Origin of the sequence: Oryzomicrobium sp., assembly GCF_021287045.1 — a bacterium.
GTDB lineage: Bacteria > Pseudomonadota > Gammaproteobacteria > Burkholderiales > Rhodocyclaceae > Oryzomicrobium.
Window position 1 is genome coordinate 55,629 of record NZ_JAJTBG010000001.1, and the last position, 114,374, is coordinate 170,002.

The 114,374-nt window shown below is 66.4% G+C and carries 99 protein-coding genes and 3 riboswitches (1 of these 102 only partly in view); of the genes, 59 read left to right on the plus strand and 40 right to left on the minus strand.

The genetic code is table 11. The features are described from left to right. From hrpA to LWW89_RS00280, 3 genes are all read left to right on the plus strand, one after another. A protein-coding gene (gene hrpA, locus LWW89_RS00270; RefSeq protein ID WP_293259345.1) for an ATP-dependent RNA helicase HrpA crosses the window boundary here: on the plus strand, positions 1 to 3,104 show its 3' portion. The gene continues 943 nt to the left of window position 1, outside the view; the window shows 3,104 of its 4,047 coding nt (coding positions 944–4,047); its start codon lies off the left edge, out of view; its stop codon occupies positions 3,102 to 3,104. 197 nt (positions 3,105 to 3,301) lie between these two features. Continuing rightward, positions 3,302 to 4,114 carry an EI24 domain-containing protein gene (locus LWW89_RS00275; RefSeq protein ID WP_293259348.1) on the plus strand — a complete coding sequence of 271 codons (813 nt, stop codon included), beginning with the start codon at positions 3,302 to 3,304 and terminating at the stop codon, positions 4,112 to 4,114. Continuing rightward, a complete protein-coding gene (locus LWW89_RS00280; protein ID WP_293259351.1) occupies positions 4,111 to 4,908 on the plus strand; it encodes a molybdopterin-binding protein in 798 nt (265 codons plus the stop codon). The genes LWW89_RS00275 and LWW89_RS00280 overlap by 4 nt, the downstream gene beginning before the upstream one ends. Before the next feature lie 110 nt (positions 4,909 to 5,018). Here LWW89_RS00280 and LWW89_RS00285 read toward each other — a convergent pair whose 3' ends face one another. The 6 genes from LWW89_RS00285 to LWW89_RS00310 all read right to left on the minus strand — a co-directional run bounded on the left by LWW89_RS00285 (position 5,019) and on the right by LWW89_RS00310 (position 9,430). Next, on the minus strand, positions 5,019 to 5,582 hold the full coding sequence (locus LWW89_RS00285) for a phasin family protein (protein WP_293259354.1): 564 nt from the start codon (positions 5,580 to 5,582) through the stop codon (positions 5,019 to 5,021). 229 nt (positions 5,583 to 5,811) lie between these two features. After that, the gene (locus LWW89_RS00290) at positions 5,812 to 6,369 is read right to left on the minus strand and encodes a phasin family protein (RefSeq protein ID WP_293259357.1); all 558 of its coding nucleotides are present in this window, start codon (positions 6,367 to 6,369) and stop codon (positions 5,812 to 5,814) included. Positions 6,370 to 6,664: 295 nt separating this feature from the next. Beyond that, a complete protein-coding gene (gene lptA, locus LWW89_RS00295; protein WP_293259360.1) occupies positions 6,665 to 7,312 on the minus strand; it encodes a lipopolysaccharide transport periplasmic protein LptA in 648 nt (215 codons plus the stop codon). Beyond that, a complete protein-coding gene (gene lptC, locus LWW89_RS00300; protein ID WP_293259364.1) occupies positions 7,309 to 7,890 on the minus strand; it encodes an LPS export ABC transporter periplasmic protein LptC in 582 nt (193 codons plus the stop codon). The genes lptA and lptC overlap by 4 nt, the downstream gene beginning before the upstream one ends. Then, a complete protein-coding gene (locus LWW89_RS00305) occupies positions 7,887 to 8,420 on the minus strand; it encodes a phenylphosphate carboxylase subunit delta (protein WP_293259367.1) in 534 nt (177 codons plus the stop codon). The genes lptC and LWW89_RS00305 overlap by 4 nt, the downstream gene beginning before the upstream one ends. A gap of 14 nt (positions 8,421 to 8,434) precedes the next feature. Next, on the minus strand, positions 8,435 to 9,430 hold the full coding sequence (locus LWW89_RS00310; protein WP_293259370.1) for a KpsF/GutQ family sugar-phosphate isomerase: 996 nt from the start codon (positions 9,428 to 9,430) through the stop codon (positions 8,435 to 8,437). 128 nt (positions 9,431 to 9,558) lie between these two features. Here LWW89_RS00310 and LWW89_RS00315 point away from each other — a divergent pair, with 128 nt between their 5' ends. After that, the gene (locus LWW89_RS00315) at positions 9,559 to 11,526 is read left to right on the plus strand and encodes a monovalent cation:proton antiporter family protein (RefSeq protein ID WP_293259373.1); all 1,968 of its coding nucleotides are present in this window, start codon (positions 9,559 to 9,561) and stop codon (positions 11,524 to 11,526) included. Positions 11,527 to 11,558: 32 nt separating this feature from the next. On the opposite strand, the gene LWW89_RS00320 is transcribed toward LWW89_RS00315, so the two are convergent. Together LWW89_RS00320 and LWW89_RS00325 are read right to left on the minus strand one after the other, a co-directional pair. Next, the gene (locus tag LWW89_RS00320) at positions 11,559 to 12,239 is read right to left on the minus strand and encodes a prepilin-type N-terminal cleavage/methylation domain-containing protein (RefSeq protein WP_293259376.1); all 681 of its coding nucleotides are present in this window, start codon (positions 12,237 to 12,239) and stop codon (positions 11,559 to 11,561) included. Between the two features lie 145 nt (positions 12,240 to 12,384). Then, a complete protein-coding gene (locus LWW89_RS00325; protein WP_293259379.1) occupies positions 12,385 to 13,710 on the minus strand; it encodes an adenylate/guanylate cyclase domain-containing protein in 1,326 nt (441 codons plus the stop codon). Between the two features lie 401 nt (positions 13,711 to 14,111). Here LWW89_RS00325 and LWW89_RS00330 point away from each other — a divergent pair, with 401 nt between their 5' ends. From LWW89_RS00330 to LWW89_RS00385, 12 genes are all read left to right on the plus strand, one after another. Beyond that, complete coding sequence (locus LWW89_RS00330; RefSeq protein ID WP_293259382.1) at positions 14,112 to 14,894, plus strand: prepilin-type N-terminal cleavage/methylation domain-containing protein; 783 nt, start codon at positions 14,112 to 14,114, stop codon at positions 14,892 to 14,894. 121 nt (positions 14,895 to 15,015) lie between these two features. Further along, on the plus strand, positions 15,016 to 16,464 hold the full coding sequence (locus tag LWW89_RS00335; protein ID WP_293259385.1) for a hypothetical protein: 1,449 nt from the start codon (positions 15,016 to 15,018) through the stop codon (positions 16,462 to 16,464). Continuing rightward, positions 16,461 to 18,092, plus strand: coding sequence for a GspE/PulE family protein (locus LWW89_RS00340; protein ID WP_293259388.1), 1,632 nt, complete (start codon positions 16,461 to 16,463; stop codon positions 18,090 to 18,092). The genes LWW89_RS00335 and LWW89_RS00340 overlap by 4 nt, the downstream gene beginning before the upstream one ends. Positions 18,093 to 18,099: 7 nt before the next feature. Beyond that, entirely contained in the window at positions 18,100 to 19,326 is a 1,227-nt protein-coding gene (locus tag LWW89_RS00345) for a type II secretion system F family protein (RefSeq protein WP_293259391.1), read from the plus strand. Then, entirely contained in the window at positions 19,326 to 20,126 is an 801-nt protein-coding gene (locus tag LWW89_RS00350) for a type II secretion system protein (RefSeq protein WP_293259394.1), read from the plus strand. The genes LWW89_RS00345 and LWW89_RS00350 overlap by 1 nt, the downstream gene beginning before the upstream one ends. Before the next feature lie 28 nt (positions 20,127 to 20,154). Continuing rightward, complete coding sequence (locus LWW89_RS00355; RefSeq protein WP_293259397.1) at positions 20,155 to 20,613, plus strand: hypothetical protein; 459 nt, start codon at positions 20,155 to 20,157, stop codon at positions 20,611 to 20,613. A 43-nt stretch (positions 20,614 to 20,656) separates the two neighbouring features. After that, positions 20,657 to 21,220 (plus strand): hypothetical protein, encoded by a 564-nt coding sequence (locus LWW89_RS00360; protein ID WP_293259400.1) that lies wholly within the window; start codon positions 20,657 to 20,659, stop codon positions 21,218 to 21,220. Between the two features lie 28 nt (positions 21,221 to 21,248). Further along, positions 21,249 to 22,835: a hypothetical protein gene (locus LWW89_RS00365; protein WP_293259403.1), complete on the plus strand. Its 1,587-nt coding sequence runs from the start codon at positions 21,249 to 21,251 to the stop codon at positions 22,833 to 22,835. A gap of 10 nt (positions 22,836 to 22,845) precedes the next feature. Then, positions 22,846 to 23,697, plus strand: coding sequence for an AAA family ATPase (locus tag LWW89_RS00370; RefSeq protein ID WP_293259406.1), 852 nt, complete (start codon positions 22,846 to 22,848; stop codon positions 23,695 to 23,697). Positions 23,698 to 23,738: 41 nt separating this feature from the next. Further along, positions 23,739 to 25,112, plus strand: a complete 1,374-nt coding sequence (locus LWW89_RS00375; RefSeq protein WP_293259409.1) for a tetratricopeptide repeat protein — start codon at positions 23,739 to 23,741, stop codon at positions 25,110 to 25,112. A 103-nt stretch (positions 25,113 to 25,215) separates the two neighbouring features. After that, complete coding sequence (locus tag LWW89_RS00380) at positions 25,216 to 25,632, plus strand: lytic transglycosylase domain-containing protein (protein WP_293259412.1); 417 nt, start codon at positions 25,216 to 25,218, stop codon at positions 25,630 to 25,632. 125 nt (positions 25,633 to 25,757) lie between these two features. Then, entirely contained in the window at positions 25,758 to 28,388 is a 2,631-nt protein-coding gene (locus LWW89_RS00385; protein WP_293259415.1) for an AAA family ATPase, read from the plus strand. A 15-nt stretch (positions 28,389 to 28,403) separates the two neighbouring features. On the opposite strand, the gene uvrA is transcribed toward LWW89_RS00385, so the two are convergent. Next, entirely contained in the window at positions 28,404 to 31,238 is a 2,835-nt protein-coding gene (gene uvrA, locus LWW89_RS00390) for an excinuclease ABC subunit UvrA (RefSeq protein WP_293259417.1), read from the minus strand. A 247-nt stretch (positions 31,239 to 31,485) separates the two neighbouring features. Between uvrA and LWW89_RS00395 the strand changes: the two genes are divergently transcribed. Then, a complete protein-coding gene (locus LWW89_RS00395) occupies positions 31,486 to 31,866 on the plus strand; it encodes a DUF1801 domain-containing protein (RefSeq protein WP_293259420.1) in 381 nt (126 codons plus the stop codon). Positions 31,867 to 31,875: 9 nt separating this feature from the next. After that, positions 31,876 to 32,508, plus strand: a complete 633-nt coding sequence (yfcF, locus tag LWW89_RS00400) for a glutathione transferase (protein WP_293259423.1) — start codon at positions 31,876 to 31,878, stop codon at positions 32,506 to 32,508. A gap of 9 nt (positions 32,509 to 32,517) precedes the next feature. Here the strand turns inward: yfcF and LWW89_RS00405 are convergent, their stop codons facing one another. The 5 genes from LWW89_RS00405 to aspA form a co-directional block, all read right to left on the minus strand. Next, positions 32,518 to 34,809 carry a S8 family serine peptidase gene (locus LWW89_RS00405; RefSeq protein ID WP_293259426.1) on the minus strand — a complete coding sequence of 764 codons (2,292 nt, stop codon included), beginning with the start codon at positions 34,807 to 34,809 and terminating at the stop codon, positions 32,518 to 32,520. Between the two features lie 85 nt (positions 34,810 to 34,894). Then, positions 34,895 to 34,979: riboswitch (cyclic di-GMP riboswitch) on the minus strand. Positions 34,980 to 35,097: 118 nt separating this feature from the next. Continuing rightward, positions 35,098 to 36,459: a sigma-54 dependent transcriptional regulator gene (locus LWW89_RS00410; protein ID WP_293259429.1), complete on the minus strand. Its 1,362-nt coding sequence runs from the start codon at positions 36,457 to 36,459 to the stop codon at positions 35,098 to 35,100. Next, complete coding sequence (locus LWW89_RS00415; RefSeq protein WP_293259432.1) at positions 36,452 to 38,407, minus strand: ATP-binding protein; 1,956 nt, start codon at positions 38,405 to 38,407, stop codon at positions 36,452 to 36,454. Before LWW89_RS00415 ends, LWW89_RS00410 begins: the two co-directional genes overlap by 8 nt. Before the next feature lie 144 nt (positions 38,408 to 38,551). Beyond that, a complete protein-coding gene (locus LWW89_RS00420; RefSeq protein WP_293259435.1) occupies positions 38,552 to 39,853 on the minus strand; it encodes a dicarboxylate/amino acid:cation symporter in 1,302 nt (433 codons plus the stop codon). Positions 39,854 to 39,922: 69 nt separating this feature from the next. After that, entirely contained in the window at positions 39,923 to 41,362 is a 1,440-nt protein-coding gene (gene aspA, locus LWW89_RS00425) for an aspartate ammonia-lyase (protein WP_293259438.1), read from the minus strand. A 336-nt stretch (positions 41,363 to 41,698) separates the two neighbouring features. Here aspA and LWW89_RS00430 point away from each other — a divergent pair, with 336 nt between their 5' ends. Continuing rightward, complete coding sequence (locus tag LWW89_RS00430; RefSeq protein ID WP_293260297.1) at positions 41,699 to 42,883, plus strand: MFS transporter; 1,185 nt, start codon at positions 41,699 to 41,701, stop codon at positions 42,881 to 42,883. Positions 42,884 to 42,938: 55 nt separating this feature from the next. Then, positions 42,939 to 43,460 (plus strand): TlpA disulfide reductase family protein, encoded by a 522-nt coding sequence (locus LWW89_RS00435; RefSeq protein WP_293259441.1) that lies wholly within the window; start codon positions 42,939 to 42,941, stop codon positions 43,458 to 43,460. 6 nt (positions 43,461 to 43,466) lie between these two features. Here the strand turns inward: LWW89_RS00435 and LWW89_RS00440 are convergent, their stop codons facing one another. After that, complete coding sequence (locus LWW89_RS00440; RefSeq protein WP_293259444.1) at positions 43,467 to 44,465, minus strand: hypothetical protein; 999 nt, start codon at positions 44,463 to 44,465, stop codon at positions 43,467 to 43,469. Between the two features lie 281 nt (positions 44,466 to 44,746). Between LWW89_RS00440 and cydP the strand changes: the two genes are divergently transcribed. The 7 genes from cydP to LWW89_RS00470 all read left to right on the plus strand — a co-directional run bounded on the left by cydP (position 44,747) and on the right by LWW89_RS00470 (position 51,403). Next, positions 44,747 to 45,004, plus strand: coding sequence for a cytochrome oxidase putative small subunit CydP (gene cydP / locus LWW89_RS17525; RefSeq protein ID WP_365780761.1), 258 nt, complete (start codon positions 44,747 to 44,749; stop codon positions 45,002 to 45,004). Beyond that, positions 44,982 to 46,550 carry a cytochrome ubiquinol oxidase subunit I gene (locus LWW89_RS00445; RefSeq protein WP_293259447.1) on the plus strand — a complete coding sequence of 523 codons (1,569 nt, stop codon included), beginning with the start codon at positions 44,982 to 44,984 and terminating at the stop codon, positions 46,548 to 46,550. The genes cydP and LWW89_RS00445 overlap by 23 nt, the downstream gene beginning before the upstream one ends. Positions 46,551 to 46,563: 13 nt before the next feature. Continuing rightward, positions 46,564 to 47,703: a cytochrome d ubiquinol oxidase subunit II gene (cydB, locus tag LWW89_RS00450; RefSeq protein ID WP_293259450.1), complete on the plus strand. Its 1,140-nt coding sequence runs from the start codon at positions 46,564 to 46,566 to the stop codon at positions 47,701 to 47,703. A 21-nt stretch (positions 47,704 to 47,724) separates the two neighbouring features. Further along, complete coding sequence (cydX, locus tag LWW89_RS00455) at positions 47,725 to 47,826, plus strand: cytochrome bd-I oxidase subunit CydX (protein ID WP_293259453.1); 102 nt, start codon at positions 47,725 to 47,727, stop codon at positions 47,824 to 47,826. A 238-nt stretch (positions 47,827 to 48,064) separates the two neighbouring features. Further along, the gene (locus tag LWW89_RS00460; RefSeq protein ID WP_293259455.1) at positions 48,065 to 50,029 is read left to right on the plus strand and encodes a TonB-dependent copper receptor; all 1,965 of its coding nucleotides are present in this window, start codon (positions 48,065 to 48,067) and stop codon (positions 50,027 to 50,029) included. Positions 50,030 to 50,208: 179 nt separating this feature from the next. Continuing rightward, complete coding sequence (gene ssb / locus LWW89_RS00465) at positions 50,209 to 50,703, plus strand: single-stranded DNA-binding protein (RefSeq protein WP_293259458.1); 495 nt, start codon at positions 50,209 to 50,211, stop codon at positions 50,701 to 50,703. A gap of 115 nt (positions 50,704 to 50,818) precedes the next feature. Next, a complete protein-coding gene (locus tag LWW89_RS00470; RefSeq protein ID WP_293259461.1) occupies positions 50,819 to 51,403 on the plus strand; it encodes a flavin reductase family protein in 585 nt (194 codons plus the stop codon). Between the two features lie 22 nt (positions 51,404 to 51,425). Here the strand turns inward: LWW89_RS00470 and LWW89_RS00475 are convergent, their stop codons facing one another. Further along, positions 51,426 to 52,346, minus strand: a complete 921-nt coding sequence (locus LWW89_RS00475; protein WP_293259464.1) for a LysR substrate-binding domain-containing protein — start codon at positions 52,344 to 52,346, stop codon at positions 51,426 to 51,428. 56 nt (positions 52,347 to 52,402) lie between these two features. On the opposite strand from LWW89_RS00475, the gene LWW89_RS00480 reads away from it, so the two are divergent. The 7 genes from LWW89_RS00480 (at position 52,403) to LWW89_RS00510 (ending at position 62,151) form a co-directional block, all read left to right on the plus strand. Next, positions 52,403 to 52,948 (plus strand): CidA/LrgA family protein, encoded by a 546-nt coding sequence (locus tag LWW89_RS00480; RefSeq protein ID WP_293259467.1) that lies wholly within the window; start codon positions 52,403 to 52,405, stop codon positions 52,946 to 52,948. Beyond that, positions 52,945 to 53,637 (plus strand): LrgB family protein, encoded by a 693-nt coding sequence (locus LWW89_RS00485; protein ID WP_293259470.1) that lies wholly within the window; start codon positions 52,945 to 52,947, stop codon positions 53,635 to 53,637. The genes LWW89_RS00480 and LWW89_RS00485 overlap by 4 nt, the downstream gene beginning before the upstream one ends. A 76-nt stretch (positions 53,638 to 53,713) precedes the next feature. After that, positions 53,714 to 54,559: an NADPH-dependent 7-cyano-7-deazaguanine reductase QueF gene (gene queF, locus LWW89_RS00490; protein ID WP_293259473.1), complete on the plus strand. Its 846-nt coding sequence runs from the start codon at positions 53,714 to 53,716 to the stop codon at positions 54,557 to 54,559. A gap of 162 nt (positions 54,560 to 54,721) precedes the next feature. Beyond that, positions 54,722 to 55,657 carry a cysteine synthase A gene (cysK, locus tag LWW89_RS00495; protein WP_293259476.1) on the plus strand — a complete coding sequence of 312 codons (936 nt, stop codon included), beginning with the start codon at positions 54,722 to 54,724 and terminating at the stop codon, positions 55,655 to 55,657. A gap of 11 nt (positions 55,658 to 55,668) precedes the next feature. Continuing rightward, positions 55,669 to 56,934: a PatB family C-S lyase gene (locus LWW89_RS00500; protein ID WP_293259478.1), complete on the plus strand. Its 1,266-nt coding sequence runs from the start codon at positions 55,669 to 55,671 to the stop codon at positions 56,932 to 56,934. Positions 56,935 to 57,118: 184 nt separating this feature from the next. Further along, positions 57,119 to 59,041 carry a potassium transporter Kup gene (locus tag LWW89_RS00505; RefSeq protein ID WP_293259481.1) on the plus strand — a complete coding sequence of 641 codons (1,923 nt, stop codon included), beginning with the start codon at positions 57,119 to 57,121 and terminating at the stop codon, positions 59,039 to 59,041. Positions 59,042 to 59,139: 98 nt separating this feature from the next. Next, positions 59,140 to 62,151 carry an HD domain-containing phosphohydrolase gene (locus tag LWW89_RS00510; RefSeq protein WP_293259484.1) on the plus strand — a complete coding sequence of 1,004 codons (3,012 nt, stop codon included), beginning with the start codon at positions 59,140 to 59,142 and terminating at the stop codon, positions 62,149 to 62,151. Between the two features lie 191 nt (positions 62,152 to 62,342). Here LWW89_RS00510 and LWW89_RS00515 read toward each other — a convergent pair whose 3' ends face one another. The 3 genes from LWW89_RS00515 to LWW89_RS00525 form a co-directional block, all read right to left on the minus strand. Beyond that, positions 62,343 to 63,527, minus strand: coding sequence for an acetylornithine transaminase (locus LWW89_RS00515; protein WP_293259487.1), 1,185 nt, complete (start codon positions 63,525 to 63,527; stop codon positions 62,343 to 62,345). A 248-nt stretch (positions 63,528 to 63,775) separates the two neighbouring features. Further along, positions 63,776 to 64,447: a 3,4-dihydroxy-2-butanone-4-phosphate synthase gene (ribB, locus tag LWW89_RS00520; protein ID WP_293259490.1), complete on the minus strand. Its 672-nt coding sequence runs from the start codon at positions 64,445 to 64,447 to the stop codon at positions 63,776 to 63,778. A 138-nt stretch (positions 64,448 to 64,585) separates the two neighbouring features. Then, a riboswitch (FMN riboswitch) is annotated at positions 64,586 to 64,736 on the minus strand. A gap of 87 nt (positions 64,737 to 64,823) precedes the next feature. Further along, positions 64,824 to 65,762, minus strand: a complete 939-nt coding sequence (locus LWW89_RS00525; RefSeq protein WP_293259493.1) for a nucleoside recognition domain-containing protein — start codon at positions 65,760 to 65,762, stop codon at positions 64,824 to 64,826. A 421-nt stretch (positions 65,763 to 66,183) separates the two neighbouring features. On the opposite strand from LWW89_RS00525, the gene LWW89_RS00530 reads away from it, so the two are divergent. The 4 genes from LWW89_RS00530 (at position 66,184) to LWW89_RS00545 (ending at position 71,809) form a co-directional block, all read left to right on the plus strand. Next, positions 66,184 to 67,635: a cytochrome ubiquinol oxidase subunit I gene (locus tag LWW89_RS00530; RefSeq protein ID WP_293259496.1), complete on the plus strand. Its 1,452-nt coding sequence runs from the start codon at positions 66,184 to 66,186 to the stop codon at positions 67,633 to 67,635. A gap of 2 nt (positions 67,636 to 67,637) precedes the next feature. Further along, positions 67,638 to 68,642, plus strand: coding sequence for a cytochrome d ubiquinol oxidase subunit II (gene cydB / locus LWW89_RS00535; protein WP_293259499.1), 1,005 nt, complete (start codon positions 67,638 to 67,640; stop codon positions 68,640 to 68,642). Positions 68,643 to 68,661: 19 nt separating this feature from the next. After that, positions 68,662 to 68,814: a DUF2474 domain-containing protein gene (locus LWW89_RS00540; protein ID WP_293259502.1), complete on the plus strand. Its 153-nt coding sequence runs from the start codon at positions 68,662 to 68,664 to the stop codon at positions 68,812 to 68,814. 127 nt (positions 68,815 to 68,941) lie between these two features. Next, complete coding sequence (locus LWW89_RS00545) at positions 68,942 to 71,809, plus strand: cache domain-containing protein (RefSeq protein WP_293259505.1); 2,868 nt, start codon at positions 68,942 to 68,944, stop codon at positions 71,807 to 71,809. A 74-nt stretch (positions 71,810 to 71,883) separates the two neighbouring features. On the opposite strand, the gene LWW89_RS00550 is transcribed toward LWW89_RS00545, so the two are convergent. Beyond that, complete coding sequence (locus LWW89_RS00550; RefSeq protein ID WP_293259508.1) at positions 71,884 to 72,216, minus strand: hypothetical protein; 333 nt, start codon at positions 72,214 to 72,216, stop codon at positions 71,884 to 71,886. Between LWW89_RS00550 and LWW89_RS00555 the strand changes: the two genes are divergently transcribed. The 6 genes from LWW89_RS00555 (at position 72,155) to LWW89_RS00580 (ending at position 76,924) form a co-directional block, all read left to right on the plus strand. After that, positions 72,155 to 73,468, plus strand: a complete 1,314-nt coding sequence (locus LWW89_RS00555) for a peptidase domain-containing ABC transporter (protein WP_293260300.1) — start codon at positions 72,155 to 72,157, stop codon at positions 73,466 to 73,468. The two genes, LWW89_RS00550 and LWW89_RS00555, sit on opposite strands and share 62 nt — an antisense overlap. 255 nt (positions 73,469 to 73,723) lie before the next feature. Continuing rightward, on the plus strand, positions 73,724 to 74,257 hold the full coding sequence (locus LWW89_RS00560; protein WP_293259511.1) for a hypothetical protein: 534 nt from the start codon (positions 73,724 to 73,726) through the stop codon (positions 74,255 to 74,257). A 315-nt stretch (positions 74,258 to 74,572) separates the two neighbouring features. Then, positions 74,573 to 74,956 carry a transposase gene (locus tag LWW89_RS00565; RefSeq protein WP_293259514.1) on the plus strand — a complete coding sequence of 128 codons (384 nt, stop codon included), beginning with the start codon at positions 74,573 to 74,575 and terminating at the stop codon, positions 74,954 to 74,956. Positions 74,957 to 75,310: 354 nt separating this feature from the next. Continuing rightward, complete coding sequence (locus LWW89_RS00570; protein ID WP_293259517.1) at positions 75,311 to 75,835, plus strand: hypothetical protein; 525 nt, start codon at positions 75,311 to 75,313, stop codon at positions 75,833 to 75,835. Between the two features lie 323 nt (positions 75,836 to 76,158). Next, positions 76,159 to 76,590: a hypothetical protein gene (locus LWW89_RS00575; protein WP_293259520.1), complete on the plus strand. Its 432-nt coding sequence runs from the start codon at positions 76,159 to 76,161 to the stop codon at positions 76,588 to 76,590. A gap of 13 nt (positions 76,591 to 76,603) precedes the next feature. After that, positions 76,604 to 76,924 (plus strand): hypothetical protein, encoded by a 321-nt coding sequence (locus tag LWW89_RS00580; RefSeq protein WP_293259523.1) that lies wholly within the window; start codon positions 76,604 to 76,606, stop codon positions 76,922 to 76,924. A gap of 191 nt (positions 76,925 to 77,115) precedes the next feature. Here LWW89_RS00580 and aceB read toward each other — a convergent pair whose 3' ends face one another. From aceB to LWW89_RS00595, 3 genes are all read right to left on the minus strand, one after another. Then, positions 77,116 to 78,714 carry a malate synthase A gene (aceB, locus tag LWW89_RS00585; protein ID WP_293259526.1) on the minus strand — a complete coding sequence of 533 codons (1,599 nt, stop codon included), beginning with the start codon at positions 78,712 to 78,714 and terminating at the stop codon, positions 77,116 to 77,118. 84 nt (positions 78,715 to 78,798) lie between these two features. Next, positions 78,799 to 79,569 carry a sulfite exporter TauE/SafE family protein gene (locus tag LWW89_RS00590; protein WP_293259529.1) on the minus strand — a complete coding sequence of 257 codons (771 nt, stop codon included), beginning with the start codon at positions 79,567 to 79,569 and terminating at the stop codon, positions 78,799 to 78,801. A 7-nt stretch (positions 79,570 to 79,576) separates the two neighbouring features. Next, positions 79,577 to 80,269: a haloacid dehalogenase type II gene (locus tag LWW89_RS00595; protein WP_293259532.1), complete on the minus strand. Its 693-nt coding sequence runs from the start codon at positions 80,267 to 80,269 to the stop codon at positions 79,577 to 79,579. Between the two features lie 362 nt (positions 80,270 to 80,631). On the opposite strand from LWW89_RS00595, the gene LWW89_RS00600 reads away from it, so the two are divergent. Continuing rightward, positions 80,632 to 81,552: a LysR family transcriptional regulator gene (locus LWW89_RS00600; protein WP_293259535.1), complete on the plus strand. Its 921-nt coding sequence runs from the start codon at positions 80,632 to 80,634 to the stop codon at positions 81,550 to 81,552. Between the two features lie 72 nt (positions 81,553 to 81,624). On the opposite strand, the gene LWW89_RS00605 is transcribed toward LWW89_RS00600, so the two are convergent. From LWW89_RS00605 to LWW89_RS00615, 3 genes are all read right to left on the minus strand, one after another. Next, a complete protein-coding gene (locus LWW89_RS00605) occupies positions 81,625 to 82,056 on the minus strand; it encodes a CBS domain-containing protein (RefSeq protein ID WP_293259538.1) in 432 nt (143 codons plus the stop codon). 109 nt (positions 82,057 to 82,165) lie between these two features. After that, on the minus strand, positions 82,166 to 82,780 hold the full coding sequence (locus tag LWW89_RS00610) for a trimeric intracellular cation channel family protein (RefSeq protein ID WP_293259541.1): 615 nt from the start codon (positions 82,778 to 82,780) through the stop codon (positions 82,166 to 82,168). Between the two features lie 284 nt (positions 82,781 to 83,064). Beyond that, positions 83,065 to 83,161, minus strand: a riboswitch (glycine riboswitch). Positions 83,162 to 83,251: 90 nt separating this feature from the next. Beyond that, positions 83,252 to 84,667 carry a PLP-dependent aminotransferase family protein gene (locus tag LWW89_RS00615; protein WP_293259544.1) on the minus strand — a complete coding sequence of 472 codons (1,416 nt, stop codon included), beginning with the start codon at positions 84,665 to 84,667 and terminating at the stop codon, positions 83,252 to 83,254. Between the two features lie 190 nt (positions 84,668 to 84,857). On the opposite strand from LWW89_RS00615, the gene ccoG reads away from it, so the two are divergent. Both ccoG and LWW89_RS00625 read left to right on the plus strand, forming a co-directional pair. Further along, a complete protein-coding gene (ccoG, locus tag LWW89_RS00620; RefSeq protein WP_293259547.1) occupies positions 84,858 to 86,300 on the plus strand; it encodes a cytochrome c oxidase accessory protein CcoG in 1,443 nt (480 codons plus the stop codon). Between the two features lie 10 nt (positions 86,301 to 86,310). Beyond that, positions 86,311 to 86,745, plus strand: coding sequence for a thioredoxin family protein (locus tag LWW89_RS00625; RefSeq protein ID WP_293259550.1), 435 nt, complete (start codon positions 86,311 to 86,313; stop codon positions 86,743 to 86,745). Between the two features lie 327 nt (positions 86,746 to 87,072). On the opposite strand, the gene aceA is transcribed toward LWW89_RS00625, so the two are convergent. Beyond that, a complete protein-coding gene (aceA, locus tag LWW89_RS00630; protein ID WP_293259553.1) occupies positions 87,073 to 88,383 on the minus strand; it encodes an isocitrate lyase in 1,311 nt (436 codons plus the stop codon). Positions 88,384 to 88,865: 482 nt separating this feature from the next. On the opposite strand from aceA, the gene LWW89_RS00635 reads away from it, so the two are divergent. Continuing rightward, positions 88,866 to 90,659, plus strand: coding sequence for a methyl-accepting chemotaxis protein (locus LWW89_RS00635; RefSeq protein WP_293259556.1), 1,794 nt, complete (start codon positions 88,866 to 88,868; stop codon positions 90,657 to 90,659). A 77-nt stretch (positions 90,660 to 90,736) separates the two neighbouring features. Here the strand turns inward: LWW89_RS00635 and rraA are convergent, their stop codons facing one another. The 3 genes from rraA to clpS form a co-directional block, all read right to left on the minus strand. Next, positions 90,737 to 91,228, minus strand: a complete 492-nt coding sequence (gene rraA / locus LWW89_RS00640) for a ribonuclease E activity regulator RraA (protein WP_293259559.1) — start codon at positions 91,226 to 91,228, stop codon at positions 90,737 to 90,739. A gap of 129 nt (positions 91,229 to 91,357) precedes the next feature. Continuing rightward, a complete protein-coding gene (clpA, locus tag LWW89_RS00645) occupies positions 91,358 to 93,631 on the minus strand; it encodes an ATP-dependent Clp protease ATP-binding subunit ClpA (protein WP_293259562.1) in 2,274 nt (757 codons plus the stop codon). Next, on the minus strand, positions 93,632 to 93,946 hold the full coding sequence (gene clpS / locus LWW89_RS00650; RefSeq protein WP_293259565.1) for an ATP-dependent Clp protease adapter ClpS: 315 nt from the start codon (positions 93,944 to 93,946) through the stop codon (positions 93,632 to 93,634). A 266-nt stretch (positions 93,947 to 94,212) separates the two neighbouring features. Here clpS and LWW89_RS00655 point away from each other — a divergent pair, with 266 nt between their 5' ends. Continuing rightward, on the plus strand, positions 94,213 to 94,416 hold the full coding sequence (locus tag LWW89_RS00655) for a cold-shock protein (protein WP_054621563.1): 204 nt from the start codon (positions 94,213 to 94,215) through the stop codon (positions 94,414 to 94,416). A gap of 95 nt (positions 94,417 to 94,511) precedes the next feature. Here LWW89_RS00655 and moaC read toward each other — a convergent pair whose 3' ends face one another. After that, positions 94,512 to 95,009, minus strand: a complete 498-nt coding sequence (gene moaC, locus LWW89_RS00660) for a cyclic pyranopterin monophosphate synthase MoaC (protein WP_293259577.1) — start codon at positions 95,007 to 95,009, stop codon at positions 94,512 to 94,514. A gap of 109 nt (positions 95,010 to 95,118) precedes the next feature. On the opposite strand from moaC, the gene LWW89_RS00665 reads away from it, so the two are divergent. From LWW89_RS00665 to pabB, 3 genes are all read left to right on the plus strand, one after another. Next, on the plus strand, positions 95,119 to 96,573 hold the full coding sequence (locus LWW89_RS00665) for a M48 family metalloprotease (protein WP_293259580.1): 1,455 nt from the start codon (positions 95,119 to 95,121) through the stop codon (positions 96,571 to 96,573). Between the two features lie 118 nt (positions 96,574 to 96,691). Further along, positions 96,692 to 96,970 (plus strand): sulfurtransferase TusA family protein, encoded by a 279-nt coding sequence (locus LWW89_RS00670; RefSeq protein ID WP_293259583.1) that lies wholly within the window; start codon positions 96,692 to 96,694, stop codon positions 96,968 to 96,970. A gap of 55 nt (positions 96,971 to 97,025) precedes the next feature. Next, positions 97,026 to 98,897, plus strand: coding sequence for an aminodeoxychorismate synthase component I (gene pabB, locus LWW89_RS00675; RefSeq protein ID WP_293259586.1), 1,872 nt, complete (start codon positions 97,026 to 97,028; stop codon positions 98,895 to 98,897). Positions 98,898 to 99,012: 115 nt separating this feature from the next. On the opposite strand, the gene LWW89_RS00680 is transcribed toward pabB, so the two are convergent. The 4 genes from LWW89_RS00680 to LWW89_RS00695 form a co-directional block, all read right to left on the minus strand. After that, positions 99,013 to 101,856: a valine--tRNA ligase gene (locus LWW89_RS00680; RefSeq protein ID WP_293259588.1), complete on the minus strand. Its 2,844-nt coding sequence runs from the start codon at positions 101,854 to 101,856 to the stop codon at positions 99,013 to 99,015. Positions 101,857 to 102,092: 236 nt separating this feature from the next. Next, positions 102,093 to 102,674 (minus strand): hypothetical protein, encoded by a 582-nt coding sequence (locus tag LWW89_RS00685; RefSeq protein ID WP_293259590.1) that lies wholly within the window; start codon positions 102,672 to 102,674, stop codon positions 102,093 to 102,095. Between the two features lie 38 nt (positions 102,675 to 102,712). Further along, positions 102,713 to 103,156: a DNA polymerase III subunit chi gene (locus tag LWW89_RS00690; protein ID WP_293259593.1), complete on the minus strand. Its 444-nt coding sequence runs from the start codon at positions 103,154 to 103,156 to the stop codon at positions 102,713 to 102,715. A 7-nt stretch (positions 103,157 to 103,163) separates the two neighbouring features. Next, a complete protein-coding gene (locus LWW89_RS00695) occupies positions 103,164 to 104,660 on the minus strand; it encodes a leucyl aminopeptidase (protein ID WP_293259596.1) in 1,497 nt (498 codons plus the stop codon). Between the two features lie 80 nt (positions 104,661 to 104,740). On the opposite strand from LWW89_RS00695, the gene lptF reads away from it, so the two are divergent. Together lptF and lptG are read left to right on the plus strand one after the other, a co-directional pair. Further along, entirely contained in the window at positions 104,741 to 105,820 is a 1,080-nt protein-coding gene (lptF, locus tag LWW89_RS00700) for an LPS export ABC transporter permease LptF (RefSeq protein WP_293259599.1), read from the plus strand. Continuing rightward, positions 105,817 to 106,899 (plus strand): LPS export ABC transporter permease LptG, encoded by a 1,083-nt coding sequence (gene lptG / locus LWW89_RS00705; protein ID WP_293259602.1) that lies wholly within the window; start codon positions 105,817 to 105,819, stop codon positions 106,897 to 106,899. The genes lptF and lptG overlap by 4 nt, the downstream gene beginning before the upstream one ends. An 84-nt stretch (positions 106,900 to 106,983) precedes the next feature. Here the strand turns inward: lptG and LWW89_RS00710 are convergent, their stop codons facing one another. The 5 genes from LWW89_RS00710 to LWW89_RS00730 form a co-directional block, all read right to left on the minus strand. After that, positions 106,984 to 107,436 carry an RDD family protein gene (locus LWW89_RS00710; protein WP_293259605.1) on the minus strand — a complete coding sequence of 151 codons (453 nt, stop codon included), beginning with the start codon at positions 107,434 to 107,436 and terminating at the stop codon, positions 106,984 to 106,986. Further along, positions 107,433 to 108,191: a DUF3106 domain-containing protein gene (locus tag LWW89_RS00715; protein WP_293259608.1), complete on the minus strand. Its 759-nt coding sequence runs from the start codon at positions 108,189 to 108,191 to the stop codon at positions 107,433 to 107,435. Before LWW89_RS00715 ends, LWW89_RS00710 begins: the two co-directional genes overlap by 4 nt. Further along, entirely contained in the window at positions 108,158 to 108,538 is a 381-nt protein-coding gene (locus LWW89_RS00720; RefSeq protein WP_293259610.1) for a DUF3619 family protein, read from the minus strand. Before LWW89_RS00720 ends, LWW89_RS00715 begins: the two co-directional genes overlap by 34 nt. Then, positions 108,535 to 109,113, minus strand: coding sequence for an RNA polymerase sigma factor (locus LWW89_RS00725; RefSeq protein ID WP_293260303.1), 579 nt, complete (start codon positions 109,111 to 109,113; stop codon positions 108,535 to 108,537). The genes LWW89_RS00720 and LWW89_RS00725 overlap by 4 nt, the downstream gene beginning before the upstream one ends. Positions 109,114 to 109,411: 298 nt before the next feature. Further along, complete coding sequence (locus LWW89_RS00730) at positions 109,412 to 109,564, minus strand: hypothetical protein (RefSeq protein ID WP_293260332.1); 153 nt, start codon at positions 109,562 to 109,564, stop codon at positions 109,412 to 109,414. Between LWW89_RS00730 and ilvB the strand changes: the two genes are divergently transcribed. The 5 genes from ilvB (at position 109,505) to pssA (ending at position 114,339) form a co-directional block, all read left to right on the plus strand. Then, a complete protein-coding gene (ilvB, locus tag LWW89_RS00735) occupies positions 109,505 to 111,223 on the plus strand; it encodes a biosynthetic-type acetolactate synthase large subunit (protein WP_293259613.1) in 1,719 nt (572 codons plus the stop codon). The genes LWW89_RS00730 and ilvB overlap by 60 nt on opposite strands. A gap of 10 nt (positions 111,224 to 111,233) precedes the next feature. After that, complete coding sequence (gene ilvN / locus LWW89_RS00740; RefSeq protein WP_054621967.1) at positions 111,234 to 111,725, plus strand: acetolactate synthase small subunit; 492 nt, start codon at positions 111,234 to 111,236, stop codon at positions 111,723 to 111,725. Between the two features lie 75 nt (positions 111,726 to 111,800). Then, positions 111,801 to 112,817 (plus strand): ketol-acid reductoisomerase, encoded by a 1,017-nt coding sequence (gene ilvC, locus LWW89_RS00745; RefSeq protein WP_293259622.1) that lies wholly within the window; start codon positions 111,801 to 111,803, stop codon positions 112,815 to 112,817. A 97-nt stretch (positions 112,818 to 112,914) separates the two neighbouring features. After that, entirely contained in the window at positions 112,915 to 113,565 is a 651-nt protein-coding gene (locus LWW89_RS00750) for a phosphatidylserine decarboxylase (RefSeq protein WP_293259625.1), read from the plus strand. Between the two features lie 30 nt (positions 113,566 to 113,595). Then, positions 113,596 to 114,339: a CDP-diacylglycerol--serine O-phosphatidyltransferase gene (gene pssA / locus LWW89_RS00755; protein WP_293259628.1), complete on the plus strand. Its 744-nt coding sequence runs from the start codon at positions 113,596 to 113,598 to the stop codon at positions 114,337 to 114,339. Positions 114,340 to 114,374: the final 35 nt, after the last annotated feature.

Here is a 114,374-nt window from a genome sequence, read left to right on the forward strand (position 1 = left end):
GGGTCGGCCCCGGCGACGTGCTGGTCTTTTTGCCCGGCGAGCGGGAAATCCGCGACGCCGCCGAGGCCCTGCGCAAGCACCACTTCGCCGGGCCGCAACCGGAAATCCTGCCCCTGTTCTCGCGCCTCTCGGCCCAGGAGCAGGACCGGGTGTTCAAGACCGGCGGGCCGCGCCGCGTCGTGCTCGCCACCAACGTGGCGGAAACGTCGCTCACCGTGCCCGGCATCCGCTACGTGGTGGATACGGGCCTGGCCCGGGTTAAGCGCTACTCCTACCGCAACAAGATCGAGCAGTTGCAGGTGGAAAAGATCGCCCAGGCCTCGGCAAACCAGCGCTCCGGCCGCTGCGGCCGTGTGGCGGCGGGGGTGTGCATCCGCCTCTACGACGAGGCCGACTTCAAGGCCCGCCCGGCCTTCCCCGATCCGGAAATCCTGCGCTCGTCCCTGGCCGGGGTGATCCTGCGCATGAAGGGCCTCAAGCTTTCCGACGTGGAGGAGTTCCCCTTCCTCTCGCCGCCGCCGGCCAAGGCCATCAACGACGGCTACGCCCTGTTGCAGGAACTGGGCGCCCTGGACGACGACAAGCGCCTCACCGGCATCGGCCACGGACTGGCCAAGCTGCCCCTGGACCCGCGCATCGCCCGCATGATCGTCGCCGGCCGGGACAACGGTTGCCTGCGCGAGCTGCTGGTGATCGCCGCCGCCCTGTCGGTGCAGGACCCCCGGGACCGGCCCCAGGACAAGCTCCAGGCCGCCGACGAGCGCCACCGCCGCATCATGTTCAAGGTGGGTGACGACAAACAGGAATCCTCCGAATTCCTCGCCTGGCTGTCCCTGTGGCAGTGGTATCAGGAGCAGGCCAAGCACCTCTCCCACCGCAAGCTGGCCCAGGCCTGCCAGGACCATTTCCTCTCGCCCCTGCGCATGCGCGAGTGGCGCGAGGTGCATAGCCAGCTGCACGCCCTGGTGGGGGAGGCGGGCTGGAAGGAAAACGACATTCCCGGCGCCTACGCCGCCATCCACAAGGCCCTGCTCTCCGGCCTGCTCGGCAACATCGGCTGCAAGGCCGAGGACGCCGAAAAAGGCGGCCACTACCTGGGCGCCCGGGGCATCAAGTTCCTCATCCATCCTGGCTCGGCCCTGCAGAAGAAGGCCGGACGCTGGATCATGGCCGCCGAGCTGACCGAAACCACCAAGCTCTATGCACGCTGCGTGGCCAAGATCGAGCCGGAGTGGCTGGAAGAGGTGGGCGCCCACCTGATCCGGCGCAGCCAGTTCGAGCCCCATTGGGAAAAGAAGCCGATGCAGGTGGTGGCCTTCGAGCGGGCCACCCTGTATGGGGTGGTGGTCAATCCGCGCAAGCGCATCCACTACGGCCCCCTGGACCCCAAGGCGGCCCGGGAGATCTTCATCCGCGACGGCCTGGTGGCCGGCGAGATCGACGAGGCCTACGTCCGCCGCTGGCCCTTCTACCAGCACAACCGCAAGCTGATCGCCGAGATCGAGACCCTGGAGCACAAGCAGCGCCGCCAGGACGTGCTGGTGGACGACGATCTGATCTTCGCCTTCTACGACCACCTGATTCCGGAGGGCATCTACAACGGCGCCGGCTTCGACGCCTGGCGCAAGGAAGCCGAGGCCACCGACCCCAAGGTCCTGTTCCTGAAAAAGGACGACCTGATGCGCCACGAGGCGGCCGGAGTGACTACCGACGCCTTCCCGCCGTCGGTGAAGATCGGCGGCATCGAGTACAAGCTGGCCTACCACTTCGAGCCGGGCAACCCCCGGGACGGGGTGACCCTGACCCTGCCCCTGGCCCAACTCAATGCCATTTCTGCCACCCGGGGCGAGTGGCTGGTGCCCGGCCTGCTCAAGGACAAGGTGGTGCAGCTGGTGAAAACCCTGCCCCAGAAGATCCGCGCCAAGCTGGTACCGGTGCCGGACTTCGCCGACGAGTTCGTCGCCGCCTGCGGCGCGGACGAGAAGAAGCTCAACTTCGGCCTGCTGCCGGCCCTGATCGACTTCATCCACGCCACCCGGGGTCTCAACGCCCGGGGCTGGGTGGTGACCCCGGACGCCTTCCGTCCCGACACCTTGCCGCCCCACCTGGCCATGAACTACAAGCTGGTGGACGAGCACGGCCGCCAACTGGCCATGAGCCGCAGCCTTACCGAGTTGCGCGCCGAGTGGGGCCGGGAGGCCAAGCAGGAGTTCTCCAACCTGCACGAGGCGCCTTCCGAATACACCGGCCTTACCGACTGGACCTTCGGCGAGCTGCCGGAACTGCTCGAAGTGCGCGCCGGCGGCCAGACCGTGGTTGGCTACCCGGGCTTGAAGGACGAGGGCGAAACGGTGTCGCTCGCCGTGTTCGACTCGCCGGAAGAGGCCGCCGCGGTGCACCGCCAGGGTCTGCGCCGGCTGTTCCAGCTGCAATTCAAGGAGCAGGTGAAGTACTTCGAGAAGAACATCCCGGGCCTGACTCAGATGGCCATGCAGTACATGGCCCTGGGCAGCCTGGAAGAGCTGCGCGACCAGATCGTCGCCGTCACCTTCGAGCGCGCCTGCCTGCCCGCCGGCGACCCGCTGCCCGCTTCCGAGGCCGAGTTCCGCGCCCGCTGCGCCGAGGCCAAGAGCCGCCTCGGCCTGCTGCTCCAGGAAGTCGCCCGGCTGGCCGGCCAGGTGCTCACCGAGTGGCAGACGCTCACCAAGAAACTGCCCGGCTTCAAGGCCTTCCCGGCGGTGGTGGCGGACATCGAGGCCCAGGTGAAGCGGCTGATGGGCAAACGTTTCGTGGCGGATACGCCCTTCGAGCGCCTGCAACACTTTCCCCGCTACCTGAAAGCCGCCCAACTGCGTCTGGACAAGCTCAAGGCCGACCCGGCCCGGGACGCCCGCAATCTGGCCGACTACGCGCCGCTGTGGACCAATTACGAGCGCCGCGCCCTGCAACTGGCCAAGCAGGGCGTTGCCGATCCGCAACTGGTGCAGTTCCGCTGGCTGCTCGAAGAACTGCGGGTGAACCTGTTCGCCCAGGAACTGCGCACCCCGGTGCCGGTGTCGGTGAAACGGTTACAGAAGCAGTGGGAGGGAATCCAGTATGGTTGAGGTTATGGAACCGATCTTTGTTTCGCTGCGCATGACCGCGCTGCCTTCTGCCCGGATCGCCGCGCCAGTGCTTGTTCTCCGCGATGCCTGCCTGAAACGCCGCGCCAGTCGCGGACTTTCACGGTGCCTGCCTGAAGATGCCCGGCTGGCGCGGGGTTTGGCCAGGGGCGTTTTTGACGCTGCCACGGAGGCCCGCCATGGCTGAGGTCCTCTTCGCCCTGGCGCGCAGCTTTGCCTCCCTGTCCCGGAGCGGCGTGTGGGCCGCTATCCTGGGGCCGGCGATCCTCTCCCTGGTGGTGTGGATCGTCCTGGCCTTCGCCTTTCTCGGCCGGGTGATCGACTGGCTGGCGATCCAGCCGCCACTCTCCTGGATTTCGAACTGGGGCGTGGCCTGGCTGGCCCACCTGCTGGCCGCCATCGGCGGCTGGGTGGTGATTCTGGCGGCGGCCTACCTGACCGCCGTGGTCATCGCCGCCGTGGTCATCCTGCCCCTGCTGCTGCGCCACCTGGCCCGCACCGATTACCGGGACGTGGCGCCCCTGGGCCGCGACAGCATCGTCGCCTCCACGGTCAACAGCCTGGTGGCGGTGGCCGGCTACCTGGCCGGCTGGCTGGTGACCCTGCCCCTGTGGTTGATTCCCGGCGCTGCCCTGGTGCTGCCGATCATGCTGCTGGCCTGGCTCAACCGCCGCACCTTCGCCTTCGACGCCCTGGCGGCCCACGCCACCCCGGCCGAATGGCAGGAGATCAAGCAGCGCCATGCCGGCAGCTTCTACCTGCTCGGCCTGATCCTGGCCCTGGCCGCCCACGTGCCGTTCCTCGGCCTGTTCGTGCCGTCCTTCACCGCCCTGGCCTACGTGCACCTGGGACTGTCCCTGTTGCGCGGCATGCGCGGCGGGGCGGTGATGAGCGGTGAGGCCGAGGTGATCGAGGTCAGCGGTGTAAGCGTTGAATCCGACGGCGGCCACGGCGAGGGCCGGGGCCGCGTCATCAAGGGAGAACTGTTGTGAGCGACGTTTCCATTCCGGCTGGCTCGGCGGCCCCGTCCCGGACCATCGGCGCCTTCATCATCGGCGACGAGATACTGTCCGGCAAACGCCAGGACAAGCATTTTGCCAAGCTGACCGAGCTCCTTGCCGCCCGGGGGCTGCGTCTGTCCTGGGTGCAGTACCTGGGGGACGACCGGGCGCGCCTCACCGAGGCCTTCCGGCGCAGCCTGGCCTCCGGCGACCTGGTCTTTTCCTGCGGCGGCATCGGCAACACTCCGGACGACCACACCCGCCAGGCGGTAGCCGCCGCCCTGGGCGTGCCCCTGGAACTGCACCCGGAGGCCGAGGCCCTGATCCGTGGCCGCTTCGGCGCCGAGGCGACGGAAAAGCGCCTGCTGCTCGGTACCTTCCCCGCCGGTACGGGCATCATTCCCAACCCGGTGAACCAGATCCCTGGTTTCTTCGTGCGCGACCACTACTTCATGCCCGGCTTCCCCCAGATGGCCTGGCCGATGATCGAGTGGGCCCTGGATACCCGCCACCGCGACCTGCACCGTCCCGTGGAACTGGTGGACCGGGCCCTGCTGCTGACCGGTCCCGGCGCCTACGAGAGCAACCTGCTGGAGCTGATGGAGCGCATCGTCGCTGCCTATCCGGACCTGCGCCTGTTCTCCCTGCCGTCCATGGCCGACAACGGCGAGCGGCGCCACCTGGAGCTGGGCGTCGAAGGCCTGGGGCCCCGGGTGGCGGCGGCCATGGATGAGATATTGGCCGAGGTGAAGGCCCGCAACATCGCCTGGACCTGGCGGCCCTGAGGCTGCACTAAGGCACGGCATTGCGGTGCCGCCCAGCGACGCGGCTGCGACGCAGTTAACGCAAAAAGCCCCGGGAAACTCCCGGGGCTTTTTGTTTTGCGTTGATGCTTTTATTTCTTCGCGGCGCTGGCGGCCTTGGTGGCGCTGCCCACTGCCTTGCTGGTAGCGGTGGTGGCAGCCTTGACGTTGGCGTCGGCGATGTCGGCGAACTGCTTGGCTGCCTTGGTCATGTTGTCGAACACCTGAGTGGAGGCGGACAGGACCGACTTCAGGGCGGCTTCCATCACGTCGCCGCCGGGAGCCTGGGAAGCAGTCTTCTCGATGGCGGCGGTGGCGTTCTTGGACAGGTGGTTGTAGTGGGATTCCACCACCTGGGTGGCTTCCTTCTGCAACTCGGTCACCAGCTCGTAGAGCTTGCGGTAGTAGTTGGTCAGCAGTTCCAGATTGGGCTGGGCCAGGCCGGTCTGCAGGCGGGCGGCCTCCTGGATGTCCTTGGCGCCGAGCAGGGTCTGGCTTTGGGCGACCGAGGTGTTGAGGAGTTCGCGGGCGGTTTCCAGGTTGAGCGAGGACAAGCGCTCGATGCTGTCGAAGGTGGAACGGGTCAGTTCGAGGAGAACCTCGGCGTTGACCTTTTGCGCGGCCTTCAGTTGGTCCAGATTTTGTTGCGTCGACATAGTGCTACCCTCCAGGTTAGATGAGATCAAAGGTGATCGTCCAAGAGCGGTTGGCGTGGGGAGCGCCTAGTGTTGTTGTCGCCGTTTGTCGTGGTGTTGCCGTTGTGGTGGCGTTTGCTGCGAGTGTTACGTACTGCTGGGTACCGCTACTGCATTCTAGCAAGCGGCCTCGTCGGTCGCTCACATGGAAAAATCCCCCGGCGAACCGGGGGATTTTAAAGCAGAGCCGTTAGGCTACTTTTTTCTTGCCGGCGGTGCCGACGGCCTTGACGGTGGCGTTGGTCGCGGCAGCCACGTTGGCTTCGGCGATTTCGGCCACTTGCTTGGCAGCCTTGTTCACGCTGTCGAAGGCGGAGTTGGCGGCGGCGATGGCGGACTTGACGGCGGCCACGGCCACGTCGGAACCGGCGGGGGCGTTCTTGGACACTTTGTCCAGCACGCCGGCGACGGTCTTGTTGAACTCGGTCAGCTGGGCTTCAAAGACCTTGGACACTTCTTCCTGGGTCTGGGCGCTGATCTCGTAGACGCTACGGGAGTAGGCCACGGCCTTTTCCACGTTCGGCTGGGCCAGGGAAGCTTGCAGGGAAACCAGTTCCTGCACGTCCTTGGCGCCCAGCAGGGTCTTGGTGTTGGACACGCTGTCTTCCAGCAGGGCGCGGGCGGTGTGCAGGTTCAGGGCGGCAACGCGCTCGGCGGAGGCCAGGGCGGTGTTGGCGATGGTCAGCAGGGCGTCCACGGTGACCTTGTTGGCAGCGGCGAATTGCTCGGGGGTGGCAAACATGTGCATCTCCTTCGGAAGTTAAGCTCGTTCAACATCCTTCGGGGAAGACCGATGCCAGCATGCGCTTTAGGCCCCGGTCCGGAGTCCCGAGGGACTCTCGACGTTGTGCGGCGGCATCCGGAACGATCCCGGCGTGCTGTTGCACCGCAACATGAGTGCCATTATAGGGATGCCCGTTCCGATGTCAACACTTTTTTGTTGCAGTGCACAAAATCGGGAATTGGCTTAAAAACAGGGTGTTGGCGCGGTGTAATTATCGTGCTTGCGCGTCGCCGCAGGACAGTCGGGTGATGCAGGGCGTTCAGCGGTCGGTGTTGACCGTGGGTGCGATCCGGAGCGGCGCACCATCGCTCTTAGCCGTGGCTGGGGCGGTGCCGGCGGCCTCACCTTTGCCCTTGGGCTGGATGATGGCGCGTACCCGGCCGCCCGGAGCGGCGGCGGTGGTGCCGGTGCTGGTGGGTTTGGCGCCGGGAGCGGAGGCCACCAGATATTGCTCGGTCAGGGCGTCGTAGCGGATGTAGGGGCCGCGTACCTCGTCCTGGCCGGACTTGACCCAGGCGCGGATGAACAGCTCGGTGGTGTCGGTCTTGGCATCGTGCTCGATGCGCTCGGCCTCGCCGTCGATCCATTCGTCCTTGCCCTCGCGCTTCTGGCGGAACTTGGCCAGCTTGCCGTTGAGGCCGTAGGCGACGCCCTTCTGGAAGCCGCTCTCGTCCTGGGTCACCACCACCCGGTCGGCGAGCAGGCTCATGGTGCCCTGCACCAAGCGCACATTGCCTTCGAAGGTGTAGACCTTGCGCGCGTCGTCGGCGCTGACCCGGTCGGCTTCCAGGTTGACGGGCTTCTCCTTGTCGGCCTTTTCGGCGCGGGCCGGGCCGGCGCCGAGAACGAAGGCCAAGGCCAGGGAGAGGAGGAGGGCGGGGCGGGCGAAGTGGCGGGAGGGGGTCATTTTTTATGGCGGCTTTCGAACTGGCCGGAAACCCGGGAATGAAGAGTGGACTGCATGGCGGCGCTGTCGATGTCGAAGCCGGTGCCGCTCAGGCGGGATGCGCCTTGGACGAAGCGCACGGGGCTGTCGGTGTGGGCCTTCTCGTCGTCGGGCAGGACCAGCAGGTCGGGAGCAAAGGCTTCCAGGGGCGGATTGCCCTTCTCGCCGTCGCGGATCAGGTGCACGTTGCCGGTGAGCTGGACTTCGCTGCCGTCGCTGTTGACCTGGCCGGTGTCGGAGCTCACCTGGGTGCGGGGCTTGCCCGGCACCAGGGTGGTGAGATGGGGGCGGGTCACGTCGGTGGTGTCGTCGTCCGGGTAGTGCTGCATCTTGTCGGCGACGAGGACGTGGTGGGGCAGGCCCTGGGGCGACAGCTTGGTGAGGGTGAAGTGCTCGATGCGGTAGTCCGGATCGTGGCGGAACTTGCCGGTGCGGTCCGGTTCCGGCAGCTGGGTGGTCTGGGACAGCCACAGAGTGAGGCCGGCAAGCGCCGCCATCACACCGATGGGGAACAGCCCGGGGCCGAAGGAGGCTTTCATTGCGCCGCGCCGTCGGGGAAGGTCACCAGGTACGGGGCCAGGGCGGCCTCCAGCCGGTCCTGGGCGGCGAGCAGGTGGTCGCACACTTCGCGCACGGCCCCTTCGCCGCCCTTCAGCTGGGTGGTCAGGGTGGCGTACTGCTTGACCACGGCGTGGCCGTTGGCCGGGGTGGCGGAAAAGCCGCAGGCGCGCATCACCGGCAGGTCCACCACGTCGTCGCCCATGTAGCCGGCCTCGGCGAAGGTCAGGCCGCGGCGCTTGAGCAGGTCGGCCATCACCGCGTGCTTGTCGTGCACCCCCTGGAAGAGCAGGTCGATGCCCAGGTTGTGGGCCCGGTGGGCGACGCAGTTGGAGCGGCGGCCGGTGATGATGGCCAGCTGTACGCCGGCGCCGGCCAGCATCTTCAAGCCCTGGCCGTCCAGGGTGTGGAAGGCCTTGACCTCGCTGCCGTCGTCGGTGAAGTAGAGGCGGCCGTCGGTCATGACGCCGTCGACGTCGAAGGCCATCAGTTTGAGGGTGGTGGCGGACATGGGGAGGCGGGAACTCAAATGACCTTGGCGCGGAACAGGTCGTGCATGTTCAGGGCGCCGAGGAGCTGGCCGTCCGGGGCGGTGACGATCAGCTGGTTGATGTGGTGCCGCTCCATCATCTCGACGGCTTCCACCGCCAGCTTTTCCGGACCGATGGTGCGGGGCGAGCGGGTCATCACGTCGGCGATGGCGACGCCGTTGAAATCGAGGCGTTTTTCGAAGGTGCGGCGCAGGTCGCCGTCGGTGAAGATGCCGAGCACACGCCGCTGCTCGTCCACCACCGCGGTCATGCCCAGGCCGCCTCGGGAGGCGGCGAGCACGGCTTCGGCCAGGGTGGCGGCGGGGCCGATGGCGGGAACGGCCTCGGCCGGGCGCATCACGTCGCGCACGTGGGTGAGCAGGCGGCGACCCAGGGTGCCGCCGGGGTGGGAGCGGGCGAAATCCTCGGGACCGAAGCCCCGGGCGTCGAGCACGGCCACGGCCAGGGCGTCGCCCAGGGCCAGGGCGGCGGTGGTGCTGGCGGTGGGGGCCAGCCCCAGGGGGCAGGCTTCCTGGGCCACGGCGGCATCCAGGTGCACGTCGGCCTGGCGGGCCAGGGACGAGGCTGGGTTGCCGGTCATGGCGATCAGCTTGGCGCCCTGGCGCTTGAGGATGGGGACGATGCGCACCAGTTCCTCGGACTCGCCGGAGTTAGACAGGGCGATCACCACGTCGTCGCCGGTGATCATGCCCAGGTCGCCGTGGCTGGCCTCGGCGGGGTGCACGAAATAGGCGGGGGTGCCGGTGCTGGCGAAAGTGGCGGCGATCTTGCGGCCGATGTGGCCGGATTTGCCCATGCCCGAGACGATCAGGCGCCCCCGGCAGGCCAGCACTAGATTCACCGCGGCGAGGAAGGTGCCGTCGATGCGGCCGATCAAGGCCGTGACCGCCTCGGCCTCGATGCGCAGCACCTCGCGGGCCAGTTCGAGGGCCTGGGGCGTCGCGGTGGCGGCGGGCGATGCGGAGGTCATTGGGGCAATCGGGAAGCTGCGGTTATGATTGACGCAAATTATACCACTCCACCCCGTCCGGCCTTGCGTGGGCCGGGGTTCGCGACCGCGCGGGGCAGCCGGAGCCCTTTTCCCCAACTCCCCTGGCCATGAACCTCCTGCCCGTCACCATCCTCCTGCTTGCCGCCAGCGTGGTGGCCGTGGCCCTGTTCCGCCGCTTCCAGCTGCCGCCGGTGCTGGGCTACCTGGTGGTGGGCACCCTGGTCGGCCCCCACGCCTTCGGCCTGTTGCGCGACGTGGCCAGCGTGCAGCACCTGGCCGAATTCGGCGTGGTGTTCCTGATGTTCTCGATCGGGCTGGAATTCTCCCTGCCCAAGCTGCATGCCATGCGCCAGGTGGTGTTCGGCCTGGGCTCGGCCCAGGTCCTGGGCGTGATGGCGGCGGTGCTGCTGATCTGCCTGGCGGCCGGGTTGACCTGGCAGGCCGGCATCGCCCTGGGCGGTATCGTCGCCATGTCGTCCACCGCCGTGTTGTCCAAGCTGCTGGCCGAGCGCCTCGAGCTGGATTCGCCCCACGGCCGCCAGGTGATTGGGGTGCTGTTGTTCCAGGATCTGGCGGTGGTGCCCCTGCTGATCCTGATCCCCGCCTTCGCCGAGCCGGCCGGCGAGATGCTGCGCACCCTGGGGCTGGCGGCGCTAAAAGCGGTGTTCGTGCTGACCCTGGTGCTTTATCTGGGGCAGAAGCTGATGCGCCGCCTGTTCTACGTGGTGGCCCGGCGCCAGTCCGCCGAACTGTTCGTGCTCAACGTGCTGCTGGTGACCCTGGGCCTGTCCTACGTCACCGAGCTGGCCGGCCTATCCCTGGCCCTGGGGGCCTTCGTCGCCGGCATGCTGATCTCCGAGACCGAGTTCCGCCACCAGGTGGACGAGGACATCAAGCCCTTCCGCGACGTGCTGATGGGCCTCTTCTTCGTCACCGTGGGGATGCTGCTCGATCCGCACACCGTGCTCGACTACTTCCCCTGGGTGCTGCTCGCCCTGGTGCTCCTGCTCCTGGGCAAGTTCGCCCTGGTGGCGGGGTTGTCGCGGCTGATGGGCGCCTCCCCGGGCACGGCCCTGCGCAGCGGGCTGTGGCTGGCGGCAGGGGGCGAGTTCGGCTTCGTACTGATCTCCCTCACCGGCAACCAGCCCCTGATGCCCATGGAAGTGCTCCAGGTGGTGCTGGCCGCCCTGGTGCTGTCGATGCTGGCGGCGCCCCTGATCGTCCATTACAGCGAGCGCATCGTGATGCGCCTGGCCACCAGCGAATGGATGCTGCGCTCGATGCAGTTGACCCGCATCGCCGCCCAGACCATGGCCACCGACCGCCACGTGCTGATCTGCGGCTTCGGCCGTTCCGGCCAGCACCTGGCCCGCTTCCTCGCCCGGGAAGGGTTTTCCTACGTGGCCCTGGACCTGGACCCGGAGCACGTACGCGAGGCGGTGACGGCCGGCGAGTCGGCGGTCTACGGTGACGCGACGCGCAAGGAAACCCTGGTGGCGGCCGGTCTCTCCCGGGCCCAGGTGCTGGTGGTGACCTTCAACGACACCCCGTCGGCCGAGCGCATCTTGCACCATGTCCAGCAACTCCGGCCGGACCTGCCGGTGGTGGTGCGTACCGCCGACGAGCGGGACCTGGAGCGTCTCGCCAAGGCTGGCGCCGCCGAGGTGGTGCCGGACGTGATGGAAGCCACCTTGATGCTGGCATCCCACGCCCTGGTGCTGCTCGGGGTGCCCCTCAACCGGGTACTGCGCCGCCTGCGCGAGACCCGCAGTGAACGCTACCGGTTGCTGCGCGGCTTCTTCCACGGCCTGACCGAGCGGGCCGACGACAGTCCGGACATCCAGGCGCCCCGATTGCACTCGGTGCTGCTCACCGAGCAGGCCCACGGGGTGGGGCGCAGCATCGAGGAGCTGGGCCTGGACCAGATGCGCATCGAGGTCAGCGCCGTGCGCCGGCGCGGCATCACCGGGGTCGAGCCGGCTCCGGACATGCGTTTTCAGGCCGGCGATGTGGTGGTGCTGCTGGGCGGCCAGTACGAGGTGAGTGCCGCCGAGACTCGCCTGCTCAAGGGCTGATAGGGCGGGGCCGAGGGACGATCGGGGCAGGGTCAGAACGCCGCGCAGACGGTGTAGGTCTGGTCGTCCTGTAGCGCCGCCGCCGAGACGGCGGCCTGGGTCAGGCTGGCGGCCGAGATGGTGCCGGCGGTGGCCCGCACCGAACCGGTATGGGTGGCCCCGTCGTCCATGGTGACGTCGATCTGCCGGGCGAACTTGCCCTGGATGCCGGAAGAACAGACGAAGAACGAGCCGCTCATGCCCGTGATCGGCGGTGTGCTCTGCACGCCCAGGCGGCCGCCGTCGGCGTTGGTGGGCAGCACGTCCCGGGGTGCGGCGAAGTTGGTGCTGCCGGCGGCCAGGTTGGCGAGCCGGATGTGCTGCCACAGGGCCACGCTTTCGTCGCTGGCCGATTCCGAATTGAAGGCACCTTCGATCCGGCCGTTGCCGGAGGTACCGCCGCCCTGGGCGGCGGGGTCGAGCAGGGCCACGCCGGCCGAGACGGCGCTGCCGCCCAGGTGGGCCGTGGCCTGGCGGTCGTCCCCGGGCAGGGCGCGGAACTTGTCCTGGTAGCTGTAGATGAAGACCGGCACGGTGCGGAAATCGTTGACGAAGTTCTTCACCTTGGCGCTGTTGATCAGCTCCTGGCCCTTCAGGACACCGCCCAGCAAGAGGCCGATGATGACCAGCACGATGGCGATTTCCACCAGGGTGAAACCACGCTGCTGCTGCATGGGGCGACCTCCCGACGGTTGGGCGGCCCGTCGGGCGGACCAGGCCCTAGGTTTGCAGGCGAGGAAATGGGTCGGGGGATTATCTATCGGGCGCTGAAAAATGTGAATGTCATTTTTTGGCGCCCGGCGGGCCGTGCCTGGAGTGTCAGGCCCGCTGCGGGGCGGGTTCGGCGCTGCCGTTGTCTTCCGGGCGGGCCGCCTGGCGGCCGAGCAGGCGGTAGATCACCGTGTCGCCCTTGCCCTTGAGGGGCAGGGTCAGGGGCGGGGTGAAGTCGAAGCGGTCGCGCAGGCGTTGGTAGGTTGCCTCGTCCACCTGAATCATGCCGGGCTGGCCTTCGCCGGTGATGCGGCTGGCCGTGTTCACCGTGTCGCCCCACAGGTCGTAGATGAACTTGTTCTTGCCCACCACCCCGGCCACCACCGGACCGGTGCCGATGCCGATGCGCACGTCCAGGTGGCGCCGGTTCACGTCGAAATCCCGGTGCAGCAGGTCGCGCATGGCCAGGGCCAGGTCGGCGATGGCCGCCGTGTAGTCGGGGCGCAGGCCCTCGGCGAGACTGTTGCCCTCGTCCAGCCCGCCGGCGGCCATGTAAGCGTCGCCGATGGTCTTGATCTTCTCCAGCCCGTACTGCTGGGCCAGTTCGTCGAAGGTGGAGAAGATGCGGTTGAGCATCGAGAACACCTGCTGGGGCGACAGCCCCTCGGCCACGTGGGTGAAGTTCACGATGTCGGCGAACATCACCGAGACGTCGGCGAAGCCGTCGGCGATGGTTTGGTTGCCCCGCTTCAGCCGCTCGGCGATGGGGCCGGGCAGGACGTTGAGCAGCAGCCGCTCGGAACGGTCCTGTTCGGCCTGGAGCAGGCGGTGGGCATCTTCCAGGCGCTGCTGGGTCCGCTCCCGCTCGACGGAGGCGAAGCGCAGCAGCAGGAAGACCAGGGCGGAAACCGCGATCAGGTTGAGGGTGAAGAACAGCCCGCTGACCTCGGCCGGCACCGCGTGGGCATGGCCGGCCAGGGCGTAGTCCACCACGCCGGAGATCAGGATGAGCGCCAGGTAGGCCGCGAACCAGGCGACGGACTGGCCCACGCCCACCAGCATGATGGCGCCTACCGGCGCCAGCACGCCCCATAGGCAGAGGCCGGAGGCGGCGACGAACGACCCCATGCCCCATTGGGCCGCGAATGGCATCACCAGGAAAAAGCCCAGCTGGACATTGCGGAATAGGACGAGGTTGCCACCCTTCAGGTAGCCCAGCAGGTTGACCGCCAGCAGCAGGTTGAAGACCACTGGCAACAGGGCGGAAAAGCGGACCCCGAGCAGCCAGTAGAGGCCGTACCAGACCACGGAGACACCTCCGGCCAATCCAGTAGCCAGGAGCAATAGCCCTTTTGTGCGCGGCATTTCCTGGGACTTCAGGGGGGAGGCTTCGGTCTGGGGTAATAAATCGAGTAAGCCGGGCAATGAGGACATGGGCGGGCGATCAGGAGAGACGGCAATTATTCGGTACCGAGGCCCCTGCGGTAAAGGCATGGGGCGATATTGAGTGTCGAACCCCTGGCAGGAGTGGAAGCGAGCGGAAGTTTGGCTGAAGGTGATATGCGCTGCCTACTCTGAACAGGTTATGAATAAAAGCAACGAGTTGGTCGATGTGAAAAAAGACACGGGATGACATCGGATTTGACGATGCGTTGACGCAAAAAAATCGTTGCAGCGGGCGAAAGGGACTGTCGTTTTGACGAAACGTTGACGCTCGCTTCCTATTCTTTCGGCCATCCGGGGCGGGGGCGTGCCTCGGCAGCGTCATGACGAATGCAATAGGTCAGGCGACTTCGACCGGCCCACTCTTCAGAACCTTATTCGGGAGCAATTCCATGCATCAACGCATCCAGCGGGCGCTCGCCGCCCAACGGCGCGGCCAGGGCGGTTTCACCATGGTGGAACTGGCCATCGTCCTGGTCATCGCCGGCATCATCCTCGTCGCCGCCCTCAAGGGCACCGACATGATCAACAAGGCCAAGATCGAGCGGGTGGTCAACGACATCAAGGGCCTGCAAGGCATGGCCTTCGAGCACGAGAAGCGTACCGGCCGTCTGCCGGGCGACTGCAACGGCGACGGCATCATCGGTGTGGTGCTCTCTAATTCTCCGGCTAACGTGGTACGCCTGACTGGGACGACCTATACCGACGACCCGAACCCGGTGGCAACAACCGGTGGTGCTTGCTCCGGCGGTAGTACTGGCCCTGGCGTCGGCATCGTCGAAACCGAAATCAATACGCCTTGGTCCGACCTGCGCAAGGCCAACCTGGTGGATCCGAACCGGGTGAACCGCCAACTGGCGAAGAATCAGACCAACAACTGGTATGCCTTCGGCTCGCTGACCAGCGCGCTCGGCAGCAAGTCGACCAACAACTTCATCGTTGTCTATGACATCCCCCTGTGGATGGCCAAGGGCATCGATGTCGCCATCGACGGCCCCGACCCGCTGACCCTGGGCACCGGGACTCAGGATGGTGGTCAGGTCGGTCGCGTGCGCCTGTTCCATGACGGTAATGCCATTCACATCGATGGTGCTGCTTGGCCGAATACCAATAACAACGATGACCAACTGGTGGCCGTTTCCTTCCAGTTCGACCGGGCGATTCCGTCCAACTAAGTCGCTATCGCCGCATTTTAGGGAGCCGCCTGCGGGCGGCCCCTTTCGCAAGGCCTGTGCCTTGCGAAAGGGATTTGTCTTGTCCGGGTGGCCAGTCCACCTCCATCTTCGGAGTGACCGAATGTTCAAGCGCATGACCGCGACCGTGCTGGTTTCGGTGGGTGAGTCGGGGGGCGAGAGCCTCGAGGCGCGGCGCGTCCGCTACGCCGTGCTCAAGGGGCGGCGCGTGGTACGCGAGGCCGAGTGCGAGATGCACGAACTGGCCCGTCTGGGGGGCTGGCAGATGCGCGCCAGCTTTTTCTCCCGGGGCGCTTATTTCGAGCGCACCCCCTCTCAGACCGATAACCCTCGCCTGGCGGCAGTGGTGGCCCGGCGTTTCATCGACGCCGAAATGCTCTTTTCCGAGGCCTACCGCCTGCGTCTGCAGATTGCATCGGCCGGCGAAACCGACTTCAGCCTGCGTCTGGCGGCCTGTGCCGAGATCGACTGCCTGCGCATCGAAGAAGGGTTGCCCTTGGAGACCCAGCCGGTGCGCCTGGCCGCCCTGGAGGAGTCGGCGATTGCCGCCGTGGTCGCCACGGCGACCAGCGAGCCGGTGGAAGTGTATTTCGCCCGGGGAGAGCGCTTCGTCTATTTCATCGCCGAAGCCGGGGAAGTGCGGCAGCGGCGGCTGGATTTCCTGCCACCGGACGAGGATGGCATCAAGGATGCCTTGCAGCGGGCCGAACTGGCGCTGTCCGGGGGGGGCGGCTGGGGGATTGGGGATGCCGCCGCCCGTATGCCGCTGCGCATTTACCTGGGCGATCTGAAAAGTCGTTCGGCCCAGGCCGACGCCCAGCGTGACAGTGCGTCGCGGGGGCTCGAGCGGCAACTGGCGGCCCTGGTCAGCGGCGGAGACGTGCTGGCCCGTCCCGAGCTCTTCGGCCTGCTCTGGGTGAAGAACCGCTGGAACATGTTGGAAAACGCCCAGGTCCAGCGCGCCCTGGCCTGGCAGGTGGCACTGCCTGCGTCCTTGGTCCTGGGGGGGGCGAGTTTGGTGCTGGCAGGACTGGCGCTGACCCATGCCGTTGAGAATGCCGGGCTGTCGCGTCAACTCGAAGGGGAGCGCGCCCAGGTCCTGCGCGAGCGGGATGTCCTCATGGGCAGGGTGCCCGACCAGGCGGTTCAGGCCCGGTTCAGCGAGTTCTTTGGACTGTTGCAGCAGCGCAATCAGCAGGTGCGCGTCGACCGCCTGCTCGCCTGGGTTACCCAAGAGTTGCCGCCGGGGGTGGTCATCCGCTCCATCAGCATTCGCCCTGCGGGCGGCGGGGCGGTATCGGCCGAATCCAAGCCGTTGCCGCCGAACGAGCCGCCGGGGCGAGTGGCCGCCAGCGGGGCATCGGAGCATCGGGTACAACTGGCGCTGACCGTTCCCGGCACTTACGAAAGCGTCGAAGCCCAGGCGGGTGAAGTGCTCAAGCGCCTTTCCGCCAAACTGCGCTTTGGCCAGAGCAATCTCAAATATGAATCGGGCCAGGAACGGGCACTGCTGACCTCGGAACTTTTTGCCCGGGCGGAGGATTTCCAGTGAGCGAAAACACCAAGCGCCCCCTCGGGCAACTGCTCAAGGATGCGGGGTTCGTTAATGAGGAAACCCTGGCCTATGCTCTCAAAGTGCAGGCGACTGCTGGGGTCCGGCTCGGAGAAACGCTGCAGCAGCTCAAGTTTGTTACCGACCAGGAAGTGGCCCTGGTGCTGGCCCACCAGTTCGGAGTACCGTTCACCGAGCTTGATGAGCCCCTGCTTCCTGATGTCCTGCGTCTGATTCCCTTCAATTTTGCCCAGCGCCATCTGGTGCTGCCCCTGGCCATCGAAGGCGGGCAGGCTATCCTGGCGGTGGAGGATCCGGGCAATCCGCAGTTGGCAGGATTGCTGGCCCGCTTCGTCAGCCAGCCCCACCGGCTCAAGGTGGCGCCCAAAGGCCGCCTTGTTCGCGAAATCCAGCGTCGCTATTACCGGGCCGAGCATCCCCTCGATGCGGAAATCGAGCGCATGTCCCAGACCATTGCCGCCGGCCGGGACTTCCCCGCCGAGCGGCTGGCCGAACTCCTGCTTTCGGCTGCCATCGACGCCCGGGCTTCGGACCTGCATATCTCGCCGACGCCCCTGGCGACCCTGGTATCGCTGCGCCTCGACGGGGTGCTGCAACTGACCTACACCTTGCCGGCTTCGGCCCACGGGCGCCTGGTGTCCACCGTCAAGGTGATGAGCGGCCTCGATATCGCCGACATGAACCGGGCCCAGGACGGGCGGATGAGCTTTCCCTACCTGGAAGAGAAGTTCGATCTGCGCATCTCGACCATGCCGGGGGTCAACGGCGAGAACCTGGTGATCCGGGTGCTGGCCGGCAACAACGAACTTTATTCCCTGGCCAGCATCGGCTTTACCGAGGCCCAGGTCGCCAGCCTCGATCGCATGATCCGCCGTTCTCATGGTGCCATCCTGGTTACGGGCCCGACCGGCTCGGGGAAAACCACCTCCCTGTACGGCATGCTGCGGCGAATCAATATGCTGCAGCGCAATGTGCTGACTATCGAGGATCCGGTGGAATTCCGCATTCCCCTGGCCCGGCAAATGGAAGTGAATGAAAAGGCCGGAATCACCTTTGCTTCGGCGATTCGCGCCTTCCTGCGCCAGGATCCGGATGTGATCCTGGTTGGCGAGGTGCGAGACGAGGATACCGCCCAACTGGCCATGCGAGCTTCCCAGACTGGCCACCTGGTTCTCTCGACCTTGCACACCAACGATGCCGTCGGCGCCATCGTCCGGCTGCGCGACCTGGCCGTGGACGACATGGTCCTGTCCGCCTCCCTGGTCGGCGTGGTAGCCCAGCGCCTGGTGCGCCGGTTGTGTCCCCACTGCAAGACCGAGGTGGCGGCTGCGGACGACGATCTAGTCCGCTATGGCGCCTTGCCGCCGCAAGTCCCGCGGCACCAGGGGTGCGCTCGCTGCCATTTCACTGGTTACACCGGGCGGGCGGCGGTAGCCGAGGTGATCGAGTTCGACGAAGAGCTGCGCAGTTTGGTGGAGCGGGGGGCGATGCCCACCGAGATCGAGCGCCGGGCGCGGGAAAAGGGCATGAAGTCCCTGCGCGAGGCAGCGTTGGCCCTGGTGCGCGCCGGCGTGACCGATCTGGCTGAACTTGAGCGGGTTCTCTGACGCGGCCATGCCATACATCATTTATTCCTGCGTGACCGCCGAGGGGGCCGTGGCCTGGCGCTCCGGGACGTACGACCATCTGGGCCTCCTCTACGACGAGTTGGCCAAGCGTGGCGAGCACCTGGACAAGTTCTACGAGCTGCCCGGAGTGGCCGAGCAGTTGCTGCACGCACTGCGCGGACGTCTGCGCATTCCTCAGGTGGTGGAGTTGTGCAGCTACCTGGCGCTCTACATTCAGGGGGGGCTGGACTTGCAGACGGCTCTCGCCGACCTGTCGCGGGGTTCGCGCAACGGGCTGATGCGTCATACGGCCGATACGCTGCGCAAAAGCCTGGTGGGCGGCCTGTCCTTGTCGGAGGCCATGCGTCGTACCGAACAGTTCCCCGATGTGGTGGTCAGCATGGCCCAGTTGGGGGAGGTCAGCGGCAGCCTGGACCGGATGCTCAAGGATGCGGCCGATTACCTGAGCCGGATCGAGGAAATCAAGTCGGCGACCAAGCGCGCCATGTTGTACCCGGCGTTCAGCCTGTTCGTGCTGATCGGTACCGGCATTTTCTGGATGACAGTGGTGGTGCCGAAGCTCGCCGCTGTCTACAAGACCATGGGTATCGAGTTGCCCGCGGCAACCCGCGCCATGATCGCGCTCAGCGATTTCTTCTCCTCCGAATGGTTGTGGGTGGTGCTGGGACTATTCACGGTTCCCGTCGTCTTCTCCATGGCGCGCAAGCAGCGCGATTTCCGGGTAGCGGTGGATCGGGTGTTGTGGGAGTTCCCCGTGATCGGACCGGTGGTGCGCAACGCCCAGGAAGCCTTCTACTTCCAGTATTTGGCCCTGGTTTACGGCGCCGGGGTGCCGATTACCGAGGCGGTTGGACGTCTCGTCGAGACGGTGCATAACCGCTATTTCCGCGCCCGCATCAAGCGCATTCCCGAATTCCTGCGCCTCGGCCTGTCCCTTCGCGAGGCTTTTCAGCGTACCGCCATCTTCCAGCCCCTGGACATACGCATGATCGCCATTGGCGAGCAAACCGGCGCCCTGGAAGAGCAACTGCGCAAGCTGGCCACCATGTACATGCAGCGGGTTCAGGCCAGTGTTGAACTCCTCACCAAGGCGATCGAACCCTTGCTGGTGCTGCTGATGGGCGCCTTCTTCATCTTCTTCGTGGTGGCCATGATGGGCCCCATCTACTCGATCCTGTCCAACATGCTCGCCAACCTCGGGGGGGCTCAGTAATGTCGCGCGGTCACTTCAACCGGGGTCAGCGCCTCCTGGGAGCTGGCACCCGCCAGTCTGGCTTCACTCTGCTGGAGCTGGCATTCGTCTTCATCGTGTTCGGCATCATGGTGGCATTTGCCGCGCCATCTGCGAGCTTTCTCCACCAGAAAACCATGGCTGAAGAGGATCGTCGCATGCTGCAGAGCCTCAAGCGGGCTCTGATCGGCCAGGTGCTGGCGACCGGGCAACTGCCGCGTTGCCGAAGCGCCGCCGGGACCCCATCGCCCAGCGGCAGCAATTGTGACCCGCAGCAGACCCTGGGCAGCCTGGGGGTTCGCTGGATGGATGGCCGTGGCAGCGGCTTCGTGTATGACGTGCTCAATGACGCGGGAAACAGTATCGACCTTACCGCGGCGGGAAGCCCGGGCAGAACAGTGGCACCTGCCCCCCCCGGTTTATGCAATCGCCTTGATGCCGCAATCACGCTGGCCTCCACAACGCCTGGACAGATTACCGGACCGCGGATTTGTAGTCTCGCCCCTAGCCCGGACGATGTGACGACCTACGCCAACTATTGCGCGGTCCAGAATCCGGTGGCCTTCGTTCTGATTGGTACTGGAGCGAATCGTCCCGGCACTAACGGGGAAATGGAAATCTTCAATGCGGCCTTTCCGACCCTGGTGAATCGGAATCTCAACAGCGGAACTCCGCCGGCCCGCATTTACGAAAATCCGTCCCGTCGTTCCCTGAATACCTACGACGATCTGGTCGAGGTCGTCACCCTGCAGGAACTGCGGGCCGTCGCCAGCTGTAATTGATACGCCGATTATCCGATACGGAGTCTTCATGCCCCTACAACGAAAACTCACGCTGTTGCTGCTGTGCGTCGGCCTGGCGCTGGGCGCCGCCCTGTTTGCTTACCGCTTGGGCGAAGCGCGCAGCATTGCCCTGGGCCAGGAGCGGGATGCCCTGTCCCGGTCCAGTCTGGATTTGCAGGATTTGCGCCGCAGCGTCGAACATTACGAAAGGGCCCGTTCTCACCTGGGGCAGGAAGATGGCATCGCCCGCCATGAGCGTGTGGCGCTGGCGACTTCGTTTGCGCCCAATGAATTGCCCCGTCTGCAGGCCTTGCTGACCCGGGCCTACGAAGGCGATGGTTTTCTCCTGTTGCGCAGCTTCGAATTGGCCTGGCAGGAAAAAGGCATCGCTGGTCAGGCTGAGGAAAAGGAACTCGCCTCAGGGCGTGACCCTGCCGGCGGGATCCTCACCCTGAGTTTCCAGGGTGAAAAGATTTTCACCCACTGACCTGTCCGATCCCATCGATTCGACCTCGCCTGAGAATTCATCCATGCAAGCGTTCATTCCTTTTGCCATCGTGCCAGTCCTGGTCGGGGGCGGATATTGGCTGGCCCCCTGGGTCAGCGGACTCATGACCAAGCCTGCGGAAAGTATCGTTACCGCGCGTATTTCGATTCCCCCCGGTATTCGGGATTTGCGTGCAACAGAGCGGCACCAGGAAGTGACGCCGATACGCCTGGCGGCACTGATGCCCAGCGACGCGGTGGACCGTTTTATGCCACACCCGGAGGCGGAAAACACTCGGCAGGCGAATGAGCGCCTGCGTCTGCGCTCTGTGTTGGTGACTCCGGATAAACGTGCGGCGGTGATCGACAACGACTTGGTTTTCGAAGGCAATTTTGTCAAGGGGTACCGGGTCCAGCGCATTGCCGACGATCGGGTGATCCTGCTCGGAGCCCAGGGGCGCGAAGTGCTGCGCCTGGACGGAGAAGGGCAGGGGCGCTTGACGCTGCTGCCGCCCAAACGGCGTGCCGATACCGGCGTTCCCGCCCAGCCGCCACTTTCCTCGGACGAGCTGGAGCGGCAGTACCGCCGCCTGCTGGACCGCCTCTGACATTTAGCAAGCAAGGGATTTAATCAGCATGAGAACGTACGTCACGCTTCCCCTCCTCGCCCTGGTGGTTGCGGGGTGCACGACCCCCCGACTTCCCGAACGGCCCTCGGTTTTCAGTCAGGAAGAACTGCAGCGGGCCAAGACCCCGCCCGTGGTGGATACCAAACCCACCGGCGAGTTGAACATGGATGCGCGCATGCCGGAACCTGCCGTCGCCACGCCGGTTGCCGCCCGCAAGTTGTACACCTTCCGGGCCCGCGGTTTGCCGGTGGAACTGGCCATGGCCCAGTTTGCCCAGGTCTATGGTCTCAACGTCAGCATTGACCGGGATGTGCGCGGCACGGTGACTGCGGATTTCCGCAACCTGTCCCTGGAAAAAGCCCTGGAAGCCCTCCTCGAAGTGAACGGCCTGTCCTGGGAGTGGGATGACGGCCTGTTGCGGGTCACCCGCCTGCAGACCAAGACCTTCAACGTGGATTACCTGCGTCTGACCCGGACCGGCAACTCCACCACCACGACTTCATCCACTTCTTCCGGCGGCGGTGGTGGTGGGGGGGATACCACCCGGGCCGGCCTGTCCAAGAGCGACACCATCAACTTCTGGAGCGAGCTGGAGAGCCAGCTCGAAGACATCCTGACCAAGGGGCGTTCGGACGGTAGCGACGAGCAGCCGGCGCCGATGGAAACGGTGACCACGCTTGACCGGGTGGCCAACACCACAACCACCAGCGTCAAACCCCTCAAGGAAAAGGAAGGACGGTTGATCATCAACCGCTTGTCCGGCACGGTGCAGGTGACCAGTACCCGGACCCGGATGCGGGCCGTGGAGGAGTACCTCAAGCAACTGCACGACAACATCAGCCGCCAGGTGTTCATCGATGTGCGCATCGTCGAGGTCAGCCTGAGTTCGGACCGCTCCTTGGGGATCGACTGGAGCAAGATCAATTTCGGTTCCCTGCAGCTTGGCTCCGACACCAGCTTCACGACCTCTGCGGCGGGCAGCAACGTTCCGCCCAGCACCCTTTCTGCCCTGTACAGCAAGGTGTTTCCCAAGTCCTTCCTGGTCAATGACATGAATGTGGTGATTCAGGCGTTGCAGCAGCAGGGCGACGTCAAGGTGGTGTCGCAGCCGCGCATCCGCACCCTCAATAACCAGGCGGCCATTGTCCGTTCGGGTACCGAGCGGACCTTCTTCACCACCCAGACGGTGCTGACCCCGGTCGCCGGTGGGACGCCGGTGGTTTCCACCACCACCACCCCGACGACGATCACCGAAGGCCTGGTGTTGTCCCTGACGCCACAGATTTCGATGAATGGCCGGATCGCTCTCGACGTGTCGCCGATCATGACCCGGATTTCCGGGGTGGATATCTCGCCGGATGGCAAATCCAACGCCCCGCGCCTGGACGTCAAGCAGACCTCGACCATGGTGCGGGTGGGGGATGGCGAGACGGTCATCATCGGTGGCCTGATCCAGGAAGTGGAAGAGGAAACCAACCGGGCCGTACCCGGTGTGGGGGATGTTCCCGGTCTCCGCAATCTGTTTGGCACGACCTACAAGGCGGCCACGCGTCGGGAAATGGTCGTGATCCTTACCCCCTACATCGTCAATTGATGCCACAGCCATGACCACGCTGTCTGCCTCCCTACCCGAACTGGATGCGGTGTACCAGGCCCTGGGGTTCCATCGGGCGCCATTCCGCATCACGCCGGATACGGACTTGTTTTTCCCCCACAGCCAGTACCTGACGGCCCTCAGTCATCTGCGCTACGGCCTGATGACGGGGGGCTTCACACTACTTACCGGCGAGGTGGGACTGGGCAAAACCCTGGTGTGCCGCTATTTCATGCGCCAGTTGGCTGGGGAACAGGTGCGCACTGCCTACGTATTCAATCCAGCACAGAGCTATGCAGACCTGCTCGCGGGGATTTATCGGGATCTGACCGGGGAGCGGCCGCCGGTGACCTCTGAAGGCGAACTGCACGACCTGATGTACGCCACCCTGGTGCGCTTGGCGGAACAGCAGATTCGGGTGGCGCTGATTGTCGACGAGGCCCACGGCATGAGCCCGCGGCTGCTGGAAGGGCTGCGCCTGCTTTCCAATCTGGAGACAGAGCAGCGCAAGCTGATTTCCCTGATGTTGTTTGGCCAGACGGAGTTGGAGGAAATCTTGGCCACCTCCGAAATGCGGGCTTTGCGCCAGCGCATCAGCATCTGGCATCGCCTCAAGCCTTTTGGCTGGCTCGAAACCGGCGAGTACGTGCGTCATCGCATGAACACGGCCCGCTCCACCGGAGTATTCCAGTTTTCCCGCCCGGCGCTGCTGGCGGTGCATTGGCACGCACGGGGCGTTCCCCGCCGCATCAACCAGATCTGCGACCGGGCGGTTCTGCTCGCTTTTGCGCGGGGCTCCCAGGAAGTAACCCGGCGCATGGTGAACGTAGCCGCGCGGGAAGTCGCAGGCTTTGGCCGTTGATCGTCCGACTGCGTGTAACGCGGTCCTTTCGGAAGACGTACATGAGCATCATTGAAGAAACCCTGCACCGCCTGGAACAAGTCCAGAATCCTGGCCTGTCGGCAACGTTGCCGGCGGCTACCGCGCTTGGCCGTCCCCCCCAGCGGCGCAACTGGCTCTTGCCGGCAGCTGCGCTGACCCTGTCGGGGGCCATGTTGGCCGCAGGTGGCTTCCTCTTTCTGGCCAGCCCCGGCGATCCGCCAAAGGATGACCCGTTGGGGAGAGGGGCTGCTGCGGGACAACCCTCCGCCAATTTGCAGCCGGTGGCGCTGGCAGGCCGTGACGAGGGGGAGAAAGCATCCGCGAACCGTGGCGCCGCACCTGAGAGTCCTGCAACCGGGCAGGCGCAGATGACGTCGGAGGCGCCTGCCCCAGCAGCCGTCGTGGTAACTGCAGTGAAGGACGGTGCCGCCCTGCCCGAATGGCTGTCTGCCGGGAAAGAGCTTTGGGCATCCGGCAAGCCTGACCAGGCCTTGGCCGCCTGGGACAAGGGGGTGGCCGGCTTGCCGTCCCAGCAGCGCCTGATTGCGGTGGCGGCGTTTTATGACCGCCCCAGCGCCGACAAGGCTTTGTCCAGGCTGGACGAAATTCCCGGGGCCTTCCTGACTCGCGGCCTGTACCGGGGGCACGACGCTTTCTATGCCGCCGTCCATGCCGAGCCGGAGAGTCGACAGGCCGTGCTGAGCCGGGTGCGGGAGCTGACCGGCATCCGGAGTGCTGCGGTGACGACAGCGGGACGCCTGAATCAATCCCTCAACGGTGAAGCACCGGTGGTGCAGGCCGCTGCCATCAAGCAGAGCGGGGGGCGGGAGAGCTTTGTCAAAGCGGCGGCCGCGCCGGCAACGGCTACCGGTAACGGCAGCGGTGCCACCAGCGCGGGGCACCCGCCAGCCGCGGCCGGAACCGAGGATTATCGCTTCGACGGCCGAGCGGAGCCGATTCGGGCCGCATTCCGCGCCGGGCAGTGGCGCGAGGTCGAAGAGCGCAGCCGCCCCCTGTTGCTGGAAGCGGGGGGGCGTTGGGAAGTGTGGTGGTGGATGGGACGGGCGGTCCTTGGCCAGGGACGAGCGGCGGAGGCGGACAACTATCTCTCCCGTGCGGCTGAACTGAATCCCGGGGTGGCTGACGTCTGGTTGTCCCGCGCCATCGCCTCCCAAGAGCGCGGCGATCACGGTAGGGCGGTGGTGTACCTCGAACAGGCCCGTAGCCTGGCCCCTTCATCCCCGGAAGTCTGGTTCAACCTGGGCTATTCGCGTCAGGCGCTAGGCAACAAATCCCTGGCGGAGGAAGAGTGGGGAAGGTTCCTCCAGTTGGCGGGCGATTCTTCCCGTTATGCGTCGCTGCGCCGCTACGTGGAGCAGCGCCTGGGGCGCTGAGATGGTGTTAGGGGTGATCCGGGGCGATACCGGAAGGCGACGTCGCGGGCCATCCTCCTGCTGGGTGGTGGGCCTTGGCTCCGTACTGGCTGTGGCATCGGCAATGGCTACGTGGGCTCCGTCGCATCGTTGGGAGGGGTGTATTCAGGAAGCATCGATGCGTCACCGGATACCTTCTTCCCTGATCCGCGCGATCCTGGCGGTGGAGGGGGGGGCGGTCGGGCAAACGGTGCATAACCGCAATGGTAGTGTCGATATCGGGCCGATGCAGATCAACTCGATATGGCTGCCAGAAATCGAGCGTCGCGGAGGCAGCCTGAGCCTGATCCGGGATCATTTCTGCGCCAATATCCAGTTTGGAACCTGGCTGCTTGCCCGGGAGTTGGGTCGACTCGACATCACCCAGGTCGATCGGCAGGCTTTCTGGCGGGCAGTCGGCAACTACCATTCGCGCACCCCGGAACTTAACAGCCGCTACGCCGAGCGGGTCTGGAATGCCTGGCGCCGTCAGGGGGGGTAATAGGTTTTTTGTATGATGAAAGTCTTATTTATTCAAGGCATTAGCCATCATAGAATGACTTAATAATATTTTCGGCCCCTTGCCAGCGTGGGGGCGCGTTATCAGGGGATTCGGGGACGTCGCAGATGGTCAGCGCCATGCGGGAAAAAACAGGCATTTTTAATCGTCCCGGCCCCGACGCCGCGGGTGAGTCGTGTCTTGCCGCAGGTCAGGTCGTTCATTTTCAGTCCGCAGTGAACGACGGCCTGCGCATCCGCCTGTTCGGCATGGTGTCGGTCGCGGCTGGAGAGGCTGAGGCGCCCCCCTTCCGCTACGAAAAGCTCAAGGGGCTGCTCGCCTACCTGGCGATGCAGCCCCAGATGCCGCTGTCTCGGACGTTTCTCGCGGCCCTGTTCTGGCCTGATCTGACCGCCGATGCCGGTCGGCAGAATCTCCGCCAGGCGCTATTCCTGCTGCGGAGCGTCTTGGGCGACGGCGTCATTGAATCCTCCCGCCAGACGGTGCGTTTTATGCCTGGGCGCCGGGTCATGGTCGATGCCTTGTTCTTCGAGCAGGCCGCCCGGAGCTTCTCCGATTGTGCCGGATGCGCTGGCGTCGCCTCGTGCATTTGCCGTCCGGACGTTGCCTTGCAGGAGTACCGCGGTGGTTTTGCTGAGGGGCTCAGCTTGCCCGATTGTCCCGAATTCGAGCGCTGGCTGGTGGCGCGTCGGGAGGGATTGCACCGCTGCGCGGTTGATTTCATGGGCCGCTACATTGAGTGGCGAGCCGCCCAGGGGGCAATTCAGGAGGCCCTGCAGTGGGCTATCCGCCAGGTAGACCTGGAGCCCTGGGACGAAGAAGGGATGCACCGCCTGATGCGCCTTTACGCGGAAAGCGGAAATCCCGCTGCAGGTCTGGCGCATTACCAACGCTTCGAAAAGGAACTGTACGCCGAGTTGGGCATCCGCCCGGGTAACGAAATCCGTATCCTGGCGGACATGCTGCGCAACGGCCAGGTCAGCACGCCAGAGATACAGAGCGGCGATGCCGAGCCGGGTGGATTGGTCGTTAGCGAACGGCGCCAGGTGACGGTGGTGTTTTGCGAACTGACCCCCAGTTGCGAGCCGGAGCACGAGGACATGGGCGAGCTGTTTTCCGCGCGCCGCGACGAGTTGGTCCGCCAGTTGATCCAGGCCGGTGGGCGGGTGGTGCACAACCATGGCCTGTCGGTGCTCGCTTACTTCGGTTATCCCCGGGCATGGGAGGGGGCGGCCCTGGCCGCGGCACGGGCCGCCTGCAACGGCGTGCGTACCGTTTCCGCTCCGGATTTGCGCTGTACGGTGGCGATCCACACGGGGATGGCCACGGTCGGCGAGGGGCCGGAGGAAACGCTGTGCGGCCATGTCTCCGCGGCAGCCATGGCGCTGGCCTATGCGGTGAGTCCAGGGCAGGTGGTGGTGTCCGATGTGACCCTGTCCCAGTTGCGGGGAGCTTTTCTCTACGAGTCCCTTGACTTGGTGGCCGCGCCTGGCCGGCCCGGGGTTCAGGCTTACCGCTTGAATCGGTTGCGCACGGGGCGGCATGGCGAGCCCCACTTCGGGATGCCGGGCCGTACGGTGCGGCTGGTGGGGCGGAAGGGAGAATTGGGCCGGCTTCTGGACTTGTGGCGGGAGGCGCGCCGGGGAGTGCCTCGATTGGGGTGCGTGCTGGGCGAGGCCGGTGTCGGCAAGACGTTTCTGGTGGCCAATTTCAGACGTCGCCTGCTCGGTAGCGAGGCCGCAGTCATTCCGCTCGAATGCCGTCGGGAACATCGCAACACGCCGCTATGGCCGCTGCATCACTGGCTGGTCAGGCGTCTGCCGGTGCGACCGGTGGATTCCCGAGAGAGTGTCGTGCAACGGCTGCAGCAACTGCTGGGCCCGGTTACGTTGCCGCCGGGCGATCTCGCCGAGGCGGCTTCTTGGCTCTGCTGCCCAGCCGAAGAGAGCGGCGGGGAAATGCCGCGTCTTTTTGTCCTGGTCGCAAGCGTGCTGGTTCAAGTTTGTTCCCGGTACCCACTGTCGCTCACAGTGGAGGACATGGAGTTTGCCGATGGGGAAACCCTGCGCTTGATCGATTTTCTCCTGGGGCAACCCAAAACAGCGCTTCTGGTGGTGGTTACCGGCCGTCGGCCCTATGCCGGCCACGCGGCGGCCGAGACCGTGGTACTGACGCCCCTAACTCAGCCGCATGCCAGAGCGCTGGCGGCTGCCTGCCTACAAGAGCAGGGCGGCTGCCTGCCTACCTGGGTAGAAAATGCTCTGGTGTTCTGCGAGGGAAATCCCCTCTTCATTGAGGAGTATCTGGTAATGGGCATGCGTAACGGCGGCCGCCTTTTTTCTGGGGGACGCCAGTTGATTCCGGCAACCCTGCGCGACCTGATGATGGCCCGGCTGGATGGTCTCGGAGTGGCGAAGGGGGTTGTGCAATATGCGGCGGTGATCGGCCGCGAGTTTTCCCTGACCCAACTCGCTGGATTGTGTGGATTGCGGGTCGGGGAAATGGCTTCTTACTTGGAGCCACTGGTCGAAGACGGTGTTTTTGCCGTGCTCAGTGACGATGAAGATGACAGCGATCCTCGGCTGGTATTTCGTCAGAATCTGCTGCGCGAAGCCGCCTACCAGTCCTTGTCCAAGCCGGTGCGAGAGAGGCTCATAGCACGTGCGGGGCACATGCTTGGGTTCGAGGGGGATACTGACGTACAGGAGGTAGTGGCAGGAGTCCCGGCCACTACCTAATCTGTACCCCTTAGGTCAGCCCCGCTTCAACAGCGGTGCCAAGAAGCGGCCGGTATGGCTCTGCTTGACCTTGGCCACGGCCTCCGGCGTGCCGGTGGCGATGATCTGGCCGCCGCCGCCGCCGCCCTCGGGGCCCAGGTCCACCAACCAGTCGGCGGTCTTGATCACGTCCAGGTTGTGCTCGATCACCACCACCGTGTTGCCGTGGTCGGCCAGGCGGTGCAACACCGTTAGCAGCAGTTCGATGTCGGCGAAGTGCAGGCCGGTGGTGGGTTCGTCCAGGATGTACAGGGTGCGGCCGGTATCGCGCTTGGACAGTTCCAGGGCCAGCTTGACCCGTTGGGCCTCGCCGCCGGACAGGGTGGTGGCGCTCTGGCCCAGGGTGATGTAGGAAAGACCCACGTCCACCAGGGTTTGCAGCTTGCGGGCCACCACCGGCACGGCGTCGAAGAATTCCCGGGCCTGTTCCACGGTCATTTGCAGCACGTCGTAGATCGACTTGCCCTTGTAGTGCACCTCCAGGGTTTCCCGGTTGTAGCGCTTGCCGTGGCAGACGTCGCAAGGCACGTAGATGTCCGGCAGGAAGTGCATCTCCACCTTGATCACGCCGTCGCCCTGGCAGGCCTCGCAGCGGCCGCCCTTGACGTTGAAGCTGAAGCGGCCCGGGCCGTAGCCCCGGGAGCGGGATTCCGGCACCCCGGCGAACAGCTCGCGGATGGGGGTGAGCAGACCGGTGTAGGTGGCCGGGTTGGAACGGGGAGTGCGGCCGATGGGGCTCTGGTCCACGTTGATCACCTTGTCGAAGTGATCCAGGCCGACGATCTCGTCGTGCTCGGCGGGCTCGGTGTTGGAGCCGTACAGGGTCTTGGCCGCCACCGCGTACAGGGTGTCGTTGATCAGGGTGGACTTGCCCGAGCCGGAAACGCCGGTGACGCAGGTGAACAGCCCCACCGGCAGGGTCAGGTCGGTGCCCTTGAGGTTGTTGCCCCGGGCCCCCTTCACCACCAGCTCACGCTCCGGGTCCGGGACACGGCGCTGGGCGGGTACGGCGATGCGCTTCTTGCCCGACAGGTAGGCGCCGGTCAGTGATTCGGGATTCTTGGCCACCTGGCCCGGCGTGCCCTCGGCGACGATGGCGCCGCCGTGCACCCCGGCCCCGGGGCCGATGTCCACCACGTAGTCGGCGGTGAGGATGGCGTCCTCGTCGTGCTCCACCACGATCACCGTGTTGCCGATGTCGCGCAGTTGGGCCAGGGTCTTCAGCAGGCGGTCGTTGTCGCGCTGGTGCAGGCCGATGGATGGCTCGTCGAGCACGTACATGACGCCGGTGAGGCCGGAGCCGATCTGGCTGGCCAGGCGGATGCGCTGGGCCTCGCCGCCGGATAGGGTCTCGGCGGAGCGGTCCAGGGACAGGTAGTCCAGGCCCACGTTGATGAGGAACTGCAGGCGGGAGGTGATCTCCTTGAGAATCTTCTCCGCTACCTGGGCCTTGTGGCCGGTCATCTCCAGGTTGAAGAAGAAGTCCCGGGCCGCCGCCAGGGGCATGCGGCTGATCTCGTGCAGGGTCTTGCCCTGGTCGCCCTGGCCGATGCGTACGTGGCGCGCCTCCTTGCGCAGGCGGGTGCCTTCGCAGGTGGGGCAGGGGCGGGTGCTGATGTACTTGGCCAGCTCTTCCTTGACCGTCAGGGAGTCGGTTTCCTTGTAGCGCCGTTCCAGGTTGGGAATGATGCCTTCGAAGGCGTGCTCCTTGAGCACGTACTTGCCCCGCTCGTTGAGGTACTGGAAGGCGATGGCCTCCTTGCCCGAACCGAACAGCAGAATCTCCCGGGTCGCCTCGGGCAGCTCGTTCCACGGCGTATCCACGTCGAAGCCGTAGTGCTGGGCCAGGGACAGCAGCATCTGGAAGTAGAACTGGTTGCGCCGGTCCCAGCCGCGGATGGCGCCGGCGGACAGGGACAGCTCCGGGTGGGCCACCACCCGCTTCGGGTCGAAGAACTGCATCACCCCCAGGCCGTCGCACTTGGGGCAGGCGCCCATCGGGTTGTTGAACGAGAAGATGCGCGGCTCCAGCTCCTGCAAGGCGTAGGAGCACACCGGGCAGGCGAACTTGGCCGAGAACAGGTGTTCCGTGTCCGAATCCATCTCCAGGGCGATGGCCCGGCCGTCGGCGTGGCGCAGGGCGGTCTCGAAGGACTCGGCCAGGCGCTGGCGCATATCGTCGCGCACCTTGAGCCGGTCCACCACCACGTCGATGGTGTGCTTCTTGTTCTTGTCCAGCTTGGGCAGGGCGTCAATCTCGTGGATCTCGCCATCGATGCGCAGGCGCACGAAGCCCTGGGCGCGCAGTTCGGCGAACAGGTCGAGCTGCTCGCCCTTGCGGTTGGCCACCACCGGCGCCAGGATCATCAGCTTGGTGTCCTCGGGCAGGGCCAGCACGTGGTCCACCATCTGGGAGACGGTCTGGGCTTCCAGGGGCAGGTGATGGTCCGGGCAGTAAGGCGTGCCGGCCCGGGCGAACAGCAGGCGCAGGTAGTCGTGGATCTCGGTGACCGTGCCCACGGTGGAGCGCGGGTTGTGGCTGGTGGCCTTCTGCTCGATGGAAATGGCCGGCGACAGGCCCTCGATCAGGTCCACGTCGGGCTTTTCCATCAGTTGCAGGAACTGCCGGGCGTAGGCCGAGAGGCTTTCCACGTAGCGGCGCTGGCCCTCGGCGTAGAGGGTGTCGAAGGCCAGGGACGACTTGCCCGAGCCGGACAGGCCGGTGATCACGATCAGCTTGTCCCGGGGCAGGTCCAGGCTGATGTTCTTCAGGTTATGGGTCCGCGCGCCGCGGATCTTGATCTCGTCCATGGGGTGTCCGGCTCGATTGGGGGCAACCGGAAACTATACCCTGGCGGCGGAGTGAAAGGGAGTTCGGCCTGTGTGGAATCCACGGCCGTTTCCCCCGCCAGGCCTGCTGGCTTCCTCTTCAGTGCCGGTGCGTGGGGAAACTCCTCCAGCAAACCGCCCCACCGCAAGCGGCCTATAGTGACGCTTTCTGCGATGACATACCCGCCAGTAGCATGGCGTTGTCGTCACTTCGCTTGGGATCATCTCGATGGCAACAAAATCGGTCGAAGCACTCGTCGCCGACATCCAGCTGCTTGGAACGGAGCAATATGAAGTGGTCCAGTCCGTGCGCAAGCTGATTCATCGGATGTTTGCTCCCTGTGTGGAAGAGGTCAAATACGGTGGCGTACTCTTTTCGTCCGGGGGCCGCTTCTGTGGCCTGTTCGCATACAAGGCCCATGTATCGCTCGAGTTCGGCGATGGCGCAAAGATTCAAGACCCGCATGGTTATCTCGAAGGTTCCGGTAAGGGCCGGCGGCACATCAAGCTCAAGACCGTGGCAGAAATCGAATCCAAGAGGGTTGCCGATTACTTGCCGCTTGCTCATGCGGCGGCCAAAAGTATGGCCGGTCCCATCGATTGTTCCTGAAAGGCTCCCATGTCGCGCCCCAATCTTCGTCTTTATGTCGACGCTCAATTCGTCAGCCCTTATGGCATGTCCGCCTTTGTGGCGCTGCATGAAAAGGGCTTGCCGTTCGAATTGGTGCCGCTGAACCTCGCCGCCAAGGAAACCGAGGCGCCGCACTTTGCCGCCCAGTCCATCACCAGGCGCGTTCCAACGCTCATTCACGGGGACTTCGCCCTGTCCGAGTCGTCGGCGATTGCGGAGTACGTCGATGAGGTTTTCCCGGGAACGCCCCTTTACCCGGCCAACGTCCGCGACCGTGCCCGGGCCCGCCAGATTCAAGCCTGGCTGCGCAGCGATCTGGTTGCGTTACGCAACGAACGCTCGACCGAGGTCGTATTCCTTCGGCCGGTCGACACACCGCTATCCCGGGAGGCCCAGGTCGCCGCCGATAAGCTCATTGCCGCTGCGGAGCTTCTGCTTCCCTCGGGGGAGACGAATCTCTTCGGGGACTGGAGCATCGCGGATACGGACCTGTCCTTGATGCTGAATCGTCTCGTTCTGAATGGCGACCCGGTTCCGGCGGCCCTGGCCGCCTACGCCCGGCGCCAATGGCAGCGCCCGTCCGTGCAGCTATGGGTAGGCCGGGAGCGGCCTACCCCGTAATTCATCCCCTCAAAACCGCGCCGACCAGATCATGCCCAACTGGCCGTCCCGGGCGCCGGCGATGTTGTTCACGTCCTTGCGGCCGATGACTTGCAGGATCACGGACTGGTTGCGGGCGATCGGGGTGTCGTAGGCCAGCTTCACGTCCACTTGGCGGCCGGTGGGTACCAGGCTGGTCATTTCGGTGCCGTAGTGGGCGACGCCGAACTGGTCGATGCTGGTGGTGGCGACGCCGGCCTGGCCGGCCGTCACGCGCAACGGCTGCTTCACGGAGATCGTCAGCCGGTCCTCATCGCCGAAGATGCGCTTGGCGAGGTAGGTGGCGCCGTAGGAGCGGGACTGGATGTTGGTCGTCTCGGTCAGTAGGCCGCTGCCGCTGCCGCCCCGGGTGAAGGCGAATCCCGCTTCCATCAGCAGGCTGCGGTCGGCGTCGAAGGCGTAGGCCAGGGAGAGGCCATAGCTGGTGGTGCGGTTGGTGCCCAGATCCAGGGCGCTATTGGGCGCGTAGCTGCTGCCGAGCAGCCCGGAGGTTTCGCTCAGCTGTCCCAGGGTGATGCCGCCGGTCCAGCGGTCGGCGAACTTGTAGGTCACCCCCAGGTTGAGGTTCATTGCGCTGGTGGGGCCGGTCACCTGGCCCCAGGCCGGGTTGCCGGCGTAGAACTCGGTGGGGGTGCGGGTCAGGGAGAGGGCCGCCCGGACGCCCGAGTCGAGCCGGGTGCCGTAGGCCATGTGGTAGCCGCCCTGGGCCAGGTCGGAAAGGTTGGAAACCCCCAGCTCGCTGCCCAGGTACGAAAGGTTGGCGTCCTCGTACAGGGCGCGGGAGAAGGCGTACTTGGAGGCGATGCCGTAACCCATGGCCAGGGTGCTGCCGGCGGCGTTGGTGAAGGCGACGAAGCCGACGTTGGGTACCGGGCTGCCGTCGTTGTTGGCGAACACGCCCAGCCGGTCCGCCGGGCTGAGGGCCGGCGCCTGCCAGGTGGCGATCTGGCCGCCGTCGTTCAGCTTCATCACCGCCACGCCCGTGTTCGGGTTGCTGGGCAGCGGGTTCACGCTGGCTGCGGTGGGGCGGGATTGGATCAGGCCCGACAGGTTGACCGTGAAGTTGCGCTGGTAGCCGTCCAGGGCGGTGTAGTTGGCCAGCTTGGCCTGCACCGAGGCAAGGCTGCCCAGGGCGCCGCCGGTGATCAGGGAGCCGGTCAGGCTGGTCAGGGCGACGGTCTTGCCGTTGGCCTGGGTGACGGTCAGGGCCCCGTAGGGCTGGAAGGCAGTGCCCAGGTTGACCAGGCCGGTGCCGTAGCTCGTATCCACGCCCTTGGCACCCAGGTCGGTGGCGGTGGCGAGCAGCAGGTTGGCGGCGGTGCCGTTGGTCTTGAGGATCGGCCAGGCGGATTCGAGCAGGGCCAGGGAACCGCTGACCACGGGGGCGGCCATCGAGGTGCCGGACCACAGGGCCATGGCGCCCGAGCCGTACATGATGCCCGGGGCCAGGATGTTGGTGCCCGGCGCGGTGATCCAGCGGGAGGCGTAGGTGGCCTGGGTGCCGCTGGTGCTGACGAAGCTGCCGGTGCCCGGGGTGTTGGTGTATGAGGCGTTCTTGGCCGCCGTGGTGTCCAGGGCGCCGGCCAGGATCAGATGGCTGATGGCCGCCTGGGTGAAGCCCAGGCTGTTGGCGTTGTTGAGCAGGGCCTGGCTGCTGTTGCCGCCGGCCCAGACGATGAACACGCCCTTGGCGGCGGCGGCGTTGACCGCGGCCACGATGTCCGCGGTGGGCATGAAGGTCAGCGACAGGTTGATGATGGCGCTGCCCGCCGCCACGGCCCGGTTGATGCCGTTGGCCACGTCGGTGCTGGTGCCGGAGCCGGCGCTGCTCAGGGCCTTTTCGGCGACGATGTTGGCGTTGGGGGCCACGCCGATGTAGCTGCCGGCGGCGACCGTGTAGCCCGAGTAGCTGTAGGTGCCGGTGGTGGTCTTGTTGGCGGCGGCGATCGAGGCCACGGCAGTGCCGTGGCCGTTGTCGTCCAGGGCGCCGCTGGTGCAGCGGAAGCTCACCGCGGCGCAGCCGCTCAGCTGGTTGGAGACCTGGCCGCTGGCGAACACCGGGTTGCTGGCGACGATGCCCGTGTCCACCGTGCCGATGATCACGCCCTTGCCCCAGTTGGCGGCGGAAAGGATGGCGTTGGTTTCCCCGATCTGGACCAGCCAGGGGGCGAGCCCCGGCGTGGTGGCGGCCTGGGCGCCGGCCGCAAAGGCGGAAAGGAGCGCCAGGGCTACGGGAGTGCGCTTGACGAGGGAGTTGAGCATCTCGATTTCCTTCCGGAGTGCGCGAAATCGGGATGCAAAGCGGGATGCGGGCGAGACCCGGCATGACGAAACGCCCTTGCGGCATTCCGGCAGCCCGGCTGGCCTGGAGTTTCCTCGTTAGCCCCGCAGCTTTGCGTCCCCGGCTTTCGACGGGTTTGCCAATGTCGTCAATCTAGGACGACGGCCTGACAAACCTCTGACCCGTCCAACGATTGGGGTGCGAAAGCGGCGGGGAGCGCCACCGGCCGGGAAGGGGGACTGCCCGGAGAACGAGTACTGGCGCGGACCTTAGCCCTGCTCGCCGAGACGGTACTTGCGGATCTTGTCGTGCAGGGTGGTCTTGGCCACGCCCAGGGCTTCGGCGGTGCGGGACAGGCTGCCGCCGTGGCGGCCCAGGGCGTCGGCAATCAGGGCGCGCTCGAACGATTCGACGGATTCCGCCAGCGCCAGGGGCGCGGCCGGGGCGGCGGCGGCAAAGGGGGCCACGCCGGCCTCGATGCCCAGCACGCAGCGGTCGGCCACGTTGCGCAGCTCGCGCACGTTGCCCGGCCAGTCGTAGGCCAGCAACTGCTGCAAGCGGGCCGGATCGGCCGGGGGCGCCGGGCGCTGGTGGCGGGCGGCGGCCTGGAGCAGGAAGTGCTCGAACAGCAGGGGGATGTCCTCCCGACGCTCGCGCAGGGGCGGCAGGGGCAGGGTGGCGACGCTCAGGCGGTAGTAGAGGTCGTTGCGGAAACGCCCCTGGCCGGACAGGGTCAGCAGGTCCTCCTTGGTGGCGGCCACCACCCGGCAATCGATGGGGACCGGCGTGTTGGAGCCCAGGCGCTCCAGGCAGCGCTCCTGCAACACCCGCAGCAGCTTGATCTGCATCGCCACGGGCATGGACTCGATCTCGTCGAGGAACAAGGTGCCGCCGCTGGCGTGCTCGATTTTGCCGATGCGGCGCTTGCCGGCGCCGGTGTAGGCCCCGGCCTCATGGCCGAAGATCTCGCTTTCGAACAGGGTGTCGGGCAGACCGCCGCAGTTGATGGCGACGAAGTTGCCGTGGCGGCGCGGGCCGGCCTCGTGCAGGCAGCGGGCCACCAGTTCCTTGCCGGTGCCGGTCTCGCCGAAGATCAGCACGTCGGCGGCGCTGTTGGCCAGGTCGCCGATCAGCTGGCGCACCCGCACCATGGCCGGCGAACGGCCGATCAGCCGGGCCTCCAGCTGGTCCTGGCTCTCCAGCCGGGCGCGCAGGGCGCGCACTTCCAGGGTCAGGCGGCGCTTGTCCAGGGCGCGTCGGGTCACGTCCACCAGGTGCTCCGGGGCGAAGGGCTTCTCGATGAAATCGTAGGCCCCGTCCTTCATCGCCTGCACCGCCAGGGACACGTCGCCGTGGCCGGTGATCAGCACCACCGGCAGCTCCGGGTCCAGGGCGTGCAGTTCGCGCAGCAGGGCCATGCCGTCGGCGCCGGGCAGACGGATGTCGCTTACCACCACCCCGGCGAAGTTGGCCCCCAGCCGCTTGCGCGCCTGCTCCACCGAGCCGGCGGACTGGGTGGCGATGCCTTCGAGTTGCAGGGCCTGCTCGCAGCCCAGGCGCACGTCCGGGTCGTCCTCGACGATCAGCACGGACAGGGTGGGGGCGGGCGAAGCAAGGGGGGCGTCAGTCATGGCGGTTCTCGTCGGCGGCGGGGATTTCCAGGGTGAACACGGCGCCGCCTTCCGGGTGGTTGTCGCCGTCCAGGGTGCCGCCGAAGTCGCGCACGATGCCGGCGGAGATGGGCAGCCCCAGGCCCAGGCCGACCCCGGCTTCCTTGGTGGTGAAGAAGGGCTCGAACAGGTGGGCGCGCACGTCGTCGCTCAGGCCCGGGCCGTGGTCGCGCACCCGCAGGCGCAGCAGGGTGCCCGCCGCTTCGCCGGACAGTTCCAGGCAGGGCTCGGGCTGGCCGGCCATGGCGTCGAGGGCGTTGCCGATCAGGTTGACCAGCACCTGCTCCAGCCGGTTCGGGTCGCAGTGGGCCACCAGGTCGGCGGCGGGCAGGCGGCTCACGACCCGGGTGCCGCTCTGGCGCAGGCGCTGGTCGAGCAGCGCCAGGGCGTTGTCCAGGGCCTGTTGCAGCACCACCGGCCGGGGCTGGCCCGAGGACTTGCGGGCGAAGGACTTGAGCTGGCCGGTGAGGCTGCCCATGCGGTCCACCAACTGGGCGATGCGCGTCAGGTTGCCACGCACCGTGGGCAGGTCGCCCCGGTCGAGGAACTTGCCAGCGTTGCCGGACAGGGTGCGCAGGGCGGCCAGGGGCTGGTTCAGCTCGTGGGCGATGCCGGCGGACAGCTGGCCGATCACCGCCAGCTTGCCGGCCTGGACCAGCTCGTCCTGGGCGGCGCGCAGGGTGCGCTCGGCGCGGATGCGTTCGGCCACTTCCTCCTGTAAGCGGGCGTTGGCGGCGGACAGGTCGGCGGTGCGCACGGCCACCTTGCGCTCCAGTTCGTCGTGGGCCCGTTGCAGGGCTTCCCGGGCGGCCAGACGGTCGCGCAGGTGGCGGCGCCGCTCGTTGAACATGATCAGCACGATGAACACCAGCACGGCGGCGATGCCGGCCAGGGCGGCCCGGCTGGCGGCCATCTCGCGCACCGGCTCGACGTGGGAGAACACGGTGAGGCTCCAGGGCGTGCCGGGCAGGGGCTGGGACTGGGCCAGGAACTGGCCGGTCACCGGGAACACCGACACCATCTCCGGCCCGACCCGGGGCAGCTTCACCATGCGGGCGCCGTGGTCGAGGGCGGCGATTTCCTTGACGCCCAGGGGGTTGAGGGCGCGCCGGTTGTATTGCTGGGTGCGGTCGAAGGTGTGGCGGGTGGCTTCGTCCAGGGGGGCGAGGGCGGTGAACTTCCAGTCCGGCACCGAGGCCAGGATCACCACCCCGTTCTCGTCCGAGACCAGCACCGGGGCTTCCACCGTGGCCCAGGATTTTTCCAGCTGCTCCAGACTGACCTTGACCACCGCCACGCCCACGGTGCCCTGGGCGTTGGTCAGGGCCGAGGCCAGGTAGTAGCCCGGTTCGCCCCGGGTGGTGCCGATGCCGAAGAAGCGGCTGCTGCCGTTTTCCATGGCGTCGCGGAAGTAGGGGCGGAACGACAGGTCCTCGCCGAGAAAGCTGTCCGGGCGGCGCCAGTTGCTGGTGGCGAGCACCGTGCCCCGGGTGTCGAGCACGTAGACCGACAGGGTGCCGGCCCGGTCGTTGAGCTGTTCCAGGTAGACGTTCATCCGCCGTGCCAGGGGCGTGTCCCGCTCGCCCTTGGCGAGCAGGTCGAGCACGTCCCGCTCCAGCCCCAGGGTGGTGGGGAAGTAGGCGTACTTGTCGATTTCCCGTTCCAGGCTGGCGCTGTAGAGGTCGAGCCGGTGTCGGCCGGTGAGTTGCAGTTCGGCTAGGCCCATGGCCTGACTGACCCGGAAGGTGGCGTAGCTGGCGCCGCCGATCAGCGCGGCCAGGCCCAGCAGCAGGGCCAGGAGGCGGAGCAGGCGTTGCGGGGCGGGCATGATGGGCAGGGCCGGGTCCGGGGCGGAAAACGGCCCCATGCTATCAGGCGCGGCGGCCGCCGGGCGGGGTTCGTCACGCATGGCGGTGGCGGAGGGCGGCTGGCGCGGGGCGGTTGCCGTCGGGCGTCATGGCGGGAGAAAAAGAAGCCCGGCAAAAAGGTGCCGGGCGAACTGGAGGAAGGTTGGGGCGGCGGCGTTGTCGGGCCGCCGCCCGGCGAGGCGGCGTCAGGCCGCTTCGGGGTAGGTTTCGTCCACCACCGGCAGGGATTCCTCGGCGTCGGCCTGGTCGGCCGGCACCGGGTCGATGGCGCCTTCCCACTTGGCCACCACGGCGGTGGCGATGGAGTTGCCCAGCACGTTGGTGACGGTGCGGCCCATGTCGAGGAAGTGGTCGATACCCAGCACCAGCAGCAGGCCGGCTTCCGGCAGGTTGAACATGGGCAGCACGGCGGCCACCACCACCAGGGAGGCCCGGGGCACCCCGGCGATGCCCTTGGAGGACACCATCAGCACCAGCAGCATGGTGATCTGGGCGGTGATGCTCATCGGGATGTCGTAGGCCTGGGCGATGAACAGGGCCAGGAAGGTGGTGTACATCATCGAGCCGTCCAGGTTGAACGAGTAACCCAGGGGCAGGACGAAGCCGGTGACCCGGTTCTTGATGCCGAACTTCTCCAGCTGCTCCATCAGCTTGGGATAGACGGATTCGCTGGAAGCGGTGGAGAAGCCCACCAGCAGCGGGCCGCGCACCAGCTTGAGGAGGCGGAACACGTCCTTGCCCAGCACCGCGAAGCCGGCCAGGATCAGCACGCCCCACAGGGCGGCCAGGGCGACGTAGAAGCTGAGCATGAACTTGCCGAACACCAGCAACATGCCCAGGCCGTTGATGGTGATGGCGGCGGCCACGGCGCCGAACACGCCGAAGGGGGCGAAGCGCATCACGTAGTCGGTGACCTTGAGCATCACGTGCACCACCTCGTCCATGGTGTTCACCAGGGAGCGGGCGGTCTGGTTGTGCAGGTGGCCCAGGGCGACGCCGAAGAACACGGCGAAGATGAGGATTTGCAGCACCTCGTTGCCGGCCATGGCTTCGATCACGCTCTTGGGAAAGACGTGGGTGATGAAGTCCTTCAGGTTGAGGGCGGCGGTCTTCAGGTTGAGGCCGGCGGCGGAATCGGGCAGGGGCACGTTCAGCCCGTGGCCCGGGTGCAGCACGTTGGCGAACAGCAGGCCGATGAAGAGCGAACAGAACGAAGCGCAGATGAACCAGCCCAGGGCGCGGCCGCCGATGCGGCCCACCGCCTTGGCGTCGCCCATGTTGGCCAGGCCCGCCACCAGGGTGGCGAAGATCAGGGGCGCGATGATCATCTTGATCAGGCGCAGGAAGATATCGGTGAGGATGCCGAAATAGCCGGCCAGCTCCTTGGCCGCCGCCGCTTCCGGGACCAGCTCGTGGCAGGCGTAGCCGACGACGATGCCGAGGACGAGGGCAACCCCGATCCAGGTGGTCAGCTTGTTCATTTTCATTGCAGGACTCCTCCCCCGGTCAGGCCGGGATGAAATGGGAATGACGTTGATCGTCTCTTCGGTGGGGGATCAGGGCTTGGCGGCGGGGGCGGCGGGAGCAGCAGGGATGGCCCGCGGCCGGGTCAGCACCTCGGGGCGCAGCACCTCGGCCAGGGCTTCCGGGGTCATCAGCTGCCGGGCCAGCACCACCTCGGTGACGCTTTTGCCGCTGCGGAAGGCCTCCGCCGCCACTTCGGTGGCGTTGGCGTAGCCGATGTAGGGGTTCAGCGCGGTGACGATGCCGATGGAGTTCTCGACGCTGGCGCGCAGGGTGTCCCGGTTGGCGGTGATGCCGTCCACGCAGCGGTCTGCCAGGGTCAGGCAGCCGGCACGCAGGTGGTGAACGCTCTTGAACAGGCTGTGGGCGATGATCGGCTCGAAGGCGTTGAGCTGGAGCTGGCCGGCCTCGGCGGCGAAGGTGACGGTCTGGTCGTTGCCGATCACCTCGTAGGCGATCTGGTTCACCACTTCGGGGATCACCGGGTTCACCTTGCCCGGCATGATCGACGAGCCGGCCTGGCGTGCCGGCAGGTTGATCTCGCCCAGGCCGGCGCGGGGGCCGGAAGAGAGCAGGCGCAGGTCGTTGCAGGTCTTGGACAGCTTCACCGCCACCCGCTTCAGCACGCCGGACAGCTGCACGAAGGAACCGCAGTCCTGGGTGGCTTCCACCAGATTGGGGGCGGTGATGACCGGCACGCCGCTCACTTCGGCGAGCAGGCGGCAGACCAGGGGGGCGTAGTCCGGGTGGGCGTTGATACCGGTGCCGATGGCGGTGGCGCCCAGGTTGATCTCGCGGATCAGCAGGGCCGCTTCCTTGAGCCGTTCCTCGTCCTCGCCGAGCATCACGGCGTAGGTGGAGAACTCCTGGCCCAGGGTCATGGGCACCGCGTCCTGCAACTGGGTGCGGCCCATCTTGAGCACGTCGGCGAATTCGTCGGCCTTGCGCTCGAAGCTGCGGCGCAGGTGGGCCATGGCCTCCACCAGGCGGAAGATGCCCACGTAGGTGGCCAGCTTGAGGGCCGAGGGATACACGTCGTTGGTGGACTGCCCCATGTTGACGTGCTCGTTGGGGTGCAGGTGGGCGTACTCGCCCTTGCCGTGACCGAGGATTTCCAGGGCCCGGTTGGCGATCACCTCGTTGGCGTTCATGTTGGTCGAGGTGCCGGCGCCGCCCTGGATCACGTCCACCACGAACTGGTCGTGCAGCTTGCCGGCGATCAGCTCGCGGCAGGCGGCGACTATGGCGTCGGCCCGGGGGGCGTCGAGCAGGCCGAGCTGCTGGTTGGCGCGGGCGGCGGCCAGCTTGATCTGGGCCAGGGCCCGGATCAGGTCCGGGTAAACGGCGATGGAAATGCCGGTGATGGGAAAGTTTTCCAGGGCGCGCAGGGTATGCACGCCGTAATAGACGTCCGCAGGGACGTTCTTGTCGCCGAGCAGGTCGTGCTCGGAACGGTAGGGGGTGCCGCTCATGGTGTCTCCGGTCTCCTGGTGTGGTGGCCTCTCGTGTGGAGGCCCTCAGGAATTGCACGGAGCGTGCCAGGTAGCGATCCGGCGCAATGCCTTGATCGGAGGTTGTTTTTTTATGACGGTCCGGGCGGGGCGGTCGGATTTACGGATGGCGGGGGGGTGGATCGTTCGGAAATCCGAACGGCAAGGGAGGGGGCGGGACGCCTTTGGCGTGGATGCGCGCGCAGGGATGGGGCCGGCGAAGAACCTCGCCGTCAGGCGAACCTGTTACGATAGCCGCCTTTTTCGTCCTACCGAGTGCCCATGGCCGCCGTCGACCCCGTTTCCTCCGGGAACGCCATGAATGCAGAAGAACGCCGCGCCGGCGTCAGCCTCGCCGCCATCTTCGCCCTGCGCATGCTGGGGCTGTTCCTCATCCTGCCGGTTTTCGCCGTCTATGCCCGGGACCTGCCTTCCGGCCACAACGCCGGGCTGATCGGCCTGGCCATCGGCGCCTACGGCATCACCCAGGCCTTCTTGCAGATTCCCTTCGGCATGGCCTCCGACCGCTTCGGGCGCAAGCCGGTGATCGTGGTCGGGCTGCTGCTGTTCATCGCCGGCAGCATCGTCGCCGCCCTTGCCAACGACCTGCCCCAGATACTGGTGGGCCGCGTCCTTCAGGGCGCCGGGGCGATCTCCGCCGCCGTCACTGCCCTGGCCGCCGACCTGACCCGTGAATCCCAGCGCACCAAGGTCATGGCCATGATCGGATCGAGCATCGGCCTCACCTTCGCCGGCTCCCTGGTGCTGGCGCCGCTGCTGTTCCGCACCGTGGGCATGGGCGGCATCTTCTGGCTCACCGCCCTGCTCGCCGCCGGCGCCATCGCCGCCCTGCTGCTGATCGTGCCCGACCCGGTGCGGGACGTTTCCGCTGCCGAGCGCGGCATCGGCCGGGCCCGCTTCGCCGATGTGCTGCGCGACGGGCGCCTGCTGCGCCTCAACTTCGGCGTGTTTGCCCTGCACCTGATGCAGACCGCCATGTGGGTGGTGGTGCCCGCCGCCCTGGTGCGGGTCGGCGACCTGCCCCTGGGCGAGCACTGGAAGGTGTACCTGCCGGCGGTGCTGGTGTCCTTCGCCGTGATGGTGCCGGCGGTGATCGCCGCCGAGAAGCACGGGCGCATGAAGCTGGTGTTCAACGGCGCCGTGGCCCTGCTGGTGCTGGTGCAGCTGGGGTTCGAAGCCTTCGGCGATTCCCTGGCCGGCCTGTCGTTGTGCCTGACCCTGTTCTTCGTCTCGTTCAACGTGCTGGAAGCCACCCAGCCGTCCCTCATCTCGCGCATCGCCCCGCCCCAGGCCAAGGGCGCGGCTCTGGGGGTGTACAACACCACCCAGTCCCTGGGGCTGTTCCTGGGCGGCGCCGTGGGCGGCGCCATCGTCCAGCGCGCTGGCCCCCACACCGTGTACTGGGCCTGTGCCGGCATCGCCCTGCTGTGGCTGACGGTGGCCGCCACCTTCCAGTTTCCCCCGCCCCGCGGCAAGGATTGAGCTTTTCGCCTGTCGGGCGTTTCGATCGACCGAGGTTCTTGCCAGGAGCGCCGCCGTGGCCCAACCGTTCCGTTCCCTCAGGAAGGGCCTGCTGGTTCTGGCCCTGCTGCTCACCGCCGTTCCCGGCCTGGCACTGGACGTGGGCAAGCCGGCGCCGGATTTGGAGATCGTCCTGGCCGACGGCAAGTCCTTCAAGCTTTCCGAGGCCCGGGGCGAGGTGGTGGTGATCAACCTCTGGGCCACCTGGTGCGAGTTCTGCCGTGAGGAAATGCCGGCCCTGGAGAGCTACTACCGGCGCCACAAGGCCGAGGGCCTGCGCCTGGTGGCGGTGAGCATGGACGACGCGGGGGCGGACGCCCTGGCCCGGGAGGTGATGCGGGCCTACAGCTACCCCATGGGCGTCGGGCGGCAGAGCAACCTGCGCGGGCTGGGCCGCATCTGGCGGCTGCCGATGACCTTCGTGGTGGACCGCCGCGGCATCCTGCGCCGCGACGGCAGCGAGGGCGAGCCTCGGGTCGATCTGCAATCCCTGGAGCGGGAAGTCACTCCCCTGTTGTCAGAGAGCGCCTCCCGCTGATCCGGGTCAGAAGGCGAAGCGCGCGCCCACCGACAGGGTGTAGCGCGGCGTCAGCTGCACGCCCCGCACGTACTGGTACACCGGCAGCTGGACGAAGCCGTAGACCGAAGCCTGCTTGGTAACGGGCACCACCACCCCGGGGCTCAGATACACCAGGGTGCCGCCGGTGCTGGTCTGGTCGGCGCTGGCGCCCCGGTCGTGCTCAACGTAGCGCGTGTTGAGCTGAAGCTGCGGCATGGCCGCGGCGTACCCCATGTAGCGCACTCCCACGTTCAGGTTGTAGCCGGTGCCCGGCCGGTAGTCGTCCTTGCTGTTGAGGGCGGTCTGCACCATGGCCTGGGCGAAGTAATCCCAGTTGCGGCTCAGGCTGTCGAAGAAGTAGGCCCCCAGGATGGCGTCGGTGGTGCCGGTGCCGGGCTGCAGGCCCCGGTCGATGGGGGCGCCGTCCCCGGGATTGGTCGGGTCCGTGGAAATGCCGGTCTTGGTGTAGTTGCCGGTGGGCAGCTTGAGGCCGAACAGGATTCCCACGTTGTGCTGGGGCGTGAAGCCCTGGTAGCGGCCGATCACCTTCACGTCGCCCAGGCTGGACGTCTTCGAGTCGTAGGCCCCGCTCGCCGGGGCGCTGCCGTTCGAGTTGGTGCCGAGGGTCTGGTGGCTGCGGTCGATGTAGGGCAGCTGGACGTTGATCCCCCAGTCGGCGTTGAAGGCATAGTCCAGGCCCAGGGTCAGGTAGTTGTTGCGGGTGTATTTCTCCACTTCCTGGGGCTGACCCTGGGACGTGGTCCGCTGGCTGGCGTCGGCGGCGGAAATCCGGCCGCTGCCGTGGCGCAGCTCGTTCTGGTTCAGGTAGTCGTAGCGCAGGTCCACCTTGAGGCCCGGCTGGTTGGTGAAGCCCTGGCTTTCCCAGTCCGAACTCAGGGTGCAGCCGCAACTGGCGCAGGCCTGGACTGCGCCGGCAGCGGTGGCAAGGGCGAGGGTGGCCAGGGTCTGGCTGAGCGAAGTCATGCGTGGCTTGAACATGGCGGTGGTACCGAGGTGAAAGAACACCCGGCAGTCTAGCCGGGGGGCGCTTTGCCATTCCTGCGGCAATCCGCCGCACTCCGGCATGGCCGCCGGACCGGAGGGTGCGGCGCCAGGACGCGCGGCATCAGGCCGCGCGGCATTAGGTCTCTTTTCGCCTTCCGGTGGGCGCAACAGAATGCGCTCGCCTGCCCGGCCGCCCGGGCCGGGGGGGTAACCGGTCCTCCGGCCGGCGGCGGGGCGTCCGTCCAGGAGCCGCCAACGCCATGAACCCGCCAAGTCCGCTGCCGTCCCCTTCCTCCCCGTCCTCGCCTGTGCCCGCATCCGGCTTCCGCCGCGGGCTGGGGGGGCACCTGGCGGCGCTTCTGGTGCTCAAGGCGGTCCTGTTGTTCCTGCTCTGGACTTGTTGCATCGCGCCGTACCGCGTCCATGTCGACGCGCCGCACATGGCCGAGCGCATTGCCGGGGCCCCTGCAAACCAATCCATGAGAGATACCCGCCATGATCGATCCGATGGTCGTTGATTTGTCGCGGCTGCAATTCGCCGCGACAGCGATGTACCACTTCCTGTTCGTCCCGCTGACCCTGGGGCTGTCCTGGCTGCTGGTGGTGATGGAAGCGGCCTATGTGATGACCGGGAAGGATGTCTACCGGGACATGACCAAGTTCTGGGGCAAGCTTTACGGCATCAACTTCGCCCTGGGCGTCACCACCGGCATCACCATGGAGTTCCAGTTCGGCACCAACTGGGCCTACTACTCCCATTACGTGGGCGACATCTTCGGCGCCCCCCTGGCCATCGAGGGGCTGATGGCGTTCTTCCTCGAATCGACCATGGTCGGCCTGTTCTTCTTCGGCTGGAACCGGCTGTCGAAGGTCGGGCACTTCTCCGTCACGCTGTTGATGGCCCTGGGCACCAACCTTTCCGCCGTGCTCATCCTGATCGCCAACGGCTGGATGCAGGACCCGGTGGGGGCCGCCTTCAACCCGGTGACGATGCGCATGGAGCTGGTGGATTTCGCCGCCCTGGTGTTCAACCCGGTGGCCCAGTCCAAGTTCGTGCATACCGTGGCGGCGGGCTATGTCACCGGTTCGCTGTTCGTTCTGGGCATTTCATCCTGGTACCTGCTCAAGGGGCTGCACGTGGACTTTGCCCGGCGCTCGTTCCGCATCGCTGCGGCGTTCGGCCTGGCCGGCTGCCTGTCGGTGATCGTGCTCGGCGACGAATCGGGCTATGCCGTGTCCGAGTCGCAGAAGTCCAAGCTGGCGGCGATCGAGGCCATGTGGGAAACGGAGCCCGCCCCGGCCGGCTTCAACCTGCTGGCCTGGCCCAACGACGCGCGCCAAGCCAACGACTGGGAGGTGCGCATTCCCTATGCCCTGGGGTTGATCGCCACCCGCTCGGTAAGCAAGACCCTGCCAGGGATCAAGGAGATCCGGGCGGCCAACCGGGAGCGCATCGAGTCCGGCCGCCTGGCCGTCCTGGCCCTGGAAGCCTGGCGCAAGAATCCGGGCGATCTGGAGGCCAAGGCGCGCTTCCAGGCCCATGAGAAGGACATGGGCTACGGACTGTTGCTCAAGAAGTACACGGAGGACCTGACCCAGGTCACCCCGACCATGCTGGATCAGGCCGCCCACGATTCTGTTCCCCGGGTGGCGCCCCTGTTCTGGACCTTCCGCCTGATGGTGGCCCTGGGCTTTGCCATGCTCGCCCTGGTGGCTCTGGCGTTCTGGCACGGCATGAAGGGCACTTTCCAGGACAAGCCCTGGCTGTTGCGCTGGGCCCTCTGGTTCATTCCGGCGCCGTGGATCGCCATCCAGTCCGGCTGGTTCGTCGCCGAGTACGGCCGCCAGCCGTGGACGGTGTTCGGCATGCTGCCCACCCATCTGTCTGCCTCCAGCCTGTCCGCCGCCAGCCTGTACGGCTCGATCTCCGGCTTCGTCGGCTTCTACACCGTGCTGCTGGTCGCCGAGATGTTCCTGATGTTCAAGTACGCCCGTCTTGGCCCCGACGCCCTGAAGGCGGCTCCCGCTCCCGCCGACGCCCAGGCCGTGCCGGCCCATTCCTGAGGAGGACGATGCAATGCTGTTCGATTACCTGACCCTGAAGCTCATCTGGTGGCTGCTGGTCGGCGTGCTGCTCATCGGCTTTGCCATCATGGACGGCCACGACATGGGCGTGGGCATCCTGCTGCCCATCCTCGGCAAGGACGACACCGACCGCCGGGTGATGATCAACACCGTGGCCCCCCACTGGGACGGCAACCAGGTGTGGTTCATCACCGCCGGCGGCGCCATCTTCGCCGCCTGGCCCTTCGTTTATGCCACCGCTTTTTCCGGCATGTACTGGGCCCTGCTGCTGGTGTTGTTCGCCCTGTTCTTCCGCCCCGTCGGCTTCGAGTACCGTTCCAAACTGCCTAACCCGGCTTGGCGCCGCTCATGGGACTGGGGCCTGTTCGCCGGCAGCGCGGTGCCGGCCCTAGTGTTCGGCGTGGCCTTCGGCAACCTCTTCCAGGGGGTGCCCTTCCACCTGGACGAGACCATGCGCTCCTTTTACACCGGCAGCTTCTGGGCGCTGCTCAACCCCTTCGCATTGCTCTGCGGCGTGGTGAGCCTGTCCTTGCTGGCCTTGCAGGGCGCTACCTTCCTCGCCCACCGTACCGACGGGGCGCTTCAGGCTCGGGCCCGGAGCGCCGGGCTGGTGGCGGCCACCGTGTTGCTGCTGTCCTTCTCGGCTGGCGGGCTGTGGGTATCGCACCTCGACGGCTACGTGATCCGGTCGATTCCGGACGTGGGCGGCGCCCTCAACCCGCTGATGAAGGAAGTGGGCCGGGAGACCGGCGCCTGGTTCGCCAACTACCGCGCCCATGCCGCGCTCTGGCTGGTGCCCGCCGTGGCCTACGCCGGGGCGCTGCTGGCCATGGCCGGGTTGGACCGGGGCAAGACCCTGCTGGCGTTCATTGCCTCGTCCCTGTCCTGCCTGGCGGTAATTTTGACCGCCGGCGTGGCCTTATTCCCCTTCGTCCTGCCGTCCTCCACCATGCCCAAGGCCAGCCTTACCGCCTGGGACGCCACGTCCAGCTACGTCACCCTGAACGTGATGCTCTACGTGGCCCTGATCTTCACCCCCATCGTGCTGGCCTACACCGGCTGGGCCTACCGGGTGATGGCCGGCAAGGTGACCCGGGATTACGTGGCCGCCAACGACAAGGCCCTTTACTGACCGCAACGAAGGAGTTCCGCCATGTGGTATTTCGCCTGGATACTGGGCCTTGGCCTGGCCGTCCTGCTCGCCCTGGTCAATGCCCTCTGGTTCGAAGCCCAGGAGCAGCGCCGCAAGGGCTGACGCCGGATTCTTACCTTGATTTGACCTGAACCAGGAACGGGCCGCAGTGCGGCCCGTTCCGCATGGAACTGCGACGTTGTGTCACTCCCTGTCGCCAGGCTGGCTGGGCATGATCCGCCCTTTACAAAAAAGACAGGGAGCTGACATGACGTTGCGTTTGTCGCGGGTTTCCGCGGCCGTTGCCGCCGCTTTGGCGGCGCCGTTGGCCGTTTGGGCCGCGCCGGCCGCCGATGAGCCGGTGCTTTCCCCCGTGGTGGTGACCGCTCCCCAGGAAGAAGCCCCCCTCAAGGTGGTGACCGATCCCAAGCAGCCGCGCCAGCCGATCCCGGCCCACGACGGCGCCGATTTCCTCAAGACCATTCCCGGTTTCTCCGAGATCCGCAAGGGCGGCACCGACGGCGATCCGGTGTTCCGCGGCATGTCCGGCTCGCGCCTGGGCATCCTGCTCGACGGCCAGGAAATCTACGGCGGCTGCGGCGGGCGCATGGACCCGCCCACGGCCTACGTCTATCCCGAATCCTACGACCGGGTCACCGTCCTCAAAGGGCCCCAGACCGTGCGCTACGGTGCCGGCATGAGCGCCGCGGTGGTGCTGTTCGAGCGCGACATCGCACGCTTCCGAGATCCCGGCGTGAAATTCAATGGCAGCCTGACCGTCGGCAGCTTCGGCCGCCGCGACGAGGTGGCCGACCTGCGCGCCGGCAGCCAGGATTTCTACGTCCAGGCCAGCGGCACCCACGCCCACGCCGACAACTACAAGGACGGGGACGGCAAGGAGGTGAATTCCCGCTACACCCGCTGGAACGCCAGCGGCGCCGTGGGCTGGACCCCGGACAACGACACCCGCCTCGAACTGTCGATGGCCCAGAGCGATGGCCGCGCCGCCTACGCCGACCGGACCATGGACGGTTCCAAGTTCGCCCGGGAGAACCTGGCATTGCGCTTCGAGAAGGCACGCCTGTCGTCCCTGGTGCAGAAGGTCGAGGCGCTGGCGTACTACAACCACATCGACCACGTGATGGACAACTATTCCCTGCGGCCCCAGCCCGCCGCTGGAAAGTTCGCCGCCATGAACCCGGATCGGACCACCACCGGTGGCCGCTTCGCCATCACCCTGACGCCGCTCGAGTCCCTCGAAGTGGTGCTGGGGGCCGACGGCAAGAGCGATCAGCACCGCATCCGCAGCGCCATGATGAAGGCCAATGCCGATGCCGCCACTGCCTTCTACGAAGGCCTGCCGTACAAGCAGGACATGCGCTTCGGCCAGTTCGGCCTGTTTTCCGAGGCGACCTATCACCTTGCTCCCGCCCAGCGGATCGTCGGTGGTCTGCGGGTGGACTGGCACGAGGCCAAGGACAGTCGGCCCAACATGTATAGCCCTGCCACCAGCCCGACCAACACCACCCTGGGCAAGGAAGACCGCAAGACCCTGGGCAGCGGCTTCCTGCGCTATGAGCAGGATTTGCAGAACTTTGCCGGTCGCGGCACCTACTACGTGGGCCTGGGCCATGTGGAGCGCTTCGCCGACTACTGGGAGCGCCTGGAAAAGGATCAGGACACGGGCAAGAGCGTCTTCCTGTCCCTGCGTCCGGAAAAAACTACCCAGCTCGATGCCGGCGTGAACTGGAAGGGCGCGGATTGGAATGCTTCCGTGTCCGGCTTTGCCGCCAAGATCAACGACTACCTGCTGATCAACTGGGACAAGGGCCTCACCCGCAACGTGGATGCCACCACCCTGGGCGGCGAGGCCGAGGCCGGCTACCAGTTGGCGCCCAACTGGAAGACCCAGGGCACCCTGGCCTACGTCTGGGGGCGTAACGACACCGACGGCAAGCCCCTGGCCCAGCAACCGCCCCTGGAGTTCCGCTGGTCCCTGCTCTACGACAACAACACCTACTCCTTCGGCGCCCTGTGGCGGGTCGTGGCGGCCCAGCACCGCTACGACCTGGGGTCCGGCAACATCGTCATGAACGGCAAGGACATCGGCCCCTCGGGCGGCTTCAGCGTGTTTTCCCTGAACGCCGGGTGGAAACCGCACAAGACCACTCTGGTCACCGCTGGGGTGGACAACCTGTTCAACCGCACCTATGCCGAGTTCCTGTCCCGTACCGGCAGCAGCCTGCCCGGCTTCGTCTTCCCGCCCAATACCCGCATCAACGAACCGGGGCGGACCTTCTGGCTGAAGGCCCAGATCGCCTTGTAAGCCCGTCCCCGGCGGATGCCGGGGATTGCCGGTCGGCGCGGCGGACAAACGGGTATACTTGTCCGCCAACCCATTTTTTCGGGCGCCCGGCCCCCGCCCTGCGGCGGGGGCCGGGCGCCTGTCTTAGATCGAACGGCAACCCCGGCCCCGCCGGGGCGCCCTGGACGGAGACCGCCCGCATGGCATCCCTCAACAAAGTCATCCTCATCGGCAACCTGGGTGCCGATCCCGAATCCCGCTATCTGCCCAACGGTGACGCCGTGGCCAACCTGCGCCTGGCCACCACCGACACCTACAAGGACAAGGCCTCCGGCGAGCGCCGCGAAGTGACCGAGTGGCACCGGGTGGTGATGTTCCGCCGCCTGGCCGAGATCGCCACCCAGTACCTGAAGAAGGGTAGCCAGATCTACATCGAAGGCCGCATCAAGACCCGCAAATGGCAGGACCAGAGCGGCCAGGAGCGCTACACCACCGAAATCGAAGCCACCGAGATGAAGATGCTCGGCGGCCGCCGCGACAGCGCCGGCGGCGGCGACTACGGCAACGACAGCTACGGCGGCGGCGACGACTATTCCCAGGCCCCGGCGCCGGCGCCCCGTGCCTCCGGCGGCGGCGCTCCCCGCGCCCCGGCCAAGGCCGATCCGTTCACCATGGACGACGACATTCCGTTCTAATCCCGACCTAGTTGTTCCTGTTGGGAATTGAAGACCCCGGTTACCGACGTAATCGGGGTCTTGTCTTTTGGACTGCGGCCCATGCCGCTTCCCCCGCATTTAGGAAGGCAACACCATGAGCCACTTCAAGCCCGTCGACCTCGCCCATGCGAGCCGGCTCATCAACCATGGCCCGACGGTCCTGGTCACCAGCCGCCACGGCGAGCGGCGCAACGTGATGGCGGCGGCCTGGTCGATGCCGGTGGAGTTCACCCCGCCGCGCATTGCCGTGGTGGTGGACAAGCACACCTTCACCCGGGAACTGATGCAGGCCAGCGGCACCTTCGGCCTGTGCATCCCCGGCGCCGCCCTGGTGGATCTGACCTATGCCGTGGGCAGCGTCAGCGGCCGCGACCTGGACAAGTTCGCCCGCTTCGCAATTTCCGCCAGGGACGGGGCGGCCACCGGCGTTCCCCTGATCGAATCGGGTTGCGCCGCCTGGCTCGAATGCCGGCTGATCCCCGAACCCCATACCGAAACCGCCTACGACACCTGCTTCGCCGAGGTGGTGGCCGCGGCGGCGGACAGCCGCGTTTTTGCCGGTGGTCACTGGAATTTCGATGCCGGCAATGCCGATCTGCACACCATCCATCACCTGGGCGCCGGCAATTTCGTGCGTGCCGGCGACGTGCTCAAGGCGAAGGGCTCGCCGGGCGCCTGACCGGCCTATTGCGCTGGCCCCGCTAGGGCAGGGGCGGCGCGTCGGGGGACGGGGCCAGGCCGAATTCTTCCCGGCAGCAGTCCAGCCAGGCCCGGGCCGCCCGGGACAGGTAGCCCTGGCGCCAGACCAGCCCCAGTTCCCAGATCAGGGCCGGGGAGGCCAGGGGGCGGCAGTCCACCCGGGCCGGGTCGAAGCGCCCGGCCACGTGGGCGGGCAGGATCGCCACCCCCACGTCGGCCCCCACCAGGTCGCCGATGAAGTCCCAGTAGCGGCTCTGGGCGGCGATCTCCGGCGTGAAGCCGGCGGCCCGGCAGCCGTCGGCGATGAGCCGGGGCAGGGCGAAGTCGTCCTCGTACATGACGAAGGGCAGGCCGGCCAGCTCGGCCAGGGCCACCGGCCCCGGGTGGGCCGGCGCCCGGGCGCGGGGAAAGAGCGCCACCACGCTCTGCCGGGCCACCGAGAGCTGGGCCAGTTGGGCGGCCAGCTCCGGCCGGCCCAGGGGCAGCAGGGTCACGCCGATGTCCAGGTCGCCCTCGGCCACCCCCGCTTCCAGGGCCCGGGCGCCCTGTTCGCGCAGGCGCAGGGTGACGCCGGGGTGGCGGCGCCGGTAGGCGCCGATCACCGGGGCGAAGTAGGGGCCGGCGGTGGGGGGAATGCCCACGGTCAGTTCGCCCCGGGCCAGGCCCTCCACGTCGGCCACGTCGCGGCGCAGCCGGCCCACCTCGGCGAGCACCGCCCGGCCCCGCTCCAGCACCACCCGGCCGGCGTCGGTGAGTTGCAGGCGGCGGCCGTCGCGGATCAGCAGGGGGCCGCCCAGTTCGTCCTCCAGGGCGCGCACCATCTTGCTGATGGTGGGCTGGGTAACGTGCAGGGCTTCTGCCGCCCGGGTGAAGCTTTGCTGTTCGACCACTTCGACGAAGTAGCGCAGGGCACGCACGTCCATATTGCATTCCAGATTTGAATCGATTGGATGATTATTATTCATTTCACGCATCGACGGTGGCTGCCTACACTGGCGGCATCCTGATCCCGCGTGCCGGCCACGCCGCTTCGATGCCCCGTTCTTCCGCCGCCAAGGCGTCCAAAACTGCCACTGCCGCCGCCTCCGCAGTTTCCACGGCGACTACCCCCGCCGACCTTCCGCCGCTGCGCCGCCTGGGCGCGGTCCTGGCCCAGGTGGGCCTGTTGTGCGGCCTGTGGCTGGCCGCCGAGTCCCTGCGCCGCCATTTCGCCCTGCCCGTGCCGGCGGGGCTGCTCGGCTTCCTGGCCCTGGCCGCCGGGTTGTTCTCCGGCCTGGTGCGGGTGCACTGGCTGCGCCACGGCGCCAACTGGCTGCTTGGCGAGATGGTGCTGTTCTTCGTCCCGGCCATGCTGGTGGTGACCCAGTACCCGGACCTGGTGCGCCACGACGGCTGGCGCATCGCCCTGGTGATCGGCCTAAGTACGGTGTTGGTGATGGCTGCCACCGCCCTGGCGGTGGACCGGGTGCACCGGCTGGAGCTGTGGCTGGCGCGTCGCCGCGGCCCCCGCGGGAGCCGGGCATGAGCGACGCCCTGCTGGCCGCCCTGTCGTTCGCCGCCACGGTGGGGTTGTATTACGCCAACAAACACCTCTACGCGCGGCGGCGCCACCCCCTGCTGATGCCGCTGCTGGCCACCCCGGTGCTGTTGCTCCTGCTGGTGCTGGGGGCGGGCATCCCCTACCGGGACTACATTGCCGACACCCGCTGGCTGATCTGGCTACTCGGCCCGGCCACCATCGCCTTCGCCCTGCCCATGTACGACCACCGGGCTATGCTGCGTCGCCACGGCCTGTCGATCGCCGCCGGGGTGGTGGTGGCCAGCGCCACCTCCATCGTCAGTTCGGTATGGCTGGCCCGGGCCCTGGGCCTGTCGCCCCTGCTGCAAAAGGGGCTGGCAGTGCGTTCGGTGACCACCCCCTTCGCCGTGGAAGCGGCCCGCAGCCTGGGCGGCCCCCCCGATCTGGCGGCCCTGTTTGTGCTGATGACCGGGGTCACCGGCATGCTGGTGGGCGAGGCGGTGCTGGCCTGGCTGCCCATGGTGCGCAGCCGCCTGGCCCAGGGCGCCGTGTTCGGCGGCGCTGCCCACGGCGGCGGCACGGCCAAGGCGCGCCAGCTGGGCGAGGTCCAGGGTGTGGTGGCGGCCCTGGTGATGATGATCGCCGGCGCCGCCAACGTGGCCGCGGCGCCCCTCATCCGCCGCTTGTTTTTCTAGGGGTGGGATGGCGCCGGACCCGGCTTGGCCGGGCAGTTACAATGAGCGTTTGTACCTCGCACTTTCCGACACGCCCATGGCCGACGTTCCTTCTTCCCGCCCCGAGCATTCCCCCCTGGGCAAGGCGGTCACCTACCGGGCCACCTACGCCCCCGAGCTGCTCTTCCCCATTTCCCGGGACGACAAGCGCCGCGAGATCGGCGTCGATCCGCAACATCTGCCCTTTTTCGGCGCCGACCTGTGGAACGGCTACGAACTGTCCTGGCTCAACCCCCGGGGCAAGCCGGTGGTGGCCCTGGCTACCTTCGTGGTGCCGGCCGAGTCGCCCCGGTTGATCGAATCCAAGTCGTTCAAGCTCTACCTCAATTCCTTCAACCAGACACCCTTCGCCGACGCTGCGGCCGTGGGCGCCGTACTCGAACGAGATCTCTCCGCCGCCGCCGGGGCGCCGGTGGCGGTGACCGTGGCGCCGCTCAACGAGCGCCCGGCGCGGCAGGCGGGCTACCCGGCGGGCATTCTGCTCGATGACCTGGACGTGGCCTGCGACGCCTACCAGCCGGCCCCGGAGTTGCTGTCCGCCGACGCCGGGGCCGCGCCGGTGGAGGAAACCCTGGTTTCCCACCTGCTCAAGTCCAACTGCCTGGTCACCGGCCAGCCCGACTGGGGCACGGTGGTGGTGCGCTATCGGGGCGCGCCCATCGACCGGGCCGGGCTGCTGCGCTACATCGTTTCGTTCCGCAACCACAACGAATTCCACGAGCAGTGCGTCGAACGTATCTATGTGGACCTGATGGCCCGCTGCCGGCCCGACTATCTGTCGGTGCACGCCCGCTACACCCGCCGCGGTGGCCTGGACATCAACCCGTGGCGCGCCAGCGCCCCGGGGGAGATGCCGGCCAACCTGGGCGAAGTGCGGCAATAAGATTTGGTCGTGCCGTCGGCCCCTTGGTCCATTACGCCATCAATCCGGCCGATTCCGTTTCGTGCCGCCTTATTCCCCAGCGGAATAACGAGCGAATCCCTTGTTCTCAGGTCCGGCGCCGCTTTGCGCTAAGGTAGCGCCGTTCACTTTCAGGAGCCCGTCATGGCCCGTATCGCCAACAACGTCGCCGAGCTGGTCGGCAATACCCCCCTGGTCAAGCTCAACCGCCTCACCGCCGGCCTGGCCGCCACCGTGGTGGTCAAGCTGGAGTTCATGAACCCGGGCCACAGCGTCAAGGACCGCATTGCCGTGGCCATGCTCGACGCCGCTGAAAAGGCCGGCAAGATCGGCCCCGACACCATCGTCATCGAGCCCACCTCGGGCAACACCGGCATCGGCCTGGCCATGGTCTGCGCCGCCCGGGGCATCAAGAGCGCCTTCGTCATGCCCGAGACCATGAGCCGGGAGCGCAAGCTGCTGCTCAAGGCCTACGGCGCCGAGCTGATCCTCACCCCGGGGCCGGAAGGCATGGGCGGGGCGATCAAGAAAGCCCAGGAACTGGCGGCGTCCGATTCCCGCTACTTCATTCCCCAACAGTTCGAGAACCCGGCCAACCCGGAAGTCCACCGCACCACCACCGCCGAGGAAGTGTGGCGCGACACCGACGGCGCCGTGGACATCTTCGTCGCTGGCGTGGGCACCGGCGGCACCGTCACCGGTGTGGGCGAAGTGCTCAAGGCGCGCAAGCCCTCGGTGCGGGTGGTGGCGGTGGAACCCGACGCCTCTCCGGTGCTCTCCGGCGGCCAGAAGGGCCCGCATCCGATCCAGGGCATCGGCGCCGGCTTCGTCCCGGCGGTGCTCAACACCCATGTTTACGACGCCGTGGCCCGGGTCAAGAACGAGGATGCCTTCGTCACCGCCCGCCGCCTGGCCAAGGAAGAGGGCCTGCTGGTGGGCATCTCCTCCGGCGCCGCCGTGTGGGCCGCCCTGGAAGAGGCGAAGAAGCCCGAGAACGCCGGCAAGCTGATCGTGGCCGTGGTGCCGTCCTTCGGCGAGCGCTACCTTTCCACCGCCCTGTTCGCCGACCTGGAAGTCTGAGGGGCATTGCCGTGAGCACCGCCTTCGATTTCTCCACCGCTCCTGACCGGCGCGGCAGCGATTCGGTCAAGTGGAACCGTCCCTGGCCCCGGGCCAAGGGGGGCGAATTCGAAGGCAACGTGCTGCCCCTGTGGGTGGCGGACATGGACTTCGCCGCTCCGGAACCGGTGGTCGAGGCCATCCGCCACCGCCTGGAACACCCGGTGTTCGGCTACGGCCACCCGGGGCATGGCCTTACCGCCGCGGTCACCGGCTTTCTCGCCCGCCACTATGGCTGGGAGGTGGCCCCGGACTGGCTGGTGTGGCTGCCCGGGGTGGTGTCCGGCTTCAACGTCGGCTGCCGCCTGATGGGGGAAGAGGGCGACGGCGTGGTGGTGGCCGCCCCGGTCTACCCGCCCTTTTTCGCCGCCCCCGGCCACGCCGGCCGGCGCCTGCTGCGCACCGACCTGGTCGAGCGGGCCACCCCCGCCGGCCCGGAGTGGGGGTGGGACTGGCCGGCCCTGGACGCCCTGCTCGCCGACCCCGAGCAGCGCGCCGCCGGCCTGTTGCTCTGCCATCCCCACAACCCGGTGGGCCGGGCCTGGCGCCGCGACGAGCTGGAGGCCCTGGCCGAGCGGGTGCTGCGCCACGACCTGGTGGTGGTGTCCGACGACATCCACGCCGACCTGCAACTGGTGTCCGGCGCCCGTCACCTGCCCCTGGTGCGGGCCGTGCCGGAACTGGCCAGCCGCACCGTCACCCTGTTCGCGCCGTCCAAGACCTTCAACATCCCCGGCCTGTACTGCGCCTTCGCCGTGATCCCCGACGCCGGGCTGCGCCAGCGCTTTCGCGCCGCAGCCCGGGGCTTCGTGCCCGAGCCTAACCTGCTCGGCCTGGCGGCCACCGAAGCCGCCTACCGGGATTGCGACGACTGGCTGGCGGCCCTGCTCGCCACCCTGCGCGGCAACGCCGACCGGCTGGTGGCGGCGGTGGCCGGGCTGCCCGGCGTCGCCATGGCCCGGCCCGAGGCTACCTACCTGGGCTGGCTCGACTGTCGCGGCCTCCAGGCCCGCCTGCCCCAAGGCCAAGACCCGGCGGCCTTCTTCGAGGCCCATGGCCTGGGATTGAGCAATGGCGCGGACTTTGGCCTGCCTGGTTTCGTGCGCCTCAATTTCGGCTGCCCGCCGGCCAGGCTCGATGTCGCCCTGGCGCGCCTGGTGGGGGCCGTGACGGGCCTGATGGGCGGCCATGTGGATGGGCGTTTGGACGGCCATTCGGGCGCCCGTTCCCCGGCCTGAGGCCGGTTCCTTTTTCACCCGCTTTCCCCGGCGTTGGGGCAGGATGTTGGCTTTACGCCACACAGCACGGCCTTTGTGACTTTTTTCACGCCGACTGCGTTACAAACCGTCAGGAAGCGTCAGAGAAAAGTAATAGAATCCGCGGACTTTGTTGCGCCGCCGCAAGAAACTCCAGGGAGCTGTCATGTCTGCCGTCGGGTCGTCCGCCAACGCTACACCCAATCCTTCCGCCGGCCACGGCACATCCTCGCCCCTGGCCGCCTTGTCCCTGGCCGCCCTGGGGGTGGTGTACGGCGACATCGGCACCAGCCCCCTGTATTCGGTGAAGGAAGTCTTTGCCGGCAACCACGCCATCCCGCTCAACGAAGCCAACGTGCTGGGCAGCCTGTCCCTCTTCCTGTGGGCGCTGATCATCATCGTCTCGTTCAAGTACGTGGCCTTCATCATGCGCGCCGACAACCGGGGAGAAGGCGGCATCATGGCCCTGATCGCCCTGGCTTCGCGCCGTGAAGGCAACCAGCACCACGTGGGGCGCAAGAGCATCCTGATCATCGGCATCTTCGGCGCCGCCATGTTCTACGGCGACGGGGTGATCACCCCGGCCATCTCGGTGCTGTCCGCCGTGGAGGGCCTGGAGGTGGCGACCCCGGCCTTCTCCCCCTACATCCTGCCCATCACCCTGGTGGTGCTGGCCCTGCTGTTCTTCGTCCAGCGGCGTGGCACCGCCACCGTGGGCATCGCCTTCGGGCCGGTGATGATGGTGTGGTTCCTCGCCCTGGCGGCCATCGGCCTCTACAACATCGTACGCAACCCCTCGGTGCTGCTGGCCGTCAACCCCTGGTACGGGCTGGAATTCCTGTGGGCCAACAAGGCCATGGCGCTGATCGCCATGGGCAACATCGTGCTGGCGGTGACCGGCGCCGAAGCCCTCTACGCCGACATGGGCCACTTCGGCCGCCGCCCCATCCGCCTGGCTTGGTACGGCCTGGTGCTGCCGTCCCTGGCGCTCAACTATGCCGGTCAGGGCGCCCTGCTGCTGGTGGACCCGGCTACCGTCTCCAACCCCTTCTTCAAGGCCGCGCCGGGCTGGGCCCTCTACCCGCTGGTGGGGCTGTCCACCCTGGCTACGGTGATCGCCTCCCAGGCCGTCATCTCCGGCGCCTTCTCGATCACCCGCCAGGCCATGCAGCTGGGTTTCGTGCCGCGCATGGAAGTGCAGCACACCTCGGAGAAGGAACAGGGCCAGATCTACCTGCCGGCCATCAACTGGGGCCTGTTCCTGGCCGTGGCCATCCTGGTGCTGGGCTTCAAGTCGTCCAACAACCTGGCCGCCGCCTACGGCATCGCCGTGACCGGCAACATGGTCACCACCTCGATCCTGGCGATCATCGTCGCCGCCCAGGTGTGGCACTGGGGCTGGTTCCGCGCCATCGCCCTGTTCTCCTGCTTCCTGGTGGTGGAGATGATCTTCCTGGCCGCCAACATCCTGAAGATCCCCGACGGCGGCTGGTTCCCCCTGGTGGCCGGCGCCGGCGTGTTCTTCCTGATGACCACCTGGAAGCGCGGCCGCCAGTTGCTGTCCGACCGGCTCAAGGGCGAGAACCTCAACCTGGAGATGTTCATCGACAGCATTTCCGCCGGGGCCCCCACCCGGGTGCCGGGCACGGCGGTGTTCATGAACGCCGATCCCCAGTCGGTGCCCCACGCCCTGCTGCACAACCTGATGCACAACAAGGTGCTGCACGAGCGCATCGTCATCGTCACCGTCAAGGTCTTCGACGTGCCCTACGTGCCCGAGATCGACCGGGTCGAGGTGAAGCCGCTCAAGGAGAACTTCTGGCGGGTGGTGGTCCAGTACGGCTTCAAGGACGAGCCGGACATCCCCGCCGCCCTGGCCATGTGCGCCGACGCCGGGCTGACCTTCGAGATGCTGGAGACCTCGTTCTTCCTCGGTCGCGAGACCCTGATCCCCCGTCTGGGCTCGGAAATGGCCTTCTGGCGCGAAAAGCTGTTCATCGCCATGTTCCGCAACGCCGGCAGCGCCACCTCCTTCTTCAAGATTCCCTCCAACCGGGTCGTGGAACTCGGCACCCAGGTCGTGCTCTGAAAAAGGCGGGAGCGACCGGCTATACGGTTGTCATCCTGCCCTTACAATGACGGCTGCAACCCCGGGATCGGCCTGGGGCGCGCCGCTCCGGAGCTGGCATGGATGCATCCTCGTCGTCGGCCGTCGTTTCCCCCGCCCCCGGCAAGCCCCGGGCGCGGCGGCTCTTCCCGCTGCACGTCCACCTCACCCTGCTGTTCACCCTGCTGATCTTCCTGTCGGGGACGGTGATCGGCGTCTTCAACTACATCAAGGCCCGGGAAACCCTGCTCACCGCCGCCCAGGACGTGTTCGGGCGGATCGGCGTCGAGGCCGGCGAGCGCCTGGAGCGCCTGCGCCGCCCCATTGCCAGCGCCGTTTCCCTGCTTTCCCGCTCCCGGCTGGCCGAGGCTACCACCCTGGACGAGCGCATGCTGGCCGTGCCCCTGCTGGTGGAGACCCTGCGCCTCAACCCGGCCCTCTCCGCCGTCTATACCGGTTACGCTGACGGGGCGTTCATCCTGGTCCGCCCCCTGGACAATGCCGAGCAGCGCCAGGCCTTCAGCGCCCCCCGGGACGCCCGCTACGTGGTGCAGAGCGTGGAGCGCCCCGGCGGCCAGGTGCGCGGCCGCTTCATCTTCCTCGACGCGGACCAGACCGTGCTGGAAAACCGGGAGCGGAGCGACTACCTCTACGACCCCCGGGGGCGCCTCTGGTACCGGGAGGCCCTGGCCGCCAACGACGACATCCAGACCGCCCCCTACGTATTCTTCACCACCCAGGACGTGGGCCAGAGCATCGCCCGGCGTGGCGGGCGCCCGGGGATGGTGGTCGGCGCCGACCTGACCCTGGCGGACCTGTCCCTGCTGCTCACCGCCTCGCGCACCACTCCCTCTTCGGAACTGGCCCTGTTCGACGCCGACGCCAATCTGGTGGCTTTTTCCAGCCCGGTGCGGCTGGTGCGCGGCGACCTGGGCGGGCAGCTCCTGCGCAAGTCCCTGGCCGAAGTCGGCAGCCCGGTGATGGGCGAGGTGGAAAAGGCCTTCCATGAAGGCCGCCTCGACCAGCCCCTGACCCTGTCCACCGAGCGCCAGGACTGGAACGTGCTGATCCGCCGCATCGACGGCCAGGGCGAGAAGGCCACCTACCTGGCGGTGGCGGCGCCGGAGGACGAACTGCTGGTGGATGCCCGCCGCCACCTGGCCCACCAGGGCCTGATCACCCTGCTCATCTTGGTGCTGACCGTGCCCCTCACCCTGTACGTGTCGCGCCGGGTGTCCAAGGACCTGCGCACTCTGACGGCCCAGACCCGGGACATCCGCCGCTTCCGCTTCTCCGAGACGGCCCAGGTCCAGTCCATGGTGCGGGAGGTCCAGGAACTGTCGGATACCCTGGGGCGCACCCGGCGCACCATCCGCCGTTTCCTCGACATCAGCGCCGCATTGGCCGCCGAGCGCAACTTCGGCCGGCTGGTGCAGCGGGTGCTCAAGGAAACGGTGGACGCGGTGGATGCCCGGGCCGGCGTTCTCTACCTGGTCAGCGACGACGAGGGCTGCCTGGTGCCCGAGGCGGTGCGCCGCGGCGCAGCGGCGGGCGTGGAGGCCGTGCCCGAAGGGGAGGACGAGGCCCAGGCCGAACTGCTCGCCAGCCTCGACGCCATTGCGCTGGACGGCACCGATCCGCGCCTCGACTCGGTGGCCGGGGTAGCCCGCAACGGCGCCACCTCCCTGTCCAACCTGCTGCCGGCGGCTGTACCCGCCGGCCCCTTGCGCGCGGCCCTGGGGGACGCTCCCCTGCAATTAGTGGCGGTGCCGCTCAAGAACCGGGGCGGCCAGGTGATCGGCGTGCTCTGCCTGTACCGGGAACAGGACCAGGAGGCCCCGGGGCAGGATCTGGTGTCGTTCATCGAGCAGCTGTCAGGGGCCGCCGCGGTGGCCATCGAGAACCAGCGCCTGTTGCTCGGCCAGAAGGCCCTGCTCGAAGCCCTGATCAAGCTGCTGGCCGGCGCCATCGACGCCAAGAGCCCCTACACCGGCGGCCACTGCCAGCGGGTGCCGGAACTGACCAAGATGCTGGCCCGGGCTGCCTGCGAGGCCAATGCCGGACCCTTCGCCGATTACGCCCTGGACGACGACCAGTGGGAGGCCCTGCACATCGCCGCCTGGTTGCACGATTGCGGCAAGGTCACCACCCCGGAATACGTGGTGGACAAGGCCACCAAGCTGGAAACCCTGTACGACCGCATCCACGAGGTGCGCATGCGCTTCGAGGTGCTCAAGCGCGACGCCGAGCTGGCCTACTGGCAGGCCCTGGCCCGGGGCGACGACGAAGGCTTCGCCCGGCGCGAGCGGGATGCCGAGCTGGCCCGGTTGGACGCGGATTTCGCCTTCGTCGCCGAATGCAACGAGGGCGGCGAATTCATGGCCCCGGAACGCATCGAGCGGTTGCGCGGCATCGCAGCACGCACCTGGCGGCGCACCCTGTCGGACCGCCTCGGCATCTCCTGGGAGGAGCGGCAGCGCAAGTCACGCATCCCGGAGCCCAGGCTGCCGGTGCTGGAGCCCCTGCTCGCCGACAAGCCCGAGCACCTGATCGAGCGCGGCGAAGCCGACCGCATGCCGGCGGACAACCCCTGGGGTTTCAAGCTCGACGTGCCGCCCTACAAGTACAACCGGGGCGAACTGACCAACCTGGCGGTGGGGCGGGGCACCCTCACCGACGAGGAGCGCTACAAGATCAATGATCACATCGTCCAGACCATCGTCATGCTGTCGCGCCTGCCGTTTCCCGCCCACCTGAAACGGGTGCCGGAAATCGCCGGCGGCCACCACGAGACGATGGACGGCCGGGGCTACCCGAAACGCCTGACCCGGGACGAAATGAGCCTGGAGGCGCGCATGATGGCCATCGCCGACATCTTCGAGGCCCTCACCGCGGTGGACCGCCCCTACAAGAAGGGCAAGACCCTGTCCGAGTCGGTGGCGATCATGGCCCGCATGGCCCGGGACCGGCATGTGGACCCGGACCTGTTCGCCCTGTTCCTCACCTCGGGCGTTTACCGCCGCTACGCCGAGCGCTACCTGCGCCCGGAACAGATCGACGCGGTGGATGTGGAACGGGCGTTGGCGGGGTAGGGGGCAGGGTGCGTATTCAAAAATTCTGAATGCCGGCACTTTCCCAGCCAAACAAGGGGGCTTGCGGCATGGCAGGGCACGGCATGCACCACCATCTGATGCCGCAGCACTTTAGCCGTCACCCATAACGGCCCGCGATACAGATACAGGAAGGGGCCGCACCGGCAGCGGCACGGTCCCCTCCCTGAGCCTTACTTCGCCAGCAGCAGCGGCCGCAGTTGTTCGATCATCCGGTCGATCTCCCCGCGGGTGACGTTGAGGGCGGGCATGAAGCGCAGCAGGTGGGGGCGGGGGGCGTTGAGCAGCAGACCCTCGGGGGCCAGGTTGCGGGCGGCCTCCACCACCGCCGGGCCGCGCTCGTCGGCGAGCAGCAGGGCGCGCAGCAGGCCCTGGCCGCGCTCGCCGTTCAGGCCCAGTTCATCGGATAGCTCGCGCAGCTTGGCGCCCAGGTAGTCCCCCAGGGCGGCGACTTCGGCGAGGAAGCCCGGGGCGGTGAGGGTGTCGAGCACCGCCACGCCGACAGCGGCCATCAGCGGGTTGCCGTTGTAGGTGCCGCCCTGGTCGCCGGCCTCGAAGCAGCACACTGCTTCCTTGGCGAGCAGGGCCGACAGGGGCACGCCGCCGCCGATGCCCTTGCCCAGGGTCATGATGTCCGGCTCGATACCGGCGTGCTGGTGGGCGAACAGGGTACCGGTGCGGCCCATGCCGGTTTGCACCTCGTCCACGATCAGCAGCAGGCCGCGCTCAAGGGTGAGGCGGCGCAGGGCCTGGAGGAATTCGGCGCTGGCGGGCACCACGCCGCCTTCGCCCTGGACCGGTTCCAGCATCACCGCCACGGTGTCGGGGCCGATCAGGGTCTCGACCGAGGCCAGGTCGTTGAGGGTGGCCTTGGGGAAGCCGGGCACCTGGGGGGCGAACAGGGTGTCCCAGCCGGGCTTGCCGGAGGCGGACATGGTGGCGAGGGTGCGGCCGTGGAAGCTGCCGTTGAAGGTGACGATCTCGAAGGCGCCGCCCTTGTGCACCTTGCCCCATTTGCGCGCCAGCTTGATGGCCCCCTCGTTGGCCTCGGCCCCGGTGCTGGCGAAGAACACCCGGTCGAAGCAGGAGTGCTCGGTGAGCCCCCGGGCGAGCTTGAGGGACGGTTCGTTGTAGAAGGCCGGGCTGGGGTTGATCAGCTTGCCGGCCTGGGTGGTCAGGGCGTCGACAATGGCCGGGTGGCCGTGGCCCAGGCAGTTCACCGCCCAGCCCTGGACGAAGTCCAGGTAACGCTTGCCCCGGTGGTCGGTGAGCCAGGAGCCTCGCCCCTCGACGAACACCAGGTCGGGGCGGGCGGTGATCCACATCAGGGGCTGGGCGTCGGCGGGGGAAAAATCCATGGAAGTCTCCATCAATGAAAAAGGCCACGGGAATGCCGTGGCCTGGGGGGAAAGCGGGCAAACCCTCAACGGGGGACGAGCGGCGGGCGGCGGCCGCCATGGGGGCGGCGGCGTCGTTCGGCGGGCAGCGGCAGTCCGGTGAGGTGAGTGCGGATCATGCCGTGCACTTTGCCATAGTTTGCCCGGCCGGGATGACGGTTTTGCGCCAGCTTCGCGGCTGGTTCCCCGCCGGGCGGCTTGCGTGGTTCCTAGCCGTGGACCTGGCGGTACTCCGCCAGCTGGGCGATGGTCAGCAGGGGAAAACCGCGGGCGGCGGCGAAGGCCTCCAGGGCGGCGCCGCGCATCATGGTGCCGTCCGGGTTCATCAGCTCGCACAGCACCGCCGCCGGGGCGAACCCGGCCAGTCGTGCCAGATCCACCGAGCCCTCGGTGTGGCCGCGCCGCCCGAGCACGCCCTTGGAATGGGCGCGCAGGGGAAAGACGTGGCCGGGGCGGGCCAGGTCGGCGGGGGTGGCGTCCGGGGCGATGGCGGCGCGGATGGTGGTGAGCCGGTCGGCGGCCGAGACGCCGGTGGTGACGCCCACCTTGGCCTCGATGCTGACGGTGAAGGCGGTGCCGTGGCGGCTCTCGTTGCGCACCACCATGGGCGGCAGGTCGAGCCGGCGGATGCGGGCGTCGTCCAGGCACAGGCAGACGATGCCGCTGCATTCGCGGATGAACAGGGCCATCATGGCCTCGTCCATGGCCTCGGCGGCGACGATCAGGTCGCCCTCGTTCTCCCGGTCGAAGTCGTCGAGCAGCACCACGGCGCGGCCGTCGCGCAGGGCGGCGATGGCGTCGGCAACGGCGGCATCCGAAGGGGAGGAGGGGAGGGATTGGGCTTCGTCGGCCCGGGGGAATTGCTTGGCTACTGCGGACATGAAACGCTCCTGGAAATGAAAGGGAGGCGTTTCAGGGGGACGCGCGGCGACGCCACGGCTCTACCGGCAAGCGATGGCGATCGCCGGGCCGGCAGGTGCAATGGCATACCGCCGGCAACGGCCGAGGCCGCCACCGGGCTGCGTCTTCTTTCATCCGGACTATGACCGTCGGCTCCGGCTTCGCACCGGATCTGCTGACCCCGCCGGATGGCGGGCGCTCGCGGGCTCGGCCCCGAGGATTCGGGACCTTACCGCCGGTGGGGACTTCCACCCCGCCCTGAAGACGATTGCGCCGCTGGGCGTTGGAGAAAACTCCCCAACTTGCGGCGGCGCGGCCATTCTACTCTCCCCAGCAGAACGGGGATGGGGGCGGGGCTCAGGCGAGCAGGATGTGGCCGGCGGTGCGCAGCAGGATGCCGATGCAGCCGCCCAGCACGGCGGGCTTCCACACCGCGGCGACGCGCTTGCCGGCGGAGATAAGGATGGCCACCCCGGCCACGTCCAGGGGGTTGATGAGAAAACCGGCGCCCTGGTTGAGCAGCAGCACGCTGGCGTGGCCCTGGCGCAGCATCTCGTCCATCACCCCCATCATGGCCGTGCCGCCGGCCAGCACCTTGGTCAGGGTGAGCAGGATCAGGGCCGGGTCCAGGTGCAGGGCGGCCATGGCCGGGCCGAGCAGGGCGGTGAGCAGGTCGATGGCGCCGAAGGCGCGCAGCAGCATCACCACGGTGAGGGACAGCACCAGCATCGGGATCGAGCCCACGGCGATCTTGAAGGCTTCGGCCCCGGCGTGGTTGATCACGTCCAGCACCCCCTTGGCGTCCTCGGCGGTGCGGTGGTGCAGGGTCTCGTCCAGGGGGGCCTCGGTGCCGCTCAGGTGGCGGCCGAAGCCGTAGTAGGTGACGGCCGCCGCCGCCAGCCCGCCCAGCACCGAGAGCAGCAGGGTCGGCGCGTAACTCAGGCCCAGGGCGGCCAGGGGGAAGGTGGTGTTGGCCTGGGCCATGGCCATCACCATGGCCAGGGTGGCGGCCAGGTGGCGCGGCGAGGCGCCGCGCTGGTCCATCATGGCCAGGGTGGCCACCGGGGCGGCGAAGCTGACGAAGTTGATCTGCAGGGCGGCGAACACGCCGAGGCCGGTCAGGCCCACGGGTTTGAGCAGCGGGGCGATGCGCGCCACGGCCCAGTCGAGTACGCCCTTGGCTTCGAGCAGGCGCATCAGGGAGAGCATCACCACCATCACCGGCAGCAGGATGAAGAGGGACAGTTCGACGGCGGAGCGGCCAGCCTTGAGGATGGCGTCGATGAGCAGTTCCATGGCGGGGAGCGGAAAAGGGGAGGGCGGCGGCAACGCCGGGTCGGCCGCAATTATGCCAAGTCGCCGGCCCGGCCGGCTATTGGGGGGCGCCAGCCGTAGGGAAGGCCGGATGCGCCGGACCGGGCGCCGCTGATACCAATTGTGACAAAAAAGCCAGAACCCGAAAGATGGGGCCAGGGTCAATCAAGCGGCCGACGCGTCCCGCGTTTCCCTCCCCGCTGCCATTGCCGGTCGGGCGGCAGCAGGGGGAAGGGCGGAGCGGCGGCGGTCGTCGGTCATCATCCACGCGAGGCTTTCATGGGCAGGCAGGTGGTTTCCCCCGGAGCGGGGCAGAGGCGAGGGCTGGGATGCCGCGCAGGTTGCGGGCAAGGAAGTAGGCAGGGGCCGGGGCTGTCCGGCCGGATGTTCGGGAGGAACGGCCATGCCTGATGTTTCCGCCCTGGATCTGGCCCGGCTCCAGTTCGCCTTCACCGTTTCGTTCCACATCCTCTTCCCCGCCATCACCATCGGCATGGCCAGTTACCTGGTGGTGCTGGAGGCCTGCTGGCTGCGCACCAAGCAGCCGGTGTACCGGGACCTATACCACTTCTGGTCGAAGATCTTCGCCGTAAATTTCGGCATGGGGGTGGTGTCGGGGCTGGTCATGGCCTACCAGTTCGGCACCAATTGGAGCGGTTTCTCCCAGTTCGCCGGGGGCATCACCGGTCCTCTGCTGGCCTACGAGGTGATGACCGCCTTCTTCCTCGAAGCCGGCTTTCTCGGCGTCATGCTGTTCGGCTGGAACAAGGTCGGGCCGGGGCTGCACTTCCTCTCCACCGCCATGGTGGCCCTGGGCACCCTGGTGTCCACCACCTGGATTCTGGCCTCCAACAGCTGGATGCAGACGCCCCAGGGCTACGCCATCCTGGATGGCCGGGTGGTGCCCACGGACTGGCTGGCGGTGATCTTCAACCCCTCCTTCCCCTACCGGCTGCTGCACATGAGCGTGGCCGCCTTTCTTGCCACTGCCCTGTTCGTCGCCGCCTCGGCGGCTTGGCACCTGCGGCGCGGCCACGACAACCCGGCCCTGCGCAAGATGCTGTCGATGGCCCTCGGGCTGCTGGTGGTGGTGGCGCCGATCCAGGCGGTGATCGGCGACATGCACGGGCTCAACACCCTGGAGCACCAGCCGGCCAAGATCGCCGCCCTGGAAGGGCACTGGGAGAACCGGGGCGACGAGGCCCTGCCCCTGATCGCCTTCGGCTGGCCGGACATGGCCCGGGAGGAGACCCGTTACGCCGTCGAGATCCCCCGTCTGGGCAGCCTGATCCTGACCCACACCTGGGGCGGCCAGATCAAGGGGCTCAAGGAATTCCCGCCGGAGGACCGGCCCAACGCCACCCTGCTGTTCTGGTCGTTCCGCGTCATGGTCGGCCTGGGCTTGCTGATGATCCTGCTCGGACTGTGGGGGCTGGTGTTGCGCCGGGGCGGCGCCCTGTACCGCTCCCGGGCCTTTTTGCGCGCCGTGCTGTGGATGGGGCCGAGCGGGCTGGTGGCCCTGCTCGCCGGCTGGATCACCACCGAGGCGGGCCGCCAGCCTTGGGTGGTGTACGGGGTGCTGCGCACCGCCGACGCGGTGACACCCCACGGCGTGCCGGAACTGACCCTGTCCCTGGGCCTGTTCGTGATCACCTATTTCTTCGTCTTCGGCGTGGGTATCGCCTATATGTTCCGTCTGGTGCGCAAGGGCCCCCAGCCCCACGAGGGCGACCCGCACCCGGAGAGCGGACCCGGCCTGGAGCGCACCCCGGCCCGGCCCCTGTCGGCGGTGGGCGACGACGAGGCGCGGGCGCCCCTGCCTGTTGGCACCGCGGCGACGGCGGGGAGGAGTTGACCATGGGCATCGATCTTTCCCTGTTGTGGGCCGGCATCATCCTGTTCGGCGTGATGATGTACGTGGTCATGGACGGCTTCGACCTGGGCATCGGTCTGCTCTACCCCTTCGTCCCCGACCGGCACGACCGGGACGTGATGATGAACACCGTGGCGCCGGTCTGGGACGGCAACGAGACCTGGCTGGTGATGGGCGGCGCCGGCCTGCTGGCGGCCTTTCCCCTGGCCTACGCGGTGGTCCTCAGCGCTCTCTACCTGCCCCTGGTGTTCATGCTGCTCGGGCTGATCTTCCGCGGCGTGGCCTTTGAGTTCCGCTTCAAGGCCAACGACCGGGAGCGCCACGTCTGGGACAAGGCCTTCATCGGCGGTTCCCTGGCGGCCTCGTTCTTCCAGGGCGTAGTGCTGGGGGCCTACATCGACGGCATCAGGATGGACGGTCGCGCCTTCGCCGGCGGCCCCCTGGACTGGCTGGCGCCCTTCCCACTGTTCTGCGGCGTCGGGGTGGTGGTGGCCTATGCCCTGCTCGGCAGCACCTGGCTGATCATGAAGACCGAGGGCGATCTGTACCGGCGCATGCTGGCCCTGACCCGCCCCCTGGTGGGGCTGCTGCTGGCGGCCATCGTGGCGATCAGCGTGTGGACGCCTCTGGCCCAGCCCCATATCGCCGAGCGCTGGTTCAGCTGGCCCAACCTGGCCTGGTTCGCGCCGGTGCCGCTGCTGGTGGTCCTGGCCATGGTCGGGCTGGTGCGCTCCCTCCCGCGCGAGCCGGCGGCGGCGCCCTTCCTCTACGCCCTGGGGCTGGTGTTCCTCGGCTACAGCGGCCTGGCCATCAGCGTCTGGCCGAACATCCTGCCCGGCATCAGCATCTGGCAGGCGGCGGCGCCGCCCCAGAGCCAGGGCTTCGCCCTGGTGGGGGCCTTGTTCATCATTCCCTTCATCCTGATGTACACCGTCTGGTCCTACTACGTCTTTCGCGGCAAGGTCCGGCACGGCGAGGGGTACCACTGATGCACGCTGGGGAGTGGCGATGAGCGCTGGCGACCGGCCCCATCCGGGGCTCGCGGTCTGGGCCCGACGGATCGGCTGGTTGGCCCTGATCTGGACGGCCAGCGTGGCCGCCCTGGGCGCTTGCGCGTGGCTGCTGCGGCTGGTGATGCGGGCCGCCGGGTTCCATTCCTGAGCCGGGGGAAAGCAGCATGAAATGGGGCGGCACAAGAAAATCGCCGGAGCAGTAACGTATTTCCTACCGGAGGGGGCGCAAAGTAATTATAAAATATGACCTTAGCTATATCTAAAATAAATACTTCGTGCTCTCCGGAATCAACGAGAAGTCCCTTCCCCGGCTCCAACTGTTCGGCATGCTCGCCCTCGTCCTGGTCTTCACCCTGGGGATGGGGCTCTATTTTACCTGGCAGCACGTGCGCGACTTCCAGGCCGGCATGGCCGGGCTGGAGCGGGAAACCCTGGCCCAGCAGCAGTCCTTGCTGGAGGCCGAGCTTGATTCGAACCGCAATTACCTGGAGTTCGTCCGCTCCCGCACCGAGGAAGTCCTCAAGGAGAGCCTGAAGGCCGAAGTGGACCAGGCCTTCCAGGTGGTGGAGGCCCTCTACCGCCAGGAGAAGGGGCGGCGTCCCGAGGCCGAGATCCGCCGCCTGGCCGCCGAGGCCCTGCGCCCGATGCGCTTCTTCGATGGCCGGGGCTACTTCTTCATCGACGACCTCAAGGGCAACTGCGTGCTGCTGCCCATTTCCCCGGATCGGGAGGGCTCCTCCCTGCTCGACAACCGGGACGACGCCGGCACCTACATCATGCGCGGGCTGATCGACGCCTCCGCCTCCGGGGCCGGCTTCTCACGCTACCGCTGGTACGCCCCGGGCAACCCCCGGGAAATGGCCGACAAGATCACCTACGTGCGCCGCTTCGAGCCCTTCGGCTGGATCATCGGCGCCGGCGACTACCTGTCCAACATGGAGCAGCAGCTGAGCCAGGAGGCCCTGGTGCGTCTGCGCTCGGTGCGCTTCGGCAAGAACGGCTACCTGGCGGTGCTGCACCGGGACGGCCGGGTGCTGGTGTCCCCCTCCCATCCCCAGTCGGAAGGCGTCGCCGTGAGCCGGCTGGGCAGCGATGCCGAGCGCCGGGTGGTGGGCCAGCTGCTCGACCTGGCCAAGACCGGCGGCGGCGTGGCGCGCTACGACTGGCTGCGCCCCGACAGCGGCCGGCTCACGCCCAAGCTTTCGGTGGTGCGTCCCGTGGATTCCTGGGGCTGGGTGCTGGTGGCCGGGGTGTACCTGGACGACCTGGCGGACACGGTGCAACGCGGCCAGACCGAACTGGCGGCGAGCGTGCGCGAGCACGTCACCACCACCCTGCTGGTGCTGGCCCTGGCGGCGTCCGCCACCCTGGCCTTCTCCCTGTTCTTCTCCGGCTGGCTGGGCCGCATCCTCCATGCCTACCGGGACGACATCGAGACGCGCAACGCCCAGCTCACCGAGAACGCCCAGCAGCTGCGCCTGGCGGCCCAGGTGTTCGAAAGCGGCAACGAGGGCATCGTCATCACCGACGCCCGGAACCGCATCCTGACGGTGAATCGGGCCTTCACCGCCATCACCGGCTACCGGGTGGACGAGGTGGTGGGGCGCAACCCGAGCATGTTCTCGTCGGGCCGCCATCCCCCCGAGTTCTACAACACCCTGTGGCGGGAGCTGAACGAGACCGGCACCTGGTCCGGGGAAATCTGGAACCGCCGCAAGGACGGCTCGCTCTTTCCCGAGTGGCTCAACATCAGCGCGGTGCGGGACGACGCCGGGATGGTGACCCACTACATCGCCGCCTTCTCCGACATCACCGAGCGCAAGGCCGCCGAGGCCCAGGTGCGGCACATGGCCGAATACGACGCCCTGACCAACCTGCCCAACCGGGTGCTGCTGCTGGACCGGCTCGGCCAGTCCATCGCCGCCGCCGGCCGGGCCGGCACGGGCATGGCCCTGTTGTTCATCGACCTGGACCGTTTCAAGAACATCAACGATTCCCTGGGCCACGCCGTAGGCGACCAGGTGCTGTGCCTGGTGGGCGAGCGCCTGTCCGCCACCGTGCGTGCCAGCGACACGGTGAGCCGCCTGGGGGGCGACGAATTCGTCGTCCTGCTGCCCAACCTGGACGTGCCGGACCGGGCCGCCAGCGTGGCGGAAAAACTGCTGGTGGCCCTCAGCCAGCCCCTGGCGGTGGGCGCCCACGAACTGGCCGTTACCCCCAGTATCGGCATCGCCGTCTATCCGGAGGACGGCGACGACGGCCCGACCCTGCTCAAGAACGCCGACGCCGCCATGTACAGCGCCAAGGAAAATGGGCGCAACAACTACCAGTTCTTCACCCCGGAAATGAACGCCCGGGTGTCCGAACGCTTGGCCCTGGAAAACAGTCTGCGCCAGGCCCTGACGCGCAACGAACTGTTCCTCCACTACCAACCCCAGTACGACCTGCAAAGCGGCGAACTGACCGGCTGCGAGGCCCTGGTGCGCTGGCAGCACCCGGAGCAGGGCCTGGTCCCGCCGGCCCGTTTCATCCCGGTGGCCGAGGACACGGGCCTGATCCTGCCCCTGGGCCTGTGGGTGCTGCGCGAAGCCTGCCGCCAGGCCAAGGCCTGGCAGGACCAGGGGCTGAAACCGATCCCGGTGGCGGTGAACCTGTCCGCCGTCCAGTTCCGCCAGGTGCGCCTGACGGGGCTGGTGGCCGACGTCCTGGCCGAGACGGGGCTGGAACCCCGCTGGTTGGAATTGGAACTGACCGAATCCATGCTGATGGAAGACGGCCCCCGCCACACCACCACCCTGGCCGAACTGAAGGCCCTGGGGGTGCGCCTGGCCCTGGACGACTTCGGCACCGGCTATTCCAGCCTGTCGTACCTGAAGCGCTTCGACCTGGACACCCTGAAGATCGACCGCTCCTTCGTCCAGGCCCTGCCCGACGACAGCGAGGACGCGGCGCTGACCAGCGCCATCATCGGCATCGCCCGCCTGCTCGGCCTGACCACCGTCGCCGAGGGCGTCGAAACCGAAGCCCAGCGCGCCTTCCTCGCCGCCCAGGGCTGCACCCTGATGCAGGGCTTCCTGATGGCCCGGCCCATGTCCGGGGACGAGCTGGGCCGGCTGCTGGCGCCGGTGGAGGCTAGTGCCTAAGGGTTGGTGATTTCAGGGGCTGGCGATCTGTTTGGCATAATCCTGCGTTTTAGGGAGGTGCCATGGGCCGAAAATCATCGTCGTTCGAGGATATCGTCGAAATCTGTGCGGCCTTGCCCTGGCAAGTCGGTGTGGTGCTTGCCGTCGTCAGTTACCTGGTGCTGCATCATTTTGCGCTGGTCCCGGGGGGCGTCCCTGCGATTGATCTCCAGCGACCCGGCAGTGTCGGGAGCATGCTGGGGGGCACGCTGGCTTATTACCTCCAATACATCGTTTCCGGTGCCTGCTTGCTGGGTGCGCTGATCAACCGGCACCCTTGTCGCCCGCCTGCACGGCGTCGAAACCATCCGCGAGTTCGTTTCCGGGGCGGCCATCACGCTGATCCTCGACTTTCCCTTCTTGCTCATCTTTCTCGCGGTGATGTTCGCCTACAGCTGGCAACTCTCACTGATCGCCGTCGGCCTGCTCGGCGCCATCGGCGCCATCAGCGTGCTCGTCTCGCCGATTTTCCGCGAAAAGCTCAACCGGCAGTTCGTGCTCGGCGCCCGGAACCAGGCTTTCCTCACCGAGTACGTCTCGGGCATGGCGACGGTCAAATCCCTGCAGATGGAGCCGGACATCGACCGCAAGTACGGCGACCTGCTGGCCCAGTACCTCGCCGCCGGCTTTTCGACCAAGCAGGTCGGCAACACCTACAACACGCTGGCCAACGGTCTTGAACAGGTGATGACGCTGTCCATCCTGATCGTCGGCGCCCTGCTGGTGATGCAGAACGACGGTTTCACGGTCGGCATGCTGGTCGCTTTCCAGATGTTCGCCTGGCGCATGAGCCAGCCGATGCTGCGCCTCGTCGGCCTGTGGCAGGAATTCCAGCAGGCCAACATCGCCGTCAAGCGCCTGGGCGACATCCTCGATATGCCGACGGAGCCGCATGCGCTGATCCCCAGCCGGGAGAGCACCGGGAACGGCAAGGATTCCGGCAGGGTCGAGCTGATCGGCATCGCCTTCCGCTACGGCGAACACCACCCCTGGCTCTACCGCAACCTCGACATGGCCTTCATGCCCGGCCACCTGACCGTGCTGATGGGTCCCTCGGGCTGCGGCAAGAGCACCCTCGCCAAGCTCCTGCTCGGCTTCTACCAGCCGAGCGACGGGCAAATCCGGCTCGACGGCCGGGACATCCGCCACCTCGCCGCCAACGAGCTACGGCAGACCTTCGGCGTCGTTCCGCAGGAGACCGTGCTGTTCGCCGGCACCATCTACGACAACCTGGTCATGGCGCACCCGCACGCCACCTTCGAGGACGCCATCGCGGCCTGCAAGGCGGCAGAAATCCACGACGTGCTCGACAAGCTGCCGGAGGGTTACCAGACGGAGATTGGCGAACGCGGCACGGGCCTGTCGGGCGGCCAGCGCCAACGCATCGCCATCGCCCGGGCACTGCTCAAGAAACCCAAGATCCTGATCTTCGACGAGGCTGTCTCCAACCTCGACCAGCAGACGGCTGAGCACTTCGCCAAGACGATCAACAAGCTCAAGGGACGGGTGACGATGATCTTCATCACGCACCAGATTCCGAGAGGGCTGCAGGTCGATGAGGTGTTCAGCTTCGGGAGCGAGCAGCACACGACACGGATGGAAGTGGTGGAGGAAAAATGAGCGAGTTGGAGATGCCCTGCCCTGTGCGGGGAGTGTAACGGTTGCCTAACACATGTTCTTCTACCCGAAATTGGGTACTGAAGCCATGACTAAAATTAACTGGCGTTGCATCAAGTTTTGCTGATTGGGAGCAAGTGCTTCTTCGAAGCGTTTTTCCGACGAATTGGGATTCTGAGGAACAAGAAATGTGCCGTTGGAGCACGATCTATTGATCTGCTTCTGATTTTTTACATACTGGCAATAAAAAAGATTGAGATGAAACTCCACCTCCGACCACCACTTGCTATTTTATTTTATTTTATCGTTAATTCGATTATTTCATACCCACTGATGGCACATGAAATTCACAAGACCACACCTGCGTTGGGCCAGGCGAAATTAAAAAATCATTTTTCCGGGCAATGGCATATTAGATTGTGCAACTCAAACAAAATAACAAACTGTAGCGAGTTCACAGTTTACCTTACTCAAGTTGGAAACAGATTGTGTGGGGATCATTTTTTTTCATCTCCAGACGGAGGTGGAATCAACGAAGGAGCGCCACGATCAGTAATTGGTCACATCAAAAAAAACAATATTGCAAACATTACTATAACTAGCGGCCGGAATGGCAATGTTTTTAGAGTTCGTGCAATTAGAAATCGTGAGAATTTGATTTGGAATGTGGTCGGCGAAACCCAGCGTAGGCAGGAGAGTGATTCAGCGCTGGTATTGACAAGCGGCGTTCTTACGCGCGAGCCTGAGGATATTCAGTATCAAGCCGCACTACTGGCCTGCCAAGAACAATAGAGCAATTTTATCTATCAAAGGATAAGTTATGATTAACTATCATCTTCTTACACAATCCGCCTACGTCAACTTATTATCGGAATTAATTACAGGCTTTGAAGGACACCACTCAGTGGCTGAGAATATCGGAGATGGCAAGGCCACAATAGGATATGGATACACGTTTAATCGATCAGACAACCTTTCCTTATGGACTGCCGCAGGAATTAATCTCTCGGATACAGACCGCGCCATTCTTGAAAGCGCTAAAGGGGGCAGCTTCACATTCTTTTCGGAGCAGTCATGCCACGTCGCCCACGCATTAAATTAGCTGGAATGCCGCAGCACATCGTTCAGCGCGGAATCAATCGAGAGCCCTGTTTTTTCGCAGAGGAGGATTACCACTTTTACCTCCACTGGCTGGAAAAATCGGCTGCCGATTGGTGCTGCCACATCCACGCCTATGCCCTTATGACCAACCATGTCCATCTGCTGGTCACACCGGAAAACGAGACGGGAATCGCCAAACTCATGCAAGCCATCGGGCGGCGCTACGTGCAGTACATCAACCGCGCCTATCGGCGAACCGGCAGCTTGTGGGAGGGTCGCTACAAGTCCAGCGTCATCCAGGCAGAAAGCTACTTGCTCACCTGCATGCGCTACATTGAACTCAATCCCGTTCGCGCCGCGATGGTGCCAGACCCCGGCCCGTATCGTTAGAGCAGTTACCGGCATAACGGGCTGGGTCTGGCCGACCCGCGCATCACACCCCATCCGGTATTTCTTGCTCTTGATCGTGACGATGCCAAAAGGCAAACGGCCTATCGCGCGCTGTTCCGCAGCGAGCTGGATGAAGAAGCGCTTGCCGACATCCGGCTTGCCCTGTCACAGGGGCAGCCACTGGGGCTGGGGCGTTTCGGCGACCAGATTTGTGCGGCAACGGGGACCCGGCGTTCGCAGAAGCGACCTGGGAGACCGGCAGGAAAGACAGACCAACCGATTAACACCGAATTGCAAGCCGATTTTGGATTCTGAGCGGGGAAAACGTATATGACATGTGAGATAAGAAAGAATGTGAAGCTGACCCCTCTAGTTCGAGGTCATCTTTTGAGTGTGATTTTTGTATATCCATCAATGGCGCAAGAGGTGCGTAATGTCCTACAAATAAAGTGTGACGTTAAGTCAGGAGTATTGGAGATTCGGCCAATAGATGAAGCGGCCTTGGGCAGATCAACTGGGCGTGATTTTCAACAACCTAATAGCCAAAAGTTTATATCGATAGGCTCTAGTAAATACCACCTTGCGATAGGGCGCTTACATGATAAATGTACATTGATTACCAGGAAATTCAAAATATCAGTGAACTACGCTGCTCCAAAATCTCACGGCACTTGTGGTGGAAGTCCATTTGGAATACTCAATGTGAGTTCTGATGGTGAAAATCATATTCATGGCGAGGTGATCCATGATTGCATGAATGAGGTGGAAACTTGGTTCCGGTTTTCTGAAGTAAAAGGATGGGAACGCTGCCAAAGGGGCGGTCACAACATCTCGAGCAGTAGTGAGAGATTCGATGTTCTGTGTAGCCGATTCAATTGACTCAATTATTGGAGGGAATGCCATGATTTTCAACGGAACGCAAACCAGTTACAAAGTTTCCCGCAATGGCTTTATAAAGAAACTGCACCAATCAAAGGGGTCAGAATGATTTACTTTCTTGATGTAAAAAATGACTCTGACCCCGTTGCTCGTTGAGGAGGAAAATGAAATGCAATTCCGGAAAAGTAAAATGTCCCTGCCCCTTTTGTCGCTGGGCCCAGGTAGCTATCGTGAAGGATATAGAAATAAATAGCTGATAATTAAGAGTACTGAATATGAGAAATACAAGGCGAAACAGCCTCCTGCCTTGGAGTAATTTAAGCGTGAAAAGTCGAATCGGCTGGCTTCTGTTGGTCGGTACTTTTACGTGTCTTGCAATTTATTTTGGAGACAAATATCTTCGCGCTGCCCCATCCGGATATTGTGAAGCCCAGGGCAGGTACATATCGGACGAAGAATTTATCCAGCTTGCAATTAAATTGCGTGAGCAAGACTGGAAAAAAAGAGGGGGGCAAGAGAAGTTCACGTACTCCGGGCGCGATTTCAATCCGAAGCATTTCAATTGCTGTCGCGTTATTCGGGAAGAGTCCTTCTCATTGTTTAACCGAATGTTTGACCGGCAGGTGATATCTGTGGAATTGAATAACGAGACAACCACAGTAAATATCTACGGTGCGAATCTGAATGACAGATTTTTCTTCGATATCTGCGGAAAACTCAAAGGACGCATTGAGTACAACTGGCAGGCACAGTAGACGGGTTATCCACTTGAAGCTGAAATTTACTGCCTTCCAGTTTCAGAAGTACGGGATGGTCGAAGGCACTGTTGAGTACATCAGCGCCGACTCGGCGGACAGCAACAGCACGAATGTATTGGCTGAGAAAGTACAGACCCGAAAAAATCAGCCGCTGGTCTATAAGGCACTGATTGCACTGAAAACGATGCACCTAGAAGTTGATGACAAGCACTTTCCTTTGAATGCCGGCATGCAGACGAATGCAGAAATTCTGCTCGGTACGCGGTCTGTGCTGGAATATCTGCTTTCACCAGTGCAGAAAGCATGGCATGAGGCGGGACGTGAGCGCTAGACGTGGCATTGAAATTGCTTTTCTGTTTATTTTAAAGTTTGTGGTTTCGTGAGCCAGCCTTACCCTCTCAAGTCTTGGGTCCTTAGCGCCATCTGGTCTGGCTGGGCCGTCGCCCAACAAAAACGGCGCCAGGTTTCCCTGGCGCCGTTTTTGTTGCAGCCGTCGCGGACGGCGCCCGGTGTTCCCGGTGCTTATTCCATCGCCTCGTACAGCGGCAGGGTCAGGAATTCCGGGTATTCCGGGGTGAGGGACATCTTGTCGAAGATCACCGCGGCCTGGTCGTAGGTCTCGGTCTTTTCGCCCTGGGCGGTGACGGTGGCCTTCACCTTGGCCAGCTCCTCGGCGATCATCGGACGGACCATTTCCACGGTGACCTTGCGGCCGTCGTCGAGCTTGCCCTTGGGGCTGACCACCCACTGCCACACCTGGGAGCGGGAGATTTCGGCGGTGGCGGCGTCTTCCATCAGGTTGTGGATGGGCACGCAGCCGTTGCCGGCCAGCCAGGAACCCAGGTAGTGGATGCCGACGTTGATGTTGTTGCGCAGGCCGGCCTCGGTGATGGGCTGCTCGGGCTGGAAGTTGAGCCAGTCCTTGGGACCGAAGGAGCCTTCGACCTGCTTGCCGAACTGGTTCGGCTTGTCGCCCAGGACCTTGACGAACTCTTCCATGGCGATGGGCACCAGGCCCGGGTGGGCCACCCAGCCGCCGTCGTAGCCGTCGTTGGCGTCGCGGCGCTTGTCGTGGCGGATGCCGGCCAGGGCCTTTTCGTTGGCTTCCGGATCGCCCTTGATCGGGATCAGGGCGCTCATGCCGCCCATGGCGGGGGCGCCGCGCTTGTGGCAGGCCTGCACCAGGGCCAGGGCGTAGGAGCGCATGAAGGGCACTTCCATGGTGATGGCGCCCCGGTTGGCCAGACAGAAGTCCTTGTTCTTCTTGAACTTCTTGATGCAGGAGAAGATGTAGTCCCAGCGGCCGGCGTTCAGGCCGGCAGAGTGCTCGCGCAGCTCATAGAGAATCTCTTCCATCTCGAAGGTGGCGAGGATGGTTTCCACCAGCACGGTGGCCTTGATGGTGCCTTGCGGCAGGCCGATGTGGTCCTGGGCCATGACGAAGGCGTCGTTCCACAGGCGGGCTTCCAGGTGGGACTCCATCTTGGGCAGGTAGTAGAAGGGGCCGGCACCGCGGGCCACCTGCTCCTTGGCGTTGTGGAAGAACACCAGGGCGAAGTCGAACAGGCCGCCGGAAACGCGCTGGCCGTCCACGGTCACGTGCTTCTCGTCCAGGTGCCAGCCGCGGGGACGGATTTGCAGGGTGGCGATCTTGTCGTTGAGCTTGTATTCCTTGCCGGCCTCGTTCTTGAAGGTCAGCTTGCGGCGGATGGCGTCGTAGAGGTTCACCTGGCCCTGGATCTGGTTGAACCAGTTGGGGCTGTTGGAATCCTCGAAGTCGGTCATGTAGGAATCAGCGCCGGAGTTGAAGGCGTTGATGATCATCTTGGCTTCCACCGGGCCGGTGATTTCGACGCGGCGGCACTGCAGGGCGGCGGGCACCGGGGCGACCTTCCAGTCGCCTTCGCGGATGTGCTTGGTCTCCGGCAGGAAGTCGGGCATTTCGCCGGCGTCGATGCGGGCCTGGCGGGCGACGCGGGCCTTGAGCAGTTCCTGGCGGCGCGGTTCGAAGGCGCGGTGCAGTTTGGCGACGAAGGCCAGGGCATCGTGGGTCAGGATTTCTTCGAAGCGGGGGTGCAGCGGGGCGTTGATGGCGACGCCTTGGGGCAGGTTGAGGCTCATGGAAGCTCCTTGGGAGAAAGTGGCGGGCGGAATCGGAATGCTGCGAATCCGAGAGTTTGAGAATAGAGAACGGGCGGAAGAAGGCTAGGCCGTCTTGTAAAAGTAGTACGCGGTGAGCAGAGTGCCTACGGCAATGATTACCCGCTTCAGCCACAGGGCGGGAATGCGCCGGGCCACGGCGGCGCCGGCATAGCCGCCCACGGTGCCGGTGATCAGCATCACCGCCGTATGCGGCCACGAAACCGCGTTGGCGATGACGAAGGTGCCGACGGCCACGCTGTAAATGACCGCCGACAGCCAGTTTTTCAGGGCGTTGATCTCGTGGACATCCTTGAAGCCCTGAATGGCCAGGGCCGCCAGCATGAGGATGCCCATGCCCGCCCCGAAGAAGCCGCCGTAGATGGAGACGGCCAGTTGAAAAAGATAGCCCCCGGGGCCCACGTGGCGCTCGTCGCCGGGGGCGGCGGGCTTGAAACGGGCCACCAGCCGGGAAAGCTGGGCGCTGAAGGCGAACAGCACGGTGGCCACCAGCAGGAGCCAGGGAATCAGCTTGGCGAAGGCGGCGTTGCTGGTGGCGAGCAGCAGCAAGCCGCCGCCGATGCCGCCGAAGAAGGCCACCACCGAGAGCAGGGGCAGGGCGCGCTTGAAGCGGGCCAGTTCGCGGCGGAAGGCCCAGGCACCGGCCAGGCTGCCCGGCCACAGGGCCACCGAGTTGCTGGCGTTGGCCACCACCGGCGGCACGCCCACGGCGAGCAGGGCCGGGAAGGAGAAGAAGGTGCCGCCGCCGGCCACCGAGTTGACCGCGCCGGCGGCGAAAGCGGCAATGCCGATGAGCAGGGCGTGGATCAGGTCCATGAGTGCATCATCCCTTGGTATTGCCGGCCTGGCGGCGGCGCACGAAGGCCACCAGGTCGTCGAGGCTGGCGCCGCTGGCGGTGGGGGCCACGCCCAACTCCTCCGGCGGCTGGCCGGTGCGGTTGACCCAGAAGGTGGTGTAGCCGAACCAGGTGGCACCGCAGGCGTCCCAGCCGTTGGATGAGACGAACAGCAGCTCCCGGGCCGGGGCGGCGAAGGCGTCCGGTCCGAGCTGGTAGGCCTCCGGGGCGGTCTTGTAGCGCTGCACGGCGTGGGTGGACAGCAGGTGGTCGAACAGGCCGGTCATGCCGGCGCTCTTGACCGCGATGTCGAGCATGGCCGGGGTGCCGTTGGACAGGATCGCCAGGGGCAGGCCCAGGGCCTTGAGCGTCTTCAGGGCCGGCAGGTTCTCGGGGAAGGGCGACAGGCAGGCGTACTGGGCCATCAGGCGGCGGCGCTGCTCCTCGCCCAGGGTGAGGCCAAGCCGGGCGCAGGCAAAGGCCAGGGCGTCCTCGGTGATCTCGTAGAAGGGCCGGTACTGGCCGCTCATGCTGCGGATGCGCGAATAGTCGATCTGCTTCTCGCGCCACAGTTGGGACAGGGCGGTGCCCTGGCCCGGGTAGAGCTGCTCGGCCAGGGACGTCACCGAATGGACGTCGAACAGGGTGCCGTAGGCGTCGAACAGGATGGCGCGGAACATGGCCGATGAAAGATTCCCGAAGAGGATGAAGGGATTCTATTCAACATTCCGAATCGTGATAACGGCCATTTCGTCTGTTATATTTTTTACTTCTGGTATGTAATCCGCTCAAGCCCCCTGCCCACCGGGGTGCGGCGCCGCCAAAAGAAAACCCCGCCACGGGGGCGGGGTAAATGCGCGACGCGCACGGGGGGTGATCATGCCGCCCAGGGGCAGGGCGGCCATGCCGGACCTGTACGGACACCCCAGGCAAACGGGTCGGGGCGTCCGACACGGGCAATCCTAGTCGCCCCGCCGGCCCGCCGGTATCCGCAAAACTGACCACTGCCCTGCGCGGCTTCGGTAATACCCGCATACACGCCATGGATACTTTCAAGCAGATCAGTGCCTTCGTCGCCTCCGCCACCCGGGGCAGCCTGTCCGCCGCCGCCGCTGCGGAAGGGGTCACCCCGGCCATCATCGGCCGGCGCATCGACGCCCTGGAAGGGCGGCTGGGGGTCAAGCTGCTGGTGCGCACCACCCGGCGCCTGTCGCTCACCTTCGAGGGGCAGGCCTTCCTGGAAGACTGCCAGCGCATCCTCAACGACCTGTCCAACGCCGAGGCCTCGGTGTCCCTGGGCGGGGTCAAGGCCAGCGGCCACCTGCGCCTGTCGGCCCCGGCCGGCTTCGGGCGCAAGCACGTGGCGCCCCTGGTGGCCGAGTTCCTCGCCCTGCACGGGGAGGTGACCGCCAGCCTGAACCTGGCCGACCGGGTGGTGGACGTGGTCAACGAAGGCATCGACTGCGCCGTGCGCATCGGCGAGCTGACCGATTCCAGCCTGGTCAGCGTCAAGCTCGGGGAAATGCGCCGGGTGGTGGTGGCCAGTCCGGCCTACCTGGAATCCCGGGGCGCCCCGGCTACTCCGGACGATCTGGCCGGCCACAACTGCCTGTCCCTGGGGCCCCAGCGGGGCTGGCTGTTCACCAACCGGGAGCGCAGTGCCGAGCGGCCCGACGCCACCTTCTCGGTCAAGGTCGGCGGGCGCTTCGAATGCAACGACGGGGCCGTGCTGCACGAATGGGCCCTGGCCGGCTACGGCCTGGCCTGGCGCTCGGTGTGGGAAGTGGAGGGGGATCTGCTGGCGGGGCGGCTGCGCACCGTGCTCGACGACTACGCGGCCCCGCCCCTGGGCATCTACGCGGTATTCCCCCAGCGCCGCCACCTGCCGCTGCGGGTGCGGCTGTTCATCGACTATCTGAAGAACACCTACGGCAATCTGGCCTACTGGCGGCGTGGGCGCTGAAGGCGCTAAGTCTACTAAGTCTACGTTGCAGGGCCGCGGTGCCGCGGCCCTGACGCGTGGTGCGGCGCGGGGCTAGAGGGAGGTGGCGATGTGCTCGAAATCGTCCAGTTCCCGCTCGAACTGCATCAGCTCGCTGCCCAGGGCGTCGCGCACCGACACCATGCCCACGGGCCGGTCGTTGTCCACCACCGGCAGGTGGCGGAAGCCGCCGCTGTGCATGGTGTGCAGGGCGTAGCCCAGGCTGCGGGAGGCGGATACGGTGCGGGGTTCCAGGGTCATCACCTCGGCGAGGTGGGTGGCGTCCGGGTCCAGGCCGGCGGCCAGCACCCGGTTGAGGGCGTCGCGCTCGGTGAAGATGCCGATCAGCAGGCCGCCGCGCACCACCAGGATGGCGCCGACCTTGGCGTCGGCCATGCGCCGGGCGGCTTCGCGCACTGTACTGTCCTCGCCGGCGGTGAGGATGTGCTGCTCGCGGATCACGTCGCGGATGGTGCGGTGGGGCATGGCGGTCTCCTCAAAGGGCCGCGGCGGCGGCCGGGTGTCGGTCAGTGTATGTCAACCTGTATGTCAACCGCATCGACTGCACCGCCGCCGCTTGGTTCCGCCCAGACGGCTATTCCCAGCGCTTCTGGTAGGAGAAGGTGGGCAGCCGCCAGCCGCGCCAGATGGCCAGCAGGCGGAAGGTGAGGCCGGCGGCGAAGCTGACCAGGGTGTTCACCTCCATAGGCATGCCCAGGTGGCGCAGCACTAGGTAGAGGATGCACACCGCCAGGGAGACGCTGGCGTACAGCTCGTGGCGGAACACCACCGGCACCTGGTTGCACAGTACGTCGCGCAGCACGCCGCCGAAGATGCCGGTCATCATCCCGGCCATGATCACCACCACCGTGGCGTAGCCCATGCCCAGGGCAACTTCGCAGCCGATCAGGGAAAAGGCGATCAGCCCCAGGGCGTCGAGCACCAGGAAGAGGCGCTTCAGGTGGTGCATGAAGCGGGCGATGATGGTGGTGAACAGGCCGGCGGAGATCACCAGGTAGATGTAGCCCGGGTGCTGGGTCCAGCCGATGGGGAAGTGGCCGAGCACCATGTCGCGGATGGTGCCGCCGCCCAGGGCGGTGACGAAGGCGATCACGGCCACGCCGAAGATGTCCATGTTGCGCCGCCCGGCGGCAAGGGCCCCGGACATGGCTTCGGCGGTGATGGCGATCAGGTAAATGGTGATCAGCACGGGGCCACCTCGCGCAAAGCAAGGCGGGGCGCGGTATTCCGAAGGTGGTGCCTGGAGATTGGCGCGGATGCTGGACGTGCGAGAGGCATGGCTGGAGATCCAATAGGGGCGCGGGGTTTCGCCCGGGCCGATGTTCGGTCCCGGCGGCGATGCCCGACGCTGCGCCTCTCCCCCTGTCCTTTTACCTGAGAGTTTCGGCCCGGCGCCCGTGGCGTCCGGCCTGCCCCTTCGGTGGGTCCCCCGCGGCCTTTCGGCATGGCGGCGACCGCTCTCCAGTCGGCTGAATGTGCTCCGCAGTTCCCGGTGCCTGAGCGATTATGGGAGCTTGCGCCTTCGGCGGGGGCGGACGTTGCGCCAGCCCCTCTCTCCTGCGGAGGAGGCGAATTATCCGGGGGATGGCGGGGCGAGGCAACCCGCCGTCGTGCGGTGTGCGTAGCCCCGGAACGCCATGCTGGCGAACGGTGGCCCGGGCTACGCCGCTTCCGCCACCAGCCGGCCCAGGGCGGCAACGGCGGCTTCGACGCGCCCATCCCAGGGGTGGCCGGAGTTGAGGCGCAGGCAGTGGCGGTACTCGCGCTTGGCCGAGAAGATCGGCCCCGGGGCGATGCTGATGCCCTGGGCCAGGGCGCGGCGGTGCAGGGCCAGGGTGTCGGTGCCCTCGGGCAGTTCCAGCCACAGGAAGTAGCCGCCCTCGGGGCGGCTGACCCGGGTTTCGGCGGGGAAGTGGCGCGCCACCGCGTCCATCAGCTGGGCCTGCTGGTCGGCCAGGGCGCGGCGCAGGCGGCGCAGGTGGGGCTCGAAGCCGCCCTGTTGCAGGTAGTCGGCCAGGGCGATCTGGGTCGGGATGTTGCTGGCGAGGGAGGTCATGAACTTCAGCCGCTCGACGCTGCGGGTATAGCGCCCGGCGGCCACCCAGCCGACCCGGTAGCCCGGCGCCAGGCATTTGGCGAAGGAGCCGCAGTGCAGCACCCGGCCGGCCGTGTCCAGGGACTTGCTGGAGAGCAGCTCGCCGTCGAAGTGCAGCTCGGCATAGACGTCGTCCTCGATCAGCGGCACGTCGTGGCGGGCGAGCAGGGCCAGCAGTTCGCGCCGCTTGTCCTCCGGCACCCGGCTGCCCAGGGGGTTCTGGAAGTTGAGCATGAGCAGGCAGGCCTTGACCGGCTGCTGTTCGAGGATTTCGGCCAGGGCCGTCAGGCTCACCCCTTCCCGGGGGTGGGTGGGGATTTCCACCGCCTTCAGTTGCAGGCGTTCGATGGCTTGCAGGCTGGCATAGAAGGTGGGGGATTCCACCGCCACCAGGTCGCCGGGCTTGGCCACCGCTTGCAGGCACAGGTTGAGGGCTTCCATGGCCCCGTTGGTGATGACGATCTCCTGGGGGCTGACCGGGGCGCCGGCGGCCAGGTAGCGCAGGGCGATCTGGCGGCGCAGGGCGTCGTTACCCGGCGGCAGGTCGCGTACCGTGGCCCAGGGGTCCATGTGCCGAGCGGCGGCGCCCAGGTGGCGGGCCAGCTTTTCCAGAGGGAACAGCTCCGGGCTGGGAAAGCCCGAGCCGAGGGGCACCACGCTCTGGTCCCGGCTGGCGTGGAGGATGGCGAAGACGAAGTCGCTGATGTCCACTTCGGTCGATTCCGAGGTGGGCCGGGTCGGCCGGGGCTCGGGCAGGTGGCGGGCGGGGCGGGGCCGCACGTAGTAGCCGGACTTGGGCCGGGCCTCCACCAGGCCGCGCCGTTCCAGCAGGTAGTAGGCCTGGAGCACCGTGGCGGGGCTCAGGTGGTGGCTGCGGCAGGCGGCCCGCACCGAGGGCAGCCGGTCCCCGGCGCGCAGCACGCCGTTGGCGATGAGCAGCAGCAGTTCGTTGGCCAGGGCTTCGTAGCGCAGGGTGGTCATGGCAGTCGGGGCGGCGGTGGAGGGCGTTGTGGGTCCAAATCTGTGCCGGTAGATTTTAGCAGCATCTGAATCTGTTACTGGTGGCGCCAAGCGGGTCTACTTCGGGCTGTAGTCCCGGGACCTGCACCTTGCTCCGCCAAGGGCGGGCGGCTATGGCTGGCCGGCACCGGGGCGCCTACCGGAGTGAGTCATGTCTGCCCCCCAATCGATCGCCCTTTCTCCCGCCGCCGACGGCGCGGCGGCCGCTATCAGTCCCCAGCCCATCGCCCCGCCGCGCAACGGCCGGCGCGGCAAGCCGGGCAAGATCTACGCCCGGGAGACGTCCGGGCGCTTCAACCGCCTGCGCTGGGGCATGGTGATCTTCACCCAGCTGATCTTCTACGGCCTGTGTTGGCTGCCCTGGGACGGGCGCCAGGCGGTGCTGTTCGACCTGGGGGACTACAAGTTCCACATCTTCGGCCTGGTGCTGTGGCCCCAGGATGCCCTGTACATGGCCATCGTGCTGGTGGTGGCGGCCCTGGCCCTGTTCTGGGCGACGGCCCTGGCCGGCCGGGTGTTCTGCGGCTTTGCCTGTCCCCAGACGGTCTACACCGAGATGTTCATGTGGATCGAGGCCCGCATCGAGGGCGACCGGGTGGCGCGCATGCGCCGCGACAGCGCCCCGGCCACCTTGCCGGGCACGGCGCGCCGGGTGGCCAAGCACGCCGCCTGGTGGCTGCTGGCGCTGTGGACCGGGCTGACCTTCGTCGGTTACTTCACCCCGGTGCGCGAGGTGGTGGCGGGGGCCTTCCAGGGTCAACTGGGACCGTGGGAATGGTTCTGGCTGTTCTTCTACGCCACCTTCACCTACATGCAGGCCGGCCTGCTGCGCGAGAAGGTGTGCCAGCACATGTGCCCCTATTCGCGCTTCCAGACGGCGATGTTCGACGACCGGACCAAGGTGGTGGCCTACGACGTGGCCCGGGGCGAGCCCCGCGGCGCCCTGCACAGCGGCGCCGCCAGCGGCGATTGCGTCGATTGCAGCGTGTGCGTGCAGGTCTGCCCCACCGGCATCGACATCCGCCAGGGCTTGCAGTACCCGTGCATCAACTGCGGCCTGTGCATCGACGGCTGCGACCAGATCATGGACAAGCTGGGCCGGCCCCGGGGGCTGATCCGTTTTGCCGCCGAGAGCGCCGGGCAGCCGCGCGCCACCGCGGATGGTGCGATGGCCACAGGCTGGCGGCCGCGGCTGTGGGTGTATGGCGCCCTGATGGCGTTCTTTACCGGCCTGGGCATCTACGTGCTGATGCACCGGGTGCCGCTACAGGTGGACGTGCTGCGCGACCGGGGCGCCTTGTTCCGCGAGGTGGAGGATGGCCGGGTCGAAAACGCCTACCGCCTGCACATCCTCAACATGGACGGCGAGGGGCATCGCTTCCGCGTTTCGGTCAGCGGTCTGCCGTCGGCCCAGGTGGTGTCCGGCGAAATGCTCGACGTGGCGGCGGGCAGCACCGCCAACCTGCCGGTGACGGTGCGGGCCGAGGCCGGCGACGGCCGCCCCGGCGCCAACCCGGTGCAGTTCACCATTCACGCCGAGGATGGGGCGGAAACACTCCAGGTGAGGGAGAATAGCGTCTTCATGCAGCCCTGACCGTTTCGCCATGCCCGCCCTGCCTTTGCTCCGTTTCGACGATCTGCCCTCCGTGCATCCGGAGGGCGGGGGCGGGCCGGGGGACGTGGTGTTGGTGCTGTGCGCCGCCTGGTGCGGCACCTGCCGGGGCTTCGAGGTCCTGGCCGCGGAAACGTCGGCCAGGATGGCCGGCGCGGCTCCCGCCTGGGCCTGGATCGACATCGAGGACGCGGCGGACGCCCTGCCCAGCCTGGACGTGGAAACCTTTCCCACCCTGGCGGTGGTGCGCGGCGGCGAGTTGCGCTTCTTCGGCCCGATCCTGCCCGACGCCCGGGTGCTCGACCGCTCGGTGCGGGCCGCTCTGGAAGGCAGAGGAGCGCCGGCCCTGCCGGCGGGGTTCTCTACTGACGAAGGCGACGAACTGCTGGCCCTGGCCGTCCGGGTGGCGGCCGCCTGGCAGGACTGACGTCACTGCGGGCTGCATGGGCAGCCCTGGATTTTCCGGGGCGCTTGCGGGCTCCCGATATTCGAAGCCAGCGGCCGGCAAGCCGATCCCACCGTGGCGTCTGCAACACCCTGCAAAGACCACGCAGGCGTGCTTCGCCCTTTGGCCCGGCGCCTTGGCGACCCGTTGCGTTGCCGGTATGGCGCGCAGTTTGCCCGGCATCGGCCGCTGACAGCGCCTTTCCCATCCCCGAAAAAAAGGCCGCGCACTGGAAACCAGGCACGGCCAAACTCAAGCAAGATTCTTTGCAACGGGCGCCGTGGCCGGCGCCCGTCATCGCCTTGCGGCTTAGTGGAACTGTTCTTCTTCGGTGGAACCGGTCAGGGCCTTCACGGAGGAAGAGCCGCCCTGGATCACGGTGGTCACGTCGTCGAAGTAGCCGGTGCCCACTTCCTGCTGGTGGGAGACGAAGGTGTAGCCGTCTTCGCGGGCGGCGAATTCGGGTTCCTGCACCATTTCCACGTAGTGCTTCATGCCTTCGCCGCCGGCATAGGCCTTGGCGAACTTGAAGGTGTTGTACCAATTGACGTGGATGCCGGCCAGGGTGATGAACTGGTACTTGTAGCCCAGGGCGGACAGTTCTTCCTGGAAGGAAGCGATCTGGCTGTCGTTGAGGTTCTTCTTCCAGTTGAAGGACGGGGAGCAGTTGTAGGACAGCAGCTTGCCGGGGCAGGCGGCCAGAACGGCCTGGGCGAATTCACGGGCGAAGCCGATGTCGGGCACGCCGGTTTCGCACCACACCAGGTCGGCGTAGGGGGCGTAAGCGACACCGCGGGAGATGGACTGTTCCAGACCGTTCTTGACGCGGAAGAAGCCTTCCTGAGTACGTTCGCCGGTGAGGAAGGGCTTGTCGTTCTCGTCGTAGTCTGAGGTGATCAGGTTGGCGGCTTCGGCATCGGTACGGGCGAGGATCAGGGTGGGCACACCCATCACGTCGGCGGCGAAACGGGCGGAGATCAGCTTCTCGACGGCTTCGCGGGTCGGAACCAGCACCTTGCCACCCATGTGGCCACACTTCTTGGCGGCAGCCAGTTGGTCTTCGAAGTGCACACCGGCGGCGCCGGCTGCGATCATGTTCTTCATCAGTTCGAAGGCGTTCAGCACGCCGCCGAAACCGGCCTCAGCGTCGGCCACGATGGGCAGGAAGTAGTCGATGAATTCCTTGTCGCCGGGGTTGATGCCGCGGGACCACTGGATTTCGTCGGCGCGCTTGAAGGTGTTGTTGATGCGGCGAACCATGGTGGGGACGGAGTCGTAGGCATACAGGGACTGGTCCGGGTACATGGTTTCGGAGGTGTTGCCGTCGGCAGCGACCTGCCAGCCGGACAGATACACGGCTTCCAGGCCGGCCTTGGCCTGCTGCATGGCTTGACCGGCGGTGATGGCGCCGAAAGCGTTCACGTAGCCCTTCTTGGCGCCGCCGTTGACCTTTTCCCACAGCTTTTCGGCACCGCGCTGGGCCAGGGTGTACTCGATCTGCAGGGAGCCGCGCAGGCGCACCACGTCAGCGGCGCTGTAACCACGCTTGACGCCCTTCCAACGGGGGTTCTGGGCCCATTCTTTTTCCAGGGCGGCGATTTGCTGTTCGCGAGACGACATGGAGACTCCTCTCAGGTGTAAACGTTGTATCGGAAAGTGCTGGCTGCCCCTGGGGGAAACCGGCGCAGCGCCTTCGGTTTTGGGTCAGACATAAAACCGTTGCGACATGGAAGGGGAGTATAGGCCGCGTTTTGCGAAGCAACAATGGTTTTTTGGCAAGCGGCGATAAAAATAAAATCTTTTATAAACAATGTTTAACGGCATTAAATCCGGATTGCGAAATGCGTTTCACTGGGGCGAAATGGGCTGTTTTGCTGCCTTGCACAACACTCTTCTATAAGACATATGATATTTAACGTATTTTTTTGTGTTGCGATGCACCATATGTGCCCGTCATCCCAGGCGGGGAGCGGGTTTGCAATGGATTTCACATTTGTTAAGGCCGGTTGTTAGAATCATCCGGCATCATCAATGCCGGTGCCCCCTGTGCGTCCGGCCGAGAGTGGGCCTAGAACCCGCCGACTACACATACCGGAGGAGAGATGAAAACGTTCTGGCAACTGTATGACTGGGTCGAGCGAACATTCTGGAACACCCTGACCAAGAAGTTGTGCAGCTTCTTCCTGCTGTTCCTGCTCAACTTGATCTACCTGGGCATCTACCTTTACCAGCGCAGCGTGGTGGAGGGGCTGATCCAGGCCGGTGCGGCGCCGGGCGTTCTCGAGCAGGTGAGTGCTTCCCTGGACCGGGGCTGGTGGCTGATGCTTGGGGTGACGGCGGTGGGTTTCGCGTGGAACGTCCTGCAGATCGCCTACTTGCGCTACCTGATCGTGCGGCCGATCCGTACCACCACCCAGATCTTCGACGAGATCGGCCGGGGTGAGGGGGATTTTTCCCGGGATCTGCCGGTGACCACCCACGACGAATTACGGGAGCTGTCGGAAAGCTACAACCGCTTCGCCGACAAGATGCGGCAGATCATCAGCGAAGTACGCAAGATGAGTGTCAACATCGCCCGGGAGGCGGTGGTGGTGCGCAAGAGCGTGGGCGAGACCGCCCTGGGGGCAAAGCGCCAGGGCGAGATCACCGAGGAGGTGTTCGGCGCCAGCGGCGAGGCCATCCAGGCGATCCAGGACGTGTCGGCTTCAGCGGAACAGATTTCCCGCTCCACCAGCGTCAATCTGGGCAATGCCCGGGAGTCCCTGGGGGAGATGCTGGAAATCGTCGGCAAAGTGCAGGGGGTGAGCGACAAGCTGATGCGCTTCAACGACACCGTGGGCAATCTGAGCGAGCGCTCCGACAGCATTCGTCAGATCGCCGCGCTGATCAAGGAGATCGCCGACCAGACCAACCTGCTGGCCTTGAATGCCGCCATCGAGGCGGCCCGGGCCGGCGAAGCGGGCCGGGGCTTTGCCGTGGTGGCCGACGAGGTGAGAAAGCTGGCCGAGCGGGTCAACGTGGCGACCCAGGAGATCACCCAGAACATCAACGACATGATCGGTCTGGTCAAGGATACCCAGGTCGAGAACGAGGTGATCAACGCCGACATCGGCCAGACCCGGGCGGTGGTGGAGCGCTCCTCCGACCAGTTCCGCGGCATGGTGGGGGATTTCGAGCGGACCAGCGAGCAGCTCAACCAGATCGCCACGGCCATGGAGGCGCTGACCGCCACCAACGGACAGGTGCATGGCTACGTCACCCAGATTCACGACCTATCCGGCAACGTATCGCAGCACATGGCCGATTCGGAGCGATCCGCCGTCGAATTGATGCAGGCCACCGAAGGGGTGCAGGAGCTGGTGTCCCGTTTCAAGATTGGCCGGGGCACCTTCGACTACAACGTAGAGAAGGTGCGGGCGTTCCGCGATCGCGTCCAGGTCGCCCTGGAAACCATGCGCCAGCGCGGGGTGGATGTTTTCGACCGCAACTACCGGCCGGTCGCCGGTACCAATCCGCAGAAATACAAGGTGGCCTACGACGAGGACTTCATCCGGGATTGCCAGGAGATTCTCGATTCATCCCTGGCCGACATCAAGGGCGGCGCTTTCGCCGTGGCGGTGGATACGAACGGCTACCTGACCGCCCACAACGCCAAGTTTTCCAGGCCCCTCACCGGGGACTACCAGGCCGACCTGGTGGGCAACCGCACCCGGCGCAAGTTCGAGTCGCCGACCGAGCTGCGGGCGGCGCGCAACACCAACCCGATGCTGTTGCAGACCTACATCCGCGACACGGGCGAACTGCTCTGCGACATCGCCATGCCGGTGATGGTGGACGGCCGCCACTGGGGCAACGTGCGGGTCGGCTGTGACAGTCGCGTCCTGCTCGACGCCTGACCGGGGCTACGCGCCGGAGTATTGGAAAGCGAAGGGCCGGGGCGGTGAAACGTCCCGGCCCTTCGCTTTTTGCAGCCTCAGGCCAGGGCCCGGGCAGCCACCACGATGCCGTCCTGGTCGGCGTAAAGCCATTGGCCGGGCACGAAAGTGACGCCGCCGAAGGTCACCGGCAGATTGCGGTCGCCGGCGCCCTTCTTGACGCTCTTCTTGGGGTGGGTGTTGAGGGCGCGCAGCCCCAGGTCCATGGCCGCCATGTCCGGGGTGTCGCGGATGCAGCCATAGACGACGATGCCGGCCCAGCCGTTCTTCACCGCCAGGGCGGCCAGCTGGTCGCCCACCAGGGCGCAGCGCAGGCTGCCGCCGCCATCCACCACCAGCACCTTGCCTTGGCCGTCCTCACCCAGGGCTTCGCGCACCAGGGAATTGTCCTCGAACAGCTTGAGGGTTTCGATCCGGCCGGAAAAGGCGGGGCGGCCGCCGTAGGCGCGGAATAGGGGATCGACGACGCGCAGGTTGGCCTCGGCGTCGTTTTCGAACTCGTCACACAGGTCGGGGGTCTTGAAACTCACGATGTCTCCTCGCAAGGCTGGGTGGGGAATGACTTCTGCATCGGGCCGGTAGTGTAGGGGCGGCGGCGCGAAATAAAAAGGCCGCCCCGGAGAGCGGGGCGGCCTGGGAGGTTGCCGGGCGGGGGAGGATCAAACCACCGCTTCGGCCTCCTCGGCGAAGGCCAGTTTGACCTTGGGTTCGGCGCCGGATCTGTCCAGGTCCACCGTTACCCGTCCGCCGCTGGCCAGGCGGCCGAACAGCAACTCGTCGGCCAGGGCCGAGCGGATCGTGTCCTGGATGAGCCGGGCCATGGGGCGGGCGCCCATGAGGGGATCGAAGCCCTTCTCGGCCAGGAACTCCTTGAGGGCGTCGGTGAAGATGGCTTCCACCTTCTTCTCGTGGAGCTGCTCTTCCAGCTGCATGAGGAACTTGTCCACCACCCGCAGGATGATGTCGTGGTCTAGGGGCTTGAACGAGATCACCGCGTCGAGCCGGTTGCGGAACTCCGGGGTGAACAGCCGCTTGATCTCGACCATCTCGTCGCCCACCTCCTTGTTGGAGGTGAAGCCCATCGCCGGCTTTTGCAGGTCGGCCGCTCCCGCGTTGGTGGTCATGATCACGATCACGTTGCGGAAGTCGGTCTTGCGCCCGTTGTTGTCGGTCAGGGTGCCGTGGTCCATCACCTGCAACAGGATGTTGTAGATGTCCGGGTGGGCCTTCTCGATCTCGTCGAGCAGCAGAACCGCGTGGGGCTTCTTGTTGATGGCCTCGGTGAGCTGGCCGCCCTGGTCGAAACCTACGTAGCCCGGAGGCGCGCCGATCAGGCGCGACACGGCATGGCGCTCCATGTACTCCGACATGTCGAAGCGCACCAGTTCGATGCCCAGGCTGTAGGCCAACTGGCGGGCCACTTCGGTCTTGCCGACGCCGGTGGGGCCGGAGAAGAGGAAGGCACCGATCGGCTTGCCCGGGCTGCCCAGGCCGGAACGGGCCATCTTGATCGCCTTGGCCAGGGCGTCGATGGCCGGGTCCTGGCCGAACACCACGGCGCGCAGATCCCGGTCCAGGTTCTTCAGCGCGGCCCGGTCGTCATTGGACACGTGGGCCGGCGGGATGCGGGCGATCTTGGCCACGATGTCCTCGATCTCGGCCTTGCCGATCAGCTTCTTCTGCCGCGACTTGGGCAGGATGCGCTGGGCGGCGCCGGCCTCGTCGATCACGTCGATGGCCTTGTCCGGCAGGTGCCGGTCGTTGATGAACTTGGCCGACAACTCCACCGCCGAGGTCAGGGCGGCGTTCGAGTACTTGATGCCGTGGTGGGTCTCGAAACGGGACTTGAGGCCCTTGAGGATCTCGATGGTCTCGGCCACGGACGGCTCGGGCACGTCCACCTTCTGGAAGCGCCGCGACAGGGCGTGATCCTTCTCGAAGATGCCCCGGTACTCGGTATAGGTGGTGGCGCCGATGCACTTCAGCTGCCCGTTGGCCAGGGCCGGCTTGAGCAGGTTGGAAGCGTCCAGGGTGCCGCCCGAGGCCGAGCCGGCCCCGATCAGGGTGTGAATCTCGTCGATGAAGAGGATCGAATGGGGCGTGTCCTGCAACTGCTTGAGCACGCCCTTGAGGCGCTGCTCGAAGTCACCGCGGTATTTGGTGCCGGCGAGCAGGGCGCCCATGTCCAGGGCGTAGACGTGGGCGTCGGCCAGTACCTCGGGCACCTCGCCCTCGACGATGCGCCGCGCCAGGCCTTCGGCGATGGCGGTCTTGCCCACGCCGGCCTCGCCCACCAGCAGCGGGTTGTTCTTGCGCCGCCGGCACAGGGTCTGGATGACCCGCTCCAACTCCTTGTCACGGCCGATCAGCGGGTCGATCTTGCCCTGCAACGCCTGGGCGTTGAGGTTGATGGTGTAGTTCTCCAGGGGGCCGGAACCGCCGCGCTCCTCGCCCTCACCCTCGTGCTCGGCCTCGCTCTTGGGCGAGGACGGCGACTGGGGCACCTTGGCCACGCCGTGGGAAATGAAGTTCACCACGTCGAGGCGCGAGATGTTCTGCTTCTGCAGGAAGTACACCGCGTGGGAGTCCTTCTCGCCGAAGATGGCCACCAGCACGTTGGCGCCGTTGACCTCCTTCTTGCCCGAGGACTGCACGTGCAGGATCGCCCGCTGGATGACGCGCTGAAAACCCAGGGTCGGCTGGGTGTCGATGTCGGCGTCGCCCGAGACGGTGGGCGTGTGTTCGGTGACGAAATCGGTCAGATCGCGCCGCAGTTGTTCCAGGTTGGCGCCGCAGGCCCGCAGGGCTTCCGCCGCCGAGGGGTTGTCGAGCAGGGCCAGCAGCAGGTGCTCCACGGTGATGAACTCGTGACGCTTCTGCCGGGCCTCCACGAACGCCATGTGAAGGCTGACTTCGAGTTCCTGAGCGATCATTTAATTTTCCTCCATGATGCACGCCAGCGGGTGCTGGTGCTGACGGGCGAAAGACGTGACCTGTTCCACTTTGGTCGCCGCGATGTCCCGGGGGTAGACCCCGCAGACGCCTCGTCCGTCGTTATGAACTTGGAGCATGATTCGGGTCGCTTGTTCTCGGTTGAGCGAAAAAAAACGCTCGAGAACTTCGACCACGAAGTCCATGGGGGTGAAGTCGTCGTTGAGAATGACCACTTTGTAGAGGGGGGGAGGCGAAAGGCGGGTTTTGACCGCTTCGAGGGATTCGCCGCCGGAGGAGCGTGTGCGTGTTGCCATGCAATGGATTCTAAGCGTTCGCAACGATTCTGCAACGTCGCTCGAGAGGCCCGGAAATAGGGTGCAAAAAATGCTTGACGGATAGCGAGAAACCATCGTACAAAAGCGCTGGTGTTCGATTCTATGCGGGTCCCGGGGGGTTTTGGCTATCCCGTTTCGCACCGGCAGCGCCCACCGCTGACGGGAATCAGACATTAAGTGGGCACACGGGGATTAATAAATAAACCCGGGGCTTTTGAGTATTGAGTAGAAAGGAAGTTGTAAAAATGGCAACTGGTACCGTTAAGTGGTTCAACGATGCTAAGGGCTTCGGGTTCATCACTCCGGACGACGGCGGCGAGGATCTGTTTGCTCACTTCTCGGCGATCACCATGAATGGTTTCAAGACGCTGAAGGAGGGGGAGAAGGTGTCCTTCGATGTGACCCAGGGTCCGAAGGGCAAGCAAGCTTCCAACATCCAGCGCGCCTAATCCCTTAGGCGAGCAGGAAGACGAAGGCCCGTCAGTCGCAAGACTGGCGGGCCTTTGTCGTTGTCGGGCTGCGTATGGGGGCGCGGGGCGTGGAATTAGGCGCTTTCCGCCTGCCAGTGGCCGGATTTTCCGCCGGCTTTTTCCAGCAGGCGCAGGGACTCGATGGCCATGCCCCGATCCGCCGCCTTGCACATGTCGTAGATGGTGAGGAGGCCGACGCTGGCGGCGGTGAGTGCCTCCATTTCCACCCCGGTACGGCCGGTGCATTCGGCGGTGGCGGTGCAGGTGACGGTGCTGGCGGCGTCGTCCAGGGCGAACTCTACCGCCACCCGGGTCAGGGCGATGGGGTGGCACAGGGGGATCAGGTCGGCGGTGCGCTTGGCGCCCTGGATGGCGGCGATGCGGGCGATGCCCAGCACGTCGCCCTTTTGGGCGTTGCCTTCCCGGATCAGGGCCAGGGTTTCCGGGAGCATCCGGATCGTGCCCACGGCCACGGCCCGGCGCGCCGTCTCCGTCTTGCCGCCCACGTCCACCATGTGGGCCTGGCCGGCGGCGTCGAAGTGGGTGAGGGGGGGGGCGGGCTGATCGGCCATGGCGGAATCGTCGAAAAGGAGTGTAAGCGGGGGTAAAAGCGGTCTCCCCACAAGCCACCGTCAGTCGTAGGGCAAGTCGTGCCGGGAGAGCGCTGATATTATAGCGCCCATGGTTTGCGCTCCCTCCCTACGGCGCCCCCTGGCGCTGGCTTTTGCCCTGCTGCTGGCCTTCGGGCCGAGCGGCCCGCTGCGTGCCGAAGGGCTGCCCGACCTGGGCGATGCCGCCCAGGCCGACGTTTCGCCCCAGATGGAAAAGAAGGTCGGTGAACAGATCTTCAACGACATCCGCCGCGACCCGGATTACCTCAACGATCCGGAGATCACCGACTACCTGAACCGGATCGGCGGGCGGCTGACGGCGGCCAGCCCGGACCCGGCCTTCGGCTATACCTTCTTCGCCCTCAAGGACCCCACGATCAACGCCTTCGCCACCTTCGGCGGCTACGTGGGCGTCAATACCGGGCTGCTCACCGCCGCCCAGACCGAGTCCGAACTGGCCGGGGTGCTGGCCCACGAAATTTCCCACGTCACCCAGCACCACCTAGCCCGGGGCATCGCCAAGGACAAGCAGACCTCGATCGCCTCCATGGTGGCCCTGGCCCTGGGCATCCTGGCAGCCCGCTCCAACACCCAGGTGGCTGGCGCCGCCATGGTGTCGGCCCAGGCTGGCGCCATCCAGTCGTCCCTGGCCTTTTCCCGGGAGTTCGAGCGGGAGGCGGACCGGATCGGCTTCCAGACTATGCAGAAGGCCGGCTTCGACCCTCACGGCATGGCCGACTTCTTCGCCCGCCTGCAACAGGCCACCCGGCTCTACGAAAACAACGCCCCGGCCTACCTGCGCACCCACCCCCTGACGGTGGAGCGGATCGCCGACATGCAGAACCGGGTGCAGAACCTGCCCTACCGGCAGGTCACCGACAGCCCCGACTTCCAGTTGGTGCGGGCCAAGGTGCGCTCCATGGACGGCACCCCCAAGGAGGCGGTGGCCTATTTCGAGCAGTTGCTGCGCGAACACAAGTACGTCAGCGAATCCGCCGCCCACCTGGGTCTGGCCCGGGCCGCCCTGCGCGCCAACGACACGGCCCTGGCCGAGCGGGAGTTGCAGGTCCTGCGCCGGGCCAAGCTCAATTCGGCCATGGTCGATAGCCTGGCGGCGGAAATCCGCATGGCCGCCGGCGACAAGGCCGGCGCCGAGGCCGCCTACCGGGACGGCCTGAAGCGCTTCCCCTTCGCTCGGGGGCTGATCTACGGGCTGGGCGACACCCTCTACGCCACCAACCGTTTCACCGACGCGGCGGCCTTTGCCGAGAACCAGATCCAGACCTATCCCCAGGACCCGTCCTTCTACTTCCTGCTGGCCAAGAGCCAGGCCGCCCTGGGCCGCCAGCTCGCCCAGCACCGGGCCCTGGCCGAGGCCTACGCCTTGCAGGGGCAGACCGCCCAGGCGGTGGAGCAGCTCACCCTGGCCCAGCGCGCCGGCGACGGCAACTTCTACGACCAGTCGGTGGTGGAAGCCCGGCTCAAGGAGCTGAAGGCCCGGCTGGCGGAGGAAAAACGGCGCTGACCCGCCCCTGACGCCGGCCATGGATGGAGTAGAATGGTCGGCGCTGCGGTGCCCCGCCCCGGGCCGCTTGATCGCTGGGGAGCGGGGGATTCGCAGGCCGTGCCGGCGGCTCGCTCCGATGCCGCTTCTGCCCGATCCCGCCTCTTTCCTGCACGACGCCATGACCACTCCTGCCTTCGACCGCGAGCTCGACGTAAAGGGCCTCAACTGCCCCCTGCCCATCCTCCGCACCAAGAAAACCTTGGCAGAGATGAGTTCGGGCCAAGTGCTCAAGGTGCTCGCCACCGACCCGGGGTCGGTCAAGGACTTCCAGGCCTTCGCCCGGCAGACCGGCAACGAGCTGCTCGGCAGCGACGAAGACAGCCAGGTCTTCTCCTTCTTCCTCAAGCGCAAGTAAGCCTTTAGCCTCAAGCCCCGCTTGGGGCCTGCGGCCCCAGGGCCGTTCCATCGCCGTGGCCGCAGACGCTTTCCCTTTTCTTCCCCTGCCCGACGCCCCGCTTCCCGGGGCGTTCGCCCTGCTCGACGACGGGGCCGGTGGCGCCTGGTACTACCATGGCCTGGTAGCCGCCTGTACCGTGGACGGCCCCGCCGCCTGGGAGGCGACCCTGGACCGGGTTGCCGCCTGGAATGACGCCGGCCACACGGTAGTCGCCGCCCTGGGCTATGAGCTGGGACTGGCCCTGGAACCGGCCGTGGGCGTAGCGCCGCCGCCCGGCCCCCTGGCCCGTTTCTGGTGCTTCGAGAGCCGCGACCACCTGGACGGAACGGCGCGCCAGGCTTGGCTTTCCGCGTGGCAGTCGTCAAACCCCGCGTGGATAGGCGATCTCCAGCCTGCCATGGCGGAGATGCCCTATCGGCGCGGGGTTCAGCGCATCCGTGATTACATCGCCGCCGGCGATTGCTACCAAGTCAATTTCACCTTCCCCGTCACCGGCCGCTGCATCGGCCATCCCCTGCGTCTCTACGCCGACCTGTGCGCCCGCCAGCCGGTGGGCTGCGGCGGCGTGGTGATGCACGACGAGGGCGCCATCCTGTCGCTGTCGCCGGAGCTGTTCCTCGAACGCCAGGGCGCCCGGCTCGTCTCCCGGCCGATGAAGGGCACCGCCCCGCGGGGCGCCACGCCGGCCGAGGACGCGGCGGCCCGGGCGGCCCTGGCCGCCTCCGCCAAGGACCGGGCCGAGAACGTGATGATCGTGGACCTGATCCGCAACGACCTGGCCCGGGTGGCGGAAACGGGATCGGTGACGGTGGAGCGCCTGTTCGACGTCGAGCCCTATCCCACGGTATTGCAGATGACCTCCACCGTGGCGGCGACCCAGCGCCCCAACGCCGGGCTGGCCGAGATCCTGGCGGCCCTCTTTCCCTGCGGCTCGATCACTGGCGCCCCCAAGGTGCGGGCCATGCAGATCGTCGCCGAACTGGAGGGGGAACCCCGGGGGCTGTACACCGGCAGCCTGGGCTGGATCGCGCCGGGGGGCGACTTCCGCTTCAACGTGGCCATCCGCACCGTCGAGCTGGCCCGGGACGGCACCCTGCGCCTGGGGGTGGGCAGCGGCATCACCTATGGCTCCGATCCGGCGGCGGAATACCGGGAGTGCCTGCTCAAGGCCCGCTTTCTCACCGATGCCGCCCTCGCAGGGGATGTGGCCCAGGCGCCGCGTCTGATCGAAACCCTGCGCTTGGAGGTGGATGCCGGCGGTGCCCGCTACCCCCGGCTGGACGGCCACCGGGCCCGGGTGACCCGCTCGGCGGCAGCTCTCGGTTTCGTCTGCGACTGGCTGGCCGTAGCGCGGGCACTGGAACAGGCCGGAGCGGAGGCCCGCCGCGAATGGGCGCAAGCCGGCCAGGCCGGCGGCTCCCCCGCCGCCTGGCGGGTACGCCTGACCCTGGGCCGGAGCGGCGATGTGGAAATCGCCCGGGCGCCCCTCGACCCCTTGCCCGCCGGTCCCCTGGCCTTGCTGCCGGCGGCCGAGCCGGTGGATTCCCGGGACGGCTGGCTGGCCCACAAGACCACCGTGCGCGGCCGCTACGACCGGGCCCTGACCGGCCTGGCCGCCACGCCGGAAGTCTTCGACGTGCTCTACTGCAACGAGCGCGGCGAAGTGGCCGAAGGGGCGCGCAGCACCCTGTTCGCCCGCATCGATGGCCGCCTGCTGACCCCGCCCCTGGCCTGCGGGGTGTTGCCCGGGGTGCTGCGCGCCGAGTTGCTGGCCCGGGGCGCGGCCGAGGAAGCGATACTGACCCCCGCCGACCTGCAACGCGCCGAGGCCCTCTATTGCGGCAACGCCCTGCGCGGGCTGGTACCGGTGCACCTGCGGGATTGATGCGGCGCCCGGGGCGCGCACTGCCCGCCGGGTGCCTGTGACACGGAATGAGAAAGCCGCCCGAAGGCGGCTTTCTCATTGGCGTTGCCGGCAGTACCGGCACCGGGGCTCCGGATCAGCCGCCCAGCTTGGCCAGTTGCGGCTTGAGCTGCTCCAGGGTGGCAGAGAAATCGGCCAGGCGCTTCTTCTCCTGATCCACCACCGCCGCCGGGGCCCGGGCGACGAAGCTCTCGTTACCGAGCTTGGCCGAGGCCCGGGAAATCTCGCCTTCGAGGCGGGCGATTTCCTTGGACAGGCGTTCCTTCTCGGCGGTCACGTCGATCTCCACCTGAAGCATCAGACGGGTTTCGCCGGCCACGGCCACCGGGGCCAGGCTGTCGGCGGGCAGGTCGTCCACCACGCTGATCTCGGAGAGGCGTGCCAGGGCAGCCAGGTAGGGCAGGTGCGGCGCCAGCTCGGCAGCATCGCCGGCCACCACCAGGGGCGCCTTCACCGACGGGGAGATGGTCATCTCGCCGCGCAGGTTGCGGCAGGCCGACACCAGGGCCTTAAGGCGCTCCACCTTGGCCTCGGATTCCGGGTCGATGCGGGCCGGGTTGGCCTCCGGATAGGGGGCGAGCATGATCGACGGGTGGGTCTTGCGCCCGGCGATGGGGGCCACGGTCTGCCACAGCTCTTCGGTGATGAAGGGCAGCAGCGGGTGGGCCAGGCGCAGGATGGTTTCCAGCACCCGCACCAGGGTGCGCCGGGCGCCCCGGGCCAGGGCGTCGTCGCTGCCGTTGATCTGCACCTTGGCCAGTTCCACGTACCAGTCGCAGAACTCGTCCCAGACGAAGCGGTAGATGGCCTGGGCAAGCAGGTCGAAGCGGTAGTCGGTGAAATACTGGGCGACTTCCGCTTCCAGGCGTTGCAGCTGGCTGACGATCCAGCGGTCGGCGAAGCTGAACTGGAGCGGTGCGGCGCCCGGGGTGGCCGGGCAGGAGCCGTCGGCGGCCTGGCTGTGTTCGAGGGCCAGGTCGTGGCCTTCCACGTTCATCAGCACGAAGCGGGTGGCGTTCCACAGCTTGTTGCAGAAGTTGCGGTAGCCCTCGCAGCGGTTCAGGTCGAACTTGATGTCGCGGCCCGGGCTGGCCAGGCTGGCGAAGGTGAAGCGCAGGGCGTCGGTGCCGAAGGCGGGGATGCCGTCGGGGAATTCCTTGCGGGTCTTCTTCTCGATCTGGGCGGCCTGCTTGGGGTTCATCAGGCCGAAGGTGCGTTTCTTGACCAGGTCTTCGATACCGATGCCGTCGATCAGGTCGATGGGGTCGAGCACGTTGCCCTTGGACTTGGACATCTTCTGGCCTTCGCCGTCGCGGATCAGGCCGTGCACATAGACGTGCTTGAACGGGATCTTGCCGGTGATGTGCTTGGTCATCATGACCATGCGCGCCACCCAGAAGAAGATGATGTCGAAGCCCGTGACCAGCACGGAGGAGGGCAGGTACAGATCCAGGGCCGGGTTGGACTTGGCCGGGTATTCGGGGGTCCAGTCCAGGGTGGAGAAGGGCCACAGGGCGGAGGAGTACCAGGTGTCCAGCACGTCCGCATCCCGGGTCAGCTGGCCGGCGTAACCGGCGGCATCGGCCTGGGCCCGGGCCTCCTCTTCGTTGTGGGCGACGAAGACTTCGCCGTTCACACCGTACCAGGCGGGAATCTGGTGGCCCCACCACAGCTGGCGGGAGATGCACCAGTCCTGGATGTTGTTGAGCCACTGGTTATAGGTGTTCACCCAGTTTTCCGGGTAGAACTTGATCTCGCCGGACTGCACCACGTCCAGGGCCTTCTCGGTGATGGACTTGCCGTCCTCGCCCGGTTTGGACATGGCGACGAACCACTGGTCGGTGAGCATGGGCTCGATGACCACGCCGGTACGGTCGCCGCGGGGCACCTTGAGCTTGTGCTTGTCGGTCTTTTCCAGGATGCCCAGGGCTTCCAGGTCTTCCACCACCACCTTGCGGGCATCGAAACGGTCCAGGCCCCGGTACTTCTCGGGGGCGTGGTCGTTGATCTTGCCGTCCAGGGTGAGAATAGAGATGAGGGGCAGGTTGTGGCGCTGGCCCACGGCGTAGTCGTTGAAGTCGTGAGCCGGGGTGACCTTGACCACGCCGGTGCCGAATTCCATGTCCACATAGGCGTCGGCGATGACCGGAATTTCCCGGTCGGTGAGGGGCAGCTTCACCATCTTGCCGATGAGGTGCTTGTAGCGCTCATCTTCCGGGTGGACCATGACGGCGGTATCGCCCAGCATGGTCTCGGGCCGGGTGGTGGCCACGGTCAGGGTGGCACTGCCGTCTGCCAGGGGGTAGCGGATGTGCCACATGAAACCGTCTTCCTCTTCCTGCACCACTTCCAGGTCGGAGACGGCGGTGTGCAGCTTCGGGTCCCAGTTCACCAGGCGCTTGCCGCGGTAAATCAGGCCTTCCTTGTAGAGGCGGACGAAGGATTCGGTGACGATCTTGTTGAGGCCGGCGTCCATGGTGAAGCGTTCCCGCTTCCAGTCCGGGCTGGTGCCCAGGCGGCGCATCTGGCGGGTGATGGTGCCGCCGGAGTATTCCTTCCACTCCCACACCTTCTCCAGAAACTTCTCCCGGCCCAGGTCGTGGCGGGAAATGCCCTGGGCGTCCAGCTGGCGCTCCACCACGATCTGGGTGGCGATGCCGGCGTGGTCGGTGCCCGGCTGCCACAGGGTGTTGCGACCCTTCATCCGGTAGTAGCGGGTGAGGGCATCCATGATGGTCTGGTTGAAGCCGTGGCCCATGTGCAGGGTGCCGGTGACATTGGGCGGCGGCAGCAGGATGCAGAAGGACTGGTCGGCGGGCTTGGTGGTGTCCAGGCCGGCGGCGAAGTAGCCGCTTTCTTCCCAGGCGGGGTACCAGCGGCCTTCGATGGCGGCGGGTTCAAAGCTCTTGGCGAGTTCCATGGCGAACGGTGGCGAGACTGGATGGAGGCGAAGGCGGATGCGGGCGCATCCGGATCGATGGATCGATAGAAGGCCGGTCCGGCGGCGGAGTGCGGAAAGGCAGGCCGGGCGCTGGCGGAAAACCGGAAATTATACCCGACCGGAGCCGGCCCTCCCGGCGGTGTGCCGTGGGGGCGGCTTGCCGGGAGTCAGGCTGGGTGTCGCGCCGTGAAGGAGGCGGCGGCTCAGGCCACGATTCAGGCCGGATGGTCCCCGTCGGGCAGGGGCGGGGTGGCGTGGAGCAGGTCGGCCAGGGCGCCTTCGATGGCCGCCTGGGTGGCGGCTTCGATGCGCTGGCGCAGCACGGCCTGGGCGGCCTCCTGGGCCTCGGCGACGATGTCGGGCAGGGCGGCGGTGAGGCGGGCTTCCAGGGCCCGGGCCAGGTCGGCGGACAGGGGGGTGACCAGGGAGACAGGCGGGCCTTCCTCGCTGCCGGTAGGACGGGGCGGGGCGCCCGCGGCCACGAAAGGTGGCAGCGTTTCCAGGAGGGAAGCGCGAACCTCGGGTGTGGGCTGGGCAGGAAGCGTGAAATCTTCGGCCGGCAGAGCTAGGAGAGGTGCGGGCGGTTCCGTCGCTGCCGTCGTGTCGGATTCGGGCGCAGGTTCGGCCGCGGCGACGTTCACCACCTCGGTCAGCAGGGGGAAGTCTTCTTCGTCGTTGGCGGCCGCCTGGGGCTCGTTGGCGGCTTCCACGGGCGGGGCCACGGGAGCGATGGCGACGAAGCGGCGCCGCTTGGGGGCGTTGTCGTCGCCGCCGGGCGGGGGAGGGAAGGAGGTCACGGTCAGGGCTCGGGTGCGGGGGAAGGGCGTGCCGGCCGTCAGTGGGCCCGCTGCCCCAGGTCGTGGAAGCTTACCGCGCAGCCGGCCTGTTTGTAGTGGCCGACCCGTTCCCGGCCGGGCAGCCGTTCGGCCTCGTCCTGGCCGATGATCTCGAGGATGCGCTCGAAGCGCTCGTAGCCCTCGGGTACCGCGGCGCCCAGGTTGAGCAGCAGCGGCGTGCCGAGGCCGGGAGGCAGCTCGTCCAGGTGGCGGGCGATCAGGACCGGGGTTTCGCCGGCCAGGGGGGAGTCGGCCCGGCAGTGGGGGGTGAAGGACAGGGCCGGCAGGGACCATAGCTGCCGGTCGAAGGCCTGGGCGATCCGCTCGTCCGGGGCCACCACCACCAGCGGCTGGCGGCTGGCGAAGCTCTTGTGGGCGAGCTTCACCGCCACCAGCAGGCGGTCCGGGACGTTGTGGTAGAAATCCACCCGGGGCGTGGCCATGGCGGGCTCAGTCGATCTTGCCGGCCCGCTTGAGCAGGAAGTGGGCGAGCAGGGGCACCGGGCGGCCGGTGGCGCCCTTGTCGGCGCCGGATTTCCAGGCGGTGCCGGCGATGTCCAGGTGGGCCCAGTCGTACTTCTTGGTGAAGCGGGACAGGAAGCAGGCGGCGGTGATCGAGCCGGCGGCGCGGCCGCCGATGTTGGCCATGTCGGCGAAGGGGCTCTTCAGCTGTTCCTGGTAGTCGTCCCACAGGGGCATGTGCCAGGCCCGGTCGAAGGCTTCCTCGCCGGAGGTGAGCAGTTCCCGGGCCAGGGTCTCGTTGTTGGCGAACAGGCCGCTGGCGACGTGGCCCAGGGCGATCACGCAGGCGCCGGTGAGGGTGGCCACGTCCACCACCACCTCGGGCTCGAAGCGCTCGGCGTAGGTCAGGGCGTCGCACAGCACCAGGCGCCCCTCGGCGTCGGTGTTGAGGATTTCGACGGTCTGGCCGGACAGGGAAGTGACAATGTCGCCAGGCTTGCTGGCGGCGCCGCCGGGCATGTTCTCGCTGGCCGGCACCAGGGCCACCAGATTGATGGGCAGCTTCATCATGGCGGCGGCGCGGATGGTGCCGAGCACGCTGGCGGCGCCGCACATGTCGTACTTCATCTCGTCCATCTCGGGGGCAGGCTTGAGCGAGATGCCCCCGGTGTCGAAGGTGATGCCTTTGCCGACCAGCACCACGGGTTTCTGGCTGGCGTCGGCGCCCTTGTGCTGCAGGACGATGAACTTGGGCGGCTGGTGGCTGCCCCGGGCCACGGAGAGGAGGGCGCCCATGCCCAGGGTCTCCAGGTCGGCCCGTTCCAGCACCTGACATTCCAGGCCCAGGTCCTTGCTCATTTCCAGGGCCTGTTCGGCCAGGTAGGTGGGGGTGCACACGTTGCCGGGCAGGTTGCCCAGGTTCTTGGCGAAGGACACGCCGTCGGCGATGGCCAGGCCCTGGGCCAGGGCTTCCTCGGCGGGGGCCAGTTCGTTGCGCCGCTCCACGGCGAAGGTGAGCTTGCGCAGGGGGCGGCGGACCTCGTCCTTCTTGCTCTTGAAACGGTCGAAGCGGTAGACGGTTTCCTGGGCCACCAGGGCGGCCTGGCGGATGCGCCAGCCCACGTCGCGGCGCTTGACGCCGGTTTCGGTGAGGAACACCACGCCGTCGAAGGAACCCGTCTCGTTGAGGGTTTTGACGGCGGCGCGCAGGGCCGAGCAGTATTCCTTTTCGCGGAATTCCTTTTCCTTGCCCAGGCCGACCAGCAGGACCCGGTCGCACAGGGTGCCGGGAACGTTGTGCAGCAGCAGGGTGGAGCCGAGCTTTCCTTCCATGTCGCCCCGCCGGATGATGTCCGACAGGTAGCCGCGGGCCGCATTGTCAATGAGTTCGGCAGGAAGCGTCAGCTTGCGGGGTTCAAAAACACCGACCACCACACAGGCGCTGCGCTGTTTTTCCGGGCTGCCGCTTTTTATGCTAAATTCCATGACCTGCTCCTTACGGGGCGAATTTTCACAAATTCGGCGAAAATTTCATTATCGCCACCTTTTTCCGCAAAAGTCAAAGCATGGTGTTCGCGCGCGCCGCCCGGCGTGAGTTCGGTCAGAACGCGGCAGCCATTTTCGTGGCGCTGTTCGCGATTCTCATCACCACCCAGTTGATCCGCCTGCTCGGCCAGGCGGCGGGAGGCAAGATTGCGCCTTCCGCAGTGGCGGCGCTGATGGGCTTCGGCGCCCTGTCCTATCTGCATGTCCTCCTGTCGCTGACGGTCTTCATCGCCATCTTGATGGCGGTTTCGCGTAGTTATCGCGATTCCGAGATGGTGGTGTGGTTTTCCTCCGGTCATTCCTTGGCCGGCTGGATTCGGCCGGTGGCCTTGTTCATCTTTCCCCTGGTGGTGCTGGTGGCGATCACCGCCCTCTTCCTCACCCCCTGGTCCTTGACCCAGAGCGCCGACTACCGGCAGAAGGTGTCCGACCGTCAGGAGGCGGAGCAGGTCTCGCCCGGCGCCTTCCATGAAATCCGTTCCGGCAGCACGGTGGTCTTCGTCGAATCCCTGGGCGAGAACGAGGCGAACATCGGCCAGGTATTTGTCGCCTCCTTGCAGCACGGCCGCCAGGGGGTGATGGTGGCTCGCCAGGGGCATCAGGAATACGCCCCCAACGGCGACCGCTTCGTGGTCCTGGAGAACGGCCGGCGCTACGACGTGGAGCCCGGCGCCGCCGACGCCCGGGTGCTGGACTTCCAGCGCTACGCGGTGCGCATCGAGACTCGCGAGTCCCGGGGGGTGGAGCAGACCCCGTCGCGGGCCTTCATCACCGATCTGGTGCGCCAGCGCGGCAAGGACAACGATGCCGAGCTGTTCTGGCGCCTGTCCCAGCCCCTGTCGATGCTGGTGCTGGCGTTCCTGGCCGTGCCTCTGGGCTACGTCAATCCCCGGGCCGGGCGCTCGGCCAACATGCTCCTGGCGCTGCTCACCTTCGCCATCTATCTCAACCTGAACTCCATCGTTCAGGCCTGGGTGGGGCAGGGCAAGATCGGTCTGTTCCCGGCGCTGCTGGCGCTCCACGGCGGCATGGCCCTGTTCATTCCGGTTCTGTTCTACCGCCGCATCGCGGTCAAACCCTTGCTGCGCTTCCGGTCATGATCCACCGTCGTCACATCCAGCGCGAGGTGGTCGCGGCCAGCCTCCTGATCCTGGCCGGGTTCATCGCCCTGTTCGGCTTCTTCGACCTGCTCGGCGAGCTGCGTGACGTGGGCAAGGGCAGCTACCGGCTGACCCAGGCGGTGCTCTACACCCTGTTGATCCTGCCGGGGCGCATCTATGAACTGATGCCGGTGGCGGTGCTGATCGGCACCCTCTACGCCCTGTCCACCCTGGCGCGCCATTCCGAGATCACCGTGCTGCGGGCCTCGGGCCTGTCCACCTGGCGCCTGCTGGTGGTGCTGTTCCGTGCGGCGGCCTGGTTCGCCCTGGCGGCCTTCCTCATCGGCGAAGTCGTCGCCCCCGCCTCGGAACAGGCGGCCAAGACCCTGCGGGTCAAGGCGATCAGCGGCGTGGTGGCCCAGGATTTCAGTTCCGGCCTGTGGGTCAAGGACGGTCCCAATTTCGTGAACGTCAAGCAGGTGATGCCGGATGGCGAGCTGCGCGGCGTGCGCATCTATCAGTTCGACCCCGAATTGCGCCTGGTGGCGGTGAGCGATGCCGAGACCGGTACCTACCTGGACGGTGGCAATCCGGACGGCAACTGGCGCCTCGACCAGGTCGTCAGCACCCGTTTCGAGGGCGAGCGAGCAACGGTGGACAAGCGTCCCGAGCTGTTCTGGCGCTCGGCCCTCTCGCCGGAAATCCTCACCGTCCTGCTGGTGGACCCGGACCGCATGTCGGTGCTCAGCCTGGTGACCTACATCCGCCATCAGGCAGAAAACAAGCTGCGCACCGATGCCTACGAGATCGCGCTGTGGAAGAAGCTGGCCTACCCCTTCGCCTCGCTGGTGATGGTCGCCCTGGCGCTGCCCTTCGGCTACACCCACAGCCGGGTCAGCGGTGTGGCGCTCAAGCTCTTCGGTGGCGTCATGCTCGGCGTGTTCTTCCACATGCTCAACGGGCTGTTCTCCAGCCTGGGGGTGATCAACAGCTGGCCGCCCCTGGCCAGCGCCTTCGCGCCGACGATCCTGTTCATGTTCGCCGCCGGCGCCATGTTGTGGTGGGTGGAGCGGCGCTAGTTGCGCTTCGCCAAGGTTGAATCCATGAAAAAAGCGCCCTAATGGGCGCTTTTTTCATGGGCAGTGTCTTGCGGTTTCTTGGATTTAGCGCGGCAGGGCAACGATCCGGGTGCCGGCCAGGCGATCGTGGAGGAATTGCCGGTCCCGGTCGAACAGGCTCCAGAGCAGGCCGACGCCAAGCAGGGCGCTGGGCCAGGCGACCAGGTAGCGGATCATGCCCTGGAACGGGGTCACCGGGCGGCCCCGGGCGTCCTCCAGGCGCAGGCGCCAGGTCTTCATGGCCAGGGTCTGGCCGCCGTGCAGCCAGAACCACAGGAAGTAGAGGGCCAGCAGCAGGAACAGATGGGTCCAGAGGATGCCTGGGCTGGCCAGCCGGTGCAGCAGGGCGCCGATCAGCAGGTGGGGGGTAAGGAAGCCGACGGCGACGACGCCTGCCAGCAGCAGGCTTTCGTAGACCATGGCCAGCAGCCGGCGGGAGAGGGGGGCTGCTGGATGACGGGGTGCAGAGGTGGGGGCGGGGCGGTCGGGGGCGGTCAAGGGGTGGGCGGGGAAAGTTGGTTCCACAAGGATTTTATCGAACCTTCCTGGGCCGCGGGGGAGTTGGGGGCGGGTTGCTGTTGTGCTGGCGCTTCGGGATTAGCGGGGACGGCGGGGGGCGTTGCCGCTGCCGTGCTGGTCCCGGCCGCGGGGGCGGGGACGGCAATACGCGGCGGCGTGGTTGCCCCCGGGCTGCCGGGGCGCCGCGGCAGGGCGGAATTGCTCTTGGCGGCGTTGGCCTGCTTGGCCTTGGCGGCCTGGGTCAGGCGCTCCCGTTCCTCTTCGGGCAGGTTTTCGTATTCCTGCCATTTTTGCAGCATCGCTTCCCGCTTTTCCGGCGGCAGGCGGCTCAGGGTGGCGAACTTGCTGCGGGCGTCGCGCCGCTCCTGGGGCGTCAGTTCAACCCAGGCGCGCATGCGGGCCTGGATGCGCTCCTGTTCTTCGGCCGGCAGGCGGCTGTAGCGCTCGGCGATGCCCAGCCATTTCTTGCGCCGCACGTTGTCCATCTTGTCCCACTCGTTGGCGAGGGGGGCCAGGATGCGGTGCTGCGCGGCGCTCAGGTGGGCCCAGTCGGGCTGGCTGGGCGTGACGACGCGCGCCGCCGGGGAGGCATTGACCACCGTGGGCACGCCGGAAACCGGCATCGGGGCCGGTGCTTCCCGGTGGCGGCTGCCCCATACCGCCAAGCCGGCCACGCCGGCGGCGATACAGGCGCCGACGATTACTGCTCGCTTGCGCTGCTGCCGTGGAGCCATGCGTCGAAGCCTTTGTCGAGGTAGGCGTTCACGGGCAGGTCGGCGGACAGCAGGGCGCTATCCACGTCTTCCAGGTCGCTCAGGGAATTCTGCGCCTGCCAGTAGAAGCCGGTGGCCAGGACGAGCAGAAGCACCACCGCCGCCAGCCAGGGGGTGAGGTGGGCCCGGCTGTCGTGGAATACGCCGGCCAGACCAGCAAAGCGGCCTACACGGACGGTGACCCGCTTCTGGCGGGCCAGGGCTTGGTGGCGGGCGGCGCTCAGGCGGGCCGAGGTGCTCGAATCGAGCTGACGCAGCCCGGCGTCCAGCGTCAGGGCGACGCTGCGGGCGAATTGCGTTTCGTTCATAGGGAAATTCCTTTGGCCTTGAGTGCCGCCGCCAGGGTGTGGGTGGCACGGGAACAGTGGGTTTTCACGCTTCCTTCGGAGCAGCCCATGGCGGCAGCGGTTTCGGCAACATCCAACTCTTCCCAGTAACGCATGAGGAAGGCTTCCCGTTGACGTGGCGGCAGCTTGGCGAGTTCGCTTTCGATGATGGCGATGATCTGTCCTTGCGTGAAGCGGGTTTCCGGGGTCTCCAGGTTGCTGGCGCCGTCATTGCCGCCGATGATTTCCAGGGGGTCGGCGGTTTCGTCGTCGTCCGGGGCAAGGGAGGAAAGGAGGGTGGTCCAGGTGCTGCGCACCTTGCTGCGGCGAAAATAGTCGCGGATGGCGTTCTGCAGGATGCGCTGGAAGAGCATGGGCAGCTCTTCGGCGGGGCGGTCGCCATAGCTTTCGGCCAGCTTGAGCATGGCGTCCTGGACGAGGTCGAGGGAGGTCTCCTCGTTCTGCGTGGCGAAGATGGCCTGCTTGAAGGCGCGCCGCTCCACCGATGCGAGAAAGTCGGACAGTTCCTGTGGGGTGGCCAGAATGTACCTCGGGATTGCGGGCGGTGGGGGTGGGGCGGGGGCGGCGAAGGGGGCATCCGGCGGCTGCCGGGCAGTGTTTTTCGGCCCCCCGTAAGCCTTGACCAATCGCGGGGGAGTCAGTAATTTAGCGGACTTTTCCGCCCTTGCCGAGCGCATTTGCGCCGGATGCGGGCGAAGCGGGAATCTGCGCGGACCGGGCTTGCCAGCCGTGCGCCGGAGGCCCGTTCCTGACGCTTCGGAACGCGTCGCGCATTGGCGCGGCGGCGATCCGGGCGGCGGCCGGAAAACCTGCGCCCCTAGGCGCTTTCCGGCTTCAGGCCAGGCCGTGCGCGGCGTGGGTGCGGATGACGCTCCCGGCGGCGCGCGGCGAACAAAACACAGGCAACAGGCACTCAGGGCCACTGCAATGCACATCACCGGCGCGGAAATTGTAATCAGGTGCCTCCAGGAAGAAAAGGTCGAGCATGTGTTCGGCTACCCTGGCGGCGCGGTGCTCCACCTCTACGACGCACTCTTTCAGCAGGATCAGGTCAAGCACATCCTGGTGCGTCACGAACAGGCGGCGGTCCATGCCGCCGATGCCTATTCCCGCTGTTCCCAGAAGGTCGGCGTGGCCCTGGTGACCTCGGGCCCCGGCGCGACCAACGCGGTGACCGGCATCGCCACCGCCTACATGGATTCGATTCCCCTGGTGATCATTTCCGGCCAGGTGCCTACCGCCGCCATCGGCCTGGACGCCTTCCAGGAAGTGGACACCGTCGGTATCACCCGGCCCTGCGTCAAGCACAACTTCCTGGTGAAGGACGTGCGCGACATCGCCGACACCATCAAGAAGGCCTTCTATCTGGCCCGCACCGGCCGACCCGGCCCGGTGCTGGTGGACATTCCCAAGGACATCTCCGCCCAGAGCGCCGACTTCGAATACCCGAAGACGGTGCAGATGCGCTCCTACAACCCCATCGTCAAGGGGCACCTGGGCCAGATTCGCAAGGCCGCCCAGCTGCTGCTCGAAGCCAAGCGGCCGATGATCTACGTGGGCGGCGGGGTGATCCTGTCCGACGCCGCGACCAAGCTCACTGCCCTGGCCAAGCGCCTCGGTTTCCCGGTGACCCAGACCCTGATGGGGCTGGGCTCCTTCCCGGCCTCCGACGCCCAGAACCTGGGCATGCTCGGCATGCACGGCACCTACGAGGCCAACATGGCCATGCAGCACTGCGACGTGCTGCTCGCCGTGGGCGCCCGCTTCGACGACCGGGTGATCGGCAATCCGGGCCATTTCTCCCAGGTGCCGCGCAAGATCGTGCACATCGACATCGACCCCTCGTCGATCTCCAAGCGGGTCAAGGTGGACGTGCCCATCGTCGGCAACGTGCCGGACGTGCTCGACGAACTGGTCAAGATCCTCGACGAGCAGGACAAGGCCGGGGCCAAGGCCGATCCCGCCGTGGCCGAGTGGTGGAAGACCATCGCCGAGTGGCGCGCCCGGGATTGCATGAGCTACAAGGCCAACGGCCCGGCGATCATGCCCCAGTCGGTGATCCAGGCCCTGCACCAGGTCACCGGCGGCGACGCTTTCGTCACCTCCGACGTGGGCCAGCACCAGATGTGGGCGGCCCAGTACTACAAGTTCGACAAGCCGCGGCGCTGGATCAACTCCGGCGGCCTGGGCACCATGGGTGTGGGCCTGCCCTACGCCATGGGCGTTTCCTTCGCCCACCCGGGCGCCACGGTGGCCTGCGTCACCGGCGAAGCGTCGATTCAAATGAACATCCAGGAGCTGTCCACCTGCAAGCAGTTCCGCCTGCCGATCAAGGTGGTGAACCTCAACAACCGCTACCTGGGCATGGTTCGCCAGTGGCAGGAGATGTTCCACGGCAGCCGCTATTCCGAGTCCTACATGGATTCCCTGCCCGACTTCGTCAAGCTGGCCGAGGCCTACGGCCACGTCGGCCTGCGCGTCGAGCGGCCGGAAGACCTGATGCCGGCCATGGAGCTGGCTTTCTCCGACAAGCACAAGAACGACTTCGTCTTCCTCGACGTGCTTACCGACCAGACCGCCAACGTGTTCCCCATGATCGCCGCGGGCAAGGGCCTGTCGGAAATGATCCTGGCCGAGGACCTGTAAGGGGAACCCCATGCGACACATCATTTCCATCCTGCTGGAAAACGAAGCCGGGGCCCTGTCCCGGGTGGCCGGGCTGTTCTCCGCCCGGGCCTACAACATCGAATCCCTGACGGTGGCGCCGACGGAAGATCCGTCCCTGTCGCGCATGACCATCGTCACGTCCGGTTCGGACGACGTGCTCGAACAGATCACCAAGCAGCTCAACAAGCTGGTGGACGTGGTGAAAGTGGTGGATCTGTCCGAGGCCGCGCATATCGAGCGCGAGCTGATGCTCATCAAGGTCCGGGCCACCGGCAAGGACCGCGAGGAAATGAAGCGGATGGCGGACATTTTCCGCGGCCGTATCATCGACGTCACCGAATCCACCTACGTCATCGAACTGACGGGGGCGAGCTCCAAGCTCGACGCCTTCATCGAGGCCCTCGACCACGGCCTCATTCTCGAGACGGTACGCACCGGCGTCTGCGGCATCGGCCGCGGCGACCGGATTCTGAAGGTCTGATTTCGCTGTTTCTGTTTTTTCCAGCTAATCTCCCGCCAGCCGCAAGGCTGGCCTTCATCTCGCCAAGGGGTTGATATGAAAGTCTATTACGACAAGGACGCCGACCTTTCCCTGATCAAGGGCAAGAAGGTCACCATCGTGGGTTACGGTTCCCAGGGCCACGCCCACGCCCAGAACCTGAAGGATTCTGGCGTCAAGGTCACTGTCGGCCTGCGCAAGGGCGGCGCCTCCTGGGCCAAGGCCGAGAAGGCCGGCCTCAAGGTCGAAGAGATCGCCAAGGCCGTCAAGGGCGCCGACGTGGTCATGATCCTCCTGCCGGACGAGAACATCCCCGCCGTGTATTACGGCGAAGTCGAGCCGAACATCAAGAAGGGCGCCGCCCTGGCCTTCGCCCACGGCTTCAACGTGCACTACAACCAGGTTGTGCCCCGCGCCGACCTGGACGTGATCATGATCGCCCCCAAGGGCCCGGGCCACACCGTGCGCTCCGAGTACCTCAAGGGCGGCGGCGTGCCGTCCCTGATCGCCGTCTACCAGGACGTCTCCAAGAAGGCCAAGGACATCGCCCTGTCCTACGCCGCTGCCAACGGCGGCACCAAGGGTGGCGTGATCGAGACCAACTTCCGCGAAGAAACCGAAACCGACCTGTTCGGTGAGCAGGCCGTGCTCTGTGGCGGCGCCGTGGAACTGGTCAAGATGGGCTTCGAGACCCTGACCGAGGCCGGCTACGCTCCCGAAATGGCCTACTTCGAGTGCCTGCACGAGCTGAAGCTGATCGTGGACCTGATGTACGAAGGCGGTATCGCCAACATGAACTACTCCATCTCCAACAACGCGGAGTATGGCGAGTACGTGACCGGCCCCGAGGTCATCAACGAAGAGTCCCGCTACGCCATGCGCGAAGCCCTCAAGCGCATCCAGACTGGCGAATATGCCAAGATGTTCATCCTGGAAGGCAAGACCGGCTACCCGAGCATGACCGCCCGCCGCCGCCTGACCGCCGAGCATCCCATCGAGCAGGTCGGCGAAAAGCTGCGCGACATGATGCCCTGGATCAAGAAGAACAAGCTCGTCGACCAGTCCAAGAACTGATCGATGGGCATCGCGCCGCCAGGGACATCCCCGGCGGCGCCCTTGCCTTGGGCGGCGTCGGCAGCGACCCGCCCAATTCGTTTTTGTGGATATTGCAATGAACAACTACCCCCACCCCATCATCGCCCGCGAAGGCTGGCCCTTCCTTGCCGGCATCGTCGTCATCTCCGCGGTGGCCACGGCCTACGCCGGGTTTGCCTGGGCGATCCCGCTGTGGATCCTGTCGCTCTTCGTCCTCCAGTTCTTCCGCGATCCCGCCCGCGTCATCGCCGGCGGCGACAACAGCAAGACCGTGGTGGCGCCGGCCGACGGCCGCATCGTGGCGGTGGAACGGGTCCAGGACCCCTACCTGAACCGGGAGGCCCTCAAGGTTTCCGTGTTCATGAACGTCTTCAACGTCCATTCCAACCGCAGCCCGGTGGATGGCGACGTGCAGCGCAAGTGGTACAACCCGGGCGCCTTCGTCAATGCCGCGCTGGACAAGGCCTCGGTGGAAAACGAACGCTGTGCCCTGCACATCCGCACCAAGACCGGCCAGGACGTGACCTGCGTGCAGGTGGCCGGCCTGGTGGCCCGGCGCATCCTCAACTACGTGGACAGCGGCAAGGCCCTGGTCCGCGGGGAGCGCTACGGCTTCATCCGCTTCGGCTCCCGGGTGGACGTGTACCTGCCCCTGGATGCCCGGGTGAAGGCGGTCATCGGCGAAAAAGTGTATGCTTCCACCACCGTTCTTGCAGAGCTGGCCTGACCGTCCGGTCGCCGCCGCCGAATAAGATCCATGCCTGAAATCAAACCGCGCAAGACGCTGTTCAACCCTGAACTGAAGCGCCGCGGCATTTACGTCCTTCCCAACCTCTTCACCACCGCCGCGCTGTTCGCCGGCTTCTACGCCATCGTCCAGGCCATGAACGGCCAGTTCGAGCAGGCCTCCATGGCCATCTTCATCGCCATGGTGCTCGACGGCCTGGATGGCCGGGTGGCACGCCTGACCCGTACCCAGAGCGCTTTCGGCGCCGAGTACGACTCCCTCTCGGACATGGTCTCGTTCGGCGTCGCCCCGGCCCTGGTGGCCTACGAGTGGGCGCTGCGGCCCCTGGGCAAATGGGGCTGGATCGCCGCCTTCGTCTACTGCGTCGGCGCCGCCCTGCGCCTGGCCCGCTTCAACACCACCCTGGAAGTGATCGACAAGCGCTACTTCCAGGGCCTGCCCTCGCCGGCGGCGGCGGCCCTGGTGGCGGGCTTCGTCTGGCTGATGATCGACATCGGCGTGGACGCGGCCGACCTGCGCTGGGTGGCATTGGTGGTCACCGCCTTTGCCGGCCTGACGATGATTTCCAACTTCCGCTACTACAGCTTCAAGGACATCAACCTGCGCAAGAGCGTGCCGTTCATCGTCATCGCCGCCATCGCCCTGGGTTTCGTCCTGGTCTCCAGCTATCCGCCGGGGGTGCTGTTCGGCCTGTTCGTGGTCTACGCCCTGTCGGGTTACGTCCTGGCCGCCTGGCGCCTGCTGCGGCGCTGATCCGCAACACCCTCGCGCCGGGGCCGGCTAACGGC

Coding starts and splice junctions, on each gene's coding strand:
- LWW89_RS00275 (WP_293259348.1), top strand. CDS start 3,302: ATGGCTGAGGTCCTCTTCGCCCTGGCGCGCAGCTTTGCCTCCCTGTCC.
- LWW89_RS00285 (WP_293259354.1), bottom strand. CDS start 5,582: ATGTCGACGCAACAAAATCTGGACCAACTGAAGGCCGCGCAAAAGGTC.
- LWW89_RS00290 (WP_293259357.1), bottom strand. CDS start 6,369: ATGCACATGTTTGCCACCCCCGAGCAATTCGCCGCTGCCAACAAGGTC.
- lptA (WP_293259360.1), bottom strand. CDS start 7,312: ATGACCCCCTCCCGCCACTTCGCCCGCCCCGCCCTCCTCCTCTCCCTG.
- lptC (WP_293259364.1), bottom strand. CDS start 7,890: ATGAAAGCCTCCTTCGGCCCCGGGCTGTTCCCCATCGGTGTGATGGCG.
- LWW89_RS00305 (WP_293259367.1), bottom strand. CDS start 8,420: ATGTCCGCCACCACCCTCAAACTGATGGCCTTCGACGTCGACGGCGTC.
- LWW89_RS00310 (WP_293259370.1), bottom strand. CDS start 9,430: ATGACCTCCGCATCGCCCGCCGCCACCGCGACGCCCCAGGCCCTCGAA.
- LWW89_RS00315 (WP_293259373.1), top strand. CDS start 9,559: ATGAACCTCCTGCCCGTCACCATCCTCCTGCTTGCCGCCAGCGTGGTG.
- LWW89_RS00320 (WP_293259376.1), bottom strand. CDS start 12,239: ATGCAGCAGCAGCGTGGTTTCACCCTGGTGGAAATCGCCATCGTGCTG.
- LWW89_RS00325 (WP_293259379.1), bottom strand. CDS start 13,710: ATGTCCTCATTGCCCGGCTTACTCGATTTATTACCCCAGACCGAAGCC.
- LWW89_RS00330 (WP_293259382.1), top strand. CDS start 14,112: ATGCATCAACGCATCCAGCGGGCGCTCGCCGCCCAACGGCGCGGCCAG.
- LWW89_RS00335 (WP_293259385.1), top strand. CDS start 15,016: ATGTTCAAGCGCATGACCGCGACCGTGCTGGTTTCGGTGGGTGAGTCG.
- LWW89_RS00345 (WP_293259391.1), top strand. CDS start 18,100: ATGCCATACATCATTTATTCCTGCGTGACCGCCGAGGGGGCCGTGGCC.
- LWW89_RS00350 (WP_293259394.1), top strand. CDS start 19,326: ATGTCGCGCGGTCACTTCAACCGGGGTCAGCGCCTCCTGGGAGCTGGC.
- LWW89_RS00355 (WP_293259397.1), top strand. CDS start 20,155: ATGCCCCTACAACGAAAACTCACGCTGTTGCTGCTGTGCGTCGGCCTG.
- LWW89_RS00360 (WP_293259400.1), top strand. CDS start 20,657: ATGCAAGCGTTCATTCCTTTTGCCATCGTGCCAGTCCTGGTCGGGGGC.
- LWW89_RS00365 (WP_293259403.1), top strand. CDS start 21,249: ATGAGAACGTACGTCACGCTTCCCCTCCTCGCCCTGGTGGTTGCGGGG.
- LWW89_RS00370 (WP_293259406.1), top strand. CDS start 22,846: ATGACCACGCTGTCTGCCTCCCTACCCGAACTGGATGCGGTGTACCAG.
- LWW89_RS00375 (WP_293259409.1), top strand. CDS start 23,739: ATGAGCATCATTGAAGAAACCCTGCACCGCCTGGAACAAGTCCAGAAT.
- LWW89_RS00380 (WP_293259412.1), top strand. CDS start 25,216: ATGGCTACGTGGGCTCCGTCGCATCGTTGGGAGGGGTGTATTCAGGAA.
- LWW89_RS00385 (WP_293259415.1), top strand. CDS start 25,758: ATGGTCAGCGCCATGCGGGAAAAAACAGGCATTTTTAATCGTCCCGGC.
- uvrA (WP_293259417.1), bottom strand. CDS start 31,238: ATGGACGAGATCAAGATCCGCGGCGCGCGGACCCATAACCTGAAGAAC.
- LWW89_RS00395 (WP_293259420.1), top strand. CDS start 31,486: ATGGCAACAAAATCGGTCGAAGCACTCGTCGCCGACATCCAGCTGCTT.
- yfcF (WP_293259423.1), top strand. CDS start 31,876: ATGTCGCGCCCCAATCTTCGTCTTTATGTCGACGCTCAATTCGTCAGC.
- LWW89_RS00405 (WP_293259426.1), bottom strand. CDS start 34,809: ATGCTCAACTCCCTCGTCAAGCGCACTCCCGTAGCCCTGGCGCTCCTT.
- LWW89_RS00410 (WP_293259429.1), bottom strand. CDS start 36,459: ATGACTGACGCCCCCCTTGCTTCGCCCGCCCCCACCCTGTCCGTGCTG.
- LWW89_RS00415 (WP_293259432.1), bottom strand. CDS start 38,407: ATGCGTGACGAACCCCGCCCGGCGGCCGCCGCGCCTGATAGCATGGGG.
- LWW89_RS00420 (WP_293259435.1), bottom strand. CDS start 39,853: ATGAAAATGAACAAGCTGACCACCTGGATCGGGGTTGCCCTCGTCCTC.
- aspA (WP_293259438.1), bottom strand. CDS start 41,362: ATGAGCGGCACCCCCTACCGTTCCGAGCACGACCTGCTCGGCGACAAG.
- LWW89_RS00430 (WP_293260297.1), top strand. CDS start 41,699: ATGAATGCAGAAGAACGCCGCGCCGGCGTCAGCCTCGCCGCCATCTTC.
- LWW89_RS00440 (WP_293259444.1), bottom strand. CDS start 44,465: ATGACTTCGCTCAGCCAGACCCTGGCCACCCTCGCCCTTGCCACCGCT.
- cydP (WP_365780761.1), top strand. CDS start 44,747: ATGAACCCGCCAAGTCCGCTGCCGTCCCCTTCCTCCCCGTCCTCGCCT.
- LWW89_RS00445 (WP_293259447.1), top strand. CDS start 44,982: ATGATCGATCCGATGGTCGTTGATTTGTCGCGGCTGCAATTCGCCGCG.
- cydB (WP_293259450.1), top strand. CDS start 46,564: ATGCTGTTCGATTACCTGACCCTGAAGCTCATCTGGTGGCTGCTGGTC.
- cydX (WP_293259453.1), top strand. CDS start 47,725: ATGTGGTATTTCGCCTGGATACTGGGCCTTGGCCTGGCCGTCCTGCTC.
- ssb (WP_293259458.1), top strand. CDS start 50,209: ATGGCATCCCTCAACAAAGTCATCCTCATCGGCAACCTGGGTGCCGAT.
- LWW89_RS00470 (WP_293259461.1), top strand. CDS start 50,819: ATGAGCCACTTCAAGCCCGTCGACCTCGCCCATGCGAGCCGGCTCATC.
- LWW89_RS00475 (WP_293259464.1), bottom strand. CDS start 52,346: ATGGACGTGCGTGCCCTGCGCTACTTCGTCGAAGTGGTCGAACAGCAA.
- LWW89_RS00485 (WP_293259470.1), top strand. CDS start 52,945: ATGAGCGACGCCCTGCTGGCCGCCCTGTCGTTCGCCGCCACGGTGGGG.
- queF (WP_293259473.1), top strand. CDS start 53,714: ATGGCCGACGTTCCTTCTTCCCGCCCCGAGCATTCCCCCCTGGGCAAG.
- cysK (WP_293259476.1), top strand. CDS start 54,722: ATGGCCCGTATCGCCAACAACGTCGCCGAGCTGGTCGGCAATACCCCC.
- LWW89_RS00505 (WP_293259481.1), top strand. CDS start 57,119: ATGTCTGCCGTCGGGTCGTCCGCCAACGCTACACCCAATCCTTCCGCC.
- LWW89_RS00510 (WP_293259484.1), top strand. CDS start 59,140: ATGGATGCATCCTCGTCGTCGGCCGTCGTTTCCCCCGCCCCCGGCAAG.
- LWW89_RS00515 (WP_293259487.1), bottom strand. CDS start 63,527: ATGGATTTTTCCCCCGCCGACGCCCAGCCCCTGATGTGGATCACCGCC.
- ribB (WP_293259490.1), bottom strand. CDS start 64,447: ATGTCCGCAGTAGCCAAGCAATTCCCCCGGGCCGACGAAGCCCAATCC.
- LWW89_RS00525 (WP_293259493.1), bottom strand. CDS start 65,762: ATGGAACTGCTCATCGACGCCATCCTCAAGGCTGGCCGCTCCGCCGTC.
- LWW89_RS00530 (WP_293259496.1), top strand. CDS start 66,184: ATGCCTGATGTTTCCGCCCTGGATCTGGCCCGGCTCCAGTTCGCCTTC.
- cydB (WP_293259499.1), top strand. CDS start 67,638: ATGGGCATCGATCTTTCCCTGTTGTGGGCCGGCATCATCCTGTTCGGC.
- LWW89_RS00540 (WP_293259502.1), top strand. CDS start 68,662: ATGAGCGCTGGCGACCGGCCCCATCCGGGGCTCGCGGTCTGGGCCCGA.
- LWW89_RS00550 (WP_293259508.1), bottom strand. CDS start 72,216: ATGAGCAAGAAGGGAAAGTCGAGGATCAGCGTGATGGCCGCCCCGGAA.
- LWW89_RS00560 (WP_293259511.1), top strand. CDS start 73,724: ATGAAACTCCACCTCCGACCACCACTTGCTATTTTATTTTATTTTATC.
- LWW89_RS00565 (WP_293259514.1), top strand. CDS start 74,573: ATGCCGCAGCACATCGTTCAGCGCGGAATCAATCGAGAGCCCTGTTTT.
- aceB (WP_293259526.1), bottom strand. CDS start 78,714: ATGAGCCTCAACCTGCCCCAAGGCGTCGCCATCAACGCCCCGCTGCAC.
- LWW89_RS00590 (WP_293259529.1), bottom strand. CDS start 79,569: ATGGACCTGATCCACGCCCTGCTCATCGGCATTGCCGCTTTCGCCGCC.
- LWW89_RS00595 (WP_293259532.1), bottom strand. CDS start 80,269: ATGTTCCGCGCCATCCTGTTCGACGCCTACGGCACCCTGTTCGACGTC.
- LWW89_RS00600 (WP_293259535.1), top strand. CDS start 80,632: ATGGATACTTTCAAGCAGATCAGTGCCTTCGTCGCCTCCGCCACCCGG.
- LWW89_RS00605 (WP_293259538.1), bottom strand. CDS start 82,056: ATGCCCCACCGCACCATCCGCGACGTGATCCGCGAGCAGCACATCCTC.
- LWW89_RS00615 (WP_293259544.1), bottom strand. CDS start 84,667: ATGACCACCCTGCGCTACGAAGCCCTGGCCAACGAACTGCTGCTGCTC.
- ccoG (WP_293259547.1), top strand. CDS start 84,858: ATGTCTGCCCCCCAATCGATCGCCCTTTCTCCCGCCGCCGACGGCGCG.
- LWW89_RS00625 (WP_293259550.1), top strand. CDS start 86,311: ATGCCCGCCCTGCCTTTGCTCCGTTTCGACGATCTGCCCTCCGTGCAT.
- aceA (WP_293259553.1), bottom strand. CDS start 88,383: ATGTCGTCTCGCGAACAGCAAATCGCCGCCCTGGAAAAAGAATGGGCC.
- LWW89_RS00635 (WP_293259556.1), top strand. CDS start 88,866: ATGAAAACGTTCTGGCAACTGTATGACTGGGTCGAGCGAACATTCTGG.
- clpA (WP_293259562.1), bottom strand. CDS start 93,631: ATGATCGCTCAGGAACTCGAAGTCAGCCTTCACATGGCGTTCGTGGAG.
- clpS (WP_293259565.1), bottom strand. CDS start 93,946: ATGGCAACACGCACACGCTCCTCCGGCGGCGAATCCCTCGAAGCGGTC.
- LWW89_RS00655 (WP_054621563.1), top strand. CDS start 94,213: ATGGCAACTGGTACCGTTAAGTGGTTCAACGATGCTAAGGGCTTCGGG.
- moaC (WP_293259577.1), bottom strand. CDS start 95,009: ATGGCCGATCAGCCCGCCCCCCCCCTCACCCACTTCGACGCCGCCGGC.
- LWW89_RS00665 (WP_293259580.1), top strand. CDS start 95,119: ATGGTTTGCGCTCCCTCCCTACGGCGCCCCCTGGCGCTGGCTTTTGCC.
- LWW89_RS00670 (WP_293259583.1), top strand. CDS start 96,692: ATGCCGCTTCTGCCCGATCCCGCCTCTTTCCTGCACGACGCCATGACC.
- LWW89_RS00680 (WP_293259588.1), bottom strand. CDS start 101,856: ATGGAACTCGCCAAGAGCTTTGAACCCGCCGCCATCGAAGGCCGCTGG.
- LWW89_RS00690 (WP_293259593.1), bottom strand. CDS start 103,156: ATGGCCACGCCCCGGGTGGATTTCTACCACAACGTCCCGGACCGCCTG.
- LWW89_RS00695 (WP_293259596.1), bottom strand. CDS start 104,660: ATGGAATTTAGCATAAAAAGCGGCAGCCCGGAAAAACAGCGCAGCGCC.
- lptF (WP_293259599.1), top strand. CDS start 104,741: ATGGTGTTCGCGCGCGCCGCCCGGCGTGAGTTCGGTCAGAACGCGGCA.
- lptG (WP_293259602.1), top strand. CDS start 105,817: ATGATCCACCGTCGTCACATCCAGCGCGAGGTGGTCGCGGCCAGCCTC.
- LWW89_RS00715 (WP_293259608.1), bottom strand. CDS start 108,191: ATGGCTCCACGGCAGCAGCGCAAGCGAGCAGTAATCGTCGGCGCCTGT.
- LWW89_RS00720 (WP_293259610.1), bottom strand. CDS start 108,538: ATGAACGAAACGCAATTCGCCCGCAGCGTCGCCCTGACGCTGGACGCC.
- ilvB (WP_293259613.1), top strand. CDS start 109,505: ATGCACATCACCGGCGCGGAAATTGTAATCAGGTGCCTCCAGGAAGAA.
- LWW89_RS00730 (WP_293260332.1), bottom strand. CDS start 109,564: ATGCTCGACCTTTTCTTCCTGGAGGCACCTGATTACAATTTCCGCGCC.
- ilvN (WP_054621967.1), top strand. CDS start 111,234: ATGCGACACATCATTTCCATCCTGCTGGAAAACGAAGCCGGGGCCCTG.
- ilvC (WP_293259622.1), top strand. CDS start 111,801: ATGAAAGTCTATTACGACAAGGACGCCGACCTTTCCCTGATCAAGGGC.
- LWW89_RS00750 (WP_293259625.1), top strand. CDS start 112,915: ATGAACAACTACCCCCACCCCATCATCGCCCGCGAAGGCTGGCCCTTC.
- pssA (WP_293259628.1), top strand. CDS start 113,596: ATGCCTGAAATCAAACCGCGCAAGACGCTGTTCAACCCTGAACTGAAG.